Origin of the sequence: Reyranella soli (genome assembly GCF_007992495.1) — a bacterium.
Taxonomy (GTDB): Bacteria; Pseudomonadota; Alphaproteobacteria; order Reyranellales; family Reyranellaceae; genus Reyranella; species Reyranella soli.
The window spans coordinates 1-110,784 of record NZ_BKAJ01000031.1 but is presented as its reverse complement, the minus strand read 5'-3'; the positions used below and the strand labels follow the sequence as shown (position 1 = coordinate 110,784).

Here is a 110,784-nt window from a genome sequence, read left to right as displayed (position 1 = left end):
TGCCATCGTCGACCAGCACGACCCGCAACGGCCCGGCATAGTCCTGGGCGAGCAGGCTGCCGATGGATCGCGCGATCACGTCGGCCTCGTTGCGGGCGGGAACGACCGCCACGACGGCGGGCCAGCGTGGCGGCGAAGCATGCACGCCGTCATCGCGCTCGCGCGCCAGCCAGTAGCCGCCGCGCGCGACGAGCAGATAGAGCCACACCGCGAGCGAAAGCAGCCCGATGACGACCCACAAGGTCATGTCAGGTAACCGGCGGTGCGGAACCAGGCGAGCGCGTCGACGACACCTTCCCGGTAGGGGCGGCTGCGATAGCCGAGCTCGCGCTCGGCCTTGGCCGAGGTGAAGAACATGTGGTAGCGCGACATGCGCAGGCCATCGAGTGTGAGCAGCGGCTCCTTGCCGGTCAGGCGCGCGACGCGCTCGGCGGCGAAGGCGAGCGGCATCAAGGGCGCGCGCGGCAGCTTGATCTTCGGCGCCTTGCGGCCCGCCAGCTCGGCGATAGTCGCGAGCAGCTGCTGCAGGGTCAGGTTCTCGCCGCCCAGGATGTAGCGTTCGCCGATACGGCCCTTCTCGAAGGCCAGCAGATGGCCGGCCGCGACGTCGTCGACATGGACGAAGTTCAATCCCGTGTCGACGAAAGCCGGGATGCGGCCGCGCGCGGCGTCGAGCAGGATGCGGCCGGTGGGTGTCGGCCGGATGTCGCGCGGCCCGATGGGCGTCGTGGGACTCACGATGATTGCGGGCAGGCCTTCGCGCAGGATCATGTCCTCGACCGCGCGTTCGGCCATGGTCTTGCTGCGCTTATAGGCGCCGATCGCCTCCTCGGGCGTGAGCGCCGCCGTCTCGTCGACCGGCGCCGTGGCGCCCGCCACGCGCAGGGCCGCGACGCTGCTGGTATAGACGATGCGTTCGACGCCGGCGGCCATCGCCTCGCGGTTGAGGTTCAGGGTACCCTCGACGTTGGCGCGGATGATCTCGGAGGGATCGCGCGCCCACAGCCGATAGTCGGCCGCGACATGGAACAGGTAGCGCACATCCTTGAGCGCCGCCTTCAGCGACTCGCGGTCGGTGAGATCGCCGACCACCACCTCGCAATCGAGGCCGTCGAGATTGCCGCGCGGGCTGCTGCCGCGGACCAGCGCCCGAACGCGCGCACCGCGCTCGACCAGGGCGCGCACGACGGCCGATCCGAGAAATCCCGATCCGCCGGTGACGAGGGTCAGATCGCCCGGCCGCAAGGTTGCATTCATTGTCGATACCTTCGGCGCCGCGAAGTCGGCCGAAGTATGACGATATCCGGCCATTTCGCAATTCGCCGGCAACTACGGCCGCTTCTTGCGCGGCCAGAGTTTGCCGACGGCGAGCACAAACCGCGCCAGCGCCGGAACGCGAGTCGGCCGGCACAGCCGCGCATCGTATCCGGCCAGTCGCCGGTCATTCTCCTGCAGGCAGACCTGCATGAGATCGAGGAAGCCGATGTCGACTGCCGCTACCGCCTGGGCGCCGTTGACCGTGAAATTGTTTTCCTGCTGCGTTGCCGTGCGGTTGGTGCCGACGCTGCGCGCAAGCCCGATGCGCAGGCCGGCGATATAGACCCAGGCCGCCGCGACGCGCAGCTCGAAGCGGATGCGTCGCCACCAGGTGAGGTTGGCGCGGTACCAGGCGAGCCAGTTGGCGAACAGCAGGATGTGGCGGCATTCCTCCTGGATCACCGGCTCGAACGTCTCGACGAGCTCGGCCGGAAAGAAACCCGATCGCCTGGCCAGCTCGAAAAGACCAAAGGCGAAGAAGCTGTCGATCGATTCGGAATAACCGGTGACCAGGAAGGCAAACTCCCGGTCGCGGGGCGTGAGGTACGACGGCTCAACTTCTAGCTCGATGCCATAGGCGCGCACTAGATGGGAGAGGACCTCCTTGTGCCGGTTCTCTTCCCAGGCGTTCAGCATGATGGCCGAGCGCATCTCGGAGTCGCTGAGCGAATCGGCGTAGGCGGCGAAGCTGAGCCGCGCCCTGCCCTCCGTCTGTACGGCGATGTCCCAGATCGGCAGCGACTGCAGGCGCTGCAGCGCGTCGGGGGCGAGCGCCGGCCAGGCGATCACCGACGGTCGATAGGGATTGAACGTCTCCTGGAACATCGCGCAGATCGCGCGTTTGTGGGCCGCGGAGCCGGGAATGAGCGGACCGGCCTCGACGCTCGTCCAATGCCGTGCCGCCCGGTCGGCCGCCTCGACGTCCGACGGCGTGGCGGCATGGCGGGCGCCTTCAGGCGGGACAAAGCGCCATACCAGTTCTTCAAGGAGCTGTCCGTCGCCACCGTCGAGCGCATCGCCCGATCTTGGCCTCGTCACTGACATCGTAGGGCGTGCCTCGATTCGAAATCAGCGCAAGAATACTCTTTGGGCGCGTGCGCGACACTACACCTTTGGATGAGGTGATCTGACGTTCGTTCGTTCACAGTGCAGTTATGACGGCGGGCGACCGCTTGCGTTCGGCCGGTTCATTCCGAGAAGCAGCGCTATTCCGGCTTGAGCCCGATCTCCTTCAGCACGGCCAGCATCACCTCGGTGTCGCGCTTGAAGCGGGCGTTGGTCGCCTCGAAGCTGAGCGGGCCTACGATCAGGTAGTTCTCGAGCAGCTGCTTCACCTTGGGGTCGGTACCGGCCTCGATCAGCGTGTCCGAAAGCTTCTTCACGATCTCCTTCGGCGTCGCCGCCGGCACGGCGAAGGCGGCGAAGGCGCGCGTCTCGTAGGAGCCGCCGACCGCGCCCTGCTCCGTCATCGTCGGCACGTCGGGATAGGCCGGCAACCGGTCGCCCACGACGGCGATGATCCTGCCCTTGCCCGAGATGATCACCGGCGCCGCCGCGGCGGGGCTGCCCGACGCGCCGTCGAGCTGCTGGGCCGCGAGATCGGCGAACATCGCCGCCTCGCCGCGATACTGCACCACCTCGACCTTCAGCCCGTACTGCCTCGCCATGGTCTCGATCAGCACGTGCGGGGTCGAGCCGGGGCCGTAGGCGCCCCAGTTGAGCTTGTCGACCTTCTTTGAGTACTCGATGAACTGCTTGAGGTTGGTGGCGCCGGTCTTCTCGGCCGCCACGACCGGCCCGCCGATGCTGGTCGTCATCGTGAGGTAGGTGAAGTCCTTCTCCGGATCGTACGGCAGGTCCTTCACCGTGACGCGGTTCTGGATCAGCGAGGACGAGATCGTGCAGAGGATCGTATAGCCGTCGGGCGCCGCGCGCTTCACCTCGGCGACGCCGATGGTGCCGCCGGCGCCGCCCTTGTTCTCGACCACGACCGACTGGCCGAGCTTGCGGGAGAGGAAATCGCCGAAGGAGCGCGCGATGCCGTCGGTCTGGCCACCGGCCGGATAGGGCACGACGATGCGGATCGGCTTCGACGGGAAGTTGCCCTGCGCCAATGCGTTGGTGAGCAAGCCGGGTGCCGCCAAAAGACCTGCACTGCCCGCGATGAAGCGGCGCCGCGTCGGATTCACTATTTCTTCCTCCCTGTTGAGCGGGAGAAATCTAGTTCAGCCCTTGTGAGTCCAGCAACCGCGCGCCGCGAAACTGCCCGCGCTGCAGAAACAGCAAATACCTCGATCAGGCGGCAGCGCGCTTGCTCACGTCGTGGAGGCTGGGCCGCATCGCGTCGCCGTCGAGCTCCAGTGTCGCGAGCGCAATCGGCAGGGTGAAGCGGCGCGGCCCGGCACTTCCCGGATTGAGGTAGAGCACGCCGTCCACGGTCTCGATCTTCGGTTGATGCGAATGGCCCGAGACGACCACGTCGATGCCGGCCGCCACGGGGTCGAGGTCCAGCTCCTTGAGATTGTGCAGGACGTAGAAGAAGCGGTCGCCGAGCTTCACGAGCTCCGTCGCCGGATAGGCGCCCGCCCACTCGCCGCGGTCGACGTTGCCGCTGATCGCCGTTACCGGGGCGATCCGGCGCAGTCCCTCGATCACCTCGGGCCCGCCGATGTCGCCCGCATGGATGATGTGGTCGACGCCGGCCAGCCGTTCGACGGCCTCGGGCCGCAGAAGACCGTGGGTGTCGGAGATGATGCCAATCCTCATGGTCGCCGCGATCCTGCGCCGGCTCGACGGCGGTCGTCTACCGTCGGTCCGCATCGCTGCCATCTCGCGCGACATTGCGTCGGGGTCGTCCGCCCTTGCGGCCGTTGGCGCGAGCGGCCGCCGCCTTGGCCGGCGACGTCGATTGACCGGCACGGCGGGCGAGCTCGGACGCCATCCAGGCACGCGTGCCGAACACGCCCATCAGCAGCCCGGGAACGGTGAAGTCGGCATCGAGCCGCGGCAAATGCAGCGCATGGCCCTGGCCCAGGATCTCGACGTCGGCCAGTGCGGCCTCGCTCGCTCGCGCCATGCCCTGCAAGGCGCGCGGCGGAAAGAGGAAGCTGCAGCCGTTGCTGAGTTCCACGACCATGCGCCGCGTGCGGCGATCATAGCGCGCGCTCGCCGCCCGCGGCTCGCCTCGTGCGAGCCGCCGGCCACGCGCCAGGGCGCGGTCGATCTCCTTGTCCATTTCCGCTTTCGTGCGCCCGATTGTCATGCTCTTAGGCATAACCCATCCGATGGGTTCATCAAGAACGCCAACAGCACTTTAGCTCAGTTCGACGTGAGCGGCGGATGCGGCCTGTACATCCATGGTGCCGGCCAAAGTGGAAGCGGGCGGGGTCGAACCATGTCTCAGGACCGCGCAGCCATCACTGCGGCTTCAGGTGAGCCTCCTCGATCACCTTCTTCCACTTGGCTCTTTCGGCGTCGATGTGCCGTGCCAGCTCCTCGGTGTCGCCGGGACGCTCGGAGGCGCCGCACTTGCGGATCCTGCGGATGGCGGCCTCGGATTTGAGCCCCTGGGTGATCTTGTCCGAAAGCGCATGCACGAGCTCGAGGCGCGTCCCGGCGGGAGCGGCGATGTACCACCAGAGCGAGGAGTCGAAATCAGGGTAGCCGTGCTCGGCAATGCTGGGCACGTCAGGTGCTGCGAACCAGCGCGCGGTCGAACTCACCGCCAGAGCCCGCAAGGCGCCCGACTGGGCATGCCTCATGTAGGTCGGCAGGTTGTCCATTGCGATCATGATGTTGCCGGCCAGCAGATCCTTCATCATGCGGGATCGGCTGCCATAGGCCACATGCCTCAGCCTGATGCCGGCCTGGCTCTGCAGATACTCCATCGTCAGGTGACCGGCGGCGCCCCTGCCCGGCGAACCGTATTGGAGTTCCTCGCGGCCGTGCTGTTTGCAGTAGTCGACGAATTCCACGAACGTGCTGGCCGGGAATCTTGGATGCACGACGAGCAGGTTCGTCACCTCGGCGATCAGCGCCACGGGAGCGAAGCTCAGCTCGCCGTCGTAGGAGATGTTCTTGAAGAGGTACTGGTTGGTGACGGCGATGCCGACGGTGCCCAGTAGGAGCGTCCGCCCGTCAGGCCGGGCCTTGGCCACGATCTCGGCACTCAGGTTGCCGCCCGTCCCGCTCCAGTTCTCGATGACGAAGGCCGAGCCCGTCGATTCGCTCAGAATCTGCGCGACGAGGCGACCGAGGCAGTCGGCGGTGCCACCCGCCGCGAACGGCACCACGATGCGATTGGCCGGCTCGGGCGGATAGGTTCCCTTGGCCCAGACCCACATCGGGGCCGCGAGGGCGCCGGTGGCAATCGCCGTGGCGATGGCTGTGCGACGACGGAGCATCTTGGCCATGTCGTTCCTCCCTGCACGTAAAGGTATCGTTGCTGCCGACGACGGGGCTGAAGCGGAGCGGAGTGCGCGGGATTGCAAGCTGACAAGCTGAACGAAGTGGCTTCACCTCTCGTAGCCGGGTGGCGTGACCGCGATGTGCATTTTTAGCGGCAAGATATGCGCCCCGTATGTGACATTGAGCACATTCGGGAGGATCGGTGGGCTGCAGGCGTCCGCGATTTTCGGAGGGCATCAACCGGACCCTGCAGCAAATCTGAAAGCTATGTCGATTCAGACCGATGATGGCCGGCGTCTTTGCGGCTCAGGTGCGCTTGCCGCCGACCGAGATGAAGGCCCTCAGGCAGGGCTCCGGCAACGGGTTGCGCCAGCGGTGCCGGGTGCCGTTCTGGACGACGCAGTCGCCCTGGCGCAGATGGACCTTCTGGCCGTCGTCCAGCTCCAGTGTCATCTCGCCGCGAACGACGACGCAGTAATCGACGGTGTCGGTCGTGTGCATGCCGGGCGCGCTGCGGTCGAAATTGTCGCCCATGCGCGGGATCTTGTCCGACAGTTCCTGCAGCCCGCTCTCGAAGGTGACGCCGGGCGGCGGCTTGTAACCTTCGGGCCGGCGGGGCGGGTAGGAGATCAGACGGAACATCGTGCCGCCGGGACCGGGAAAGGCTTTGGTTCCCTGCAGCATCGGGTCGGGCTCCAGGCCGGTGAGCTGCGGCACGCCCTCGCTTATGTAGAGCTCGTAGAAGGTCAGACCGGGATTGGAATCGATCTCCACCACCTTGGGCGTGACGTCGAACGACTTGAACACCGACTTGCCGGCGGCATCGCGGCCGGTCAGGGCGCGCTTGGGCGGCGGCAGGTCGCTCGCGTCCTTCGCAGCGGCGGATTGCGACGTCGCCGCCAACGCGCCACCGGCAGCCGATGCAGAAAGGGCTTGCAGCAGACGACGCCGCGGCCAGCGCGCCCAAGAGAACCTGCTCATCTCTGGTCTCCGTTCCCTATGACTTCCTTTGGTTGTGGGCCATGCTGTCATCGAAAGGCGCGGCAAAACATGCGACCTTCGGAGGGTCCTTCAATCATGGTCACCTCGATGAAGTCAGACAGATGATGGCCGGCATCTTTGGCGCGCTGCTGCTCGCCTTTCTCCTGAATGTCGGCGGGCTCCGACGCCTCGCCGTCGCCTGCCTTCTCGTCTGCCTTGCCCTCAGCGTCGGCCTCTTCCTGTGGGAGATTTATAGTCCCGAGTTCGGCTTCCGCATGCCGTGGCTGGAAGTCTGACCATGCCGGTCGTCGTCCTGCTGGACCGCCTGGTCCTGCTGCTCATGCTGGCGGTGCTCGCGGCCATTCTCACCATGGCGATGGTGCTTCAGCTCGCCTTCGGCGAGATCCCCTGCCCGCTCTGCCTGCTGCAACGCGTCGCCATGCTCGGCTGCTGCTTCGGCCTCATCCAGCAATTGCAGGCTGAGAAATCGCAGCGCGGCGCCGGCATCGGCCTCGTCTTCGCGCTGCTGCTGCTGGTGATCTCGGCGCGCCAGACCCTGCTCGACATCGTGCCGCGTCCCGGTCACTCCTATGTCGGACAAGCGGTCTTCGGCATGCATATGCCCGTGTGGTCGGTCGTCATCGCCGTGGCCTTGCTGTTGGGCTTCGCCATCAGGTTCGCGCTGTTCGGCGGCCCGCGCGCCGAAGCAATGACCGAGGGCTTGGCGATGCGCCGACGCGCCCGCGCGCTCGAGCTCTATGTTGTCTTGCTCTGCGCCATCAACTTCCTGGCCGTCGTGCTGCAATGCGGGCTGGGCGAATGCCACACGTTCGGCTATCGGCTGCTCTGAGCCGTCAGAACGAGCCGAACAGGCTGCCCAACACGATCACCGCAACCAGCGCCAGCAGTGCGCTCACGATCGCGACCATGACGATGTCGAAATAGCTTTTGGCGTGAGTCGAGCCGCAGACCGCGAGCAGGGTCACAACCGCGCCGTTGTGCGGCAGGCTGTCGAGCGTGCCCGCGCCGATCACCGCCACGCGATGCATCAGCGCGGGATCGATGCCGTGCTCGGCCGCAAGCCTCATATATGTCGGACCCAGCGCATCGAGCGCGATGGTGAGACCGCCCGAGGCTGAGCCGGTCAGCGCCGACAGCACGTTGGTGGCGATGGCGAGCGACACCAGCGGTCCGCCGTCGATGCCCAGCACCCACTCGCGCACGACGGCAAAAGCGGGAAGTGCGGCGACGACGGCGCCGAAGCCGACCAGGCCCGCGACACTGAGCGCCGGCAGCACGGCGGCATTGGCGCCGGCATCCATGCTCTGTCGCACCGAAGGCAGGCGGTATCCACTCACCAGCAGCAGAACGACGATCGCCGCGGCGAGCGCCACCGCCACCGACCAGACGCCGCCCACCGCCGCCAGCGAGGTCGCGCCCCAGCGCGGCTCTGCGAGGAAGGCCGTGTCCAGGCGCGGCAGGACGACGAAGGACATCAGGAGGTTCACCGCGACGACGACGACCAATGGCAGAGCAGCCAGCAGGAAGTGCGGCGGCACAGGAGTCGGCTCTGCATGATGGATCTCCGCCGGATCGAAGGCCTGCGCCGTCGTCGCGCGCTCGCGCACCAGCGGATCGTCGGCCGCGGCATCGACGGGCACCGGCGTATCATCGCCAAAGCCCTCGCCGCGCCGCCGCGCCACGGCGCTCGCCCGTTGCAGCCACCACAGGCCGAAGCCCAGCATGATCGCGGCAGCGATCACGCCGAGCCCCGGTGCGGCGAACGGTGTGGTGCCGAAGAACGGCATGGGGATGGCGTTCTGGATGGCGGGCGTCCCGGGTAGCGCCGACATGGTGAAAGTGGAGGTGCCGAGCGCCAGCGCCGCCGGCATCAGCCGGCGCGGTATGGCGGCGACGCGGAACAGCGCCTCGGCCATCGGCGCCAGGACGAAGAAAGCGACGAACAGGCTGACGCCGCCATAGGTCACGACGGCGCCCGCCAGGACGACGGCGAGCAGGGCGCGTTCCGTGCCCAGGCATACCGTCAGCCACCGGGCGATCATGGTGACCGAGCCGGTGTCCTCCATCAGCTTGCCGAACAGCGCGCCCATCAGGAAGATCGGGAAGAACTGCGCCAGGAACTGCGCGGCGCTGCCCATGAAGGTCTGCGTCCAGTGCGCCAGCAATGGCTCGCCTGCGAAGGCGGCCGCCAAGAGCGCCGCCGCGGGCGCCAGCAGCAGCACGCTCCAGCCGCGATAGGCGAACCAGACCAGTAGCGCCAGGCCGAACAGGATTCCAATGAGGCCCATCACACGCCTTCCAGCAGGCGATCGATGTCGAGCGTCGAGCGATGGCCCAGGTCCTTGCCGTGCACCGTCAGGAAGGCGTCGGCGGCGCGGCGGCCTTCGTCGCGCAGCAGGCAGAGGAAGGCCCATTCGGCGTTGAGCTTCGAGGACGAGTCGAACTCCACCAGCATGTCGCTCCTGATCATGTGGATGCGCATGCGCGACCAATGCGCGATCTCGGCGTCGTCAGCCGATGCGACCTTGCGCAACAGCGCCATCATGCGCAGCTCCTTCAGCAGCACGGCGTTGAACGATACTTCGTTCAGGCGATTGAGGATTTCGCGCGCCGACTTCGGGACACCGAGCCGCTCCACCGGATTGATGGCAACCAGGATGGTGTCGTCCGAGACGCATTCCTGCACCAATGGCGTCATCGTCGGATTGCCGGAATAGCCGCCGTCCCAATAGGCCTCGCCGTCGATCTCGACGGCCTGGAACATGGTCGGCAGGCAGGCCGAGGCCAGCAGCACGTTGGATGACAGCTCGGCATTGCGGAACACCCGTGGCCGGCCGCTGCCCACGTTGGTGGCGGTGATGAAGAGCTTTATCGGTGCGCTCGCCAGTCTCGAGAAGTCGATCGACTCGGACAGCACCTTCGCCAGCGGATTGAGCGCTCCGAAGGCGACATCGTAGGGCGAGAAGACGCGCGCCATGAGGTCGAAAGCGAGGTACGCGGGCGAATGGTTGAGCGACCAGTTTCCGAGCAGCACGTCCATCGGACTGCGCTGCAACGGACTGAAAGCGGCCGCCTGGGAAACCCGGCGCCAGAACGCTTCCAGCGCCGTGCGTGCGCCGGCGGCGCCGCCATCGGTGTGGCCGGCAGCCATCACCGCGGCATTCATGGCTCCCGCCGACGTCCCGGAGATGGCCTCGATGTGCAACCATGGCTCCTCGAGGAGCCGGTCGAGCACACCCCAGGTGAACGCGCCGTGCGAGCCGCCGCCCTGGAGGGCGAGGTCGATCAACTGAGACATCGTCTGGCCCTTCGTATGCACTGCAGATCAGCATGAGACTACATGGTGACGGGCGCGTGTACGCCCAGACAGGAACGCAACTCGAATATGCGTCGACTCAAGATGCCGGAGCCGACTAGCGGAGGCTTGAGCCATTAGCGGCCAAGAGCGTAGAATTGGCCTCTTCGCTGCCTGTTTTCCAGGCATCCGACCGGCGTCTCTTCTATCGGTAATCATGGCACTTTCCGAACGGCGACTGTCTGCCATCCTGCATGCGGATCTTGCCGGCTTCGTACGCCTGGTGGAGGCCGAGGAAGACCTGACCTTCGAGCGCCTGCGGTCGGCGCGCGACAAGATCTGGAAGCCCGCCATCGCTGAGGCCGGCGGTTCGCTGGTCCACAGCAACGGCGATTCCCTGCTCGTCGAATTCGGCTCGCCGGCCGTCGCCGTCCAGGTGGCGATCGACATCCAGGAGCGCATGGCGCGGTTCAACGAGGATTTCGCCGAGGAGCAGCGCCTCATGTTCCGCATCGGCGTTCATCTCGGCGAGATCATCATCGACCAGACGGGTCACGATCTGTTCGGCGATGGCGTGAACCTGACCGAACGCATCCAGTCGCTGGCCGAGCCGGGCGGCATCGCCGTCTCGCGCGCGGTGCGCGACGTCGCCAAGCTCCGGGACGACTACGCCTATGTCGACGGCGGCGAGCACCGCGCCAAGCACGTCAGCCGCCCGTTGCACATCTACCGGGTCCGCGCCCGCATGAGCAGCGCCACCGTGCCGACCCGCCAGGTGCGGTTGCGGGGGATCTTCCATTTCCAGGGCGTCGACGACACCGGGCGCAAGTATGGCTTCGAGCTGGAAATGGACGACCTGGTGAAGCGCAAGCACAGCGTGCTGGTCGGCCGCGATTCGGGCCAATGCGATGTCGTGCTGCTGAACACATCGGTGTCCCGGCGTCATGCGCGGCTCAGCGTGGACGAGAACAATTTCTTGCAGGTCGAGGACGTCGGCTCGACCAACGGCACCTCGGTCAACGGCAACCCGATCGCGCCCGGATCGTCGCAGACTCTGGCGCCAGGATCGGCGCTGAAGCTGGGCGATATCGAGCTGGTCGTTCGTTACGACTGAAGGGCGGGGACGCCTTTCGGCAGGCGGCAGTCGACCGTCGACAACGCGCCGGCGCGGGATGAGTATTCCCGCGTGCGACAGGCACGGAGGAAATCATGTCCAACACCAAGGACTGGGCGTTCAGCCACGATCTAGCAACCGCCGCCAAATGGACCCCAGGCTTGCGGGAGATCTTCGAGTATCGCGACCTCGGCATCAAGGACGGCACCAAGGGCGACTACGTCGCTCACCTCATCCGTCACAACGGCAAGAAGACGAAGGACGAGGTGCAGCAGTGGCACGTCCACGACTGCACCTTCCAGCTGGTCTACGTCCTGAATGGATGGGCGACGTTCGAATATGCCGGCCAGGGCCAGAAGACGATCCGCAAGGGCGACTGCATCAACCAGATCCCGGGCATCGCGCATCGCGAGATCGCCTGCTCCGAGGACTTCGAAGTGTTCGAGATTGTGGCGCCAGCGAACTTCAAGACGAGGATCGTGGACGCGCCGCAGCAGCAACAGGCTGCGGAGTAATCATGCCTCCTCCCCCGATGACGGGGGAGGATCGAGGAGGGGGAAAGCCCCACTCGAGACGTAGCCAGTTTCAGATCATAGGGTTGGAGAGACCGTCTTTTGGGCTCTCCCCCTCCTGTATCCTCCTCCGATGACGGGGGAGGAAAAGATGAAGAGAAAGACAAAGACCCAGGGAGGGTATCCATGTCCGGAAAGACCGGCCCGTCGCGGCGGGCAATGCTCAAGGTCGGACTCGCGGCAAGCGCGACCGTCGCGTCGCCTGCCATCCTGCGGCTCACCGCCGAGGCGCAAAGCGGGCCGATCAAGTTCGGCATGCCGCTGGCGCTCACGGGCGCGCTGGGCTCCGTCGGCCAGCAGACGAAGCGCGGCGCCGAGCTGTGGGCCAAGCTGCAGAACGCCAAGGGCGGGCTGCTGGGACGGCCGGTCGAGCTCCTGATCGAGGACACCGCGGGCAACCCGGCCAACTGCGTGCGCAAGGCGCAGGAGATGGTGGAGCGCCACAATTGCCGACTGTTCACCGGCATCACGCTGTCGTCAGAGGCGCTGGCGGTGGTGCCGAAGCTCGCGGAATGGGATTCGATCTTCATCTCGGGCATCAACGGCGACGGCCGGCTGACCGCCGAGAGCTTCGTGCCGAACTTCTTCCGCGCCAACATCTCGGGCCCGATGGGCACGCGCGCGGTGTCGCTCTACCTGCGCGACGGCAAGATGCAGAAGTTCTATGCCCTCGGCATGGACTATGCCTGGGGCCACAACAGCGTGCAGGTGTTCGAGAACGAGGTGAAGAAGGCCAAGCGCGAGTTCATCGGCAAGGTCTTTTCGCCGACCGGCACCAAGGACTACTCGACCTACATCACCAAGATCCGCCAGTCCGGCGCCGACGCCGTCTTCCTGGTGATGCAGGGCGACGACAACAACGCCTTCCTGTCCCAGTCGCGCCAGTACCGGCTGCCCGAGAAGGTCAAGCTGCTAACCGAGATCGTCGACCTCGCCAGCATCCGAGCCGTGGGCGACGCCTCGCTCGGGCTGATCGGCTCCTCGCGCTACAGCTTCACCTACGATCATCCGCTGAACAATGCGTTCGTCGAGCTGTGGAAGAAGGAATACAACACGGTGCCCGACACGTTCGAAGGCGAACAGTGGCAGTGCATGAAGGTGTTCGAAGCCGGCATCACCAAGGCAGGCGGCATCGAGGCCGACAAGCTGCGTCCGGCGCTCGAGGACATCGAGATCGAGAGCGTCAAGGGCAAGGTGCTCATCCGCAAGTGCGATCACCAGGGCGTGCAGCAGGGCTTCATGGTCGAGGTGGTGAAGAAGCCCGGCTTCGATACGCCGATCCCGCAGGTGATCGCGACCTTCCCCGGCGAGGCAACGACGCCGAAGTGCAACACCATGACGTTCGAGGACTAAAACCGGTCATCGCTTGCCTTGGCGGCGCGCCGCCAAGGCAACGGAAACATACGCCCAGCCAGCGAACAGCAGCGACACGCCTCCGACTGTGGCCGGCGTGAAGGTGTGGCCGTACGGCAGCTTGACCAGCAGCAGTCCTGCTACGATCAGCGCAATGACGCCCGAGACCAAGAACGCCGTCCAGCCGCTGAGTTGCCGGACCATGGCCGCGAAGGCGATCTGCGTCACGCCGTGGACGGCAAAGACGATTGCCATCAGGGCGAGCAGCGTCACGACCCCGGGAAACGGGTCCAGGTAGACGAACACGCCCCCGACAGCCGCCACCAGCCCGAGCGTCAGGTGCCAGGCGAACAGGGCCTCGCCGTACATCTTTCCCGACTGGGCGATCTGCACGATGCCGACGAACGCCAGGACCAACCCCAGCAGCTCGTTGGGTTGAATCGAGGAAATCGCCGGAACGGCGATGGCCACGAGACCGGCGATCAACAGAAGAGCGCCCACCAGCACGAACAGCAGCCAATGGGATTGGAACGTGGCGGCGACGTGCCGCCGGTCGCTCATCGCTGGTCCATCGGTAGCCATGGTCGGCCCCATGGAAACACAGCGAAAGCAGGGGCGCCACTGTCCGTTGCGGGGCGCGCCTGCTCGGATATGCTCGGCCCCCATCCACGTTCATCGTCGAACGCCAACGCCCGGAGAGGACGCCATGATCGTCAAGCAGATCTGGACCGCCAACGCCTACCGCAACTTCAACTACCTCATCGCCTGCAGTGAGACCGGCGAGGCGCTTGCCATCGACCCCCTGGACCATGAAAAGTGCCTGAAGGCCGCCAAGGACGAGGGCTGGACCATCACCCAGATCCTGAACACGCACGAACATCGCGACCATACCGGCGGCAACGATGCCCTCGCCGCGAAGACCGGCGCGAAGATCCTGGCGCACAAGAATGCCCGCGACTCGATCCCCGACATGGCCCGCGGCCTCGGCGCCGGCGACATCGTCAAGGTGGGCAAGACGGTCGAGCTCGAGGTGATGGACACGCCCGGCCATACGATGTGCCACGTGTGCCTCCGGTCGCATACCGACCAGCCGGCGCTCTTTTGCGGCGACACGCTGTTCAATGCCGGCGCCGGCAATTGCCACAATGGCGGCCATCCGGCGGAGCTGTACAAGACCTTCGACGAGCAGCTCGCCAAGCTGCCGCAATCGACGCTGATCTACCCCGGCCACGACTACATCGAGAACAACCTGCGCTTCACCCTCGACCGCGAACCCGACAACAAGAGCGCCGCCAAGATGCTCGACAAGCTCGCCGGGCAGGACCCCAGCAAAGCATACGTATCGACGCTCGAGGTCGAGGGCGAGATCAACACGTTCTTCCGCCTGACCAGCCCGACCGTCATCGCGAGACTGCGCCAGGCCTTTCCCGACCTGCCCGAGAAGCCCGACCAGCGGACGGTGTTCCTGAAGCTTCGCGAGCTGCGCAATTCGTGGTGACCCCGTCCGTGAAGACTCGCGCCGCCTAGCGAAGCGCGGGGAGCGTTTTTTCGACGCCCGGCCGCAAATGACGGTAAGAAAGATCTCTCGGCTTCGTTCGGGATGACGGGATGAATACTCTTGCCTTCCTGCTGACTCAGATCGTCAACGCGCTGTCGCAGTCGGCGCTGCTGTTCTTCCTCGGGGTCGGGCTCACGCTGATCTTCGGGCTGATGCGCATCGTCAACTTCGCGCACGGCGCGCTCTACATGCTGGGCGCGTTCGTCGGCTATTCGCTCACCAAGTGGTCGGGCAATTACTGGGTCGCGCTCGCCGTGGCGCCGGTGGTGGTCGGGCTGTTCGGCGCGGCGTTCGAATTCGCGATCCTGCGCCGGCTCTATCGCCGCGACGCCCATGCCTTCCTGATGGTGACCTTCGGCCTGGCCCTGGTGGTCGGCGAGGCCGTTCGCCTGACCTGGGGGCCGGATGCGCTGCAGGTTCCTGCCCCGGACCTGCTGGCCGGCGTGATGTTCATTCTGGACGAACCGTTCCCGCTCTATCGCCTGTTCCTGGTCGCCACCGGCGTCATCGTCGCCGTGGCGATCTGGCAGTTCCTCGAGCGGGCGCGGCTCGGGCTCCTGATCCGCGCCACCTCGCAGAACGCCGACATGGCGAGCGCTCTCGGCGTCGATGTGAAGCGCGTGCGCTCGGCCGTGTTCGGCATCGGCTGCGGGCTGGCCGCCCTGGGCGGCGTGCTGGCGGCGCCGCTGGTCACCGCCTCCAACGGCATGGCGGCGACCGTCATCATCGATGCCTTCGTGATCGTCATCATCGGCGGCATGGGCAGCTTCCTGGGCTCGCTGATCGGCGCGCTGCTGGTCGGCTTCGTCCAGGTCTTCGGCAACTACTACCTGCCCGACCTGGCACTCGCCTTCATGTACCTGGTGATGCTGGCCATCCTCATGGTGCGTCCGGGCGGCCTCTTGGGCAAGGAGGCGTAGACCCGTGTCCGCTGGACTACGCGCGCTCCTGGTCGCGGTCGTCGTGGTGCTGGCGGCCGCCCCGTTCGGCCTGCCGCCCTTCGCCATGACCCTGCTCACCGAGGCGCTGATCCTTGGCCTGTTCGCCATGAGCCTCGACCTGATGTTCGGCTACACGCGGCTGGTCTCGTTCGGCCATGCCGCCGCCTACGGGCTCGGCGCCTATGCCTGCGGCTTCATGCTGCTGCATACCGACATGCCGCTCCTGTTCGTGGTGTTCGGAGCCGCCCTCCTGACCGGCATCGTGGCGATTGGCGTCGGCTGGATATGCACGCTGGCGACCGGCGTCTCCTTCTCAATGCTGACGCTTGCCTTCGCCCAGCTCCTTTATGCCATCTCGTTCAAATGGACCTCGGTGACCGGCGGTTCCGATGGCCTTGCCGGCATCCCGCGCACGGCCGGCCCGTTCGGCTTCGACGCGCTCACCAGCAAGACCGGTTTCTACTACCTGGTGCTGGCCTGCCTGGTCGGCGCGTTCCTGGTGTGCTTCGCCCTGGTGCGCTCGCCGTTCGGTGCGGTGCTGCGCGGCATTCGCGAGAACGAGGCCAAGACGATTGCGCTGGGCTACAACACACGTCTCTACAAGATCGCCGTGGTGGCGGTGGCCTACGCGCTGGGCGGCCTCGCCGGCGCGCTCTATGCGCCATTCGCGGGCTTCGCCAATACCGAGCTGCTGTTCTGGCTGCTGAGCGGCCAGGTACTGATCATGGTGATCGTGGGCGGCTCGGGCACCCTGGTCGGGCCGATCCTGGGGGCCGCGTTCTTCATGCTGATGGAGCATCAGCTCAGCTCCTGGACCGAGGCGTGGGCGCTGTACTTCGGCCTGATCTTCATCGCCTTCGTGCTGTTCGCGCCGCAGGGCATCTGGGGCGTGGCGACGGCGTGGCTGCAGCGCAGCCGCAATCCCACGCGGGCTTCGTAGACGTGGCGCTGCTCGAGCTCGACGGCGTTACCCGGCGCTACGGCGCCCTGGTGGCTCTCGACCAGGTCGCCATGGCGGTCGAGGAAGGCGAGGTCCGCGCCGTCATCGGCCCCAACGGCGCCGGCAAGACGACGCTGTTCAACGTGATCACCGGCACGGTCAAGCCGACGGCGGGATCGATCCGCTTCGCCGGCCAGCCGATCGCGGGCCTGCCGAGCCACCAGATTTGCCGCCTCGGCCTTTCACGCACCTTCCAGATCACCTCCCTCTTCCCCGAAATGTCGGCGCGCGAGAATGCGCGGCTGTCGGCCCAGGCGAGGCACGGCCGGCGCTGGCAGCCGTTCGGCGGCGCGCACATCTTCGAGGAGGCGAGCGCGCGCGCAGACGCCGCTCTGAAGCAGCTCGGCCTGTCGGGGATCGCCGACACGCCGGCCGGGCTGCTGAGCCACGGCGACCAGCGCCTGCTCGAGGTCGCAATGGCACTGGCGCAGCAGCCGCGCGTGCTGCTGCTCGACGAGCCGACCCAGGGGCTGTCGGTCGAGGAGACGCAGCAGGCGGTCGAGACGCTGGCCGGGTTCCTGAAGACGTCGGGCATGACCGTGCTGCTGGTCGAGCACGACATGGAGGTGGTGTTCCGGCTGGCCCACCGCATCACCGTGCTGCATCGCGGCGCAGTGATCGCCGACGGCGCGCCCGACGCGGTCCAGGCCGACAAGGCGGTGCAGGAAGCCTATCTCGGGGGCTTCGAGTGATGCTCACCATCGCCGGCCTCAACACGCATTACGGCGCGAGCCACATCCTGCAGGGCGTCGACCTCGAGATGCCACAGGGCCGCATCAGCGCCGTGCTGGGCCGCAACGGCGTCGGCAAGACCACCATGGTGAAGACCATCATGGGCCTGGTGGCGCCGAGCAGCGGCCGCGTGGCGGTGGGCGGCACCGACATCACCGGCTGGCCGCCGCACCGCGTGTCGCGCCAGGGCGTCGCCTACGTGCCGGAGGGCCGGCTGATCTTCCCCGATCTCACGGTGCTCGAGAACATCAAGGTCGGCGAGCGACCGGACACGGCGTGGCCAATCGACCGGCTGCTGAAGCTCTTTCCCTCGCTCAACGAGCGCCAGGCCAATCGCGGGTCGCAACTGTCGGGCGGCGAGCAGCAGATGCTAGCGATCGCCCGCGCGCTGGTATCCGATCCAAAGGTCATGCTGCTCGACGAGCCGAGCCAGGGGCTGGCGCCTCTGGTCGTGCGCGAGCTCGCCCGCATCATCAAGCTGCTGCGCGACGAAGGGGTCACGATCCTGCTGGTCGAGCAGAACATGAAGCTGGCCGAAGCGGTCGCCGACGAGCTGCACATCATGGTCAAGGGGCGCATGGTCTACCGTGCTAGCGCCGAGGTCTTCCGGGCCGAGGAAGCGACGATCCGGGCCCGCTACCTCACAATGTGAGGCCGCGACGGCCTTACCACTCCAGGCGCGCCTTCTTCATCGTGTCCGTTATATTCTCGTCCAGTTCTTTCGCCCTCTTGAAATCGGCATCAGCGCCGGCAAGGTCACCCTTGCGCTGCCTGGCCACGCCGCGCCCGAACCGCGAGTATGCGTTGTCGTGGCGCCTGATCGCCTCGTTGTAGTCGCCGATCGCGCTGTCGAGATCGCCAAGCATCAGATAGGAAAACCCGCGGCTGTCATATATCTCCCAAGCCTTCTGATCGTCCAAGGCCATGTCGCAATCGGCAATCGCCGACCGGTCCTTCAGCATCGCCTTCATGTAGCAGCGATTGTTGAGCGCCCAGCCATAACCAGGCCTGAGCCTGATGGCCTGGTCGTAGGCCTCGATGGCGGCCCGCGGATCGAACTTCTCCAGAAACTCGTAGGAAAAGCCGAGATCGAAGAATGTCTTGGCTCTCGGCTTGAATTTGCTGGCCCGCTCGAAGTCCGCGGTCGCGAGCGCGAACCACTCCTTTTTGGTCTGGTAGGCGATGGCACGATTGCGATAGGCCGAGCCGTTCTTCGGATTGGCCCTGATTGCCTCGCTGTACTTGGCTATCGCTTCGTCGACCCTATTCGCATTGAACAGCTCGATGCCCCAGGCGTTGTAGACATCACTGAATTGGGGATCGAGCGCGATGGCTTTGCGAAAGAACGCGACCTTGTCGACGAGCGTCGTTTCATAGAGGCCGCGCATGAACAGCCCCTGCGTGCGCTGTTCGACCTTCCGCGTCTTCATCAGGGAATCGGCGAGTTCTTTCAGCTCCCCCCTTTGACCTGTGTTCAAGTAGTAGGTCGCCAGGCCGATGGGGTCGTATTCCCGGACGATCACCCGCGCCGAGAGGCGAATCGCCTGATCGAGGTCGGCATGGGCCACGGGCTCGGCGGGAATACCGGCCTCTGCACCCAACTGGAGGGAGACTATGTACAGAGGCGGGTTGTCCGGACCGTTCGGCCGCTTGATGGTCAAGGCTCCGCTGATCTTGAGCTCGGGAATATCGAGAAAATCCCGCAACATGGTGACCGTCGAACGCAGGGACAGGCTCGACGAGGGAACCTGTATCGTCGCCAGGGTCGCAAACGCATCGTCGCTGCGGAAGCCGACGATCGCATCCCTGGTGAGCTCGTAATCCAGGCTGTCTCCGGACAGAAAGTCCGGCCTGTCTCCCGATTGCCGGATGGCCCGCACCTCCTCAACCAGGAAACGCGAGACAACCGCGCCGGAATATCCATCGTTCTCGAGCGTGCGCGGTACTGCCATCGGCTCGATCATGATCTGCTGGTCCGTCACGGCCTCTACGAAGAGGAAGAGCAGCACGACGGTCGTGGCCAATGCGACGGTCTTGAGCGCCGCCCGATAGGTGACGTCAACGGCGTCCGGGACGCTGCTGACCTTCCGCACCATCGAGCGGGACGATGCCAACAGGGTGTCCAGAAGTCCTGATGGAAGTCGCATGATCGACCGCCCTCATCTTCCTACAATCTGACATTGTACTCCCTTAATGACTTACAAGCTATAGCGGCGTGTCTGGCAACGGGCTTTGGCGTACGGTGGCGCCGAGGGAGTGACGGTTTGATCCCAGATTCACCTGGCGGCGGGCGGGCCGCCTTCGTCGTCGTCGACTGGGGCACCTCTAGCTTCCGTGGCTGGCTGATGTCGGCCGCCGGCGAGGTGCTGGCGGAAAGCCGCGGCAGCGAAGGCATGCTGCATTGTGCGGCCGGTCCGGGCTTTGCGCCGGTGCTGAGCGATCACCTGACACGGCTCGGCGCGCTACAGGGAGTGCCGGTCCTGATCTGCGGCATGGCGGGCGCGCGGCAGGGCTGGGTTGAAGCGCCCTATATAAAGACGCCGACGCGGCTCGATGCCCTGCACGAGGGCGCCATCCGGGTCGAGGCATCCGGCGACATCCGCATCCTGCCCGGCATCGCCCAGGCAGAGGCCGGTCGGCCCGATGTCATGCGCGGCGAGGAAACCCAACTTCTGGGTGTGACTGAATCCGACTTCACGGGCCTGGTCTGCATCCCCGGCACGCACAGCAAATGGATCAAGATCGAGGGCGGGCGCGTCGTCGAGTTCTCGACCTACATGACGGGCGAATTGTTCTCGGTGATCGCGCAGCACAGCATCCTCGCCCACGCCGTCGAGACGGGCGCCGCTCCGGGCGACAGCCCGGCCTTCCGCGATGGCCTTGGCGCGGCGACGGCGGCGCCCACGGGCCTGACTGCATCGTTGTTCCGACTGCGCGCGGCGCAGCTCCTGGGCTTCGAGCAGCGCGCGCACGGTTCCGCGCGATTGTCGGGCCTCCTGATTGGAACCGAGCTCGCCGATGCGGTGTGGCGCCACGGCTCGCCGCGATCGCTGCGGCTGATTGGCGCCGGCACGCTCGGGCGGCTCTATGAGGCGGCTCTGACGGCGCAGGGACTCGACGTAACGACGGTCGATGCCGAACAGGCATCGCGGCTCGGCCTTGCCAAGGCCGCTGCAAGGATCTGGGGAGCGACATGACGGAAACAGTTCCGTGGCCCACGGTGAAGCGCCACCTCGTCGCCATCCTGCGCGGCATCCGTCCCGACGAGGCAGAAGCCATTGTCGGCACCCTGATCGAAAGCGGCTTCGAACTGATCGAGGTGCCGCTGAATTCGCCAAGTCCCTTCGACTCGATCGAGCGGCTCAGCCGCCGCTTCGGCAAGGACTGCCTGATCGGCGCCGGCACGGTGCTGAGCGCCGCCGACTGCGCGCGGGTCGCCGATACTGGTGGGCGATTGATGGTCGCGCCCAACGTCGATATCGACGTGCTGGCGATGGCCAAGGCGCAGGGCATGGTGACCATGCCCGGCGTATTCACGCCCACCGAAGCCCTGCTCGCCGTGCGCTGCGGCGCTTCGGCGCTGAAATTCTTCCCTGCATCGGTGCTGGGGCCGTCGGGCATCGCCGCACAACTGGCCGTCCTACCCAAGGATGTCGTCGTGGGCGCCGTCGGCGGCGTGTCGGACAAGAACCTCGCACCTTATGTGGTGGCGGGCATCCGCGCGTTCGGCCTCGGTAGCAGCCTCTATCGTCCGGGCATGACTGCGGCCGAGGTGCGCGATCGCGCCGTCGCCTCGGTGCGCGCCTATGACGAGGCGCAACGCGGCTAGCGGCCGTCGCCAACCGAGATCAGCCGCAGCGGAGCCTCGTCCTGCCGTGCAGCGTCGACCTGCCGGACGAGCTTGCGGAAGCTGTCGAGATCGGCGCCTTCCAGCTTCGCCTTCCTGGTCGGCGAGAACTTTATTGGGTCGACCGCCTGGCCGTTGTTGATGACCTCGAAATGAAGATGCGGGCCGGTCGACCGGCCGGTGTTGCCGACCAGGCCGATCACCTGCCCGCGCTGGACCTTCACCCCGGCGGCGATGCCCGGTGCGAATGCCGAAAGGTGGCCGTAGACCGTCGCCACGTTGTGGCCGTGGTCGACGCGGATCCAGTTGCCGTAGCCCGCGTTGGGCGCCGCGCCAACGACCGTGCCGTCGGACGCCGCCAGCACCGGCGTGCCCGTCGGCGCGAGCAGGTCGACGCCGTTGTGCATCAGGAAGGCGCCGCCGCCACGCGGCGCAGTGCGGCCGGGCGCCGGCGCCAGGCCGAGCGCGATGCCACGCGCTGTCGCCGTGTTGATGGTGGCGCCGACGGTGCCGAGCCGGCTCGGCGCACCGAGACCATTGCGCGGCTGTTCGAACGGATCGGCGCGGACGCCGAAGCCCGACGTCACGCTGACCGTATCGAGCGGCAGGCGCATCGCCGGCGCGGCCAGCGATTCGCCGTTGCCGAGCCAGAGTTGTTCGACGCCGCGGGTCGGGCGAAAGCCGTAGAGGGCGATTCTTCCCTTGCCGCTCGTCGTGACCTCGGCCGATACGATCCGGCCGGCGCCGATCTCGCGACCGTCGGCTGCCACGGTCTGCAGGTAGCGCACCTGGAACCTGTCGCCGCTCTCGAGCGGGCGCCGATCGAGGGCTGACGACAACGCGTCCTTCAGCTGGAGGCTCAAGCTCGCGGGCAATCCGGCTCTCGCCAGCGAGTCTTCGAGCGACTCTTCGACGAAGCCCTGAACGACATTCTCACGGCCGACGACTGGATCATCGGGCGCCATGGCGATTTCCGTTGAGCCGCCGAGCAGTTCGTCCTCAGCGCCGGTGAGATCGGCATCAAATGCCAAGGCCGGCCCGCAAAGCAGCGCTGAGGCTGCGGCCACGGCCAGCAAAGCCCGAAACCCACCATTCGACGCAGACATGAAAAGCCTCTCACGGCGTTGATCCGTCCCCACCCGCGACCAGACGAGCAGGACGCCGCTTTCGAGACCAGTGCCATTGTTGTGACGAGGCCACCGCAATGCGCCGCCGGACAGAGAAAGGTCACAGGCGGCGTTTGGTGATATTGTGGCGGAAAGCATGACACGCATCGCTCTGGTCCACGCCACTCCCGCCGCCGTCGATCCCATCAAGCAGGCCTTTGCCAAGGCGTGGCCCGAGCCCGATCTCGTCAACCTGCTGGACGATTCGCTGAGCCGCGACCGCGCCCTCACGCCACAGCTGACCGACGGCATCTTCGGGCGCTTCGATGCGCTCGGCCGCTATGCGGTATCGCTGGGCGCCGATGCGATCCTGTTCACCTGCTCCGCTTTCGGCCCAGCCATCGAGCGCGTCGCGCGGTCGGTCACCATGCCGGTACTGAAGCCCAACGAAGCGATGTTCGCCGAGGCCATCGCCATCGGCGGCACGATCGGCATGCTGGCGACCTTCGAGCCATCGATCGCCAGCATGTCCGAGGAATTCGAGGATCAGGCGAAGCAGGCCGGCGCTTCCGCGAGCCTGAAGAGCGTGTTCGTCCCGGGAGCGATGGCGGCCCTGCTGGCCGGAGGTCGCGAGCAGCACGATATCCTCGTGGCCGAGGCCGCAGCCCAGCTTGGCGGCTGCGATGCCATCATGCTCGCGCAGTTCTCGATGGCGCCGGCAGCCGCCAGGCTGCGCAGCCGGAGCAGCGTTCCCGTCCTCACCAGTCCGGCTTCCGCCGTCGCCGTCCTGAAGAGCAGGTTGGCCGCCTGACAACGATGCTTTGAGCCGATAGCGGCAGCGGCTAACCTGAGGCCAATGAACGGGGGTTGGCCGGTGCTTCCATGACGACGAGTATCCTTTTCATCACGCACTTGAGCGCGGTGCTGCTGGCTGGCTTCGCGCTGTGGTCGATGCGCTTCGAGCTCGGCGGCAAGGCCGCGACCCGCCTCGAATGGACGATTCCCACCGTGCTTGTGGTGCTGGCGGCGGCGGTGCTGCTGATCGTGTCGCCGGGTAAGCGTCTCGAGCTGTGGGCCGCCGCCATCGCGGGCGGCCTCGTGGTCGGCGCATTCGCGGGCATGATCCTGAAGGTGAACCAGGACCACGGCAAAAGGCTGATCCGCGTGCCGCCGTCCTGGGACGGCGCCGGCGCGACGGCGCTGCTGCTGTTGCTGGCCACCGTCCGCTTCGTGAGCTCCAGCCTGATGGGGCGCCAGTCGAGCGGCTTCGGCGTCCTGGCAGGCGGCGCGACGTTCCTGGCGGCATTCATTGCCGCCCGCTTCATCGTCCTGCGCTTCTACAAAGCCGCGCGATCGATCCATATCGACATGGCGCACGGCCAGAACCCGCGCCGGACCCTCGTCCACTGAGCTCAAATGATCTGAGGGTGCGCGGCGCCGTCGATCAGGATGCTCTGGCCGCAGATGTAGCCTGAGTGCGCGCTGCAGAGATAGGCGCACAGCCGGCCGACCTCCATCGGATCGCCGAAGCGGCGCGCGGGCAGCTCGTTCTGCCGCGCGGCCAGCGCCTCCTGCGGTGAGATCCCCTTCTGCTTCGCCTGGAAGGTGAAGTTGCTCACCAGGCGATCGGTGGCGAAGGGGCCGGGCAGGATGTTGTTGATCGTGACGTTGCGCCCGACATAACCGCGCACCAGCGTGCTCACCAAGCCGTGCAGGCCCGAGCGCGACGCGGCGCTGAGGCCCTGCACGTCGATCGGATGGCGCACCACGCTCGAGGTGATGTTGACCACGCGGCCGAAGCCGCGCCCCGCCATGCCGTCGAGCACGGCGGCCATCAGCGCGGCCGGCGCCCTGAGGTTGCCGTCGATCGCTTTCGCCCAGTCCTCTTCCGTGTACTTGGCGAGCGAGCCGGGCGCAGGGCCGCCGGCATTGTTCACCAGGATGTCGGGGTCCGGGCAGGCGGCCAGCACGGCGTCGCGGCCGGAGGCGGTGGCGATATCGGCCGCCACCGCCGTCACCTTCACCTTATACGCGGCGTTGATTGCCGCCGCCGTGCTCGTGAGCGCCGCCTCGTCGCGCGCGTTCAGCACCAGGTCCACGCCCTCGCCGGCCAGCGCCTCGGCGCACGCCCGCCCCAGTCCGCGGCTCGAGGCGCAGACGATGGCGCGGCGGCCCTGCAATCCGAAATCCATCGCGATCTCCCTTTACAAGACCTTAGCGAGTCCCTAGCGTTGTTCAAATAAGAACTGTTGTTTCATTAGTGGAACAAGCAACTTGGCCAGCTCCGCTTCCGAAACCCTGCTGCTGACGGTCTTCCTGCGCCACGACCAGTCGAACAATCTCGACGCGGTGCAGACGAAGCTGAAGGACGCCGGCTGGTGGGACCGCTTCCCGCCGCCCGGCGTCGAGATCGTGTCGTGGACGGTGGCAATGGGCTTCGGCCAGATCGTGACGCTGCGCCTCCCCGCCTCGAAGCTCGCCGAGGTCAATGTCGAGCTCGAGCGCTCTGCGTGGGGCGTGTTCCGCACCGAGTGCTATCCCGCCTACGATTTCATCCCGGTGCGCGAGCGCATCAAGGAACGTGTGCGCAAAGGAGGCAAGTGATGGACAAGCCGCCGTACCTCAACCCGCACCAGGCGCGCGATCGCGAACCCGACGACTGGCAGAACCTTTTGGGCGACGCCATCGAGCGCGCCTATGCCGCCGGCATCCACGACCTGCCGGGCCTGGTGGCGAGCCTCAACGAGGCCAGCGTGCCGGCGCCCAACGGCCAGCCGTGGAGCGCCGAGCTGTTCCAGCGCGAAATGAAGCGACTCGGCGCCTAGAAGGGAGACGACGATGACGGCCGTGACCAACCAATCGATCGGCAACCTGCTCACAAAAGGCGTGCGCAACGTCTGGTATCCGATCTGCCCGTCGCACTTCCTGGGCGAGAAGCCGATCTCGCTGCGAAGGCTGGGGTTCAAGGTCGTGCTGTGGCGCGACGTGGCGGGCCGGCCCGTCATGCTCGAGGACCATTGCCCGCATCGCGGCGCGCCATTGTCGATGGGCATGCCATTGGGCGACCGCATCGCCTGCGGCTATCACGGCGTAGAGGTCCGCAAGGACGGCACGGTCGTGACGGTGCCGGGCAGCCCCGGCTGCAAGCTCGAAGGCAAGAACTGCGTAAAGTCGTTCCCGACTGAGGAGCGCCACGGCGTGATCTTCGCCTATGCCGGCGACGCGCTGCATCCCGAGCCCATCGAGCTGCAGTTCCCCGAGCAGCTTTCCTCGCCGGAGTACAGCTCCTTCCTCTGCTACTGCGAATGGGAAGGCGACTACCGCTACGTCTACGACAACGTCATGGACCCGATGCACGGCACGTTCCTGCACAAGCAGTCGCATTCCATGTCGTTCGGCGACACGACGGCGACTTTCCGCGTGCGCGAGACGCCGACCGGCTTCGTGTTCGAGAAGGAAGGTCAGCGCAACGTCAACTTCGACTGGACGGAATTCCTGGACACCGGCGTGCACTGGATGAGGCTGGAAATCCCCTACCCCGCGACCGGCGGGCCGGGCGGCAACTTCCACATCATTGGCGCCTACACGCCGATCACCGAGCGCCGTGCCGCGGTCTTCCATTGGCGCTGCCGCAAGGTCGACGGCTGGCAACGCGACACCTGGCGCTTCCTCTACAAGAACCGGCTGGAGGCGCGGCATTGGCGCGTGCTGGAGCAAGACCGGGTCATGCTCGAGCAGTTCGAGCCCGACGCCAACCTGCGCGAGAACCTCTACCAGCACGACATGGGCGTGGCGCGCCTGCGCCGCGTCTTCCGCACCAAGGCCGAGGCTCAGCTGAAGGCGCTCGAGGCCGCAGGGTTGCCGCTGCAATGACGTCGCCCCCCATCATGCCGGACATTGAAGGGATCGACGCCATCACCTTCGGCGTCGACGACCTCGGCGCCTGCAAGCGCTTCTTCCTCGACTGGGGCCTGGCGCTGGTGGGCGAGCGCGAGGATGGGCTCGACTTCGAATGCCTGAACGGCTGCGAGGTGCGGTTCCGCCGCAGCGACGATCCCTCCTTGCCGCCCGCCGTAGAGCCCGGCCCGACCCTGCGCGAGGTGATCTGGGGCGTAAAGAGCGAAGCCGATTTGGCGGCTCTTCGCGACGTCCCCAAGGTCGATCCCAACGGCATCGGCCTCGGCTTCCGCGTCAGCCGCAAGCGGGCCGTCGCCGTCGAGGGCACGCCGGCGAACGTGTGGGGCCATGCCGCGCGTATCGACAAGCCGAGCCCGGTCTACGACAAGGCCGAGCCGGTCGAGGTTGGCCATGTCGTCTTCTTCACCAGCACGCTCGACGAGACCACGCGCTTCTACGAGCAGCTGGGCTTCCGTCTTTCCGACCGCTATCCCGGACGCGGCCACTTCCTGCGTTGCGCGCCGCGCGGCGGTCACCACGATCTCTTCCTGCTGCAATTGCCCGACGGCAAGCGCGGCCTGAACCATGTGGCCTTCAGCGTGCGCGACATGCACGAGGTGATCGGCGGCGGGCTGCAGATGGCGCGCTGCGGCTGGGAGACCCAGTTGGGACCCGGCCGCCATCCGATCTCGTCGGCGCTGTTCTGGTACTTCAAGAGCCCGGCCGGCGGCCTGGTCGAGTATTTCACCGACGAGGACGTGCTGACCGAGAACTGGGCGCCGCGCGACTTCCAGCCGAGCCCGACGGCCTTCGCCGAATGGGCCATCGCCGGCGGCCTCGACGGCAACACTGGCCGCCAGAAGCAGGGGTGAGCGCATGACCGCTACGCCGCGGCTGGAATTCCGCAACGTCACCAAGCGCTTTACCAACCGCCGGCAAGGCACCACGGTCGTTGCGGTCGAGGGCGTGAGCCTTGCCATCGCCGACGGCGAGGTCGTGTCGCTGATCGGCCCCTCGGGCTGCGGCAAGAGCACGCTTTTGAACATGGGATCGGGCCTCGATCCCGCCTCCGAGGGCGAGGTCTTCGTCGACGGCGAGCTGGTGACGCGGCCCAACAAGCACGTGGCCTTCATGCTGCAGAAGGACCTGCTGCTGCCGTGGCGCACCATCGTCGAGAACGTCGAGCTCGGCCAGGAGATCCAGGGCCTGTCGCGCGGCGAGCGCCGGCAGCGCGCACTCGAGCTTCTGGCCAAGTGCCGCCTGACCGACTTCGTCGACCACTATCCGCACCAGCTGTCGGGCGGCATGCGCCAGCGCGCGGCGCTGGCGCGCACGCTCGCGGTCGAGCCGACCGTGCTGCTGATGGACGAGCCGTTCTCGGCGCTCGACGCGCAGACCAAGATGGTGCTGCAGCAGGATCTCGGCCGCACGCTCGCAGAGACGCGCAAAACGGCGCTGTTCATCACCCACGACCTGGTCGAGGCGATCGCGCTCTCCGACCGCATCCTGGTCATGAGCCAGCGGCCGGGCCGCATCATCGAGGAGATCGCCGTCGAGATCGACGGCCGCGACAACCCGATGACGCGCCGCCAGCATCCCAAGGTCGCGGCCTACATCACCCGGCTCATGAACCTGCTGCAGATCGATCAGGCGGCGGCCTGATGGCAAACCGCCAACAAAAGAAGGGGGCTTCGATGTCGATGATTTCCAAATTGCGTATCGCGCTCGCAGGCGTCGCCGTGAGCGCCGGCTTGACGATGGGCTCGTTGCCGGCGTCGGCCGAGACGATCACCTATCTGCTGCCCGCACCCTTGTCGCTGCCAGCCTTCGGCCCGTTCGTGCTGGCCAAGCAGCGCGGCTACTACAAGGCCGAGGGGCTCGACGTCGAGTTCCAGGTCGGCAAGGGCGGCGTCGACGTCGCCAAGCAGGTCGGCGCCGGCAATGCCGTGATCGGCGGCGGCATCGGCGACACGCCGATCATCGTTCGGCCCAACGGGATCCCGGTGAAGGCCGTGGCGGTGCTGGGCGGCGGCGCGCTGATGCAGCTCGTCCTCGACAAGGACAAGGGCCTCAAGACGGTCAAGGACCTCAAGGGCAAGACCATCACCGTGCTGTCCTACCAGGACACGACCTACTTCGCCCTGCTCGGCATGCTGGCGAGCCAGGGCATGACCAAGGACGACGTCAATGCGCAGGCGGCGGGGCCGGTGAACGTGTGGAAGCTGTTCCTCGCGGGCCAGGCCGACGCCTTCGCCTCGACGCCCGACTGGACGGCGCAGGTGATGATGGCAAAGAAGGCCATCGAGGTCATTCCCTCCGACCAGCTGTTCAAGAGCATGGCCCAGGCGATCGTCGCCTCCGACGAGACGATCCAGAAGAAGCCGCAGCTCGTCGAGAAGGTGGTGCGCGCCACGCTCAAGGGCATGAAGGACATCATGGCCGATCCCAACTCTGCCGCCGCCGATTTCGTCAAGGCGACGCCCGAGCTCGCCGGCAAGGAGGACTTCGTGGCGCTCTCCTTCAAGCTCTACAATCAGTACGTCTATGGCGGCCAGAAGGTGCTGGGCGAGATGGACGAGGGGCGGCTGTCGGCGCTGCAGGACTTCTACGTCAAGGAAGGTCTGGTCAAGGCCAAGACGCCGGTCAAGGACCTCTACACCAACCAGTTCGTCAAATGACTCTGCTGCAACCCGGCCTGCGACAGATGACGGTGGGCAGCATCCTGCTGTTCATCGTCTTCCTCGCGGCCTGGCAATGGGCCCCGGGCGCGCTCGGCATTCCGCCGTTCATCGTGCCCTCGGCCAGCGAGGTGTGGCAGGAGTTCCTGCGCATGCTGGCGCGTGATCGGCTGCTCTATCACACCGGCATCACGGCGATGCAGGTCGGCGTCGGCTTCGTGCTGGGCGTCATGCTGGGCATCGTCTGCGGCTTCGTGCTCGGCATGTCGCCGACGGCCGAGTTTGTGCTGTCACCTTATATTTTGGCGCTGCAGATCGCCCCCAAGGTGGCCTTCGCGCCCTTGTTCATCATCTGGTTCGGCTACACGGTCTACCCGAAGATCCTGGTCTGCATCCTGATCGTCTTCTTCCCGGTGATGATCAACGTGCTGGGGGCAGTGCGCGCCCTCGATCCGGACATCGTGCGACTGGCCAAATCCTTCACCGCCAACCGCTTCCAGGTGTTCTGGAAGATCGAGTTCCCGGCTGCCATGCCGCCGCTGTTCGCCGGCCTGCGCATCGCCTCGACCTTGGCCGTGATTGGCGTGCTGGTGGGCGAGCTGGTCGGCGGCAACACCGGGCTGGGCTACCTGCTGACCTTCGCCGAGGGTGCCGGCGAGACGGGCAAGGTGTTCGTCACCATCATCATGCTGACCCTGATCGGCATCGTGCTCTACGGCCTGGTCGTGGCGGTGGAAGCGCGCGTGCTGCACTACCTGCCGGCGCGCGCGAGACTCAACACATGAGCCTGCAAGGTCGCACCATCCTGATCACCGGCGCCGGCCGCGGCCTGGGCCGCGCCTTCGCCGAAGCCTGCGCCGCCGCCGAGGCCGAGCGCATCCTGGTCGCCGACATCCGCGCCGACTGGGGCGAGGCCACGGCCGCTGCCCTGCGCGCCGAGGGCGCCAAGGCCGAGTTCCTGGCCGTCGACCTCGGCGATCCGCACTCGATCGAGGCGTTCGGCGCCGAGGTCGGCCGGCGCTGCGGGACGATCGACGGACTGGTCAACAACGGCGCCATCGCCACCGGCATCGGCGGCAAGACGTTCGAGGAGATCGACGTCGAGACCTGGGACAAGGTCATGGCAGTCAATGTCCGCGGCACCTGGCTGATGACCAAGGCGATGGCGCCGCTGCTGCGGCAGTCGAAGCTCGGCGGCCGCATCGTCAACCTGGCATCGGACACAGCCCTGTGGGGCGCGCCGCGGCTGCTCCACTATGTCGGCAGCAAGGGCGCGGTGATATCGATGACGCGCTCGCTGGCGCGCGAGCTGGGACCGGATGGCGTCGCGGTGAACGCCATCGCGCCCGGCCTGGTCCTGGTCGAGGCGACCGAGTACGTGCCCGAGGAGCGCAAGCAGCTCTATGTCACGGGCCGCGCCATGCCGCGCGCGCAGGAGGCCCGCGACGTCACCGGCCTGGTGGTCTACCTGCTGGGGCCGGGCGCGGGCTTCGTCACGGGACAGCTCGTGCCGGTCAACGGCGGCTTCGTCTTCAATTGATGGGAACGACAGTGGCAAACGGCTCCGCTCCAACCGCGAACAAGTACATCGTGCCGGCCCTGGCCCAGGGGCTCGGCATCCTGTCGCTGTTCGGCGGCGAGGATCGCAGCCTCACCGCGCCCGAGATCGCGCGCCGGCTGTCGCTGCCGCGCACCAAGGTCTTCCGCCTGCTGCAGACCCTGCAGTCCATGGACTATCTGCGCTGTGGCGAAGACAAGCGCCAGTTCGTGCTGGGTCCGGCGCTGTTGCGCGGCGGCTTCGCCTACCTGGCGTCGCTCGACCTGGTCGAAGTGGCACAGCCCATCCTGCAGCGCCTGCGCGACAGCACCGGGCTGTCGTCGCACATGGCGATCCGCGACGGGCGCGAGATCGTCTACGTCTCGCGCTTCCCGGCGCGCAGCACCATCACGAGCAGCGTCAACATCGGCACGCGCTTTCCGGTGCATGCGACCGTCATGGGCCGCATGGCCATCCTCGACATGGATGACAAGGAGCTGGCGGCGCTGTTCCGCGGCTACACCATGCAGCGCTTCACCAAGCAGACCCCGACCAGCCTCAAGGCGCTGAAGGAGCACCTGCAGCGCGACCGCGCGCTGGGCTATGCGGTCAGCCAGGCCTTCTTCGAGGAGGGAGTAAGCGCCATCGCCGCCCCGGTGCGCGACGGCGACCGTATCGTGGCCGCCATCAACATCACCGCCGTCAATGCCGCTGCCCTCGAGGAGCAGGCGATTCACGGCGAGCTCAAGGATGCCGTTGTCGAGGCAGCCGGCGAGATCTCGCGCTGGCTGGCACGCAAGAACTGATCGACCATTTTTAGACGGAGGACGTCTCATGCCTGACACCAACCTGCCCAAGCAAAGCGCTCTCGCTGCCGAGATGAGGGCCCATGCCGGCCTGTTCACCGAAAAGACGTTCGACTGGGACGCCTTCCCGGCGAGCCGCGGCTTTCCCGACCTGTCGCGGGCTCAGCTGCGCTACATCGGCGCCGGTGGGTCGCCCAAGACCAACGATCCCAGCACGATGAAGGCCGAGCATTTCACCTTCAGCCTGGTTAACCAGCCCGTCGGCAAGTTTGCGGCCAGCCACGCGCACGAGGTCGTCGAGCATTTCCTCGTGCTGCAGGGCGTGCTGACCGTCGGCACGGTGTGGGGCGACGAGGTGGTCGAGGTGAAGCTCGGGCCCAAGGACATGCTGCTGAACAAGAGCGGCCGGCCGCACGGCTTCCGCAACGACGGCGTCGAGCCGGTGCTGATGCAGATCACGGTCGGCAGCGGCACGCCCGAGATGCCGGTCCATGTCTGCCATCCCAAGGACAAGGACCTGGAACTGTCGCGGCGGTTCGGCGCGCCCAGCGCCGACAAGATCCAGCTGCTCGCGCCGGACAGCGCCGACTGGCGCCACCAGGAGATCGCCAAACAGGTGGTGCGGCATCGCGACCGCCAGCCGCAGTGGGAGAAGGCTGGCTTCGCGCGGCTCACCTATATCGGCGAGGGCGGCGCCCCGGCCAGCACCTACAGCATGGACATGATCCATCTGCCGCGCGGCGTGGCGATCAAGCCCTATGTGCGTGAGGTCGAGGATGTCTATTTCGTCCTGGGCGGCACGCTCACCGTCGGCTGGGAGCAGAACGGCGAGGTGGTCGAGCGCCGGTTGGGTGAGCGCGACCTGATGTTCAATCCGGCCGGCCGGCCGCACTACTTCCGCAATGACGGCGTGGCCGACGCCCAGTTCACCATGGTGATCGGTTCGCCCAAGCCGCAGCCTGTCGCGTTCGTCGCCGCGTGAGTATCGCGTATCTCGAAAAGGGCCAGGGCACGCCCCTGGTCCTGCTGCATGGCATCGGCTCGGCGGCGCGTTCCTTCGCCGCCCAGCTCGACGCCTTCTCCTCACACTGGCGGGTGCTCGCCTGGGACGCGCCGGGCTACGGCGCATCCGAGGCGCTGCCGATGGCGCATCCGACCGCCGCCGATTATGCCGCCGCGCTGGAGCGGTTCCTGCGCGAGCGCGGCGTCAGTGAGTTCCACCTGCTCGGCCATTCGCTGGGCTGCCTGATGGCAGCGGCCTTCGCGGCGCGCCATCCCGGCCGCGTGCGGTCGCTCACCTTGTGCAGCATCGCAGGCGGCCATTCGCATCTGCCCGAAGCCGAGCGCCGCAAGCTCTTGGACCAACGGCTGCAGGATGTGGCCAGCCTTGGGCCGCAAGGCATGGCCGAGAAGCGCGCGCCTCGGCTCTTGGGACCGGCTGCGCCGCCGGAGGCTCTGGCCAAGCTGGTCGACACGATGGGATCGGTGCATCCCGATGGCTATGCCCAGGCGGCGCGCATGCTGTCGACGGGCGACATCGTGGCCGACATCACCCGCCTGCCCGCCGCCATGCCAGGGCAGGTGATTTTCGGCGACGCCGACGTCATCACGCCGCCGGCGCGCAACCGCGAGATTGCCGGCCATTGGCCAGGCGCCACCGTGCATGTGATCGCCGGCGCCGGCCACGCCCTCTATCTCGAGCAGCCGCAGGCCTTCAACGCGCTGCTCGCCGACTTCCTCGAGCGTTGAGTACACCGTCATGAATCGTCGACACCTTCTCGGAGTGCTGGCCGCAACGCCGTTCGCCATCACCCGGCCATCGGGCGCCCAGGCCGCCTACCCGACCAAGCCGATCAACATCGTCGTGTCGGTGTCGGCCGGCGGCTCGATCGACACCATCGCCCGCGCCTATGGCGAGCAGCTGTCGCAGCAGCTCGGCCAGCCGGTCGTGATCGCCAACAAGCCGGGCGCCAACGGCAACATTGCCGCCGCCGCGGTGGCCAACGCCGCACCGGATGGCTACACGCTCCTCGCCACCGGCGGCAGCACGCTCAATCTCAATCCGTTCCTCTACAAGTCCCTGCCCTTCGACCCGGTCAAGAGTTTTACGCCGGTCGTTCTGACGGCGCGCACCAACTTCATCCTGGTGGTGCATCCCAAGCTCGGCGTCGACTCGGTCGAGGCCTTCATCGCGCTGGCCAAGGCCAAGCCAAGGACCCTGAACTACGGCTCGGCCGGCAGCGGCAGCCTGATCCAGATCGCCTCGGAGCTCTTCAACACGACCGCCGGTATCGAAACCAACCATGTGCCCTACAAGGGCTTGGCACCGGCGGTGAACGATCTGCTGTCGGGCCAGATCGACTACATGTTCGATTCGGCCACGACAATGTCGCATATCCAGGCCGGACGCCTGAAGGCGTTGGCCGTCATCGGGCCCAACCGCCTGCCGGCGCTGCCCGAGATCAAGACGCTGGCCGAGCACGGCATCCAGGGCGTCGAGGCGGCGTCCGGATGGCACGGCCTCTTCGCCCCGGCGGGTACGCCGCCGGCGATCGTCGACAAGCTGAACACCGCGTTGATTGCCATCCTGGCAACGCCGGCGATGCGCGAGCGCGTGATTGCACTGGGCGCCGAACCCGCCTCCAGCACGCCGGACGAGTTGGCCAGGATGCTGGCCACTGACCTCGTGCGGCTGGAGCCCATCGTCAAGAAGACCGGCGCGACCCTCGATTGAGGTTGCCGCGACTCTCCTTAGTCGAGAGGCAGGTGCTTGCCCTGCCGGCATTGGTTCGGGGATTTATCGGCATTATCGGAATTTCCGCCGGTCCTTTCGTTGTGGTTTTCGGAAGCCGATCCACTATCCGTGGGGCTTGCCGGCGAACATCGATGGTTACGCAAGTCTAGATATTGGTTTTCGCTCGACAGGGCAGGCCGGCCCGGCTGCCGCCGAGCGCGATAGGTATCGGATGAACGATGCAAAGAGCAGAGCTCGCTGGGAAACGAGCGCCGAATAGAAATAACTCAAGTGATCTTTCGAGTCAACTACGGTTCTATTTTTGCGTCCCATAAGGGGCTAAACGGCGCAAAAACTGGTCGGGGTCGAGCATCGGCGCCAGCAGTGCTGGCATGACATCAGGGCTGAAAGAACGACGCCAGGAATGCTGCCGCCTCATCCGAAAGGCCGACGATCTTGTTCGTCGCCTGACGATAGAGCTTGAAGTTGAGCTCGGTCCCCGGCTTGCCGTCATTCCAGTCGCTGAGGCTCCTGAGCTCGCGCCGTCCGAGCGGGCGGCGCGCGAGTGCGGTGCGCTTGATGGAAAGGGTCACCCTCGGCGTCTGCCGGGCGATACCGCGCTTTTTCGCGACCGGCTCGGCCGACGTGACGACGCCGCGCGCGATCAGGCCCTGTCCGCCCTCGTTCTCGCTCGCGAACACGAAGATCGTGTCGCCTTCGGCGACATGCTTGCCGCCATACATCGTCTTCTGCGCGACGAAAGCGAACGTCTTCGCCCGCGCATCATGGACCTCGGCTTTGATCGCGAACGCCATGCCTGCGGTCTACTCCAGCTTGATCCCGGCCTCGCGGATCACCTTCGCCCAGCGCTCGGTGTCAGCCGCGACCCAGGCGCCGAGCTCCGCCGGCGTCCCCAGGACGAGGACGACGCCGCGCGGCTCGAGCTTGTCGCGCACGTCCGGGGCATTGAAAGCATCGCGACCCGCCTTGTTCAGGATGTCGATGACGGCAGGCGGCGTGCCGGCCGGCGCAAACAGCGCGAACCATGCGCCGCCCTCGATACCCGGATAGCCGGCCTCGCCCATGGTCGGGATGTCCGGCAGCACGGCGACGCGCTGTGGCGCGGCAATACCGAGGCCGCGCACGCTGCCGTCGCGGATGTGCTGGAGCGCGAACGGCACGATGTCGAACATCATCGCCACGCGGCCGGCGATGAGGTCCTGCAACGCCGGCGCCGCGCCCTTGTATGGCACGTGCACGACGTCGGTCTTGGTCAGGAGCCGGAACTGCTCGCCCGCGATGTGACCGCTCGAGCCGATCCCCTGCGAGGCATAGCTCAACGTGCCGGGCTTCGATCGGGCGAGCTCGACCAGTTCCTTGACCGACGTCGCCTCGACCTTGGAATTGACCACCAGCACGTTGGGCAGGTTGGCGAGGTGGATGATGGGCGCAAAATCCTTGGCTGCGTTGTAGGGCAGCTTGGGATCGAGCGTCGGCAGGATGGCGTTCGTCGCGTGAAAGCCGACATAGATCGTGTAGCCGTCGGCCGGTGACTTGGCGACGTAGTCCGCCGCGATCACGCCGCCCGCGCCGGTCTTGTTCTCGACGATGACCGGCTGCTTGATCTTCTCGCCGAACTTCTGGGCATAGTAGCGGGCGAGGATGTCGGCCATGCCGCCGGGCGCGGTCGGCACGATGATGCGGATGGGCCTGGCGGGATAATCCTCTGCTGCTGCAGGGACGACGAACGCGACCAGGGCCAATAACGCTGTCAGACAACGCGCGATCCACATGGGCGTCCTCCTGTCTTTTAATTGCTTCAAGCCGTCCGCAGGATCGGGATGGCCTTTCCTCCAAACAACTCGTGGGCTGCCGTCACTTCGTCGATCGGGGCGCCCCAATGCAGGACGGCGAGGAAATGCCCGGCCCCGACGGCGCGGCACTGCTCGATGATCTGGTCGGCGACCTCGGCCGGCGTCCCGGTGATGAACTCCTCGTCGCTGATCGTGAAGCCGCCGGCGGGCGGCGGCGCATCGGGAACACTCTGCTTCAGCCTGGAGTCCTGTGCCACGAAGCTCTTCAGGCGTTCCGATACGGCGGCGGCGTAGCCCTGTGCCTCGCCCGCGGTCGCCGCCACGGCCACGCGGCGGCGCAGGGCGAGGCAATCGGGACCGGCGGCGATTCCGGCGGCGTCGGCTTCCGCACGGTAGGCGTCGAAGATCGTCCTGATGGTCGCGGTGGAATTGAAGCCGGTCGAGATCTTTATGCCGCGCCGCGCTGCCCGGCGCGCCGACTCCGCGCTCACCACGGCAGTCCAGCGCGGCGGCGAAGGCTGCTGCAGCGTCCTCGGCAGGAGGCGCAGGTTCGCAAACGAGAAGTGCTTTCCCTGGTGCGAGACCACTCGTTTGGCGAGGGCGGCGTCGATCACCTCGACGATCTCGTCGCTGCGCTCTCGCGCCTCCTCCATCGTCATGCCGAGGCGCGCCAGCTCCTGCGGCACGCCGACGGCGGTGCCGACCTCGAGTCGCCCTCCTGTCAGATGGTCGAGCAGGCCGATCTCCTCGACGACGCGTGCCGGATGGTAATAGGGCAGCACCACGCCCATCACGCCGAGCCTCAGCCTTTGCGTGCGCATGGCGACGGCAGAAATCAGCAGGTTCGGCGAGGCCGAGAACGAGCCGCCGAAATGATGCTCGCTGAAGAAGATGCCCTCGAAGCCCAGCGCCTCGTCGCGCGTCCACAGGTCGAGATAGCGCGTGAAATAGCCCGCCATGTCGGCCGGCGCCGGATCCCGCGCCTCGTCGCCGAGCTCCGGGAAGAACTCGAACAGCCAGGGCTTGATCATCGATGGTCGTCCTTCCCGAGCCCGCCGATGATCCGCTTCAGGATCTGCATGAACTCGGCCCGGTTCGCGCGGCCGACCAGCCGGTCGATCTCGCGCTCGTGCGCGACGGCGCTCGCCATCAGCTCGGCCATGGCCGCTTGGCCGGCCGGCGTGAGGGTGAGCGTGTAGGCCCGCCGATCGCTCTCCAGGCGCTCACGGACCACGTAGCCCGATCGGCAGAGGTCATCGAGCACGGGCGTGAGGCTCGACGTGTTGCGGCGGATGGCGGCGGCGAGGTCGCCCTGCGTCAGGCCGGGATTGGCATCGATCAGGAACAGCACCGCAAAGCGCCACGGACTGGCATCGGCGCCGTCGGCCCGGCGAGCGAAGGCCTGAAAGGCCACCTCCTGCGCCAGCCGCAGATGGAGCCCGACGGTGCCGCCGAGCCAGCCGAAGTCGATGTCCCGCGGCAGCGCCGGCTCGGGCTGCGGCACGATCTTGAGCTTCTCGGCGGAACGACGCGCCATCCCGCGACGATAGGGCGAATTAGTCGGGAGTCAAACTATTTGAGGGCAAACTAATTTGACGGGCATGTGCTCCTCCTCTCCCGTCATACGGGGGAGGGTAGGGAGGGGGCAGGCCACCATGATCGGTGTGGACCAGTTTCAGATCATGATCTCTTCTGCGGAGAGATCGTCTTTGCGGCTTTCCCCCCTCCTGTATCCTCCCCCGTAAGACGGGGGCAGGACGAAGAGCTGGCTGAAGATCGACGGATCGACGCGTCACGACACCGGCAGCGTGATGCGCGCCCGCAGGCCACGCGGCGCATTGTCGAGCAGGGCCAGCGTGCCGCCTTCGGCCTGCACGATGCTGCTCACGATCGCCAGCCCCAACCCGAAGCCGCGCACTTCCTGGCGCGCCGGATCGCTCCGGTAGAAGGGCTTTACAACGCGCGGCTTCTCATCGTCGGGGATGCCCGGCCCATCGTCCTGGACTTCGATGCAGACCACCCCCTCCTCCTGCGACAGGACCAGCCGGACGTGCGGGGCGTACTTGGTCGCGTTGTCTACAAGGTTCGTCACCGCGCGATCGACGGCGCGTGGCCGGCAGGCGACGACAAGCCGCTGTGGGCCGACATAGTCGATCGGATGGCCCGAATCGGCGAACTGATCGCAGATCGTCGTCAGCATGGAGGCGAGCTCGACGCGTTCCGTGGCTTCCTCATTCGTGCCTTCGCGCAGATAGGTGACGGCGGCCGTGATGCTGCCTTCCATGGTCGCGATGTCGTCCAGCGTGCGGGCCTTGAGGGCTTCGTCTGTCGCGGCCAGCTCGGCGATGCGCAGCCTGAGCCGCGTCAGAGGCGTCCTGAGGTCGTGGCTGATCGCCAGCAAAAGGTTGGTGCGGTCCTCGATCAGCCGGCCGATGCGCTCGCGCATGCGGTTGAAGGCGTGCGAGGCGCGGCGAATCTCGGCCGGTCCGCGCTCGTCGAGCGGCGGCCCCCCGACATCGCCGCCGAACTGGTCGGCCGCGGCGGCGAAGCGGCTGAGCGGGGCGGCAACCTGATGGGCCGCCCAGATCGAGAGCAGCACGACCGAGATCACGAGCAGGATCAACGGCCCCAGCAGGGGCAACGGCAGCAGGGCGATCTTGCTGTAGCCTGTCTCGATGGTGACGAGCTGGCCATCTGCCAACTGCACCACGATGGCGGCGACACCCCGCCGTTCCTCGACGATCGACACCAGTCGACTGTTGGCCGGAAGGTTGCGCGCGACCAGCGTCTTGAGGATTTCGAGCTCCGGGGCCGGTTCACCGAGGCCAGGTGGCGGTCGACCGTCGAGGCTGAGCCGCACCCTGTCGTCGCGCAACGACGCGGCTACCTCGGCGCGCAAAGGCCGCGGCAGGTTCTCGAGCGTCGCCACCAGCGTGGCGACGCGCACTGGAACCATCGTCGCCGCCTCCGGGTAATCCGGCTCAGACAGCACCAGCAACAAGGTCACCGCCACCACGCTGGAGCCGGCGACGATCGCCACCACCAGCAGCGCGCGGATCTGGCCGGCGATGCGGTCGAGCGCGAGCAGGCGCCAGAGGCGGTTCATCCTGCCTCGACGGGCAGCGTGAAGACGGGCGGCGTGAAGATGTAGCCGCCGGTACGCACGGTCTTGATCAGGCGCGGGTCGCGCGGATTGGTCTCGATCTTGCGGCGGATGCGGCTCACCAGGATGTCGATGCCGCGATCGAGCGGACCGCCGCCGCGGCCCTGGCTGAGGTCGAGGAGCTGGTCGCGGCTCAGCGTCCGCTGCGGATGTCGGCAGAAGGCGAGCAGCAGGTCGAATTCCGCGCCGGTCAAGGTGACGCGCGCGCCGTCGGGCGCATGCAGCTCGCGCTGCACGGGCTCGATGCGCCAGCCGTCGAAGCTGAGCGCCGCCATCGGTTGCTCGAGACGACCCGGCAGCGCCGCCGCGCGGCGCAGCACCGCCTTGGTGCGCGCGGCGAGCTCCTGCGGATCGAAGGGTTTGGCGATGTAGTCGTCGGCGCCCATCTCGAGGCCGACAACGCGCGCGGTCGTATCTCCGGCCGCGGTCAGCATGATGATCGGCACCGAGGAGCTCGCGCGCAGGCGCCGGCAGATGCTGAGCCCGTCCTCGCCGCCCGGCAGCATGATGTCGAGCAGGACGAGGTCGATGCTGGCCCCAGCCAGTGCCTTGTCCATCGAGCGCGCGTCCTCGCTCTGCGTGACGCGGTAGCCCTGTTTCTGCAGGAAACGAGAAACCATGGTCCGGATCTCGCGGTCGTCCTCGACGACCAGGATGTGCGGCGTGCGCATCATGGCCCCTTACATCACGGCGGACCGGCCTTCGCCACGGGGTTTTGTAACGGCGTGTAACTGGGCTGACGGCAGATACCGGACGAAACAACTCTTAACCGCAGCCGGCGCGGCGCTGTCTTATAGCGATGCCACATGCAACGCATGCGGATCCCCCTCAAAGTCTTCCCCATCCTCGCCGCGGGCCTCGCCCTGCTGGCGGTGGCTCTGGTCGTATCGTCGCGGGCCAATGCGCCGGCCAGCGTGCCGTCCTCACCGCAGCGCTTCCTGGTGCGGCCCGCCGGCGACGCCGCCGACAACGTCGTCGTGGCGCTGGGCCGCGTCGAGCCGGTAAGCCGCGTGCTGCGCCTGGCCGGCCCGACCGGCAGTGAGGCCAGCGGCCGCATCGCCGAACTCGCCGTCGCCGAGGGACAGCAGGTGGCGCGCGGCCAAGTCCTCGCCGTGCTCGACACCGAGCCGCGGCTCGCCGCGGCGCTCAGCCAGGCCGAGGCCAATGCGTCGATGAAGCAGGCGCAGCTCGCCCAGAAGCTTTCGGAGCTCGACAACACCGAGAAGAGTCTCGCCTCGGCCGTCGAGCAGCAGGTGGCCGAACGCGACCGCGCGAAATGGGAGTTCGACCGCTACGGTCAATTCATCAAGGCCGGCGTCTACAGCGATCCAGCGTTGATCGACAAGCGCCTGGCGCTGGCGTCGGCCGACCGCAAGCTCGAGAGCTCCAGGTTGGCGCTCGAGCGGGTGCAGGTACGCGACGGCAATGGCTGGCGCCTGGAGGAAGCGGTGGCCCGCGCCGAACTCGCTGCCGCCCAGGCCGCGGCGGACAAGGCGCGCGCCGACCATGCGCAATCGCGGCTGACCGCGCCGATCGACGGCACGATCCTGCGGCTCTATGCCCGGCTCGGCCAGCAGCTCGGCTCGGACGGCTTCGCCGAGATGGGCGACATCTCGACCATGATGGTGCGCGCCGAGGTGTTCGAGGCCGATATCGCGGGCGTCACCGTGGGCCAGCCCACGGCGATCACGTCGCGGTCGCTCGACGGCGCGCTGCGCGGCGTCGTCGATCGCATCGGCCGCGCCGTCGGCACGCAGAGCATCATCCGCGAGGATCCCGCCGCGGTGCTTGATTCGCGTGTCGTCGAGATCTTCGTCCGACTCGATTCCGCCTCGTCGGCACGTGTCGCCAACCTCACCAACCTGCAGGTGCGCGTCGCCATCGAGCGGACAGGGCTGGCCACCGGCCGTGCCAACCAGCAGTCGTCCCGTGCCGATTAGACGCCGTACGCCCCTCGGCTGGAAGCAGCTCGTCCACAGCAAGGGACGGCTGGCGGTCGCCACGGCGGGCGTCGCCTTCGCCGTGCTGCTGATCTTCATGCAGCTCGGCTTCATGAACATGCTGTTCGACTCGACGGTCATGATCCATCGCCAGCTCAACGCCGACATCGTGCTGGTGTCGTCGAAGGCGCGCGACTTCGCCAATCCCGGCACCTTCCCGCGCGCCCGGCTGCTGCAGGCGCTGAGCACGCCGGGCGTGGCCGACGCCGAGGCGCTTTATGTGACGTCGCGCGACTGGATCAAGCAGTCCAGCAACGACCGCGGCGAGCGCGGCGCGATGCTGCTGCTGGGCGTGCGGCCCGACTTCAAGGCCTTCCGCGATCCCGAGATCACGGCCAAGCAGCATCTTCTGGTCGAGACCGGCGCCGCGCTGTTCGACCGCCAGACGCGCGGCGACTATACCGCCTTCCGCGCCGCCATCGAGCGCGGCGAGCGGCCCCAGACCGAGCTGGGCGGCCGCACCGTGACCCTGGTCGACACCATGCAGATGGGCTCGACCTTCGGCGCCGAGGGCGCGCTGATCGTGTCCGACCAGAGCTTTTTCGAGTTCGCCATCAACCGCAATCCGGGCGCGCCCAGCGTCGGGCTGGTCCGCGTCGAGGCCCGCCGCGACGCCGAGGCGGTGGCCGCGGCGATCCGCGCGCGGCTTGGTGGCTACGACGACACGATGGCGATGACCATGGAGAAGTTCATCGAGCACTCCAAGATCCGCATCCAGCAAGAATCGCCGATCGCCTTCATCTTCAGCTTCGGCGCGGTGATCGGCATGCTGGTCGGCCTGGTCATCGTGGTCGAGATCCTGTCGGCCGACGTGCACGACCATATGGCCGAATACGCCACCTTCAAGGCCATGGGCTTCACCAACCGGGCACTGCTCGGCGTGGTCTTCGAGCAGTCGCTGATCCTCTCGGTCGCGGGCTTCATCCCGGGACTTGGCATCTCCCTCGCGCTCTACGCCCTCGTGCGCTCCACCCTCACCATGCCGATCGCCATGACGCTGGAGCGCTTGCTGCTGGTGCTGTTCCTCGCGGTTGCCCTGTGCGTGATCTCCGGCGCCATCGCCATGCGCCGGGTCGCCAAGGCCGACCCGGCGGACGTGTTCTGATGCCGGCCTCGAGCCAACCGGTGGTCGTGATCGCGGGCCTGTCGCACAGTTACGGCAGCGGCGCGACGCGCCGCCAGGTGCTGTTCGACCTCGATCTCACGATCCTGCCCGGCGAGGTGGTGTTCCTGATGGGCCCGTCAGGCTGCGGCAAGACCACGGTGCTGACCCTGGTGGGCGGGCTGCGCTCGGTGCAGCAGGGCTCGGTGCGCATCGCCGGGCGCGAGCTTCTGGGCGCCGACGAAGCCGGCCTGATCGCCAACCGGCGCAACTGCGGCTTCATCTTCCAGTCGCACAACCTGCACCGCTCGCTGACGGCGCTGGAGAACGTGCGCATGGGCCTGGAGGCGCAGGGTCGCGGCCTGCCGGCCGACGCCGACGAGCGCTGCCGTCGCATCCTGGCCGTGGTCGGCCTCGAAGATCATGCGACCAAGCGCCAGGACCAGCTCTCCGGCGGCCAGCGCCAGCGCGTGGCGATCGCCCGGGCGCTGGTGAGCGAACCGACGCTGGTCCTGGCCGACGAGCCGACGGCGGCACTCGACCGCCAGACCGGGCACGACGTGGTGGCGCTGATGCGCCGCGTCGCCCGTGAGCGCGGCGCCACCGTGCTGATGGTCACCCACGACAATCGCGTCTTCGACCTTGCGGACAGAATCCTCGAAATGGAGGACGGGCGCATCGTCGGAAGCCGGCAGGGAGATTCTCCCGTCCCGCACGCCGGCGCGGGACATCGTCTGGAGTACACGACATGACGCCCCTGCAAGACACGATCGCCCTCATCGTGGCCGCCGTCGGCCTGCTGCTGGTCGCCTCGACGACGTGGACCGTCACGGCCCAGCAGCAACCGCAACGGCCATCCGCCAGCGTGCGCGAGCTCTGCGAGGAAGACATGGCCAAGCTCTGCACCGACGCCGCAGGCCCGCAGAAGATGAAGGCCTGCATCCAAGGCAACGCCAAGCAGCTCAAGCCCGCCTGCCGCTCGGCGCTCGAAACCGCGGGCATGCTCTCGAAGTAGGATCAGGAGATCGACCATGTTGAAGAAACACATGACCTTGTTTACGGCAGCCGCGGCGCTGGTCGTCGGCGCGGCGTCGTCATTGGGACAGACCCTGGCCCCGGGCATGCCGCCGGGTTTGCCGCCCGGCATGCCGCCGGGCATGCCGTTTGCCGCGCCGCTTCCGCCGCCGATGATGCCGCCACCGTTCCTGGCCGGCGGCGCGATGCCGTCGCCGCAGGAAGCCTGCCTCGAGATGAGCGCGCTGCGTGCGGGCTACTTCGCGTACCTGCGCCAGCGCCTCGATCTCACGCCGGCACAAGCGTCGCTGTGGCGCGACATCGAGGCTGCCGTCGGCGAAACAACGGCGGCGGCGCGCACCGACTGTGCAGCCCTGCCCGGCGAGCCGGACAAGCCCGGCCTGACGCAGGCGTTGTCGCTCGCCGACCGGCATCTCACGGCGCGGCGCCAGGGCCTGCAGCGCATCAGCGCGCCCTTGCTGAAGCTCTACGAAGGACTGTCGCCGGCGCAGCGCGAGATCATCGATCGCGCGGTGCCGCCACCGATGATCCTCTGACCTCCCACCGGCCGCGTTCTCTCCCCTTGGCCGGTGACTGGAGCCGCCGGTGCCGTCCCCCATGCGCGCCGGCGGACTGGGGACCGCGCTTCCGCACGATCGCCTGCCCCAAGCTTGGCGATGGTGACGGAGGCGCGGTCCTTCTGTTTCATAGGAGTGACTGATCTTGTTTCCGATGTGGCTCAGCCGGATCGCGATCGCCATCGCGGCCACAACCCTCGCTTCGTGCAACTCCATGGTGGCGTTGTTCGAGGAGGACTACCCTATCGACAAAGTCGATGGCGCCTACACCGCGCGCGATTCCTGCCTCAAGTGGACGGTCGTGATGATCGACGACGGCGCGACCGATTCGGCGGAAATGGGCGCACGAGTGGCGCGCTCGTGCGGCGCGGAGATCACGGCGCTGGTCCTGACCACCGATCCCAATGGCGATCCGGTGGTCGCCCGCAAGATCAACGCCGATTCGATGTTCCGCGCCACCGGCTATGTCATCAGGAGCCGGTACGCCGCGAGCGCCATCGGTCAGAAGCGATAGGCCAGCGTTGTGATCAGCATGACGCCGGTGTCGGAGAAGGTGTAGGGGCTGCCGGCGGCGTAGCCCAGAAGCTGAGTCACCTGCGCGTTGGCGGAAGCCGTCCAGTTCGCCCCGAGCTTATAGGTGGCGCCGATCGCCAGCCCGACGTTCTTCAGCCCCGAGCCGGCGCTGTAGATCGCATAGCCCGAGTTCACCGATTGCGTGGCGTTCACGCCAAAATAGGTCTGCGTATAAGAGGAGTCCGCCCAGGTCGTGAACAAGCGGCCCATGACCGTCAACCGGTCGTCGATGCGCCAGGGCACCCCGATGCTGGCGTCGATCAGCAGGCCGTCGTTGCCGTCGGCGACGAACTTGGTCAGCACCGTGCCGAGCATGACCGGCCCCAGCCGGTAGTTGACGAAGCCGCGGAAGCCCAGCGCCGCGGGAATGTCGCCGAGACCGTTGAGCCGCGAATCGCCTGGGGAGAACACGCCGGAGTTCTGCGTCCGGCCGAGATTGAAGGTAAGACCGCCGCCGACCTGCAGCCCGTCGAAACGCCAGTAGGCGTTGAGGCCGGACAGGTCGAGCGAGACCATGTCCCGCCACACGACGCTGACGACCGGGAGCGGCGTCACGAAATAGCGGTCGCTGCCTTCGTAGGTCGGCCGCAGCGCCGCGCCGGCACCCGCCGTCACCGCCCATTCCTCGCCCTTGCCCCTGGTGGCGAAGGGATCGTTCATCGGCTGGGCATGGGCGGGCGAGCCGCCGGCCGCGAACGCGGCCATCGATGCTGCGACCGCTTGCAAGAAACGCGTTTGAAGAGACATGTCGAGGGGTCCTGCGCTGTGCTTCGGTTCATTTCCTGTCGCACAGCGTAGCGACCGTGACGCGACGGGCCGCGGATGGGATTGTCACTGGATGTATCCGGTGGCAGGCGAGATACCGACGGAAACAAGTCTCGGATAAGATCACCGGCCATGAACGCTCCTGACACCCTCTTCTGCACGCCACGCCAACATCTCCCGCGTGGCGAAGAATTCCTCTTCCTGCCGCCCTGGATCCAGCCCTACGCCTACCGCATCGTCGACCAGCTCTTTGCCCATCGTGTGATCCGGCGCGGGCCTGCGCCGCGTCCCCTGTCGTACGGGCCGGAGATCGATCCGCGCTACACGGTGGATGGCCGGGAGTACGACGTCGGCGGCTTCATGGACCGCAACGCCATGACGGGCGTGCTCGTGATCCATCGTGGCCACGTCGTTGTGGAGCGCTACGGGCTTGGCCTGCAGGCGCACGACCGCTGGTCGACCATGTCGACGGTGAAATCGATGACGGCGATGCTGGTGGGCGCCGCCGTCCATGACGGCGCCATCAAGTCGATCGACGAGCCTTTGACGAAGTACCTGCCCGCGCTCGCGGGCTCGGCCTACGAGGGCGTGAGCCTGCGCCATGTGCTGACCATGTCGTCGGGCACGCACTGGGTCGAGGACTACACCGACCGGACCTCGCATGTTAACCGCTACAGCAAGTCGCTGGCCGATCGCGTGCCGGGCGGCGTGCTGAAGCTCATGGCGTCGCTGGAGCGTGCCCATCCGCCGGGCACGACGGTCCGCTACAATTCGGGTGACACGTATCTCTTAGGCGCGGCCCTCACCAAGGCCGTCGGCATGCCGCTCGCCGACTACATGTCCGAAAAGGTCTGGCAGCCGGCCGGCATGGAGTGCGACGGCTTCTATACGCTCGAGAGCGAGGGTGGACAGGAGATCGGCGGCAGCCGCGCCGGCATGGTGCTGCGCGACTTCGGCCGCTTCGGCCTGTTCGTCCTGAACGACGGCGTGATCGACGGCAAGCGCGTCCTGCCCGAGGGCTGGGTCGAGGCGGCGGCGACGCCGGCGTTCAAGGTGCCGGCGTCGCCGGTCGTCGACATCACCCACTACGGCTACAGCTGGTGGCTGGGCGACGGCGTGATGTCGGCGCTGGGCCATTCGGGCCAGCGCATCGACATCTATCGCAAGGAAGACCTTGTCGTGGTGACCCTGGGTGCCTTTCCCGAGCCGGCCTATGCGCCGCCGGGCGACCACAACAGGCGCAACGAGGTCGTGGCCTTCACCCGTGCCGTCCGAACCGCTCTCGCCTGAACGGCAGGAGAGTCAGGACGCGGGCTGCTGCAAGGTCCGACGCGCGATCAGGCGCACGGCGACGTAGCCCAGGATGACCAGGGCGGTCTGGATCAAGGCAAGCACCGACCCCGCTTCCTGCCGGCCGGTCACGGTCCACAGGAAGATGTCTACCGAGAGCATGCGCACGCCCGATCCCGCCAGCAGCACGACGACGTCGAGAACGCGAACGGCGATCACGAAGAGAAGAATCCACGCGCCGATGACGGCCGGGCGCAGCAAAGGCAGCCAGATCCGCAGGAACGTCCGCAACCACGATCCGCCGTGAACGCGCGCCGATTCCTCGAGCTCGGCGCTCAGCTGCACCATGGTGCTGGTGAAGAAACGCGAGGCGACCGGCAGGCCGCGCGCGACCAATGCCAGGACCACGACCCAGAGCGTGCCGTAGATCGGTAGCCAGACGAAGGCCCACAGGAAGCCGAGACTCATGACCAGGCCCGGGATCGCCCACGGCCCCCAGGCCATCATGTCCAGCACCTTGCGACCGCCCCAGGTAGTGCGCGTCACGACGTAGGAGATGAAGAGCGAGACGACCACGCCCAGGGTCGCCGCGGCGATGCCGACCATGAGCGTGTCGCGGATCGATTTCAGCACCTCCTCGCGCCCCAGGGCATTGGCCCAGTGCTGGGTGGTGAACATCTCCCAGGAGATGAAGCCGCTCAGCTCCATGAAGGAGTTCAGCAGCAGGACGACCATCGGCAGGGCGCCAAAGACGACGAAGAAGCCCAGGATGACGGCAAAGGCGACCCAGCGCCCGGCGCCCAGGTCGAGCGGCTGGGCCTTGAAACCGCGGCCCGACACGGTGGTGTAGGCGCGGCCGCGCAGCAGCCGCCACTGCACCACAATCAGGCTGCCGGTCAGCACCAGCAGGATCAGCGCCAGCACCATGGCGGCGCCGAAGTTGGCGACATGTCCGCCATAGGCGAGATCATAGATGCGGGTCGTGAACACGAAGATGTTGGCGGGTGTGCCCAGCAGCTGCGGGATCTCGAAGGATTCCATCGCCACCACGAACGACAGGATGCCCGACGCCAGCAGGGCCGGCAGCAGCAGCGGGAAGTTGATGCGCCACACGGTGCACCAGGCGCTGGCGCCGGCCATGCGCGCCGCCTCCTCGAGCGTGGCGTCCATGGCCAGCAGGGCCGGATGGATGAACAGGAACAGCACCGGCGCCGAGCGCGCCGCGCCCAGCACGATCAGGCCGCCATAGGAATAGACGTCGATCAGGCCCTCGCCGCCGGGGACCAGCGCGCCCAGCCACTGATTGAGCAGTCCAACATTGGGCGCGCCCAGCAGCATCCACGCCAGCACCCAGGGCAGCTCGGGCAGGAAGAACATGAAGACGAGAAGGCCCTCGAGCAGGCGCTTGGCCGGCGTGTTGGTGCGCGCGATGCACCAGGCGAAGACCGTGGCCAGCACCAGCGCCAGCAGGGTGCGCGGGATCGCAATGGCGAGACTGGTCAGCAGCACCTCGAAGGTGACCGGGTCCCCGAGCACGCTTCGCCAGTTTTCCAGGGTGAACGCACCGGGCTGGCCGGGCGCGGCACTCCAGAAGGTGCCGAACACGACCATGCCCATCGGGTAGAGGACGAGCAGCGCGACCAGCACGGTGAGGCCCGCCGGCAGCAGCGTCTCCAGCCGCGGGCCGCGGCGCGGCCGTCCACCCGCGACCTGCTCTGCCGGCTGGCCGATCGAGCTATCCGCCGTCGCCATCCGCTACTTCTTCAGCCCCGCCGCCCTCAGGTAGGGCTCGGCCTTGGCCGACCATTCGAAGAACAACTTCGAGCCGAACTCGTAGGTGTCGGGATTGTTGGGGAACGGCTTGGCCGTCGCGAAGTGCGCCAGCTCCGGGACCTTGGGCGTGACGTCGCGGCGGATGAACGGCCCGCCCGGATCGTCGGCATTGATCTGTTGCGCCGACTTGGTGAGCGCGTAGTTCATGAACACTCGGGCGGCGTTGGGGTGCGGGGCGTCCTTCAGCAGGCTCGTGCCGCCGAAGAGCAGCATCACGCCGTCATCGGGAACCACGAGCCGGAACGGGTGCGGCTTGGGCAGCTTCCAGATGTCCGCCGCGCCGACCTGTGTCGGATGGATGAAGATGCCGTACTCGCCGCGGGCGATCTGCTTCGGCGCCTCGATCTCGGCCCGCGTCAGCGCCTTCACGTTGTCGATCACCTTGCGCAGGTGATCGTCGCCATAGGCTTTCCAGGCGTAGGCCGCCCAGCGCGATCCCGGCGACGGTCCGATCGGCTCGGAGAGCACGATGAGGCCCTTGTACTTCGGATCCTCGAGGTCCTTGTAGCCGCGCGGGCCTCCCGCCGGCGGACAGATCTTGTTGTTGACCAGGATGTAGTAGCCGCCGGCGCTGGTCATCAGCGTATGGCCGTTACCGGCCTTCACGTCGACCAGCGGATCGAGGATCCAGGGAACGCCGGGCTCGACGGCGGCCGGCAGCGTGCCGAAGGGTTGATCGAGGCCGCGGGCAGCCAGGCGCCGGTTCTCCGGACTGCCGGAGGAGCGAATATCGATGCTGGCCTTGCCGGCCGCGCGCTCGGCGTTCCAGCGCGCCTCGAAGTCGCCGGTGCGGCCGGGCGCCAGCTCGACCTTGATGCCGTAGAGCTGCTCGAATTCCTTGGCCTGCCGCTCGGTCGCCGCACCCGGGGCCCCGAAGAACGACCAGACGAGCACGCCTTCCTTCTTAGCGGCCGCCACCACCTGGTCCCACGATTCCTTGTCCTGGGCGCGCGCGGACGTCGTCACCGCGGCCAACGACGTCAGTCCCAGGAGCGCGTCTCTTCGTTTCATGGCCGTTCCTTCCTGTTATTTCCCGACCGGTCTTGCCGCCGGCCATGCGCGGATCGCCTCCGCGGGAAAATCGAGCTGCACCAGCGCTCCTTCATCGAGCGGCTGGCTGGCCGGGCCGAAGGCGCGCACTCGCGCCGCGCCAACGCCCACGACATACTCCGTGCGTTCGCCCAGGTAGATCCGGGACAGCACACGCCCCTGCCATCCGCCCGATCCATTGGGCGCGCGCACTTGCACGGACGCCGAGCGCAACATCAGGACCACGGCGTCGTCGGGCCGCCAGGGTTGCGAAGCGTCGAGCGCAACCTCGACCTCGCCAGCACCGTCGAGCCGCGCCCGCGGCGAGCCGTCGGCGGCCATCGTGACGCGCGCGCCAAGCTGGTCGACCTGGCCCAGGAACTCCATGACGAAGCGTGTGCTCGGCTGCTGGTAGATCGTCCGGGGCGTGCCTGCCTGCACGATACGGCCGGCATTCATCACCACCACTCGGTCGGACAGGACCATCGCCTCGCTCTGGTCGTGGGTGATGAAGATCGTCGTGACGCCGACTCGCGCCTGGACCTCCTTGAGCTCGAAGCGCATCTCGTCGCGCCGCCGCGCGTCGAGATTGGAGAAGGGCTCGTCGAGCAGCAGCACGTCGGGATCGCCGATCAGTGCCCGGCCGAGCGCGACGCGCTGTTGCTGGCCGCCCGACAGAAGCGGCGCCGGCCGGTCGTGCAGGCCCTCCAGCCCCAGGCTCTGCAGCATGGTCATGACCTTGTCGCGAATCTCCGCCTCCGGCCGGCGTTTGCCGCGCAGCGGGAAGGCGATGTTCTCGAACACGTTCATGTGCGGCCAGATGGCGTAGGACTGGAACACCATGCCCATGCGGCGCTTGTCGGGCGGCAGGTGGATGCCCTGCTCCGCCGAGGTCACGACCCTGTCGCCGACGCGCACCTCGCCGGCATCGGGCCGCTCGAGGCCCGCGATCATGCGCAAGGTCGTGGTCTTGCCGCAGCCGCTCGGCCCAAGCAGGGTCAGGATCGACCCGCTCTCGACCTCAAAGCTCACATCATCGACAGCGGGCGCGCCGCCGAAGAGCTTCCGCAGGCCTGCGACGCGGATGGCTGTCATCAGCTTCCCTGTGCCCACCTTCCCCGTCCTGGGGCGAGCGACCATGCTGCCATCGCCGCGATCGGCAAACTTTGCTGCCAGCGCGGGGCCTTGCCTGTGGAAGCAACAATCCCGGCCCGACTTTCTGCGCAAGGCAGCAAGTCGCTGCACTGCGGGCAAAGCAGCGGGGCCGGCATTGTTGATCAATGCGGTGGGCAACCGAGCGCAGGTGATGTCGATGTCGCATGAAGCCCCCGCAGTCGCCTCTCCATCCTTCGCGGGGCCGTCGCGCGACGGCAGCCGCGTGCCGTTCGAGCTGTTTACGCGGGCCGACGTGTTCGCCCGCGAGCAGGAGGCGATCTTCCGCGGGCCCGTCTGGAACTATGTCGCGCTCGAGGCCGAGCTGCCGGAGCCCTGCGATTTCAAGACCTCGTTCGTGGGCGACACGCCGATCATCGTCAGTCGCGCCGAGGACGGCAGCCTGCACGCCTTCGTCAATCGCTGCGCCCATCGCGGCGCCACGGTGCAGCGCCAGGCCTGCGGCAACGCCCGCCAGCACCGCTGCGTCTATCACCAGTGGGCCTACAACGCGCGCGGCGAGCTGGTCGGCGTGCCCTACCGCCGCGGCGTGCCCGGCATGGGCGGCTATGCCGCCGATTTCGATCCCAAGGCGCATGGCCTGGCCAGGCTGCAGGTGGCGTCGCACAAGGGCGTGATCTTTGCGAGCTTCAGCGCCGACACCGCACCGCTCGAGGATTATCTCGACGAGCCGCTGATCGCGGCCATCGACCGGCTGTTCTCGCGGCCGGTCAAGGTGCTGGGCCACATGCGCCAGCGCGTGCGCGGCAACTGGAAGCTCTATTCGGAGAACACGCGCGATCCCTATCACGCGGCCCTGCTGCACGGCTTCCACGCCACCTTCGGCCTCTATCGCACCAACCAGAAGCGCAAGGGCGGCAGCGACCGGGCGCGGGCGCACAGCACCGGCGTGACCTTCGGCGACGATTGGCGGCAGGCCTCGCAATCGGGAAATATCGGGCAGGACAAGTTCGTCACCAATTATTCGCTGGCCGCCCCCTCGCTGCTGGAGGGCCGGCCCGACTTCAACGACGGCGTGACGGTGTCGATCACGAGCATCTTTCCCTGCCTGGTCATCCAGCAGATCATGAACACGCTGGCGACGCGCCACATCCGGCCAAAGGCGGCGGACGAGTTCGAGCTGTACTGGACCTACTTCGGCTACCAGGACGACGACGAGCAGATGACCGCCTGCCGGCTGAAGCAGGCCAACCTCGTCGGACCGGCCGGCCTGATTTCGATGGAGGACAGCGAGGCGATCGAGCTGATCCAGCGCGCCATCGTGCGCGATGGCCGCGAGGACTCCTTCCTGGAATTCGGCGGGCTGCACGCCGATCTCGACCAGGACCGCCAGGGCGAGGCGACGATCCGGGCGTTCTGGCGCTACTACGCCGGCCTGATGGGCCTCGCATGACCGGCACGGCGAGCCAGGCCTACGATGCCATCCGCGCGCTGGAGTACCGCTACGCGCGCCTGCTGGACGAGGACAGGCTCGAGGAGTGGCCCAACCTGTTCGTCGAACGCGGCGTCTACAAGGTCATTCCGCGCGAGAACCTGGATCGCCAGCCGGCGCTGCCCATCTTCTTCTGCGACAGCCAGGCGATGATGATGGACCGCGTGAAGAGCCTGCGCGAGGCCAACGTCTACAATCTCCACTACTCGCGGCACGTCGTGTCCAACATCGAGATCCTGTCGGCGCGCGACGGCATCTTCGAGGTGGCGGCCTGCTACACGGTCTACCAGACCGATCTCGAGGGGCAGACGCGGCTGTTCAGCGTCGGCCAATATCGCGACGTCATTGCCAATGGCGCGGGCGAGCTCAGGTTCCAGGAGAAGATCGCCGTCTGCGATACTTTCAACATCCCCAACCTGCTGGCGATTCCCCTGTGAAGCGCTCAAGCCTCGGCCAGCGTCTGCGACGGCGATTCGCGAAAGCGCATCTTGTAGTCGCGCGAGAACTGGCTGAGGTTGCTGTAACCTGCGGCGGTCGCGGCCTCGGTCACGCTGGTGCTGCCCTGCCGGCGCCCGAGAGCGAGGGCAGCGCGCGCCATGTCGAGGCGTACGGCCTTGAGATAGCCCATCGGCGTGGTCGAGCGGAAACGCCGGAAGCCATGGTAGATCGAGCGGGCGCTGACGCCGCCCACCGTTACCAGGTCGTCGGTGGTGATGGGCTCGCGCGCGTGCTCGCGGATGTAGCTTTCGACGCGCCGCACGTAATAAGGCGCGGCCGCCGAGGGCGATTCCTCGGCGAAGGCCCATTTGTAGTTGTTGGGCACGGCGTTCAGCAGCAGCAGCACCAGCGCACGCTCGGCCAGCCGGCCGAGATGGCCGTTGAAGCAGGGCTGCGGGTCGTTGAGATCGCGGCAGATCGTGACCAGGTAGTTCGACAGTGTCGCCACGCGCGCGAGGTCGAGCACCTGCATCCCGCCGAAATTCAGCGGATCGCCGATGCCGATCCCAGTCTCGCTGGCGACGATGCGTTCCATGCGGCTGCGGCTCAGCCGTACGAGAAGCTGCTGCGTCGTTCCATACCAGCGCTTGTGCGAACGCCCCATGCCCTCGAGCACCGCCATCTGTGCCGGCGCCACGTCGGCTTTCGCCGCGCCCTGCTGCAACTGGGCATTGCCGCGCATGAGGATGTGCAGGAGGACGAGATCGGGGTCGTCCATCATCTCGATGTCGTAACCGGAAACGCTGTCGACCTTGACCAAGCTGAACAGTGTCTCCCCGAGCAGCGCCGACCGCACGTCGTATTGTCGGAACTCGCGGACGCTGGGCAGCGAGAAATCGAAGAGGCCCCGCGTGGTGCGCTCGACGAACCTTCTGGCGACATGATAGTCGCCCGTCGAAAAGTGCCGGCCACCCGACAACAGGGGCTGGTCGAAGGCGAAGCTCGCATCCGTCGATGCTGTCATGGTTCCTCCCAAGCGCACCGTTTTCGTTTCCTGAGCGTCGACACTATCACACCGCGCCACCCGTCGAGGAGAATTGCATGAAGGTCTTTGTCTTCGACCTGCTCGCCTACGGCGAGAACCTCGAGCATGTGAAAGTCGGCCCGGAGCTGCCCTATCCGCTCAGCCGGGAGTTCTTCAAGGCCGACGTCGCCGTGCGCACCTATGCCGAGCATCTCGCGGCATGGGAGGAGATGGACAGGCTGGGCTATGACGGCGTCGGCTTCAACGAGCATCACTGCTCTCCCTACGGCCTGATGAACTCGCCCAACCTGATGGCCTCGGCCGCCGCGCAGCGTACCAAGCGGCTGAAACTTCTGATCTACGGCAACCTGCTGCCGCTGCACGAGCCGCTACGGCTCGCCGAAGAGCTCGCGATGATCGACTGCCTGTCTGACGGGCGGCTGATCTCGGGCTTTGCCCGCGGGATCCCGCGTGAATACCAGGTGCACAACGTGCCGCTGGCCGAGAGCCGCGCCCGTTTCGAGGAGGCCTACGACATCGTCACCCGCGCCTGGACCGAGGACGTGTTCTCCTACTCGGGCAAGTTCTGGTCGTACAAGGACGTGGCGATCTGGCCGCGGCCCGTGCAGCGGCCCCATCCGGAGATCTGGATCCCGATCGTCGGCAGCAAGGAGTCCATCGAGTTCGCCGGCCGCCACAACATTCCGATCACGCCGGGGCTGGGCGGCGGCGGCCTGCGCGACGATATCATCCGCTACTATGCCAAGTGCCTCGCGGCCGCGGGCCACCGGCTGACGCCCAACCACCTGTCGCTCGGTGTCCACGCCTACGTCGCCGATTCCAAGGCGCAGGCGGTGAAGGAGATGGGGCCGTATCACCTCTACTTCAACCGCACGCTGTTCAGCCATGGCAACTTCACCGAGACGGCGCTTCAACGCCAGGCCGGCTACTCGACGGCGCAGTCGACCGACTACGTGCGGCCGGAGAACCAGCGCGCCGCCGCCCTGCTGCGCGAGGACTTCCGCAACACCACCATGGCCGACGTCGAACGGCTGGCCGAGGCCTGGCCGTGGGGCACGGCCGACGAGGTGGCCCGGCGCATCATCGCGCAGGCCGATGCAGCCGGCGCCAACATGGTGCAGATCAGCCTCAATCGCGGCGCCATGCCTCACGAGATGTTCATCGAGCAGATCCGCCGCTTTGCCCGCGAAGTGCTGCCGATCCTGCAGGCCCATCGCGTCGAGCGCGTGCCGGCCGTAGAGGAGATGGCGGCCTGAGCCGGCGTCAGACTGGCACGCCGAGAGGATCGTAGTCGTACAGGCCGCGGTCGAGCGCGGTCCGGCGCGGACGCGACGGATCCTGCAGCGCCATTCCCTCCTCGCGCGACCAGAGTTGCACGTTGGTGCCGCGCGTCTTGCGCGCCGTCTCGTAGCGGCTCAAGGCCTCATCGACCGTCGAAGCGGCAGCGAAGGCGCGGCCCAGCAACAGCGCGTCCTCCAGCGCCATGCACGCGCCCTGCCCCAGGAACGGCGTCATGGGATGGGCGGCGTCGCCCAGCATGGTGACGCGGCCCAGCGTCCACGTCTTCAAGGGTTCGCGATCGCGCAGTCCCCACTTGAACAGTCCTCCCGGCGGGATGCTGCGGATCAACGCCAGCAGCTCAGGCGCGAAGTCCGAATAATGCTCCTCGAATTCTTCGTTGGTCGCCGGGATCGCCCAGCCCTCCTCCTGCCAGGAGGCCGTCTGCCCGCAGCCGATGAGGTTCATGATCCGCCCGCGCCGCAGGGGATAGTGCAGCAGGTAGCGCCGAGGGGCGGGATGCATCGCGAACTGGCGCTGCTGGAACACGGCCGGCACCAGCTCGTCGGGGATGAGGGCGCGGAACGCGACCTGGCCGTTGAAGCGCGGCGCCTCGCCGGGAAACAGCAGGGAGCGCACGGCCGACGTGTTGCCGTCCGCGCCGATCACGACGTCCGCCCGACAGCAGGCGCCGTTGGCGAAGGTGACGGACACGCCCGCCGCGTCCTGATCGAGGCCGACGAACTCGTGGCCGGGCCACAATGCCGCCGGATCGTTGGCGCGCACCGCCTCCATCAGCAGCGCATGCAGGTCCGCACGATGGACCTGCAGGACGCCCATGCCCTGCCGTTCGATGATCTGCTCGTTGCGGTTCGTCCGGACGATCTCGCCCGTCCTGTAGTCGCAGGTATGGATGACCGACACCGAGCAGGACACGGCCTCGAGGGCTGCGTCGACACCGAGATCGCGCAGGGCGCGGCGCGCGTTCGGCGCGATGACCACACCCGCCCCGATCTCACGAATCTCCGGCGCGCGTTCGTAGACGGCGACCCTGAAACCGCGGCGCTGAAGCGCCAGGGCCGCCGCCAGACCGCCGATTCCGGCGCCGATGACGATGATCTGTCTTGCGTTTGCGGCCATGCGTGCAGCGTCCGATCTGTTCGGCCAGCAGAACACGCGGCCGAACCGGCTGCTTTGCAGGGAGCGCAGCTATTCCTTCAGGAGTGCAGGATCGTGCCCTGGAGCGGGCCAGTGGTGGCCTTCACGCGCGCCGTGAGGGCCACCCTCGCCTCAACGGGCTAGCTCCCCGGGGGAAAGAACACGAGGCTGCGCACCTCGATGCTCTCACGCGGTGGCGCGCCTTGTGCCAGCGGGTTGTCGAAGGAGGTATGGAACGACAGCCGCGCACGGCCGTCGGCGGCGCTGTCGTGCACGCGGATCAGCAGGGCCTCGTCGGCCTGCTGTTCGGAGAAATAGTACCAGCGATGGCCGGGCTTGTAGGCGACCGACGAAGTCTCGCCGCGGACTTGCGGGTAGACGAGGTCGCTCGCGATCAGGTCGTCGTCGCTGAAGGTCCGCGCGTCGCACAATGCCAAGGGCGAATCGAGCACCGGGCCGCGGATCGGCCGCCAGAGGTTGATGATGCCGAAGCGCTGCTTGAGCAGTTCCTCGGCATCGGCGCCGAGATGGTCACGCACGCGCCGCGGCGCGGAGTTGATCGTATGGTCGTTGTGGACGCGCCGTGACGGCTCGCGCGCGTCCTTGCGGCCGGCGTTGCGCACGGTGTGGTCGAAGATGAAGACTCGGCTTGCGCCGAGCTTGTCGCGCAGGAGCTCCTCGACCTCGGGATAGTAGGTCCGCTTCACCTCCTCTTCGGAGTAGAAGTCGCGGACCTGCGAGGGTGCCTTGACGAGCTGAAAGCCGTTGCGGTCGAGCGTGAATTCCTGCTCCCGGCCGCGCGCATCCTCGATCCGGATCTGGCGTGGATCGTCGATGCCGTTCCATTGCGGAACGCCCGCCGGCGGATCGCTGACGTAGCGCACGGGCTTCTCGGCACCGCGCTTCAGGTAGTGCAAGGTCGTGGTGAGGGACTTCGCTTGCAAGGCAACATCAAGTGGCATCTGACACTCCATCCGTTGGTTGACGATTCATTTCCCGATACTTCACGGTGCACCTCGATTGATCAGGACGCTGTGCGCCGGCCTCCCGCCGATCGACAGCCAGCCCTTGGCCGAGGCGAAAGCCACGGCCGCGTCGACGGTGCGCAGCTCTTCCACGCCGAGGTGGTCGCGGAGGCGATCGATATGGACCCAGGCCTCGTGCTCCTTACGGGCGTCGCGGGCGGCCTGGCAGACCCGTGCCGCCAGGGCGTCGACAGTGAGCCGCGCGGTCATGCGTTTGCGGCCTGGGTCTTGGCGGCCTTGCGGCGCAGGATGCTGAGGCGTCCGTCGACACTGCGCGGCACGTCGCCATCGACGGTGGCGCGGTGGACCACCCGCTTCTGGTCGCCATAGTCGTTCACGGCACGATGCTGCGTGGCGCGGTTGTCCCAGATCACGACGTCGCCCGCCTGCCAGCTCCAGCGCACGGTGTTCTCCGGCGAGGTGATGTGTGACTGGAAGAGATCGAACAGCTTCTGGCTGTCGCCCTTGCTGAGGCCGACGAAGCGCTGCACGAAGTTGCCCAGCAGCAACGCATGCTCGCCGGTCTCGGGATGGACCTGCACGACCGGGTGCTCGGTCTCATAGATCGTGCCGGTAAAGACCTCTTCGAAGTGCTTGCGGTCGGCATCGGTCGCCTGTGTGCGCACGGCGTAGTCGTAGGCGTTGCTGTGGACAGCCCACAGGCTGTTGGCGAGCTGCCGCAGCGCCGGTGGCAGTTCCTCGTAGGCCGACACCGTATTGGCGAAGACGGTGTCGCCGCCGAACGCGGGAACCACCACGGCGCGCAGCAGGGAGAACTTGGGATGGGCGTCGACGAAGGTGACGTCGGTATGCCACTGGTCGGCACGCCCGCCGCCGCGGCTGGCATCGAGCTCGAGGATCGATGCCGTGCCGTTCAAGGCGCCGATCGTGGGATGGGGAACGAGGTCGCCGAGTCGGCGGGCGAAACGCTCCTGCTCGGCATCGTCGAGGTGATCCTGGCCGCGGAAGAAGATCACCTTGTGACTGAGCAGCAGCTTGTGGATCGCCTCAATGGCAGCTTGCGGCAGATCACCGGAGAGCCGGACGTTCCTGATCTCCGCACCCAGGCGGCCGGCGCGACGGACGATGTCGGCCTCGGGAATGAAGAAATCGGTCTTGCGGGGAAGAGTGGCTACACGGGTCATTGGCTGTTCCTGGTTCTCTCGCGACCGAAGGATGGAAGAAGGCAAAGCACCGCCGTTCGTCGGCCGCGCATTTGCCGACGGTGCACAAGGCCTGTTGTCGTGAGACGGCGAACGCTGGGCAGCGTTCGCCCCGATATCAGGGTCTACAGAGACCCGGTTGCCGATCGTCACTCATTCATCGATCTCCATCGGACAGGAGCGTGGTGATTTTTGCGAAGGAAGAAGAACAGCGCAGGGCGCGCGCCAAGCAGCGGATTCAGCCGCAACAGCAACGAAACGATGTGGTGAGGTTGCTCGCCATGTTTCCAACATCGGATGTCCGGGGATCGAGGTAAATGATGGGGAAAACCAAAGATGCATCAGACTGGGAAAGTGTCTTCTGCTCCGTCGTCCGATCAGGAAAAACGGCCATCACCTGGCGGCGAGCGCTTCCATGTCGCCGACCATGAATGTCGGCTGGGTCTCGACGCACGGCGCCGGGCTCCGCTCGATGCAACAAACATCGGTCAAACGGACCAATTGTCGGTGTTCGATCGAAGCACAGCATTTCATTCTCGCGTGCGCCGACAAATCGACCGACTCGTTTCATTGACCACGACGATGCGTACGGCCAATTGTTGGAGCGTCACAGGAGACGATCCATGACCGTCTGCGTCCTCGCTTGTTGTTCGTGTCCGGGCTTCGCCCGCGCCATCGCCTGACACCTTTGCGGCCCCGACGGCCGCCCCTGTGAATTCATTTCGGAACAAGCGCCTCGCCCAACAAGCGGCGGCGAACGGAGAAACTCATGATCAAGCGACGTCATCTCATTGCCGCCCTGCCGGGCGCCGTCCTTGCCGCGCCGGCGATAGCGCAATCGAAGGCGCGTGAGCTGCGGTTCGGCTACCAGCGCAGCGGCACGCTGCTGATCGCCAAGCAGCATGGTGTGCTCGAGAAGCGGCTGAAGCCGTTGGGCGTCGACGTGAAATGGGTCGAATTCTCGTTCGGGCCGCCTCTCCTCGAAGCGATGAACGTCGGCAGCGTCGACTACGGCGCCGTCGGCGATACGCCACCGATCTTCGCCCAGGCAGCCAGGGCCAAGCTGCTCTACGTCGCCGCGGTCGAGGCGGCAGGCTCCGGCACGGCGATCCTCGTCCCGCCCGGATCGACGCTGCAAACACTGGCCGACCTCAAGGGCAAGCGCGTCGGCTTCGCGCGCGCCTCGAGCTCGCACAACCTCACCATCGCCGCCCTCGAGAAGGCCGGGCTCGCCTGGAGCGACATTACGCCGGTGCAGCTGGCGCCGGCCGACGCGCGCACTGCCTTCGACAGCGGCGCGCTCGATGCCTGGACGATCTGGGACCCCTACTTCGCGGTGGCGGAGACCCGCCCCGGCGTACGGATCCTGGCGACGGCGCGCGGCATTGCCAAACAAAATGCCTACTTCCTCGGCAATCGCGATTTCACCCTGGCCAACCCCGAGATCATCACCGCGGTGAACGAGGAGCTGGCCAAGGTCGCGCAATGGGCCGAAGTGAACCGTGATGCCGTTGCCCAGGTCCTCGCCGAAGCGACTGGCATCGATATCGCGGCATGGCGGCGGGCCGTGCAGCGCACCGACTACAGGGTCGCGCCGCTGAACGAAGGCGTCATCGAGGAGCAGCAGCGCGTCGCCGACCGTTTCCACAAGCTCGGCCTGATCCCCAACCGCATCGCCGTGCGCGACATCGTCTGGAAGTGGGAGCAGCGGGCATGAGCGAGTCGCAGGTCACCCTCGAGCGGCCGGCCCTGCTGGCGGCGCCTTCCCTGTCGCGACAGCGCTTCATTGCCTCGCTACGACGGCTGCTCATATCCGATGCCGCGAGCTGGATCGTTCCCGCAACATTGCTGCTCATCTGGCAGGCCGCCTCGCAGCTCGGCCTCCTGCCGGCCAACGTCTTGCCGGCGCCAAGCGAGGTGCTGAATGCCGTGTGGCGGCTGAGCGCCAGCGGCGAGCTCTGGCAGAACATCGCCGTCAGCGCCAAGCGGGCGGCCATCGGCTTCCTGATCGGCGGCAGCCTTGCCTTCGCCTTCGGCCTGCTGAACGGCGTGTCGAAGATCGGCGAGAAGCTCACCGACACGACCTTCCAGATGATCCGCAACATCCCCAACCTGGCGATGGTGCCGCTGGTCATCCTGTGGTTCGGCATCGAGGACAGCGCGCGCATCTTCCTGGTGGCGCTGGGCGTGTTCTTTCCGATCTACATCAACACCTATCACGGCATTCGCACGGCCGACGCCCAGCTGGTCGAGATGGGTCGCTCCTACGGCATGTCGAGCGTCGAGCTGTTCCGGCGGGTGATCCTGCCGGGCGCCCTGCCGTCGATCTTCGTCGGCTTGCGCTATGCGCTCGGCATCATGTGGCTGACCCTGATCGTGGCCGAAACGATCGCGGCCAACGCGGGCATCGGCTACATGGCGATGAACGCCCGCGAGTTCATGCAGCTCGACGTCGTGGTGCTGTCGATCCTGCTCTACGCCCTGCTCGGCAAGCTCGCCGACAGCATCGCGCGCCTGCTCGAACGCACGACACTGAAGTGGCACCCCGCCTTCCAGGCCCGCAAGGAGCAGTGACATGGTCGACGACATCATCGTACGCGCGCTCCTTGACGAAGGCCTCTATCCGCCGCTCCCCCCGGAACCGGTGGAGGAGATCGAGATCGTCGACCAGCCGCCCGGCGGCGTGGCCGTGACCATCAGGAACCTGGCCAAGGCCTTTGGTACCCACACGGTGCTGCACGGCCTCGACCTGCATGTGCCGCCGGGCCAGTTCCTGACGGTCATCGGCAAGAGCGGCTGCGGCAAGAGCACGTTGCTGCGCATCCTGGCCGGCCTCGACCAGCCGACATCGGGCGACGTGCTGCTGGACGGCCGCCCCGCCGACGACGGCCAGCATGTCGCCCGCATGATGTTCCAGGAGCCGCGCCTGCTGCCGTGGTCGCGCGTGATCGGCAATGTCGAGGTCGGGCTGGGCGCGCGGCGCAATGCACCCGGCGCCGAACGCCGTGCGCTCGCTAAGCTCGCCGCCGTCGGCCTCGAATCGCGGGCCAACGATTGGCCCGCCGTTCTGTCGGGCGGCCAGCGCCAGCGCGTGGCGCTCGCCCGCGCACTCGCCAGCAGCCCGCAACTCCTCGCCCTCGACGAGCCGCTGGGCGCCCTCGACGCGCTGACCCGCATCGAGATGCAGGCCCTTGTCGAGGAGGTATGGCGCGAGCAGGGCTTCACCGCCGTGCTGGTCACCCACGACGTCACGGAAGCGATCGTGCTGGGCGACCGCGTGGTGCTGATCGAAGACGGCATCATCAAGCTCGAGCTCAATGTCGACCTGCCGCGGCCGCGACGTCGCGGCTCACCGGAAGTGGCGGCGCTCGAGGAAAGGATCCTGCGCTACCTGCTGAGCGACGGCGGCTATCTGGACCGGAGGGCCTGGGCGTGAAGGCAAGCCTGATCGGCACCTTGTTCCAGGCGGCTGTTATTAGCGGCTCCCTTGCCGCCTCGGTGTATGCTGCAATGGTGCCACTGCTCGCGAGATAGGCCGGGGCTCGCAGTCAGGAAGGATTTGGCGCCCGGCCTGCCACGCACGTCTGTCCGCCCGCCCACAGCCACGCGGCGCCGTGCCTGCGGAACACGCAAAACGACCGATAGGTCTCGGCCACGGTGCGGTCTTCGATCTCGAACCGATCGTGCAAGGTCATCGTCGCGATGGCCATGTCGCCGAAATCCGCGACATCGAGGCCCTCGATCTCCTGGCTTTGAAAGCGCAGCCCGTGCGGGCCGGTGCCGTTCTCGACGTAGGCGTCCCGACGCAGCCGGCGGCCGGACGCCGTCACATAGACGAAGTTCTCCTCGAGCAGCTCCTGGAGCTTCGGTGCAGAGCGCTGCTTGAGCGCAGCGGCCTTGCGCTCAAGGACAGCCCTTACTTCATCTGCGACAGACGGCACGCTACTCCGCCGCCTGTCTCCGCCGCGTCACCGCCTCGAACCGCCGTTCCCGCATAGCCGTGCGCGGATCGTCCATCTCGGGCTCCATCGGCTCGGCGACCCAGGCGTCGCGGCCCGGGACGTAATTGCGGTTGGTCTGGGCCGGGTTGCGATTGACCAAGGGCCGCGCATAGAGCGGATGGGTCATGCAGCGCACCTCGTGCTCGATCTGGAACAGCGGCTTGCCGCTCTCGAGGTCGGTGATGTCGACGAAGCGGTACTGATACTGATTGCTCTCTTCAGTGATCAGGTTCCGCTCGAGCAGGCGTTTGTGCGGCCGCGAGAAGTTGGCGACATAGACCTGGATGTGATGGCCGTCATAGGCCGCGAGCTTCGACTTGGTCTCGCGGAACACCAGCTCCTGCGAGGGGCCGACCGAGACGCGCGCCGCCGGCATGTCGCCGCTCTCGTCAACGCTGGCCGGCGTCTCGAAGACCTTGCGATAGAAGTCGGCGATGGCCTTGGCCGAGCCCACCGGCACGTCGAACTCGACATAAGGCATGCCAAGCTGCATGCGGCCGAAGCTGCCGGCCTCGTGGATCAGAAGCTTGTTGCCCCACGGGCATGTCGTCTCGACATGGTCTTCGTGCTCCTTGAAGGCGAAGCGTGTGCCTTCGAGCGGCTTCTTCATCTTCTCCAGGCGGGCCAGCAGCGCCTCGCGGTCGGGAATGACCAGGCCGGTGCGGCCGCGCAGATGCTGCGGCTTGGCGGTGATCAGGTGGAATTGGCTGTGGCCGACATTGACCCACATGTTGTCGATGCTGGTCATCAGGTAGGGATCGCGGGTCAGCCCCAGGCCGCTGATGTAGAACAGCGTGGTCAGGCCCTGGTCCTCGACCTGCAGGTTGACGTGCTCCAGACCGACGATGTTGCCGAGGTCCTCGGCGCTGCGGTCGTACTGCTTGCCGTCCTTTGCCATGGTTCGCCTCCATCGGGGGAAGGGGAGCTTTGCACGAATCTTTGTTGGCAGCCCGTGCAAAAAATGCGGAACTGCCTACAAATTAAGGCCCGGGAGGAACAGGCCATGATCACCAAATTCGACAGTTCGTATGTCGGCTCGGTCGACCTGGAAGATGCCGGCTATCTCGGCAAGCCGATCAACGACCGGTGGTATTCCAACGAGGAACTGGCCGACGTCATGCACAAGACGGTGGCCTATGCCAAGCAGATGGACCGGCTGGGCTACGACACCTTCTGGATGGCCGAGCACCATTTCCAGCCGGAGGGGACGGAGTGCATCCCCAACCTGCTGATGATGGCGACGCACCTCTGCGGCGTGACCAAGAACCTCAAGATCGGCTGCGGCTTCAATATCGTGCCGATGTGGCATCCGCTCCGGCTGGCGGAAGACTATGCCATGGCCGACATCCTGACCGGCGGACGCGTCATCTTCGGCATCGGCCGCGGCTATCACACCCGCGAGGTCGAGACCTTCGGCTCGCCGCTGATCGACCAGGACGCCAACCGCGAACTGTTCGAGGAAGGCGTCGACGTCATCTTCCGGTCCTTCAACGAGGAGCGCTTCAGCCACAAGGGCAAGTACTTCACCTTGCCGCCCGAGGTGCCCTATCGCGGCTACACGCTGAAGGAACTCACCCTGGTGCCGCGGCCCCTGCGCCTGCCGGTCGAATGTTGGCAGCCCATCCAGAGCGGCTCGCAGCGCGCCTTCGACTTCATGGCCAAGTACGGCATCTCGGGCGTGATCGGCGGCGGCTCGGCCGAAGGCGGCGCCGTCGACCGGCACATGGCCGAGTTCCGCGCCGCCTATCAACGCCGCGGCATCGAGCTCAAGCCGGGCGAGCGCCTGGCGCTCGGCTACCAGTTCTGCATTGCCGAAAGCCGCGAGGCGGCGATCGCCAAGGCAGGCAAGTTCTACGAAGAGAACATGAAGATGTTCGGCGAGCTCAGGCTGGTGCGCGCCATCACCGACCAGCAGATCGCGGCGATGCGCGATCCGAGCCTGGTGCCCAGCACGAAACTGCCGCGCATCGAGGATGCAGTGAAGGCGGGCGGCTTCCTGGCCGGCACGCCGGCCGACATCATCGAAGCGCTGAAGACGGTCGAGGAGCGCTATCCCGGGCTCGAGCGGGTCATCTGCACCATGCCGCTCGGCACGCATCTGGCCGACACGCTGGAACAGCTCGACCGCTTCGCCAAGGAAGTGATCCCGGCTTTCCGGCCCGCGCGGGCCGCCGCCGCCGATTGAAAAGGAGAGACTGATGATCTTTGAAATGCGGACCTATCTCATGAAGCCGGGCAGCATCCCCAAGGTGGCGGAGGCGTTCGGCGCGGGCATGCCGGCGCGCACCAAGCTGTCGCGCTTCGGCGGCTTCTGGCACACCGAGGTCGGCACGCTGAACCAGATCATCCATGTCTGGCCCTACAAGGACCTGAACGAGCGCGACCATACCCGCGCCGAGGCCGTGCGGACCGGCGTGTGGCCGCCCAAGATCCAAGACCATATCCTGGAGATGGAAAGCAAGATCCTCCATCCCGCGCCGTTCTCGCCGCACTTCGAGCCGGGCGAGCACGGCAGCATCTATGAGTTCCGCACCTACACCTACGGTCCGGGCAACATCCCCAAGGTGATCGAGGCCTGGACGCCGCTGATCAAGGCACGGTCCGCGATCTCGCCGCTGGTGTTTGCGGGTTTCACGGACATCGGCGCGCTGAACCAGTGGGTCCATGTCTGGGCCTACAAGAACATGGCCGACCGCGAGACGCGCCGCGCCCAGGCGATGAAGCCCGGTGTCTGGCCGCCGCCGCGGCACGAGAGCGTGACCCTGCTCAAGCAGGAGAACAAGTTCGCGGTGCCGGCGAGCTGGTCGCCGCTGCGTTAGAGATTCGTTGCAATGAGTTTATTGTCATCCTGAGCGGAGCGAAGGATCTCATGCCGGTTGCAAGCGGCGATGAGGTCCTTCGCTTCGCTCAGGACGACTGATTGGAGGAGTTCATGACCATCTCCATTCGCCAGGTCGGGCCGTGCTTCGCGGGTGAGGTCGAGGGCGTCGACATGCGGCGCCCGCTCACGAAGGACGAGGTCGCTGCCATTCATGCCGGCATGGACAAGTACGCCGTGCTGGTGTTCCGCGACCAGGACATCGACGATGGCCAGCAACTCGCCTTCACGCAGAGCCTGGGCGATATCGAGCATGCCATCGGCACCAGCCTGCGCGCCGCCAACGAGACCCGCCTGCCGACGACCTTCGCCGACGTCTCCAATCTCGACAAGAACAACACGCCGTACCCGCGCGACGACCGTCGCCGCCTGTTCGCCATCGGCAACCGGCTGTGGCATTCGGATTCCTCGTTCAAGGTGGTGCCGGCCAAGTACTCGCTGCTGCATGCCATCTCGATCCCGTCCAAGGGCGGCAACACCCAGTTCGCAGACATGCGCGCGGCCTACGATGCGCTCGACGACGAGACCAAGGCCGAGGTCGAGAACATGGTCTGCGAGCACTCGCAGATGTACTCGCGCCAGATCATCGGCTTCTACGACTTCACCGACGAGGAGCGCGAGCGCTTCAGGCCGGTGCGGCAATGCATGGTGCGCGTCCATCCGGTGACCGGACGCAAGTCGCTCTATCTTTCCTCGCACGCCGGCAGCATCGTCGGCTGGCCAATGCCAGAGGCGCGCGGCTACCTGCGCGACCTGATCGAGCACGCTACCCAGCGCGAGTTCGTCTACACCCACAAATGGCGGATCGGCGACCTGGTGATGTGGGACAACCGGCAGACCATGCACCGCGCCCGCCCCTTCCCGGCCCACGAGCCGCGCGACATGCGCCGCACGACACTGGCCGGCGACGGGCCGACAGCGGTTCAGGCGGCGGCGTAGTACACTGCTACGGCTTGCCGGGGCAGGTCGTGGTGACCTTCTTCGTACACTTGGGGGTGACGCCGCCTTTGGGCGCCAAGCACTCGTCGCCGCACGGGGTTTCGTTGGGGCGGCAGTGACGCGTGCAATAGTCTCCCGGATACCGCTGAGGACCGGTCTGTTGCTGCCCGCCCTGCGGCTGGGACTGGGGCGGGGCCTGCGCCAGTAACACGTTGCCTACGGACTCCGCATCGGCGTCCGACCACGGCATATCGGCGGCGGCAAGGACCGGCATGCTGAGCAAGGCAAACAACAAGACCAGCACGCGCATCATCCAATCCCATTCCTCTTCGTCACCAAGGTGCAGAAGATATATCAGCTGGCGGTCAGGCTTTCAGCAACGCAGCCATAATGCGATCACGAGTGAGCGGCATGTCGTGAATGCGCACACCGAGCGCATGATTGACGGCATTTCCGATGGCGGCGGCAGTCGGCCCGACCGTGCACTCGCCAACGCCCAGCGTGTGATTGCCGGCGCCGTCGACGAACTCGACCTGCATCTCGGGCACTTCGCTGAAGCGCAGGATGGGATAGCTCTCCCAGTCGCGCGAGGCGATGCCCTCGGCGTCGAGCTTCACCTGCTCCTTCAGGGTCCAGCTCACGGCCTGCACGATGCCGCCCTCGAGCTGGTTGCGCGCGCCGTCGGGATTGACCACCAGGCCGGCGTCGGCGACGCACCACACGCGATCGACTTTCACCGTCTCCTGCACAGTGACGGCGGCGACCACGGCGGCATAGGCGGCGCGGTTCTTGTAGCGCGCGACCGCCAGGCCGAGGCCCTTGCCGGTGCCGGAAGGCCCGCGCGAGGCCCAGCCGGCGCGCTCGGCCACCAGCTCGACCAGCCGCCGGGCGCGCGGCTCGGACAGGATGGACAGGCGATAGGCGACGGGATCCTCGCCGGCCCGTGCCGCCAGGTCGTCGATCAGCGATTCGATGGCGAAGACATTGGGCAGCGCGCCCAGCCCGCGCAGCGCCGAGGTGCGCACCGGCGGGCGCACCACGAGATGATGCAGGATGCGATGCGCCGGCACGTCGTAGATTGGCACGGCATTGCGCGTGCCGCCGCCGCCACGCTCTTCCGACGGATCGAACGGCGCGACCTCGGGCGGCGGAGCGGCGAGCGCCTCGGACGCCAGCAGATAGCCGCTGCCGGTACCGGGACGCTGGACGTGGGTCGGGCTCCAGATCTCCGTCGTCCAGTCGGCGGGGCGGCCGCGCTCGTCGAGATCGACATGCAGCGTCACCAGCATGGCGGGACCGACCGGCTCGAAGCCGAACTCCTCCTCGCGACGCCATTGCAAACGGATCCAGCGGTTCGGAATGCGCATGGCGACAAGTGCGGCGTCGAGGGCCGCATCGTCGGCGCCGTTGTGGCCGTAGCAGCCCGCGCCATGCAGGTGCTGCGCCGTGATCGCCTCGACCGGCAGGCCGAGCACGGCGGCGAGGTTCTTGCGCAACGGGTGCATGCCCTGGCCATGCGAGCGCACTGTCAGGTGTCCGTCGCGGAACTCGGCCAGCGCGCAGGACGGCGACATCGAGGCGTGTGCGATGTAGGGCCGCGACACCGTCATCTGGACCAGGTGCTGGGGCGGCGTCGCGGGCGCAGGCCAGGCGCCGATGCGTCGATCGTCGCTGGCCTGGCCTTTCAGCCAGGCCGCTTCCTGATGGGCGGCCTCGAGATGGCGGACATTGTCCCATTTGGCGTGCGCCGGCGCAGCGGCGGCGGCCGCCTGGGCGACGCTCTCGATCGGGCTGACGAACGCCACGAAGTTGGCTTCGCGGACGATCTGCAATTCACCCTTCGCGGCACGGCGAATCGCCGCCTCGTCGAGCGACGCCAGGGTGGCGCCGCGGTTGGGCTGGCGCAGCGTGCGGGCGTGCAGGACATCCTTGGGCAGGACGTCGTGGACGAAGGCCGCACCGCTGAGCTTCGCCGGCAGGTCGAAGCGCGGCACGCTCTGCCCGACGACCCGATAGGACGAGGCCGGCTTCACCGGCGCCGCGCCGGTCACCGCCTGGGTAAGATCGATCTCGCCCGCAACGGTCCAGTAATCCTGGCCGGTCGCGGCACCGTTCTGAAGGAACTGGCCGTCGACCACGCTCAGGTCGTCGCGGCTGCAGTTGAGGCGAAGTGCTGCACGCTCCAGCGCCTTGGCCCGCACCTCGGCGCAAACCAGGCGCACCGAGCCGCCGGATACTTCGACCGACAGCGACGACGTCGTGTAGAGCTCGTCCGGACCGTTGGTCGTATCGCCGGACAGCACGACGACGCGATCGATCGGCAGGTCGAGTTCCTCGGCGGCGATCTGGCCGATGGCGGTGACGACGCCCTGCCCCATCTCGACCTTGCCGGTGGCGATGCGGACGGTGCGGTCGGGCTGGAAATGGATCCAGCGGTCGAGGCGCGGATTGTCCAAAAGGCTTGCCGGCAGCGGACGCGCGTTCATGCCCGGCCTCCGTTGCGCAGGGTGGCCGCCGCGCGTTCGACGGCCCGCAGGATGCGCTGATGTGCGCCGCAGCGACAGAGATGCCGGTCGAGGGCGGCGACGATGTCGCCGCGGCTGGGCGCGGGATTGCGGTCGAGCAGCGCCTTGGCCGACATCACGATTCCGCTCAGGCAGTAGCCGCACTGGCCGGCCTGCTCGTCGAGGAAAGCCTGCTGCAGGGGATGCGGCCTGGCTGGCGTGCCCAGGCCCTCGACGGTCGTGACCTTGCGGTCGGCCACCGTGCCGACCTCGCGGGTGCAGGCGTAGGCGGGCTGGCCGTCGACCAGCACTATGCAGCTGCCGCACTGCTCCAGACCGCAGCCGTAGCGCGTGCCCATCAGGCCGAGATGATTGCGCAGGACGTCGAGCAGCGTCGCCGTCTCCGCCGCCTCGACGCTCTTTGGCTCGCCATTGACCGTGAATGCGATGGCCATGCGGTCCTCCCCTCTTGCCGGACCGCGGGCCTCCAGGCCCGCTCAAGTGAGGTCCGCGCTCCGGCAAGACTTATAGAAGGTCGGCGACGGCCTTGCGATAGCGCGTGATCGCGTCGAGGTGCTCGGCGTAGCTCCTGCCGGCGATACGCTTGTGATGGTTGCTGACGTAGGTGGTGTGGACGGTGGCGTGGGTAACGCCCGCCTTCTTCCAGAAGCCGATCTCGCGCCGCCAGTCCTCTTCCTTGCCGATGCCAGGCGACACCCAGACCTCAAGCCCGACCGAAGCGGGATCGCGGCCGGCGGCACGGATCAGGCCACGCAGCTTGTCGAAGGCTTTCAGCGCCTCGTCGCCTGCCGGATAGGCGAGCGGCATGAAGCCGTCGCCGTACTTGGCGGCGCGCCGGAAGGTCGCCTCGGCATGGCCGCCGAACCAGATCGGCACCCGGCCCGATTTGGGCCGCGGGTTGATGCCGCCGTCGTCGAGCTGATGGAACTCGCCCTTGAACTTGATATGCGGCTCGGCCCACAGCGCCTGCATGAAGCGCACCTGCTCCTCGGAGCGCTTGCCGCGGGTGTGGAAATCCATGCCCAGGCCCTGGAACTCGATCTCGTTCCAGCCGACGCCGATGCCGAGGCGAAACTCGCGGCCCTCGCACAGCGCGTCGAGGCAGGCCGCCTGCTTGGCGACGAGGGCGGCCTGGCGCTGCGCCAGGATCACAACGCCCGAGGCGAAGCCCACCTTCTTGGTCACGCCCGCCAGGAAGGCGAACAACACGAACGGGTCATGATAGGCGGTCGCCGTGGTGCCGACGCGCTTGCCGCCGTAGTCGACGTTGGGATTACCGCCCAGCACGTGGTCGGGACCGAGCAGGTAGCTGAAGCCCAGCCCTTCGGCGGCCTGCGCATAGTCACGCAGGACGGTCGGGCCGGCGCCGATGTCACCGACCGGTAGAGATGCACCGAGAATCATGGTTGGTCTCCCCACTGAGCCGTTCATTCTCCTCCCCCGCTTGCGGGGGAGGATACAGGAGGGGGAAGGCTACAGGGCCGGTGTCGCCCGTTACAGATCGGAATGATCTCTTCCCGGAGAGATCGGCTTTGAGGCTTTTCCCCCTCCTGTATCCTCCCCCGTATGACGGGTGAGGACCCGAGTTGCCCTACTCCGCCGCAGCCGCCTTGGCGGGCTTCAGGTCGGTCGAATACTTCAGGTGCACCGGCGCGTTGGAGTCGAACGGGCTGTTGAGGTCGAGGCTCTTGGCGATCTCGCGGATCGCCGGGAAGACCTCCTGGCCCATCAGCCGGATGCAGGTGAGCGAATCCTCCTGGCTGACGAACCCGTCATTGCCCCACAGCGCCAGGATGCCCGGACGGGTCTGCTCGAGGATGCGCTTCAGCTTCTTCACCACCTGGTCGGGCGTGCCGTAGATGATGCGCAGGTCCTCGACCTGCTGCTCGAAGCTGGTGTTGCCGCGCGGATTGATGGCGCGGCCGGCCGCGAACTCGACGAAGGCGCGGCGGTTGGTGGGCGAGCCGTAGCCCGACGGCGTGCTCCACACCGGATGGGCAAGCCCGGTGAACTCGCCCTGCATCCAGCGGAACTGCTTGGCGTTCTCGCGCGCCTTGTCCTCGTTGTCGGAGATGTGGACCTGGATCAGGTAGCCGCGATTCTCCGGCCCGCCGACATAGCCGGTCTGCAGCGCCACCTGGTCATAGAGCTCCCAGATCTTCTTGGTCTGCTCGATCGAGGTGTTGAGCGCGATGTAGGGATAGCGCTGCTGCGCCGCCCACACGATCGTCTCCTTGCTGATCACGCCCGGGATCCAGACGCGCGGATAGGGCTTCTGCAACGGCACCGCCCAAGGGTTCACGACGCGATGCTGGTAGTGCGTGCCCTCGAAGCGGAACGGCCCGGTCCTGGTCCAGGCCTGCGTGATCAGATCGTGCGCCTCCTCGAAGCGCTCGCGGTTGAAGGCCGGGTTGACACCGGTGGCGAGCTGCTCCTGGCCGCCGCCGCGCACGAAGCCCGAGACCAGCCGGCCCTTGGAGATCATGTCGATCATGGCGAGCTCTTCGGCCAGCCGGATCGGGTTCTCCGCCAGCGGCAGCGGATTGCCCAGCATCACGATCTTCACCTTCTTGGTCATGCCAGCGAGGATGGCGGCGAAGATGTTGGCCTTGGCCTGCATGCAGAACGGCGCGTTGTGGTGCTCGTTCAGCATGATGCCGTCGATGCCGACCTCCTCGGCCAGCATGTATTGCTCGATGTAGTTATTGTAGAGCCGCGATCCCGCGACGGGATCGAAATGCTTGTTGGAGAACATCAGCGCCGTGGCGCCGAAGTCGCGGCCGGCCTTCTCGTCGTAGGCCGACATGGGTTGCTCGGTGAAATACATCAGGTGCATGGCGTCACCTCCCGGCGATGAAAGCACTGACAAGCTTGGCGAGCATCTCGGGCTGCTCCATGTCGACGCAGTGCCCGCACGCCTTGACGATCTCGAACCTGGCATTGGGCAGCGCTTCAACATAGCGCTTGCCCGCGCTCACCGGCACGACCTTGTCGTCGTCGCCCCATACGACCAGGGCCGGAGCGCGCATGGTCTTCAGGATATGGGGCAGCGTCTGGCTGTACATGTAGGGCTTCCAGGCGATGCGGAAGCTCATCTCGCGGCAGATGTCCCACATCTCGAGCTGGTCGACCGAGGGCTCTGCGCCATAGACGCGGTCGAACGCCTTCTGGTCGTGGAAGCCGGCGCGGGCGTAATCCATATAGCCGGTGATGGCGAGATCGAGGATGTCGCCCTGCGGCGGCTTGATGCCCATGGCCCCGACCAGCACCAGGTGCGAGAGGTCGGCCGGTCCCATGGTCGCCATCTCGGCCGCAATCCAACCGCCGAAGCCCAGCCCGACCAGGGCCGGCTTGGCGACCTTCAGCTCGCTGAGCAGGCCGCGGTAGATCACGGCGATGTCGCGCACGCTGCGCATCCAGTCGGGGCGCACCGAACGGCTGTAGCCGGGATGATGCGGGACGATCACGTCGTGGTTTGCCGCCAGCGCATCGTAAAATGGCAGGTCGTCGAGCGTGCCGGTTTCGTGATGCAGGATCAGCACCGGCTGCCCCCGGCCGCCGCGCTTCACGTGGAGCGTGGTCCCGCCGGCTTCGATGGTGGAACTCGCCCAGTCGACCGCCATGCTCGATTTCCTCCGCCTATTGCGAGGATCGTTGCAACCGGAGCTAGACGAGTCAAACTTGCGGTCCCGCAGGGCGGACTCCGCGAAGAGGAGGCCTGCTTACGCCTCGTGGCCCAGGGCCTCGCGCAGGCGCGCCGCCGCGGCGCGCCCCAGGGTCAGCGCTTCTTCCATCCCCTGCAGCATGATGCGCGCGCTCTCGCGCGACTGCGTCTCGATGCGGCGCAGCCGGTCGCGATTGACGATCAGCGACCGTCCCAGCCGCAGGAACGGCGGCGACGGCAGCAGCGTCTCGAAATGGGCCAGGGTCCGCCAGATCATCAGCGCCGGCTGGTCGGCGACGAAGACATGGGTGAAGTCGCCGTCGGCGCGCACCGCCACGATTTCGTCGGTCTGGGCGAGCAAGGTGCGCTTGGGCGTGCGTAGCGCAATCACGCCGCGGCCGCCGGCGGCCTGCATCTCGCCGAGGGTGAGCTGGCGTTCGACCCGCGTCAGCGATTCGGCCAGCCGCTCGGGCGCCACGGGCTTCAGCAGATAGTCGACCGCGTTGACGGCGAAGGCTTCGACCGCATGCTCGGCATAGGCCGTGACGAACACCACGATGGGCGGCTTGTCCAACGTCGCCAGCAGGTCGAAGCCGTCGCCGCCGCCGAGCTCGATGTCGAGGAAGATCATCTGTGGCTGGGTACGCTCGATTTCCTGCACGGCGTGGGTCACGCCCCCGGCCTCGCCGACGATCTCGACATCGGGATGGGCGGACAGCAGCCGGCGCATCGCCTGGCGAGCCAGATGTTCGTCGTCGACGATCAGGACCCGGAGCACGGTTCGCCCTCCAGCGTGAGCGTGGCCACCACCTTGTTGCCGTCATCGCCCAGCGTGAAGGCGTGACGGCCGGGATAGTGCAGATCGAGGCGGCGCCGGACATTCTCCAGACCGATGCCCGACCGGCGGCGGCGCGAACCGGCCGTCTCTTCGAGCGTACCGGTGTTGTCGATCTGGATGTGCAGGGCATCGCCCTCAGCGCGGATGTCGATATGGACGTCGAGGCCGTCCTCGCGCCGGCCATACTTGACGGCGTTCTCGACCAGCGGCTGCAGCAGGAAGCTCGCGATGCGCCGACCGCCGGCAGCATGCTCGACATGGATCCGAGTCCGCAGCCGCTCGCCGAAGCGCGCCCGCTGCACGCCGAGATAGGCCGACAGGCCCTCGACCTCGGCGTCGACCGTCACGATGGTCTGGTTGATACCGTCGAGCGAGTTGCGCAGGTAGGTGGTGAGGTTGCGCAGCATGGCGAGGGCGGCGGCCGGATGCTCGGGGATTTCCTCGGCCACGCCGTTCAGCGCGTTGAACAGGAAATGCGGATCGAGCTGCAGGCGCAGCTCCTCGAGCTCCAGGCGCAAGGCCTCGGCCTCGGCACGCACCGCGTGCTGATGCTCGGCCTGCTCGGCCATCTCGGCATGGATCCAGAAATAGCAGAGGCTCCAGCCGGCCAGCGTCAGCGTGTAGTGGATCCACGGCACCACCACGGCCTCGAGAGCCCCCCAGTAGGGCATCTCCCAGTCCAAGGCCCGGCGAAAGGCGAAGACGACGGCGACGACGATGGCCGCCGCGCCGGCCGACAACACGCCGATCAGCGCGATGGAGTGCGGTGTCAGGCGATTGCTCAAGGCTTGCGACGTGTAGACCGTGCGCATGCCTGCCGAGACCACCACCAGGCAGGGCGTGATCAGGAGCGTGACGCTGAGCGCAACGCCGAAGCTGCGGTAGGTCAGCAGTCGATTGACGAGGTCGACGAGGAAGAACAGACCCCAGCCGACGATCTGCGCCCGCCAGAACACCGACAGGCGGCCCGTCCACCAGGCGCCGACCGTTCCGGCAGCCATGCTGAGCACGTTTTCGCGCAAAATCGCGGTTCCGGCTTGCCCCCAAATGACCGTCCAACGGACGGCAGATCGCATGAAAATCCATTTGGCGGCGGCGGGCAAGCCAGCGGTCACAATTAGGCCACCGATTTGCCGACTTGGTTCACCGATTAATCTGCCTGCTTCACCGAGAGTCGGGCCGCGCCCCAATGCCGTCCTGCGATCGACATGACATATCGCCGTGACACGGCGACGCAGCAGCAGGAGCGGGGATGGCGACCATCAACTACACGGTTGGCGACAACTGGGGTTCGGGCTTCGTCGGCAACATCAAGGTGCCAGGCGGCACTTCGGGGCTGCATGGCTGGACCCTGGAGTTCGACGCCGCCTTCGACATATCCAACATCTGGGGAGCGGAGATCGTCTCCCATGTCGGCAACCACTATGTGATCCGCAACGTCGCCTGGAATGCCGACGTGGCGGCAAACAGCCAGGCAAGCTTCGGCTTCGAGGCCAAGGCCGGCTCGGGCGGCACGACCGCCACGGGCTTCACCCTGAACGGCATGACCGACACCCCGACCCCGCCGCCGGTCGTGGTCCCGACCATCTCCATCGACGACGCTTCGATCACCGAAGGCGACAGCGGCACGAGCCAGCTCACCTTCACGGTCAAGCTCTCGCAGGCCGCCACGGGGCCGGTCACGGTCAGCTACTCGACGGCCAATGGCACGGCGACGGCGGGCTCCGACTACAGCGCGCTCACCGGCACCCTCACCTTTGCCGCTGGTGAGACCACCAAGACCATCACCGTGCCGATCACCGGCGACACCACGGTCGAGGCCGACGAAACCTTCACCATCAACCTGGCGAACCCGTCCGGCGGCACCATCGCCGACGGCGCGGCGACCGGCACGATCGTGAACAACGACGTGGCGCCGCCTCCGCCGGCGACCGGCGGCCTGTCGCTCGACTACGACATCGTCAGCAACTGGGGCTCGGGCTTCACCGCCTCGATGGCGGTCGGCGCCGGCAGCGCCGCGCTCAACGGCTGGACCGTCGCGTTCGACGCCTCGTTCAACATCACCAGCATCTGGAACGCCACGATCGTCAGTCACGTCGGCAACCACTATGTGGTGAAGAACGCCGACTGGAACGGCAGCGTCGCCGGCGGCAAGGAGACATCGTTCGGCTTCCAGGCAACGCCGGGCAGCGGCGGCACGGCGGCCGCGGGCTTCACCATCAACGGCACGGCCGTGGGCACCGATCCGGCGCCGTTGCCGACGTTGTCCGTGGCCGACGCCACGGTGGCGGAAGGCAACAGCGGCACGCACGACCTCGCCTTCACGGTGACCCTGTCGGCCGCGGCAACGGGACCGGTGACGGTGGCTTACGCCACCAGCAACGGCACGGCGACGGCGGGCAGCGATTATACGGCGGTCAGCGGCACGCTCACCTTCGCCGCCGGCGAGACCTCCAAGGTCGTGCATGTGCAAGTCGCGGGCGACACAGCCGTCGAAGCCAACGAGACGGTGACGCTGACCCTGTCGTCACCGGGCGGCGCCACCATCGTCGATGGCACGGCCGTTGGCACCATCACCAACGACGACACGGCGCCATTGCCCACCCTGACCGTCGCCGACGCGACAGTCAGCGAAGGCAACAGCGGCACGCGCAACCTCGCCTTCACCGTCTCGCTGTCGGCAGCGGCGACGGGCCCGGTCACCGTGGCCTACGCCACCAGCAATGGCACGGCGACGGCAGGCAGCGATTACACCGCCGCCAGCGGTACGGTCGCCTTCGCGGCCGGCGAGACCTCCAAGGTGGTCAACGTCCAGGTGGCAGGCGACACCGCCGTCGAGGCCAACGAGACCCTGACGCTGACCCTCTCCTCGCCGACCGGTGCCACCATCGTCGACGGCACGGCGGTCGGCACCATCACCAACGACGACACGGCCCCGCCGCCGAGCCTTGCCGTTGCCGACGCCACGGTGACAGAGGGCAACAGTGGCCAGCGCAACCTCGCCTTCACCGTCACGCTGTCGGCGGCGGCGACGGGCCCGGTCACGGTGGCTTATGCGACCAGCAACGGCACGGCGAGCGCGGGCAGCGATTACACCGCCGCCACCGGGACCGTCACCTTCGCCGCCGGCGAGACGTCCAAGGTGATCAACGTCCAGGTGGCAGGCGACACCGCCGTCGAGGCCAACGAAACCTTGACCCTCACCCTGTCGTCACCGAGCGGCGCCACCATCGCGGACGGCACCGCGATCGGCACCATCACCAACGACGACACCGCACCCCTGCCGACCCTTGCCGTCGCCGATGCCACGGTCAGCGAAGGCAACAGCGGCGCCAAGGATCTCGCTTTCACCGTCTCCCTGTCGGCGGCGGCGACAGGCCCCGTCACCGTGGCCTACGCCACCAGCAACGGCACGGCGACGGCGGGCAGCGACTACGCCGCCGCCACCGGAACAGTGACCTTCGCCGCCGGCGAAACCTCCAAGGTGGTGCACATCCAGGTCAGCGGCGACACCGCCGTCGAGGCCAACGAGACCCTGACGCTGACCCTGTCGTCGCCGACCGGCGCCACCATCGCCGACGGCACGGCCACCGGCACCATCACCAACGACGACACGGCGCCGCTGCCGACCGTCAGCATCTCCGACGCCTCGGTCGTCGAAGGCAATCCCGGCCAGAGCAGCGGCGGTGGCGGTGGTGCTGCAGCGGGCTGGTTCAGCACCTCGGGCAACCAGATCGTCGATTCGGCCGGCCATTCGGTGCAGATCGCCGGCGTGAACTGGTTCGGCTTCGAATCCTCGAACCTGGCGCCGCACGGTCTGTGGACGCGCGGCTACAAGGACATGATGGATCAGATGAAGGACCTCGGGTTCAATACGATCCGCCTGCCCTTCTCCAACGACACGATCCACAGCACGGCGACACCCAACGGCATCGACTTCTCCAAGAACCCCGATCTGCAGGGTCTCACGGCCATGCAGATCATGGACAAGATCGTGGACTATGCCGGCGAGATCGGGCTGAAGATCATCCTCGATCATCATCGCAACGATTCCGGCCCCGGCCCCTCGTCCAACGGCCTGTGGTACGACGCCCAGCATCCCGAATCGCAATGGATCTCCGACTGGCAGATGCTGGCGACGCGCTATGCCAACGATCCGACGGTGATCGGCGCGGACCTGCACAACGAGCCCTACAACGGCACCTGGGGCGGCGGCGGGGCGACCGACTGGGCGGCCGCGGCCGAGCGCGCCGGGAACGCCATCGGCTCGGTCAATCCCAACTGGCTGATCTTCGTCGGGGGCGTCGCCAACTATCAGGGCCAACCCTACTGGTGGGGCGGCAACCTGATGGGCGTGCGCGACCGGCCGATCGACCTCAACCTCGACAACAAGCTGGTCTATTCGGCGCACGACTATCCCAACTCGGTGTGGGCCCAGCCATGGTTCCAGGGCAGCGACTTCCCGGCCAACCTGCCGGCCAAGTTCGACCAGATGTGGGGCTACATCTACAAGGAAGGCATCGCCCCCGTTTACATCGGCGAGTTCGGCACCAACCTCACCGATCCCAAGGACGCGCCGTGGCTGGAGGCCATCACCTCCTACCTGGCGGGTGACCTCGACAACAACGGCACGACCGATATCCCGGCCGGGACCACGGGCGTCAGCTAGACCTTCTGGTCGTGGAACCCCAACTCGGGCGACACCGGCGGCATCCTGGCCAACGACTGGCGCACGGTGAACCAGAACAAGATGGCGTACCTGACGCCGATCGAGTTCGACCTCGACACCGACGCGTCGTCCGGCGGCTCGACGGGACCGCACGCGACGTTCGTGGTGACGCTGTCGGCGACGGCGACCGAGACGGTGACGGTCGACTACCACACCGTGACAGGCACGGCGGGCAGCGCCGATTTCACCGGCGCGAGCGGCACGGTGACCTTCGCGCCCGGCGAGACCAGCAAGACCATCACCATCGCCATCTCGCCGGATGTGCTGGTCGAGGGCAACGAGCAGTTCACCGTGGTGCTGGGCAACCCGCATAGCGCCACCATCGCCGACGGCACCGGCGTCGGCACCATCGTCGACGACGACACGGCGCCTCCGCCCGTCGTGCCGACGCTCACCATCAACGACGCCTCGATCACCGAAGGCGACAGCGGCACCAACCAGCTCAGCTTCACCGTGAAGCTGTCACAGGCCGCCAGCGGCCCGGTCACGGTCAACTACTCGACCGCGAACGGCTCGGCGACGGCGGGCAGCGATTACACGGCGGTGACCGGCACCCTCACCTTCGCCGCCGGCGAGACCACCAAGACGATCGTCGTGCCGATCACCGGCGACACCACGGTCGAGAGCAACGAGACCTTCACCGTCAGCCTGGCGGCCGCCTCCGGCGCCACCATCGCCGACGGCTCGGCAGTCGGCACCATCGTCAACAACGACGTGGCGCCACCGTCCACCGGGGACCTCGAGGCCCATCTCACGCTGGCCGATTCCTGGAATAGCGGCTTCAACGCCAATATCGTCGTGCACAACGACGGCAGCTCGATGTCGGGCTGGCAGATCGTGGTCGAGATGCCCAACCAGATCACCGACATCTGGAACGCCCAGATCATCAGCCACGAAGGCAACAGCTACGTCATCGGGCCAGCCTCGTGGAACGGCACGCTGGCGCACGACGGCGAGACCAGCTTCGGCTTCGTGGCGTCGGGCGCCTACAAGGCCTCGGCGGTCCACGTCCACGGCGTCGGCCAGGACGATGTGCCGGACGCGGTTCCCACCGTGCCGACCGCGCTGGTCCCCAGCGCGGTGTCCAGCACCTCGACCGTGCTGAGCTGGGAGGCTTCCAGTGTGCCGGGCGGCGGCTTCGTCACCGGCTACGCGATCTTCGCCGACGACCATCAGATCGGCAGGACGACCAGCACCAGCTACCGCGTCACCGGCCTCACCGCCAACACCGACTATCACTTCTCGGTGGCGGCGATCGATGGAGCGGGATCATCGGAACACGCCGCCGCGATCACGGTGCACACCACGGTGACGCCGCCGCCAGGCGACGACGGCCACATGTTCTCGCCCTATATCGACATGGCAATGGACAACGCCGCCGATCTCGCGGACATTTCTGCGGCGTCGGGCATCACGAATTTCACCCTGGCGTTCGTGCTCGCCTCCAACGAGGGCATCGGCTGGCAGGGCTGGGGCGGCATCGACGACGACACGCTCTACAACGGCACGACCATCCTGGAGCACGTGCAGGACATCCAGGCGGCCGGCGGCAACGTCACCATCTCCTTCGGCGGCGCCGCCGGCACGGAGGCGGCGCTGGCCGCGACCACCGCCTCGCAGCTGCAGGCCGAGTACCAGTCGGTGATCGACCGCTACCATATCGACTCGATCGACTTCGACATCGAGGGTGCGGCCGTGGCCAGCCAGACCTCGCTCGTGCTGCGCGACCACGCGATCGCGGGGCTGCAGGCTGCCAACCCCGACCTGAAGGTCTCGTTCACCCTGCCGGTGCTGCCGACCGGCCTCACCGCCGAGGGCCTGCACGTGCTGCAGCAGGCGATGGCCGACGGTGTGCACGTCGACATGGTCAACATCATGACCATGGATTACGGCACGTCGGTCGACAACAACGGCCAGATGGGGCTTTCGGCCATCCAGGCCTCCGAGGCGACGCAGCAGCAGCTCGCCTCGATCGGCATGAACGCCAAGATCGGCATCACGCCGATGATCGGCGTCAACGACATCGCCTCGGAGGTCTTCAAGCTCTCCGACGCGCAGATGCTGGTCGACTATGCCAAGAACGATCCGGATGTCGCCATGCTGTCGATGTGGTCGGTGGCGCGCGACAACGGCAACTCGGCCGGCGCCAACCACGCGTCGTCCGACAGCAGCGGCATCGCGCAGAACCCGTACCAGTTCGCGAGCATCTTCCACCAGTACGACGTTCTGTAAAGAACGTCATCCCGACCGGAGCGAAGCGGAGTGGAGAGACCTGTTTTGTCGCAGCGCCGACAAGATTAGGTCCCTCGACTACGCCGCCCGCTGGGCGGCTTCGCTCGGGATGACGATGTCTATTGCATCAGCCAGCCCTATCGCATCACCGGCGCGCGCTTCTCAAGTGCCCATGGTGAACAACAGCCAAGTCCCTGCTCCCAGCCAGGACAGCAGTCCGAGCCAGCACAGCGACCAGAAGGCCGCGACGACTCGCTTGCCGTTCCTGTTCCAGTAAGTGTTGGGATAGAAGATCACCATCAGCTCGGCGGCGATCCACAGCGGAAAGAACGCCAGGGTGATCGGGAATTCCCGCCGGATCGACCGACGGATGCCGTCTGAGCGCTCGTAGCCGGCGCGCGACACCGGCGACCAGTCGGTCGAATGGGTCGGGTACGGTTCGGCCTGCGGGGCCGGATCGATGAGGTCCGACCAGCTCAGGCCGTTGGCCCGCAGCATCTCATTCGATTTCCGGATCGCGATCAGGGCTTCCGCGTCCCGGTCGCTTTCGGTCATCCGCAGCAGCCGGATCAGCCGCTCCCTGTCGATCGTCACACTACGCTCCGCATTCTCCGCAACTGTATCATGGCGGTACGCCCACGCGGGACGAACCAACGCACGCAGATTTGTTGCGAAAGTATCAACGGGCGGGACGACCCCTCCTCCGGTGAGGTAATTGCCGAACCGGCCGACTTGCCGCACATTCGTCATCGCATGGAAACTTTCGATTATGTCATCGTCGGCGCGGGATCCGCCGGCAGCGTGCTCGCCGCCCGGCTGAGCGAGGACGAGAACGCCATGGTCTGCGTGCTCGAGGCGGGGCCCTGGGACTGGCACCCCTTCATCCATATCCCAGCCGGCTTCATGTACACCCTGGTCAATCCCAAGGTGAACTGGCTCTACAAGTCCGAGCCCAGCGAATGGACGGGCGGACGGGCCATCGCCGCCCCGCGCGGCAAGACCCTGGGCGGATCGAGCTCGATCAACGGCCATATCTACAATCGCGGCCAGCGGCTCGACTTCGACGGCTGGGCGCAGCGCGGCAACCGCGGCTGGGGCTATGCCGACGTCCTGCCCTACTTCCGGCGCAGCGAGCGGCGGGTCGGCGAGGCCGACGACACCTTCCGCGGCCGCGACGGCAACCTGCCGATCACCGACCTGGACTGGCGTGACCCGATCTGCGAGGCCTTCATCGAGGGCGCCGTGCAGATGGGCATTCCGCGCAACCGCGACTACAACGGAACGATGCAGGCCGGCGTGAGCTACGTGCAGCGCATCATCCAGAACGGCATGCGCAAGAGCGCCGCCCGCGGCTACCTGCATCCGGCGATGAAGCGCCGTAACCTTACGGTCCGCACCAACGCCCATGCGACGGAGATCGTGCTGGAGGGCAAGCGCGCCGTCGGCGTGCGCTACCGCAAGGGCGGCCGCGGCGGCGCCGAGGTTGAGGTGCGGGCGCGACGAGAGCTGATCCTGAGCGGCGGCACGGTGAACTCACCGCAGCTGCTGCAGGTCTCCGGCATCGGCCCGGCACCGCTCTTGAAGTCGCTGGGCATCACCGTGAAGCACGACCTGCCGGGCGTCGGCGAGAACCTGCGCGACCACTACGCGCCGCGCTTCGTCGCCCGGGTCAAGAACGCCGAGACCATCAACGAGAAATCGCACGGGCTCAAGCTGGTGAACGAGGTGCTGAAATACGCCTTCACCCGCAAGGGCATCCTCTCCCTCAATCCGACGCTGATCTACGTGTTCTGGAAGTCCGACGAGCGCGTCGACAATTACGACCTCCAGCTCACCTTCACGCCAGCCTCCTACAAAGAAGGCGTGCAGTCGAAACTCGACGACTTCCCGGGCATGACCATCGCCTCCTGGCAGCAGCGGCCCGACAGCATCGGCTACGTGCGCGCCCGCTCGGCCGATCCGTTCGAGCATCCGGTCATCCAGCCCAACTACCTGGCGGCCGAAAGCGACCGGCAGGTGCTGCTGGCCGGCATGAAGCTCGCCCGCCGCCTGCTCTCGTCTCAGGCGCTCAGCAAGTACTACGATCGCGAGGAATTCCCGGGTCCGCAGGCCCAGTCCGACGACGACCTGCTGACCGCCGCCAAGCAGCGGGGCACCACGACGTTCCATCTCATGGGGACCTGCCGCATGGCGCCGGACAACGATCCGACGGCGGTGGTCGACGACCAGCTGCGGGTGCGCGGCATCGAGGGCCTGCGCGTGGTCGACGCCTCGATCATGCCGACCATGCCGTCGGCCAATCTCAACGCCTCCGTCCTGATGATCGCCGAAAAGGCCGCCGACATGATCCGCGGCAAGCCGCCTCTCGAGGCGGCGCTGTTGAAGGACTGAACGGGTGAGCGACGCCGAGAACGAGCCGGCCCTCGATCTGGTCAGCCGGCTCGTGCCGGCGACGCTCAAGGGATTGCATGCCCTGGAATTCGCCGGCCGGCATGTCTCGCCGACGGCTCTGCCGCAGCTGATCGACGCGATGAGGGGCCGCGACGACGCGGTGAAGGCAGCGCTGGCCGATTCGCGCACACTCACCTGGCCCGACCACCTGCAGCCGGTACGGGCCTGCCTCGAGCCGGCGGCCGAGGCAGTCGCCGAGGGGATCGCCGCCCTGCGCTCGGCGGCCGACGAGCCGCAGCCGATCGTCGCGGCCTATCGTGGCCTGCGCAATTACGCGCGCGCTGCGCAGGCGATCTATCCCCTGGCGGCATTCTTCCGGCCGATCAGTCAGTTCTTCCTGGAACAGGCGGCGCGCGACGATCACGATTTGCTGGCGAAGCTCGCCTCCGTCGATCCGGGGCGCGACAAGGTGGGCGCGATGCACGCCGGCGGGCCGCCGGGCACGCGCGGCGCATTCTCGCTCTACGTTCCGGAGACCTATGACGAAGGCCGCGCCCATCCGTTGGTCGTGGCACTCCATGGCGGCAGCGGCAATGGCGGCGCCTTCCTGTGGAGCTGGGTGCGCGAAGCGCGCACGCGCGGCTTCATCGTGCTGGCGCCGACGGCGATCGGCTCGACCTGGTCATTGATGGATCCCGACACCGATGGGCCCAGCATCGATCGCATGGTCGATCAGGTCGCCGGCGAGTGGAACATCGACACCGGCCGGCAGCTCCTGACCGGCATGAGCGACGGCGGTACGTTCAGTTACGTGCTGGGCGTGCGAGGCGGCTGCCGGTTCACCCATATCGCGCCGGTCGCGGCCGCCTTCCATCCCATGATGCTGACCTTCGCCAGCGAGGACCGCCTGCGCGATCTGCCGATCTATATCGTGCATGGGGTCCAGGATTGGATGTTCCCGGCCGCGCTCGCGCGCCAGGCCGAGCAGACGCTGGGCGCCGCCGGCGCGAAGGTGACCTACCGCGAGATCGCCGACCTGTCGCACACCTATCCGCGCGACGAGAACGGCGCGATGCTGGACTGGTTCATGTCTTAAGGGAGCGCGGGCCTCCTCACGTCATCCTGAGCGTAGCGAAGGATCTCATGCCGATTGCGAGCGGCGATGAGAGATCCTTCGCTACGCTCAGGATGACAGGAGGCCAGAGGCCGGCGGTCCGGAAGACTATGAAGGCGAGCGCTCATCCGTCCGGTTGGTGAAGCGAGCGTTGCCCAGCCCGGTGCCGACGGTGAGCACGCCCCAGCGCCGGACGTCGGTCATGTTCGGGACCTCGCTCAGGCCCTGGACCACCGCGTCGTTGTGCATGACGACCACGGGCTCGTGCCCTTCCAGCCGCGGCAGGCGGTGAGTCAGCTCGTGGGCCAGGTTGAAGCCCTCGCCCTCCCAGTTGCCCGGCAGGTTCTGGCCGCCGCTCATGATCACGCCGCGCTCGTCGATCAGGCCGGGGCAGCCGACGCCGACGAACGGCGCCAGCTTCAGCTTCTCAGCCGTCGCGAGATCAATCAGTTCCTGGGCCATCTTGGCCATGCGCTCCAAGGCCTCCTCGCGCGTCGGCTCGTCGTCGCGGTGGCGCCAGTGAAGCAGCTTCCAGACGGCGGCCTTCGACACGTCGCCCTTCTTCTTCATCTTGAGGTCGACGACGCCGAGACGGAGGTTGGTGCCGCCGATGTCGGCCGCCAGGATGGCATCGTGACCGGCCAGCACCCAGCTCGGCGCAAGCTGCACCGCACCGATCAGGCCGGCCTTGTCGGGATGATTCGAGATCGTCTTGAGCTCGACGGAGATGTTTTCGCCGGCCAGCAGAACGGCGGCGCGGCCCATCGCCAGCTCGCCGATGTGGCTGGCGCTCAACCCGCCGCCGACGACGATGCGCTCGGTACCATGCCAGTCCTTTAGACGCAGGAAGCGACGCACCACGGTGGCAAGCTCGACGGCGAATTCCTCGACCGCGGTATGGACCAGCCCGGCGGCAAGCGGATCGCCGGCAGCCAGAACCTTGTCGAGCTTGGACTTGGAGATCTCACGCGTCGGCGTGTCGCCGAACGGGTCCTCGCCCTGAGCACGCAGCTTGTCGCGCCAGTCCTCGAGGATGTCGCGAAAGGCGCGGCCGCTGGCGCGATCGCCGACGAAACCGTCCTCGTCGCGAAGCTCCTCGTTGTAGGTGTCGACCGTCACCGCCGGCAGCACACGCCCGCCGTGGCTCAGCACCGACGAAGGCGGCACAGGTTCGGTACTGTCTTGCACGATGCCATTGTCAGGAATTGCCCGCCTCCTACCGCGCATCACTGAGCGCGGTCACAGCAGGGCAACGGAACAGCAGGGCCGGGGTTGCCTGCGGGCTAACGGCCGCTCATGACCTTGCGGGCCTGGCGGACCCGCTCGCGGTCGATCGGCGCCGTGCCGAGCTCGGTCCGGCGGGCGGCCATGCGCTCGCCGGTGCCCAAAAGATCGAGATGCGAATGGCGCAACCGCGGGAAGAGGACCTCCTCTTCCTGCTTCATCAGTTGGCCGGCCTGCTCGAACAGCACCGTCACCGTGGAATCGAACGACGGATCGTCGGCCGACATGGCTTCGATCTTCTCGATCAGATCCTGGATGCCGTCGTGCTTGACCGCAGCCTTGCCCAGCAGCTCCTTGTCCTTGCCGGCCAGCACGGCATGGGCGGCGGGATAGAAGACCTCGTGCTTGATTGCCGCATAGCCCTCGAGGGCATGGCAAAGCCGCAGTGCCGCCTTGCCCTTCTCGACCGAGTCGGCGGTCTTGCGCACGCGCTCATATTCGCGGGCAAGCTTGTCGATCTCGTTGTGCTCGGCTGTCAGGAGAACCAGGGCGTCGTGGGCATTTTCCGCCTTGCCGCGCTGGGCGTGCGCGGCCTTCTTGCGCGCAACCGTCATCATTCCCTCCGCTGGCTTCGGACGCCCGGAGTCAACGGAACGTTTGGGGAAAGGTTGCCTCGCCTAGGCCTTTTCCGGCGCCGCCGGCTCGCCCAGGGACAGCATCAGCCGGTTCGCCCAGTTGAAGAACGAGGCGGCATTGATGACGTCGACGATAGACGCCTCGTCCAGCCCGACCTTGCGCAGGGCATCGACATGCTCGGGCCCGAAGGTGATGGGCGTCGAGGTGAGCGCCACGGAAGCGGCGACAATGGCGTTCCAGCGGGCGTCGAGGTCGGTATCCACGCCCTTGTCGAGCAGGCGGTCGACATCCTCGACGCGCTTGGAATAGGTCGCGGCAAAGCGGGCATGCACCGAGGCGCAGTAAATGCAGCCGTTGAAGCGAGACGTGGCGGCGGCGGCGAGCTCGCGTTCGGCGCGCGGCAGGCCCGCCTCGGGATTGTAGAAGATGTCCTTGTCGGTCTTGGTGCGGTGCTCGAGCACTTCGGGATCGCGCACCAGCAGACGGAAATAGGCCGACTTGGCGCGCGCCGCGTCGACCAGCCCCGCCATGTGGCGCGCCGTCAGGTCCTGCTCGGCCATCGGCTCGAGCCAGGGCAGCCAGTCGAGCATGTCGCGCGTGAACACCACGGGCTCGACATGCGGCGGCGTCGATAGGACCTTGTCGGTCATGCGGGCCTCGCTTTCAGGACGCGCAAACCGGCGACGACCCTGATCTGGTAGGAGAGGAAGGCGACGAGCTGGGAGATCACCACGATGCCCGTGGTCGACCAGCCGGCATCGACCAGCGCCTGCAGATAGGCCGGCGCTGAATCGCGCGGATGGAACACCAGCATGTGCGTGTGCTCGAATGCGGCGGCCAGACGCGCGCCGAGCGCGCTCTTCTCGGCAGCGCCGATCTTGAACACGGGACCCGCCTGATCTTCAGCGCTGAGCGGCCCCTTGGGATAGTGGCCGTACGGCCCCTGCCCCTTCGCTGCCTTCACGGCAGCGGCGATCGCATCCTTCCAGGCAGCCGGCGCGCCGGCTTCAGCCAGCGCTGTGCCATAGAAGGTCTCCATCTCGGGCCGGCCATGCAGGCCCGCGACGAAGCAGGCGATGGCGATGCGCTCGACCTTGCTGGCGTCGGCTTCGCTGAGCGGCTTGAACAGCGAATCGTAGCTCGCCTGGGCGTGCGTGCGCGCCTGCAGGCGCCCATTGCGGATCGCGTCGAGCGGCGATCCCGGCGCAATGCCGGCCAGCGTGTCGATGACGTCTGACATTGTTTCCCTTCTAGGCCACGCGCCGTTCGGCGGCCGCCTTATCGCTGCGCACCCAGCCGAGGGCCGGCGCCACCTGCTCGGCCATCAATTCGATGGAGCGCAGGATGAACGGATGCGGCGGGTCGATGGAGTGGACCTGCATGGTGAGATCGGTGGCGCGCCTCAACGTGTCGTCGGCCTGCAGCGAGGCGACCACCTGCTCGGGCGTGCCGAGGTGCACGTCGAAGGCTGCCACAAGGTCGCCAACCAGGCTGCCCGACGACAGGTTGCCCGTCGCGGCGAGCCGGTGGCGCATCCGGGTCGCCCCGATCTCGGCCAGGCGCATCGCTTCCTTGGCATCGTCGGCAATGAACACCGTGCGCGAGGCGAGGATGCGCGGCTCGCGCCCCTTGGGCAGCGCCTCGAGATAGGCGTCGATCATGGGGTTCTGGATGTCCGACAGCAGCGCCTTGGGCGCGTCGGGCGAGCGCGGCTGGGTGCGCGACAGCATCAGGCCGTCGCCGGCGAGGCCGGCGCGGCGCGCGCCCTCGACGCTGAAGGTCGCCTGCCAGATGCGATCGACCAAGGTCGGGCTCGCGGGATAAAGCTTGTCTCCACCCGGCAGCGTGCCACCGCCCCAGGCGGTGCGCATCAGCTCGAGATTGCCGTTCATCAGCTTGTGGCGATCGTTGGCATCGAGCCCGAAGGCGGTGAAGGCCGTCAGGTTGCCGCCCGGCCCAACGCCCACTTCGAGGCGGCCGCCCGACAAGAGATCGGTGACGGCGGCATCCTCGGCGACACGCACCGGCAGCTCCAGCGGCAGGGTGACGATGCCGGTGCCCAGCCGAATGCGCGAGGTCTGCACCGCCGCCTGCGCCAGGAACACGAACGGCGCCGGCAGGCCACCCTCGCCCTCATGGAAATGATGCTGGGCGATCCAGGCCGAATCGAAGCCGCAGTGCTCGGCGTGCCTGATCTGTTCGGTTGCCAGCCGATAGCGCTCGGCGGCGCTGGCCTGGTCGAGCAGACGGGTGAAAAAGCCCAGCTTCTTGGGCGTCGTCGTGGTCATCAGGTCAACCTTGTAGGGAGATCGCGGGCGATGCAAGGACCGGCATGGTGCGGCCCGGAATGGCATCGATCAGCTCGCGGGTATAGTCGCTATCCGGTCGCACGAAGACCTTGTCGATCGGCCCGCCATCGACCTGGCGGCCCTTGTGCATCACCGAGACGGTGTCGGAGATCTGCTGCACCACGGCGAGATCGTGCGACACGAACAGGTAGGTCAGTCCCAGCGCCTTCTGCAATTCGTCCAGCAGCGCCAGGATCTGCGCCTGCACCGTGACATCGAGGGCCGAAACCGCCTCGTCCAGCACCAGCACGCGCGGGTCGAGCACCAGGGCGCGGGCGATCGCGACGCGCTGCCGCTGGCCGCCCGACAGGGCGCGCGGGTGGCGGTCCAGGAAGGACTCCGGCAGGCCGACGCGGCGCATCATGTCGCGCACCTTGCGCGCGCGGTCGGCGGCGGCGATCGGCTCGAAGTTCAACAGCGGTTCCTCGATGATCTTCTGCACCGTCTGCTTGGGGTCGAGCGAGCCGTAGGGGTTCTGGTAGACGAGCTGGATATGCTTGCGGAAACGCCGCAGCGCCTCGCCCTTCAACGTGGTGAGGTCGACGCCGTCGATCACGATGCGCCCGGCGGTCGGCTTCAGGAAGCCGACGACGCTGCGCACCGCCGTGGTCTTGCCTGATCCCGACTCGCCCACGATGGCGTGCGTGGTGCCACGCCGCACCTTGAACGATACGCCGTCGAGCGCGCGGAAGGGCGCGCCGCCGGCGACCGGGAAATCCTGCGTCAGTCCTTGGACTTCGATGGCGAAATCCACGGCCGAAGGCGTCGGCCGCTCGGGGCGCGCCTTGGCGAGCGACGGCGCATCCGACAGCAGGCGGCGCGTGTAGGCGCTGCGCGGCGAGGCCAGCACCTCCTTCACAGGCCCCTGCTCCTGGATACGGCCACCCTGCAGCACCACCAGCCGGTCGGCGCGGTCGGCGGCGACGCCGAGATCGTGCGTCACCAGCAGCACGGCGGTGCCGTTCTCGCGCCGGAGCTCGTCGATCAGGTCGAGGATTCGGCGCTGCACCGTGACGTCGAGGGCGCTGGTCGGCTCGTCAGCCACGATCAGCGCCGGATTGAGGGCGACGGCGATGGCGATCAGCACGCGCTGCTTCATGCCGCCGGACAGTTCGTGCGGATACTGCTTGGCGCGCATCTCGGCCGGCGTCAGGCCGACGCGGGTCAGGAGATCGAGCACGCGTGCCTCGATGGTCTTGCGATCGCCGCGCTTGTGGATCTGCATCACCTCGGCGAGCTGCGCGCCGATGGTGCGTACCGGATTGAGCGAGCTGCCGGGATCCTGCGGGATCAGGCTCACCACCGACCCGCGGATGGCGTCGAACCGCTTCTGCGACCACCGCGAGACGTCGGTGCCATTGAGGCGAATGGCACCGCGCTCGACCCGGCCGTTGGCCGCCAGCAGGCCCAGCACGGCCTGCGCCGTCGTGGTCTTGCCCGAGCCCGATTCGCCCACCAGGGCCACGACCTCGCCCGGCTCGACCTTGAAGGAGACGCCATGAACGACGCGTTGCTCGTGGTCGCCCGTCTTGTAGGCGATGGCGAGATCGTCGATGTCGAGTAACGAGGTCATGGCGAGGAGGTCATGGCGCGGTCTTCTGGATGGCCTTGCTGATGCGGTCGGCTGACAGCACCACCAGGACGACGACGAAGCCCGGCGCCGCGGTGAGCCACCAGGCGCGCGAGAGGTAGTTACGGCCCTCGGCGATCAGCAGGCCCCATTCCGGCGTCGGCGGCGGCGCGCCGTAGCCCAGGAAGCCCAAGGTCGAGATCGACAGGATGGCCGAGCCGAACTGCAGGGCGGCGAGCGCGATCACCGAGGTCAGCGAATTGGGCAGGATGTGCCGGAAAAGCACCGAGCGGAACGTGCCGCCGCTGCCGAACGCCGCCTCGACATACTCGCTACGGCGCACGCGCATCACTTCGGATCGCGCCAACCGCGCAAAACGCGCGACCGCGACGGCGCCGACGGCGATCGCCACGTTGATGGTGCCGAAGCCCAGCAGCACGATGATGCTGAGCGACAGCAGCAGCGAGGGCACGGCCAGCAGCGAATCGACCAGGCGCATGATGACGGCGTCGGCCCAGCCGTCGCGCGAGCCCGCGACCAGGCCGAGCAAGGTGCCGATCAGCAGGCCGACCGTGACGGCGACGAACGCGCCAGCCAGCGAATAGCGCGCGCCATAGACGATGCGGGCATAGACGTCGCGGCCGAGCCCGTCCGTGCCCAGCACATGCTCGGCGCTGGGCGCCTGCAGCTGCTCGCCGGGCACGCCCTCGGTGCCGCTGTAGCCGGTGAAGAGCTGCGGCAGCGCCGCCCACAGGAGAACGATCGCCACGACCGCCCAGGCCAGCGCGAGGCTCGGCGAAAGGCGCTTCAAGCGTCGCGGCCAGGAGAGGCGTGCTCCCGCTCCGGCGTCGACGCCGGCGAGGTCGGTATCGCTGCTCATGTCGCCGCCACCTTGCGGCCGAGCCTGGGATCGAGCACCGGATAGAGCAGGTCGACGATCAGGTTGATGGTGACGAACGCCACCGCCGAGATCACCACGATGGCCTGTAGCACCGCCGTGTCATGGTTGCCGACCGCCTGGTAGGTCAGGCCACCGAGACCGCTCAGCCCATAAACCGCCTCGGTGACGACGGCGCCGGCCAGCAGCTCGCCGAACAGGACGCCCGCGATGGTGAGTGTCGGCAGCACGGCGTTACGCGCGACGTGCTTCCACAGTACCCAGCTGCGCGAGGCGCCCTTGGAGCGGGCGACGGCGACGAACGGCTGGGTCAGCACCTCGTCGATGTTGCGCATCAGGATCTGCGCCAGCGGGGCTGAGATCGGGATGGCGAGCGTCGCCACCGGCAGGATCAGCTTCTCGACCGGGCCCGGGCTGATCACCGACACCAGGCCGAGCTGGAAGGAGAAGACCTGGATCAGCATGATGCCGAGCCAGAACACCGGCACCGAGATGAACAGCGAGGGTAGCGACTGCAGGCCGGCGCGCAGCCAGCCCATACCCGTGAGGTTCGACAGTGCCGCCAGCACGATGGTGAGGACGACGGCGGCGACGAAGGCGAGCGATGCCAGCAGCAGCGTCGGCGGCAGGTTGGTGGCAAGTTGCTGGCTCACCGGCACGCCGGCCTGGATGGAATAGCCGAAGTTGCCGGTGAGGAAGTTGCCGACCGTTGTCAGGTAGCGCTGCCACAGCGGCAGGTCGGCGCCATACGAGGCCCGGATCTCGGCGATCTGCGCTGGCGTGAGCGCCATCTCCGGGCTCATGAACTTGATCATGATGGCGTCGCCCGGCAGGACCTGCAGCAGCAGGAACGCCGCGGTGAACGTGATAGCCAGCACCACGAGGGCCTGGCCGACACGTCCGAGCAGATAGCGCGTCATCTCGTTATTTCTGCGCCAGCCACGCCGCGTAGAAGCTCGGCCGGCCGACCGCCTCGAAGGTGAAATCCTTCAGGCGCGGCGAGGCGGCGAAGGCCTGCGGCTCCTCGAAGATCGGGATCGTATAGGCCTGGTCGATCACGTAATTCTGCACCTCGCCGACCAGCGCCATGCGCTTGGCCTGGTCGGTCTCGGCGGCGATCGCCTCCAGAAGCCCGTTCAGCTTGTCGTCGACGAAGGTCTGCACCCGCGGCGCCAGCGGGCTCTTCTGCAGGAGCACGTTGCGCGTCGTCGGATAGTACTGGCTGCGGATCACGTCGGGATCAGCGCGTCCGACCATCGCCGGCGAGACCGGCGTCTTGGCCGGATCGAGGTTGTCGACGACACGGCTGCCGGCATCGCCCGCCAGCACGATCAGCTTCACGCCGAGCTTGCCCCATTGCTGGGCGACGAGCTGCAGCGTCTCCTTGTTCTGTGGCTGCGGCAGCGATTCGTAGGCCGTCAGCACCATCTCCTTGCCGTCCTTCTGGCGCAGGCCCTTGGGGCCCACCGTCCAGCCGGCCTCGTCGAGCAGCTTGGCCGCCTTCGCGGGATCGTAGGTGAGCTTGGGCGACAGATCGACATAGCCCTGCGCCGTCGAGGCGATGATCGACTTGGCCTGCGGATAGTTCGCCGAGAACAGCGTCGACACGATCTCCTTGGCGTTGGTGCCATGCAGCAGCGCCTGGCGGACCTTGAGGTCGGCGACCAGCGGATTGTCGGGACGGAACACCACGCTATTGTTCACGCCGCGGGTCGGCGCGGCATAGATCAGGTAGTTCTTCGACAGGACCTGTTTCTCGTCATAGGCCTGGACCTGGCGGATGACCTGGGCCTGGCCGGCCAGCAGCGCGCCGATGCGCACGCTGTCCTCGGGTGTGACGACGTACTTGATGGAGTCGAGATTGGCGCGGCCCTGGTGGGCGAGCTTCTTCGGGCCCCAGGCGTAGTCCTTGCGCGCCGTCATGGTGAGCTCGCGGCCGAGCGTCTCGCTGGTCACCACGAACGGGCCCGAGCCAACGATCTTGGTGGCATCGCCCAGCGCGTCGAAAGGCAGCGCCAAGGTCTTGAGCGACACCAGGCCCGAGCCGATCACCGACGTGCCCTGCAGGAAGCCGACCGACGGCTTGGTGAAGGTGAACTTCACCGTCAGCGGATCGATCACTTCGCTCGCCTTGTAGTTGGTGATCACCTCCGAGACGGGATGCTTCAGCTCCTTGTTGCCGAGACCGTAGATGTCGAAGTTCTTGGCCACCGCCGCAGCATCGAGCGGCGTGCCGTCGGAGAAGGTCACTCCCGGGCGGATCTTGAAGACGTACTCGGTGGCGTCGGCGTTGACCGTCCAGCTCTCGGCGATCCACGGCTCAATCTCGAGCGTCTTGGGATTCTGGTAGGTGAGCTTGTCGGTGATCTGGTTGAGCACGCCGCCGTTGGGATAGAAGCCGCCGGCCGGCGGATAGAGATTGGTATGCGCCTGCTGCTCCAGATAGATCAGCGTGCCGCCCCTCACGGGAGCCTGCGCCAACGCCACGCCGACGGGAAGCGACATCGCCAATAGGGCGAGCTTCACAACTCTGGTCAGAGACACGACCGTTCCTTTCGAAATCGATACCACCGCCATGCAGAATCCAGGCCGAACCCGTCCTGCAGGGGCGAGATAGATGGGATGTCGCAGGAAGGCGGTCAAAGGCAGCGATTTCCGGCGCTATTCGCCGGCGAGGGAGTTTCATCTCCTCCTGACCGTGAAATCAGGAATTCGTGGTCGATGCCCTGAGCAGCCAGCCGTCCGGCGTCTTGAGACGGTCGAAGCGGACGGAGAACACTTCGTCGATGCGCCGATCTTCGATCAGGCTTTTGGCCGGCCCGTCAGCCACGACCTTGCCGCGATCGATCACGACCACGCGCTCGAAGAAGGTGAAGGCAAGATCGAGATCGTGCACGACGACGACCGACAGCCGATCAGGACGGCGCGTCAGGGCGCGGATCACGTCGAGACGATGGCGGATGTCGAGGCTGGCTGCCGGCTCGTCGGCCAGCAGCACCGGCGGATCGACCACCAGCACGGCGGCCAGCAGCACGCGCGCCCGCTCGCCGCCCGACAAGGTCGACCAGCGACGCCGGCCGAGCGCGGTGAGCTCGAACTTTTCAGTCGCCGCTTCGATCGCGCCGGCAGCCAGCCGGTCGCTGCGGTCGGCGCCCAGCCGCACCAGCTCGGCGACGCTGAGGTCCCAGTGCGGCTCGAAGTACTGCGGCAGGTAGCCGATCGTGCTGGCGCGCTGGGCGTTGCTGAGGGAGGCGAGATCGCGATCGCCGACCCGGACCGTGCCCGCGCTGGGCTTGTCGATGCCGGTCAGCACCTTCAAGAGCGTCGACTTGCCCGCGCCATTGGGGCCGATGATGGCAACCGACCCGGTCGGTCCGAGCGACAGCGACAGGCCGTCGAGCAGCGTCGCGCCGTTCCGCCTGACTAAAAGGTTGTTGGCCGCGATGCCGGTCATGCGCGCAGCCTGCGGGCCAGCAGAAGAATGAAGAACGGCCCGCCGGCCACCGCCGTCACCAGGCCGAGCGGGATCTCGGCGGGCGGCAGGGCCGAGCGCGCGATGGCGTCCGCCACGGTGACGACGATGGCGCCGACCAGTGCCGACGCCGGCAGCAAGGGCCGATGCAACGGCCCGACCAGCCAGCGCGCGATGTGCGGCGAGGCAAGGCCCACGAAAGCGACCAACCCGCCGAAGGCCACGGCGGCAGCGACGACGACCGAGCCTGCCAGCACGGCGAACGCGATGAAGCGATTGACGTTGAGGCCAAAGGCAATGGCCATGGTCTCGCCCAGGCCCAGCACGTCGAGGCGCTTTGCCAGCATCAGGGTCAGCGCCAGGCAGGCGACCGAGATCGCCGCCAGCAGGCCGAGGATCGGCCAGGTCGGCGTCTGCACGCCACCCAGCACCCAGCTCAGCACGATCTGCAGGCTCACCGTCTCATCGGACAGCGCCAGCATCAGGAAGGAACGCAAGGCGCCCAGCACCGCGGCCACGGCGACGCCGGCTAAAAGCATGCCGGCGGCATCGACGGCGCCGGCGACGCGCGAGATGCCGATCACCAGCATGGTGGCGGCCCAGGCGCCGGCGAAGGCGAGCACCGGCAGCACGAGCGACTGCGGCGCGGCGAGCGGCACCAGCAGCGCCACCGTGGCGCCGAGCGCGGCGCCGCCGGCCGATCCCAGCAGGTACGGCTCGGCCAATGGATTGCGGAACACGCCCTGGAAGACCGTGCCGCCCAGGCCCAGCAAGGCGCCGACGAAGGCGGCTGCCAGCACGCGCGGCAGGCGCCAGTCGATCAGGAGCCGGCTGCGCAGGTCGGTGTCGCCGGCCAGCGCGCGCAAGAGATCGGCCGGGCTCATCCAGTCGTGACCGGCCGCAGCGCCGATGACGATGGACAAAAGCAGCGCCAGGACGAGAAGCAGCCACACCCTCATTGCGTGGCCGTCGGCGGATGGAAGATGTTCGCCAGCCGCTCGATTCCGTCGATGGTGCGCGGGCCGGGGATCAGGAGCTCGGCGCGGTTGACGGCATGGACACGGCCGCTCCGCACGGCGCGCATCTCGGACCAGCCGGGCCGGCCGATCAGTTCCTTCATGTCCTTCTCGTTGCCGGCGAACAGCAGCAGGTCGGGATCGGCCTTGAAGACGGCTTCTGGCGAGACCTGGGCGATGGCGCCGGCATCGAAGGCGAGGTCGCCGCCCGCACGCACGATGGCGTCGCCGGTGTAGGTGCCCGGCCGCGTCACCAGCAGCAGGCCGTTGCCCAGCCGGCCCGTGATCACGATCACGCTGGGCTTCTTCCGGCCGGCAACACGCTGCTCGACCTTGTCGAGGCGGGCCTGCAGGCTTTTCGCCAACTGCTCGCCGCGCTCGGGCACGCCGGTCAGGCGGCCCAGCAGGCGGATGTTCGACAGGATCTCCGCCACGTCCCGCTGCAGCAGCACGACGATGGGAATGCCCAGCCGCTGCATGGGATCGACGAGCTGATTGGCGGCCTGGCGCGAGGGCGTGACGACGACCAGGTCAGGCCGCTGCGCTACGACCTCGTCGACGGAGAAGCCCAGCCGACCGCCGACCAGCGGCTTCTTCAGCACCTCCGGCGGATAGCGTGTGTAGGCCTCGATGCCGACGATGCGATCGGGCAGGCCCAGCGCCGCCACCATCTCCGTGTTCGACGCGAAGATGGTGACGATGCGCTGCGGCGGCTCGGGCACGGTGACGCTGCGATCGAAGGCGTCGCGCACCGTGACGGGCTCGGCCCGCAACGGCGCGGCGAGCGCCAGCATGGCGAGGAAGGCGAGCGTCCTGATCAAAACCTGAACTGGAAGCCGGCAATGACTTCCCGCCCCGGCATGGAGTTGCCGCAGGCGCCGTTCTGGTTCGCTTGGAAGGCGGTGCACGGCATGGCGTCCTGGGCGATGAAGATCGGATGGTTGTTCACGTCGAAGATGTTGTTGACCGCCGCGAACAGCTTCAGGTCCTTGATCACTTCGAGCTCGAAGCGCGAGTTCCACACCCAGAACGCTCCCTTCTCGTAGACGCTCACCGTGCGGTTCTGCCCGGGGAAGAACACCGGCGAAAGGCTCTCCTCGGTGTTGTACCACATCGGCCCGCGCAGGATGCCGAGCAGCTGGAAACTCCAGGGGTACTGCGTGCCCACCTGGCCGAAGAGCGTACCGATCGACGCGCCGTACTTGTTGATGCGCAGCGCCAGGTCGGTGCCTGACAGCGGATTGGCGCCATAGTCGGTCATCTTCCAATTGTAGTAGCCGTTGCCGAACACGTTCCAGAACAGGCCCTCGACGGCCGGCCGCCAGCTGAACGACTGGAACAGGTCGGCCTGCAGCTGGAACTCGATGCCCTGGACCACGAGGTTGGCCGGGCTGTTGGTCTGGATCTGCACGACGCGGCCGCCAGTCGAGGAAACGGTGAACGGTGTGATGCGGTTGGAGATGGTGTTCTGGAACACGACCGTGTCGAAGCGGCCGCCCTTCCACGTTGCCGTGGCGCCGACCTCCCATTGCTGGCTGGTCTCCGGCCCCAGCCCGGGACTGCCGAAGATCGTCGTGCCGATCGGCGTGGTCGTGAAGTTGGCGCCGATCTCGGTGGCGGTCGGCGCGCGAAAGCCGCTCGAGGCGCCGGCGCGTCCCGCCAGCCAGTCGGTGAAGGCGTAGGTCAGGCCAGCCGAATAGGTCGTCGCCTGGTAGGGATTCGTGCCGGTGACCAGGGTCGGGGCAAAGGGCGTCCAGTCGAGCGCCGTGGTGCCCCAGGTCTGGCGCACGCCGCCGCGCACGATCAGCTTGTCGTCGAAGAAGCTCTGCGAATCCTCGAGGTAGACGGCAAAGACGTTGTCGGTCTGGTTGTTGTCCTGCGGCGAGAGGTTGGTCACGGCCGAGCCGCCGGCGCGATAGCGATCCGAGCGCAGCCAGCTGCGCTCCCAATCCAGGCCGAAGAGAAGCTCGTTGCCGGAGAAAAGCTTGTAGCGCGGCTGGAAGCGCGTGCCGAGGATGTCGAGCTGCCGGCGGTTGTGGTCCATCGTGGTACGCGCAGCGGGCGCATTGAGCGCGCTGAGCGGCGAGGGATTGTTCAGATCATCGACGTCGGTGACGAAGTAGGCCTGGAAGTAGAAATTGCCCTGTCCATCGCGCGTCTTGGCAAGGTAGCTCGTGTCGAACGAGTAATTGTAGCGCGTGTCGAAGGCGAACAGGTTGGCGCTCGAGCCGCGGAAGCCGGCATTGTAGATGCCGTCCGATCGCACCGTGCCCTCGACGCGGCTGCCCTCGTCGATCTGATAGCCGAAGGCGCCAGTGGCGCCGTATCGCGTCCACGCCGTGTTGAGCTCCGGCGCACCGCCCGAGATGGCGTAGTTGTCGCGCGTACTGGCGGCGCCGCCGATGTACCAGTCGAAGCCCTTGTAGAGACCGCCGCTCGCGGCCTTCGCCTCGAGCAGGTTCCATGAGCCCGCATCGGCCTGCACGACGTTGCCCGGCGCCGTGAGGCCGGTCTTCAGGATGATGTTGATGACGCCGCCCATGTTCTGGCTGCCGTAGATCACCGAGCTCGGGCCGCGCACGATCTCGATGCGCTCGATGTCGGCGGTCGACAGCTTGGAGACGTTGGCGGTGCCGGCGCGGTGGCCGTTGAGCAGCACCAACACCTGGCTCTTGAAGTCGCGACCCTGGCCCTCGGTCGAGGCGCCGCGGATGTTGATCGAGGTCTGGCCGGGCGTCCATTCGCTCATGAAGCCGACGGCGTTCTCGTTCAGCAGCTCGGTGACCGAACGGGCGGTCGACTTGGCGATACGGTCCTGGTGGATGACCTGCACCGTGCCGACCAGACGGCTGATCGGCTCGGGCCGGCCGGTCGCGGTGATGAAGCCTTCGGGCAGGAAATATTGCTGCTGGCCAGGCTGGTCCATCGGCTTCAGCTGTGGCGGCTGTTGCGGTTGCTGCTGGCCTTGCTGCTGGCCTTGGGCCAGCACGGTCGATGGCAGGATCACGCTGGCGAGCGCCAGCACGGCACGCTTGTTCATTATTGTCCCCACACAAGAACGGCAGATCTTCTCGGGATATCGAGGCGATGACCCGCCTCCTGGCGCTTCGCCTGCCGGGCGAGATGCGCCGTCAACTGCTCGCGACGTCCGTCCGACGGGCCCCACCCGAGACGATCGGCGAGATAAGCGGAAAGCTCATTTAGATCGGGCACGATGCCCGTGAAGGTCCAATCCGCGAATGGGATATGTGCCGGTCGCGACGCCAACGAGAGGCCGCGCATTACGATATCGATGCCCGGCGTCTCGTCTTCGCGATGCCATTCGCGCAGCAGGCAGCCTGCAAAACACAGTCCCTTCGGACCGGCATGTGCCGGCACGACCCAGACGACGGTGCGCGCCCAGGCACGGCAGCGCGCGAGAAAGGCTTCCGGCTGATCGAAGAAGGCCGGCATAGTCGCAGCCAGCACCGTATCGTGGCGAATGGCGACCTCTGCCTGCTCCCAAGCGGCAGCGATGACGTGCGGTGGATGAGCGAGCTTCACCAGGCGCGCCCGCATGGTCGGCGAGGGTTCGATGGCGGTCCATGATCGGGCCGCATCGTGGATCGCCATGCCGAGCTGGCCGCCGCCCGCGCCGACATCGAGCAGATGCCCGACCTCGGGCACCGCCTGCCGGATCAAGGGCGCCAACGCCGCGACGTAGTCCGACGTATCGATGGCCGAGGCATAGAGCTCGAGCGGATCGATATCGCGCTGGGCAGGATGATTGAGAAGAACCGACAAGACAGACCCGCGGCAGACGTCACCCGTCACCGCGAACCTGTAGCCGACCCACGCCATGCCGCTTGCCACGGCCGGCCCGGGTCAGTTTCTACACCAGGACACCCCGCCCAATGCGTTCGCGCGTGACCGCTGCTGGTGGCAGGTCTCCTGGCTTGCGGGTCGTCGCTTTCGACCGCCTTCCCAGGTGCCTTTCGGCGCCCAGTGGCATTTCGGTCGCAAGCTCGCCGCTCACAGTTGCGGGGGCAGCCGCGGGGTTATGTGCAGACACATGCACCGCGTTCCCTTTTGATCCCTTGCGGGAACCACCGCAGCCAAACTGGCAGCCGATGTGAAAAGCGTCAAGCCTCAGCGTGTGAACACGACGTCCTTGAGGTCGGTGCGCTGTTCCCAGTGATGCCTCTCCAGCTCGGGATCGAGATGCTCCTCGGCGGGAAGCCCGAGGCAGAGATAGGCGACCAGGCTCCAGTTCTTCGGGACATCGAGAGCCTTGGTAACCGCAGCAGGATCGAGGATCGACACCCAGCCCATGCCGATGCCGTCAGCACGCGCCGCCAGCCACAGGGTCTGGATCGCAGCAACGACGGAATAGTGCAGCGTCTCGGGCATGGTCTGCTGGCCAAGCCCACTGCCGGTGTGGGTACCGTCGTCAGAGAGCACCGCGAGGTGAACCGGCGCCTCCTTGAGACCTTCGAGCTTGAGACTGGCATAAGTCTCCTGCTTCTCGCCGGAGTAGCCCGCCAAGGCGCGCTCGTTGGCGCCCGTGAAGCTCTTGATGACGGCGGTGCGGCGCTCTGGCGATTCGATGTGCACGAAGCGCCAGGGCTGGCTCAAGCCCACCGACGGCGCGTGGGTGGCGATCTCGATCAGCGCGTCGATGCGCTCGCGCGGCACGGGGTCGCGGCGAAAGCGCCGGACATCGCGCCGCCACAGCACGAGCTCGCGGAACTGCGCGCGAAAGGCGGGATCGAACGACGGTTTCATGTCTTTAATCCATCAATGGCATGGAAGAACGTGCCACTTACCGAGCCGTTGCGAGCGCCGGCCTCCGGAACGACCGCGCCGGTCGCATCGCGGCAATCGACCAGCGGCTCGTCACCGACCTTCAGCACGCTGGCATAGTGGAATTCGTGGCCCATGACGGTCTCGCCGGCCGGTCCCAGCGGGCCGTCGGCCAAAAGCCGCGCGCGGCGATAACCGATGTGCAGCCTGCGCTTGGCGAACGAGGTCTCGACTTGCAGCAGCCCGGTCATGGAATGCCGATGCCCGTCGGCATCCTCGATCCCCTGCCCCAGCACCATGTAGCCACCGCACTCACCGTGGATCGGCACCGACCGCGCCGCGAGCACATGCAGCCCATCCTGGAAGCGCCGCGCCGCTGCCAGCATGCCGCCATGCAGCTCGGGATAGCCGCCGGGCAGCCAGACGACGTCGGCGCTCGTGTCCGGCGCTTCGTCGCCGAGCGGCGAGAAAGGCAGGATCTCCGCGCCGGCCGAGCGCCAACCCTCGAGCAGATGCGGATACATGAAGGAGAACGCGCGATCGCGCGCGACAGCGATGCGCTGGCCCGGCGGTCGTCGTGACGAACCGCCGGCCATCGGCTTCGCGGGCGCCGCCGCACGCCGAACGGCTGAAAGATCGACGGCACTCGCGATGGCGTCACCCAATGCATCGAGCCGTTGGTCGATATCGTCCGTCTCATTGGCCTGGACTAGACCGAGATGACGCTCGGGCAACTCGAACCGCGCATCATGGCCAAGCGCGCCGAACACTTTCAGCCCCACACGCTCGAAGCCCGGCGTGATCAGGGCGAGATGGCGTGGGCTTGCGACGCGATTGAGGATCACGCCGGCAACGGCGACATCGTCGCGATAATGCGCCAGACCCGCGGCGACGGCGGCCGCCGTCTCGGTCTGGCCTGCGACATCGAGCACCAGCAGCACCGGCCAGCCGAGCAAGGCGGCAAGATCGGCCGTGGCACCGCGCGCGATCTGGCCGGGCGCCGCGACGCCGTCGAACAGGCCCATCACCCCTTCGGCGATAGCGATGTCGGCGGTGTGGCGCGCCAAAAGATCGCCGAGCGTTGTCGGCGCCATCGCCCAGGTGTCGAGGTTGAAGCTCGGCCGGCCCGTCGCCACGGCGTGGAACGCGGGATCGATATAGTCGGGCCCGCACTTGTAGGCCTGCACGGCCAAGCCTTGCCGGCGCAGCGCGCACATCAGGCCGATCGTCACCGTGGTCTTGCCGGCGCCGGAATGCGGCGCTGCGACGATCAACCCTTGTGTCATCGCCAGCGGACCATCGAGCCCAGCAGATGACGACGCAGTCCCGCCGTGGCGCCAATGACGACGATCGACGGCGAGCCGATGCCGTGACGCGCCGCGTCGTCCACAAGATTGCCCAGCGTGCTGTCGACCACCCTCTCCTGGTCGGTAGCCGCCGACTGGATCAGCGCGGCCGGCGTATCGGATGACAAGCCGCCCAGCTGCAGCGACGCGGTGATCTCCGCGAGCTGCGACATCGGCATGTAGAGCACGATCGGCTGGCCGAGCTTGGCCAGCGCGGCCCAATCGGCCGCCGATCCGCCGTCTTCCGCGCGATGGCCGGCGGCAAGCACGACGGCATGGTTGGTGTCGCGCGAGGTCGCGGGGATGCCGGCCAACGCCGCGCCGGCCAGGCCGGCCGTCAGGCCGGGGATGATGCGAAAGCGGATGCCGGCCTCGGTCAGCGCCGAGGCCTCGTCCCAGCCGCGGCCGAACACGAAGGGATCGCCGCCCTTCAGTCGCAGCACGCGCCGACCAGCACGGGCGCGCTCGATCAGCACGTCGTTGATGTCGCCCTGCTGCGACGAGGGCCGGCCGCCGCGCTTGCCGGCGGAGATCAGCTCGGCGCCGTCGCGGCGAAGGTCGAGCACGCGGCGATCGACCAGCGCGTCATAGACGATATCGTCGGCCTGGCCGATGGCGTGCAACGCCAGCACCGTGAGCAGGCGCGGATCGCCAGGCCCCGCGCCCGCCAGCCAGACCTCGCCGGCCGGGAAGTCGGGCATCGGCGGAAAACTCTTAGGGATCACGTGCCGCGGCCCCGGAAGCGTCGTTGATAGGAAGCGTCGTAGAGGGCGCTGTCGCGGAAGTCATGGGCCTGCAGCACCTTGCCGACCAGGATCAGCGCCGTGCGCTCGATGGGAGTCTTGGCAACTTCGTCCGCGAGCGTGCCCAAGGTGGCGCGGATCACGCGCTCCTCGGGCCAGCTCGCGCGATAGACCACGGCGGCCGGGCAGTCGGCGCCATAGTGCGGCAGCAACGTCGCCACGACCTTGTCGATGGTGTGGATCGAGAGATGGATGGCAAGCGTGGCGCCCGTCGCGGCAAAGGTCTCGAGCTTCTCGGCCGGCGGCATGGCCGACGCACGGCCCGAGGTGCGGGTGAGCACCACCGACTGGGCGACTTCGGGCAGGGTCAGCTCCTGGCCAAGCGCGGCGGCAGCAGCGGCGAAGGACGGCACGCCCGGCGTCACGGTATAGGCGATGCCGGCTTCGCGCAGGCGGCGAAGCTGCTCGCCCATGGCGCTCCACACCGAGAGGTCGCCCGAGTGCAGGCGCGCCACGTCGTGACCGTCGGCGGTGGCGCGCTTGCATTCCTCGACGATCTCGTCGAGCGACAGCGGTGCGGTGTCGACGACGCGCGCGCCCGGCGGGCAATGTTCCAGCAATGCCTTGGGCACCAGCGAGCCGGCATAGAGGCAGACCGGGCAGCGCGCGATCAGGTCGCGGCCGCGCACCGTGATCAGGTCGGGCGCGCCCGGACCGGCGCCGATGAAATGCACGGTCATCGGCCTTCTCCGGTGGCGATGGCGCAGGTCGCGCGCTCGGTGGCGACGCGCGCGCCCAGCAGGCGGGCGTTGCGGCCGGCCACGACGATGGCCGAGGCCTCGGCGATCGACGGCAAACCCTTGGCCTCCAGCACGAACTTGGACGGCGTGAGGACCTGGCCGGCGACGCGATCGAGGTCCGTCACCGTGCAGGCAACGAGCGGCACCGACAGGCGCCGTGCCGCTTCGGGAAAGGAGGGCTCGGTCGCCTTCTCCGACTCCGTGGCAATCGCCTGCAGGCGCTCGGCCGGCAGCTCGTGCATGCCGAGAGCCAGGCGCACCACGCGCTCGATCTCGTCGGCCGACGTGCCGCGCCGACAGCCCACGCCTGCCACGATCATGGCTTCCTCGCCCGCCATTGCACGATCGGCGCGGCAGCGCGCCAGACGAAGACGCCGCCGGTGCCGGCCCTGCCCGCCTTCGACACGTCGAGCCGCACCAGCTCGCCGCCGTGACGCTGGAAACACTCGATCAAACGCGCCTCCGACTGGATCGACACGGCATTGGCGACCAGGCGCCCGCCCGGCTTCAGCGCTGCCCACGCCATCTCCAGCATGTCCGGATTGGAAAGGCCGCCGCCCAGGAAGATCGCATCGGGCGCCGGCAGTCCGGCGAATGCCTGGGGCGCACGCTGCTGCACGATCTGCAGGTCGGGCGTGCCCAACGCGGCCGCGTTGCGGGCCGCACGCGCCGCGCGCTCAGGCTCCGATTCGATGCCGATCGCCCTGAGCGAAGGATGGCGCAACAGCCACTCGATGGCGACCGAGCCCGCGCCCAGACCGACATCCCATAAAAGCTCACCCTGGCGCGGCGCCAAGGCCGACACGGTGATGGCGCGCACCTCGCGCTTGGTGAGCTGGCCGTCATGCTCGAACAGCGTGTCGTCGAGACCCGGTACGAGCGGCAGCACCGTTGCGTCCACGGCGGCGGTGACCTGCAACGCGATGGTGTTGAGCGGCGCGACATCAGCAAGGTCGAAGCCGGCGGCCGTCGCCCAGCGCACGCGCTCGCGCGGGCCGCCCATGGCTTCGAGGACAGTGAGCGTGGAATTGCCCATGCCACGCTCGACCAAAAACGTCGCAAGCTTGGCCGGCGTCTCGCCATCCCATGATAGCGCCAGGACGTGCGCGCCGGGCTGCAGATGGCGCACGATACCTTCCAGGGCGCGACCATGCAGGCTGACCAGCGCCACGTCCTGCAGCGACCAGCCGAGCCGCGCCGCAGCCAGGCTGAAGGCCGATGCATTGGGCAGGCAGAGCGTCTCGCTGGCAGGAATCGAGCGCAACAGCAGGTCGCCGACGCCGTAATGGAAGGGATCGCCGCTCGCCAGCACGACCACGGGCCGGCCGCGATGCTTCTCGATCTCCGGCACGGCGTCGCCGATCGGACTGGGCCAGGCGAGCGTGCGGCCGTGGATCAGCGCTTCGGCCAGGCCAAGGTGGCGTTTGCCACCGACCACGAGCTCGGCCGACGCTAAAAGCTTCTGCGCAACAGGAGATAGCCCAGCGATGCCGTCTTCGCCGATGCCGACGATGGACAGCCAGCGCGCGGCCGTGCAGCTTGCGGCGTCAGACATGCGCGTTCTCATTCTCGGCGGCACCACGGAGGCTTCGGCATTGGCCAAGCTTCTCGCGGGCGATTCGCGCTTCGAGGCGACGCTTTCCTTCGCCGGACGTACGGCCGCGCCCCAGTCGCAGCCCATCGCGACGCGCGTCGGCGGCTTCGGCGGCGCCGACGGCCTTGCGCAGTACATCAAGGAGCAGGCGATCGAGGCGGTGATCGACGCCACCCATCCCTATGCCCCGCGCATCTCCACCAACGCCGTCGTGGCGTGCAAGCGCGCCGGAGTCGCGCTGGCCACGCTCGTCCGCCCCGCGTGGAAACCCGAAGCGGGTGACAAGTGGCAGACGGCCCCCACGGCGGTCGCCGCGGCCCTGGCCATCGGCAAGGAACCGCGCCGGGTGTTCCTGGCGCTCGGCCGCCAGGAACTGCACTCCTTCGCCGCGATCGCCCAGCACCACTACGTTGCCCGTCTCATCGATCAGCCGGTGGGCGCGCGGCCGCACAAACTCGTCCTGCTGCAGCAGCGCGGACCGTTCGATTTCGACGCCGAGCTGCGCCTCCTGAAGCAGCACAAGATCGACGTGATCGTTTCGCGCAACTCGGGCGGCAGCGCTACCTACGCCAAGATCGAGGCAGCGCGCATGCTTCGCCTGCCCGTGATCATGATCACACGCCCCGTGAAACCCACCGGCTACATCGTGCGGACGGCCGAGGAGGCGATGGCGTGGCTGACTCATGACCGCCCCAACCCCTCGCTGCGCGGCGTGTAGACCCAGCGCCCGACCTGCCGAGTCGTGCTGGCGCCGACGATCACCAGCGTGCGCATGTCGGCGCGCGATGGATCGGCGCCGCCGAGCGTCGTCGTGATGACCTGGGCATCGGCCGTTCCCGCCGCACGCACGAACAGCACCGGCGTGTCGGCGGTCTTGAGCGCGCGCAAAAGATCGAACGCCTTGCCGAGCTGCGTCGGCCGCGCCTTGGAGGCAGGGTTATAGAGGGCTATCGCGAAATCGCCCTCGGCGGCCGCCTTGAGGCGGCGCTCGACCGTGCTCCAGGCCTTGAGATTGTCCGACAGAGAGATGGCGCAGAAGTCGCCGCCCAGCGGCGCGCCGACCTCGGCCGCCGCCGCCAGCATGGCAGTGACGCCGGGTTCGACCTTGATGTCGAGGTCGCGCCATTCAGGCTCACCGGCCTCGACCGCTTCGAACACAGCCGCCGCCATGGCGAACACGCCGGGATCGCCACCCGAGACGACGACGACCTGGCGACCCGAGGCCGCCAGCGACAAGGCCAGCCGCGCACGGTCGAGCTCGACGCGATTGTCGGAGGCATGACGGCATTGGCCGGAACGTTCTGGAACGCGCGCGAGGTACGGGCCGTAGCCCACGAGATCGGTGGCGCGGGCGAGTGCCGCCGCGGTCGCCGGCGTCATGAGTTCGGCCTTGCCTGGGCCGGTGCCGACCACCACGAGAGAGCCGGTCACAGCCGCCTCCCTTCACCCGGGATCAACACCATGGCGAAGTACGCGCCGGTCGTGCCGCATTCGGCCAGCGGCAGGATGCGCTCGTCGGCCATGGTGCCGCGCTCAACATAGACGGCGCGCGACAGCAGGCCTGCCGTCTCGACGGCGCGCCGCACCTTCGCAAGATTGCGGCCGACCTTCATGATCACCGCCGCATCGGCAAGCCGCAGGCGCTCGACCAGCTCGTTCTCGCCCAGGGTGCCCGGCAGCACGGCAAGCGCGTCATTGCCCCAGGTGATGGGCAGGTTGGCGCGCGTCCAGCAGCCCGACATGCCGGTCACGCCCGGCACGACTTCGACGGGGAAATCAGCGCTGAGCCGGCGCCACATATGCATGAACGAGCCATAGAAGAAGGGATCGCCCTCGGCCAGCAGGCCGACCGACTTACCTTGTCGCAGCAGGGCCGCGAGCGCGGTCGCCGTCTCGCGATAGAAGGCTCCGATCTTCTGCTGATAGTCCAGGCTGTCGGCCGGCACTTCGTCGGTCACCGGGTATTCCAGGCGCACCTCCGCCCGGCCCGCGACCAGAAGCGGCGCTACGACGCGGCGCGCATTGCCGGGCGAACCGATCTTGGCGAAGTAAGCGACGACGTCGACCGCCTGCACCAGGCCTGCAGCCCGCAGCGTGAGATAACGCGCGTCGCCCGGGCCCACGCCGATGCCGTAGAGCGTGCCTGCCGTCGCCGTTCCGGCCAGGGAGTCGAGCACGCTCATTCGCGCTCGCTCGCCAGCGCGTTGATGGCCGCCGCCGCCATGGCGCTGCCGCCCTTGCGGCCGCGCACGATCAGGAACGGCACACCACCGTGCTCCGCCAGCGCCTCCTTGGATTCCATCGCGCCTACGAAGCCGACCGGCAGGCCGATCACGACGGCGGGCGATGGCGCGCCCTCGTCGAGCATATCGAGCAGCCGGAACAGAGCGGTCGGCGCATTGCCGATGGCAACGACCGAGCCCGCCAGGCGCTCACGCCACAGCTCGAGCGCCGCTGCACTGCGAGTATTGTCCAAACGCTTGGCGATTTCCGGCACCGAGGGATCGTCCAGCGTGCACAGCACGTCGTTGCCGGCCGGCAGCCGCGCTCGCGTCACGCCGTTGGCCACCATCTTGGAATCGCAGAAGATCGGCGCGCCATCCTTCAACGCCTGACGCGCGCGTTCGGCGAAGCTTTTAGACATGACGATGTCGCGCGCGATCTCGGGCATGCCGCAGGCATGGATGATGCGCACCGCGACCGGCTCCTCGGCCGCGTTGAAACGCGCAAGATCGGACTCGGCGCGGATGATGGCGAAGGACCGACGATAGATCTCCGCCCCGTCGCGTACATAGGCACGCTCAGTCATTACGCCTCTCGCCGAACAAGGTCTCGAACTCCTCGACACTGATGATGCGTTCGACCGGGCCGCGCGTCGTGGCGTTGCGGATCAGGCGATAGGCGCCGGCCTTGCCGGCCAGCACCAGGTCCGAGGGCAGCGAGCGCGCACATCCCTTGGCGCAGCCCGAGACATGGATGCTGCCCTGCCAGCCGCGGACCGCGGCGATGGTCGCCAGCCGGCGCGCATCGCCACGGGCATCGACGCTGCTCGACTTGCAGTCGGGGGCGCCGGGACAGGCTTCGACCTGCAGCACGGGATCGTTCTCTTCCACGATCAGCCCGGCGTCGCGTGCTTCTTCCAGCAGGAACACGCCCGCTTCCTCGCGCACACTGAAATAGACGGCACGCCAGGGCGAGAGCCGCAGGTCGGCGGCACCGGCTTCGGCCGCGAGCTTCACGAGCTGGCGAAGCTGGCCCGCTTCCAGGCGGCCGAACGGTGCCGCGATACCGACCGCGCCATCTAGCAGGCCGAGCCGGCGTCCGCCGGCGGCCGGCAGTACGGCCATCGGCGATAGGCCCACAGCGGCCTGCACTTGCGCGAACGCCGCCTCGCTGAGACCGCGCATGCGGCCGCGCGTGGCGACGGCGAGAAAGGCATGTGCCGCCGCGATGGCAGCCTCGGCCGCCCGCGCCGGCGGCAACGTGCCCAGCCATTCAGTTCCCTTGGCCGTATCCAAACCGAACGCCAACGTTTCGCCGACCGCGGCAAGGCAGATGTCGGAACGCTCGGAAGCGATCGAGACCGCGCCGCCGCCATCGACCAGCATCCCAAACTTGCCCGGCAAGGCATGCAGCCGTTTGTCCGATGTCAATGCATCGTCGATCGCAAGCGCGATGGGACGGACATTGATACGCTGGCTGTGATCGAGGCCAGCCAGCGGCGCCACCATGACGTTGCGCACCGCCTCGGTCGCAGCGTCGGGATCGAGCAGGCCAAGCTTCGCCAATTCGATCTGCAGCTCGGTCAGGCGGTCATCGGTCAGGCCGCGGATCTGCAGATTGGCGCGACGCGTCAGGTCGATATGGCCATTGCCCAGGCGCTCGGCGAGATCGGCAAGCGCCGTCGCCGTCTCGAGACTGAAGGCGCCGCAGCGCGGACGGACACGCACGATCAAGCCGTCGCCGCTCGCCATCGGCCGCAGGATTCCCGGGCACCAGCCCTTCACGTCGGTCACGGCGTTCATCGGCCGGCCTCGGCCATCAGGCGCTGCAGGTCGTGGTCGACGGCATTGCGCCGCGTCACCCAGAGGCCGCGCCCAAGCGCATCGTGCAGCCGCGCGGCGATGGCGGCGGCGGCGGCAGGGTTCTTCTGCAACATGGCCGAGCGCACGGCATCGTCGGCGATCAGCGCGGCGTGCGTGGCATCGAACAGATGGCCGGGCACGCCCGCGGTCGCGGCGAAGGCATAGAGCGCATCGACCGCCTGGGCGATCTCGGCGACGCCGCGATGGCCATGGTTCAGCATGCCCGAAAGCCAGCGCGGGTTGGTCAATCGGCCGCGCACCACTCGGGCGATCTCCTCGGCGATGCGCCGCGCCTTGGGATTCTCGGTCTGGCTCGTGTCGAGATGGTAGAGCTCGGGCTCGTTGCCGAGCAGGGCGGCGGCGGCCGCAAAACCGCCGGCGAAGTCTGCAACGCCGTCGCCGTCCAAGATATCGCGCTCGCGGTCGTCCTGCGGGTGGACCAGCACGTTGGCCTCGGAGACGCGATCGCGGAACCCTTCGCTCGGCTGCACGGCCACGACGCCACCGTAGGCATGGGTGACAGCGGCGAGATAGACCTCACCGAGCGCGGCGCGGTCGCGCCATTGGCCGTCGAGGGCGGTGTCGGCAGCCTGCGCGCCATAGCTGCCGGGCGCGCCACCGAAGACGCGCGCGAGATCGGCGCCGTTGCGAAGGGCCTCGGCCAGCGGGTTGTCCTCGGCGGGCTCATCGAGGGCCGCGACGCGCCGTACCGCCATATCAAAGAGGGCGATCTGCGCCTCGAAGATGTCGCGGAACAGGCCGGAGATGCGCAGCGTCACGTCGATGCGCGGCCGGTCGAGAGTGGCCAGCGGCATGATCTCGATGCCGGTGACGCGGCTCGACGCCTTGTCCCAGGTCGGTTTCACGCCGAGGTACCACAGCGCCTGGGCGAGATCGTCGCCACCGGTGCGCAGCGAGGCCGAGGCCCAGAGATCGATCACCAAAGCGCGCGGCGGCTCGCCGTGATCCTGCAGGTAGCGCCGTACCACCTCGTCGGCGGCGCGCACGCCGATCGCGGCGGCGGTGCGCGTCGGGATGGCGCGCGGGTCGATCGAGGTGAGATTGCGGCCGGTCGGCAGCACGTCGGCGCGGCCACGGCTCGGTGCGCCGGCCGGTCCAGGCGCCACGCGCCGCGCGTCGAGGGCGGCAATCAGCGCCGCGCGCTCGCAGTCGGCCGAGGCGCGCACCGCGGCCTCGGCGCCGGTCGCCGCGGCCAGCAGGCGCATCGTCTCCTCGTCGGGCGAGCGGCCGAAGATGTGCAGGCCGTCGCGGATGCTGAGCTCCTTGATGTCGCAAAGCTGGGCGTCGAGCTTGGCGATGGCCTGGCGGTTGGGCTCGCCCTTCACCAGGCCGCAGTCGGCCGCCAGCCCGTTGGTCCAGGCGCGCTCGACGATCTCGTCCTCGAGGAACGCGAGTCGGCGGCGGTCGAGGCCGTCGGCTGCGGCGTACTCCTCGATGATGCCTTCCAGCTCGGCCAGCGGCCCGTGCAGGCCGGCGGTGCTGAGCGGCGGCGTCAGATGGCCGATGGTGATGGCGCCCAGCCGGCGCTTGGCCTGCACCGCCTCGCCCGGATTGTTGACGATGAAGGGATAGATCACGGGCAGCGGCCCCAGCACGACCTCGGGCCAGCACTCGGCCGACAGCGCCAGCGCCTTGCCGGGCAACCATTCGAGCGTGCCGTGCGTGCCGAGATGGACGAGCGCATCGATGCGCTCGCGCAACCAGGCATAGACCGCAACGTAGGCGGGGCTGGGTGGGCGGCTCGTGTCGTGATAGCCGGACTTGCGATCGCCAATTGCGCCGCGATCAGGCTGAAGCAGCACCAGCACCTTGCCGCAACGGAGCACAGGCAGGCCGAAGGTGTCGCCTGCCGCAGAAACGTCGACGTGCTCGACATCACCCATCAGCAGGCGCTCGATGTCAGCCGCCGACCAGTCGCGTCCACCGGTGTCGTAGCCTTCGGCCTTCAGCAAAGACAGGATCTCGGCGGCGCTGGCGGCGGTATCGAGACCGACGGCATAGCCGGTGCGGCCGCCGCGCGCCGGATAGTCCGACAGCACGAGCGCCAAGCGTCTGTCTTGCCGTGCCGTGTGGCGCAGTTTCGCCCAGGCCGTCGCCAGCCGCGCCACGTAGTCGATGCGATCGGCTACCGGCTCGTGGCTCACGCTGGCGAATTCCAGACGCGGATCGGCTGGCGTCTCGGCCTTGAACGAGATGGCGCGCGTCAGCAGCCGGCCGTCGAGCTCGGGCAGCACGACGTTCATGGCGAGATCTGCCGGCGACAGGCCGCGCTGGGAGTCCTCCCAGGCCGCGCGCGGGCTGCCCGACAGCACGACCTGCAGCACCGGTGCGTCGGCATCGTCGAGCACCGTCGTATCGTTCTCGGCTCTGGCCGAGAAGGCCGTGGTGTTGAGGATGACCGCGGGCCTGTGCGCCGCGATCAGTGTTTTCAATTCGGGCCGGGCCAGCGGGTCCTTCAGGCTGTTCACCGCCACGGCGAGCGGCGCAAGGCCCTGGCGCTCGAGCGCCTCCATCAGCGCGGTGATGGGCGCGATGTCCGCTGCCATCAGGTTGGCGCGATAGAAGACGATCAGCGCCACCGGGCGGCCTTGCTGGGCGCGGCCGAGGACGGAGACCGGGCCAACCGGCGCCGGCGGCGTCCAGTCGAGATCGCGGCCGAGCAGCGTGCCGACATAGCGCAGCGCCTGCCGCAGGTTGTCAGGCCCGCCTTCGCGGAAGAAGCGGTCGATCGTCGCCAAGGGTCCAGCAGCCAGGGTCGAGACCGAGGCGAGGCGCGGATCGGCGCGATCATCGCCCGGCAGGGCCGCGAACAGGATGCCGCGCTCGCGCGCCACATCGGCGATGTGCTCCAGGCCGTAGCGCCAGTAATCGAGCCCACCCAGGCAGCGCACGATCACCATGCGTGCGTGGGCCACCACGCTCTCGACATAGAGGTCGACCGACATCGGATGCTTCAGCCGCTTCAGGCTGGCGAGCCGCATCGTCGGCAGCCGATCGGCCTCCTGCTGCCAGGCGGCGGCGAGGGCGGAAAGGTCGCTGTCGGAGAAGGAAAGCACGACGATGTCGGCCGGCGACTGGCCGAGGTCGACGGCGACATCTGCCTCCTCCAGCGTCGCGAGCTCAGTGGCGAGGACGTGCATCAGTCAGCGTCCTCTCTTTCCTCCCCCGT

At 67.4% G+C, this 110,784-nt stretch carries 113 protein-coding genes and 1 riboswitch (1 of these 114 only partly in view); of the genes, 48 read left to right on the top strand and 65 right to left on the bottom strand.

The genetic code is table 11. From position 1 onward, the window contains the following. From RSO01_RS08810 to RSO01_RS08775, 8 genes are all read right to left on the bottom strand, one after another. Window positions 1-247, bottom strand: the beginning of a protein-coding gene (locus RSO01_RS08810) for a glycosyltransferase (protein WP_147148279.1). Its footprint begins 914 nt before the window's first position; 247 of the gene's 1,161 nt are visible here — the first part of the coding sequence; its start codon is at window positions 245-247; its stop codon lies beyond the left edge, outside the window. Next, entirely contained in the window at window positions 244-1,257 is a 1,014-nt protein-coding gene (gene hpnA, locus RSO01_RS08805) for a hopanoid-associated sugar epimerase (protein ID WP_147148277.1), read from the bottom strand. The genes RSO01_RS08810 and hpnA overlap by 4 nt, the downstream gene beginning before the upstream one ends. Window positions 1,258-1,329: 72 nt before the next feature. Further along, window positions 1,330-2,355 (bottom strand): hypothetical protein, encoded by a 1,026-nt coding sequence (locus RSO01_RS08800; protein WP_218037283.1) that lies wholly within the window; start codon window positions 2,353-2,355, stop codon window positions 1,330-1,332. Window positions 2,356-2,522: 167 nt separating this feature from the next. Beyond that, window positions 2,523-3,506, bottom strand: a complete 984-nt coding sequence (locus tag RSO01_RS08795; protein ID WP_170302941.1) for a Bug family tripartite tricarboxylate transporter substrate binding protein — start codon at window positions 3,504-3,506, stop codon at window positions 2,523-2,525. Between the two features lie 106 nt (window positions 3,507-3,612). Beyond that, window positions 3,613-4,083, bottom strand: a complete 471-nt coding sequence (locus RSO01_RS08790) for a metallophosphoesterase family protein (RefSeq protein WP_147148273.1) — start codon at window positions 4,081-4,083, stop codon at window positions 3,613-3,615. Window positions 4,084-4,120: 37 nt separating this feature from the next. After that, window positions 4,121-4,579, bottom strand: coding sequence for a DUF2442 domain-containing protein (locus tag RSO01_RS08785; RefSeq protein ID WP_147148271.1), 459 nt, complete (start codon window positions 4,577-4,579; stop codon window positions 4,121-4,123). A gap of 154 nt (window positions 4,580-4,733) precedes the next feature. Then, window positions 4,734-5,729, bottom strand: coding sequence for a Bug family tripartite tricarboxylate transporter substrate binding protein (locus RSO01_RS08780; protein ID WP_147148269.1), 996 nt, complete (start codon window positions 5,727-5,729; stop codon window positions 4,734-4,736). 301 nt (window positions 5,730-6,030) lie between these two features. Beyond that, entirely contained in the window at window positions 6,031-6,705 is a 675-nt protein-coding gene (locus RSO01_RS08775; protein WP_246158227.1) for a cupin domain-containing protein, read from the bottom strand. Between the two features lie 125 nt (window positions 6,706-6,830). Between RSO01_RS08775 and RSO01_RS47155 the strand changes: the two genes are divergently transcribed. Then, window positions 6,831-7,001, top strand: a complete 171-nt coding sequence (locus RSO01_RS47155) for a hypothetical protein (protein WP_170302940.1) — start codon at window positions 6,831-6,833, stop codon at window positions 6,999-7,001. A gap of 2 nt (window positions 7,002-7,003) precedes the next feature. After that, window positions 7,004-7,555 carry a disulfide bond formation protein B gene (locus RSO01_RS08770; RefSeq protein ID WP_147148267.1) on the top strand — a complete coding sequence of 184 codons (552 nt, stop codon included), beginning with the start codon at window positions 7,004-7,006 and terminating at the stop codon, window positions 7,553-7,555. 4 nt (window positions 7,556-7,559) lie between these two features. On the opposite strand, the gene RSO01_RS08765 is transcribed toward RSO01_RS08770, so the two are convergent. Then, window positions 7,560-9,014 carry a GntP family permease gene (locus RSO01_RS08765; RefSeq protein WP_147148265.1) on the bottom strand — a complete coding sequence of 485 codons (1,455 nt, stop codon included), beginning with the start codon at window positions 9,012-9,014 and terminating at the stop codon, window positions 7,560-7,562. Then, window positions 9,014-10,024 (bottom strand): patatin-like phospholipase family protein, encoded by a 1,011-nt coding sequence (locus RSO01_RS08760; RefSeq protein WP_147148263.1) that lies wholly within the window; start codon window positions 10,022-10,024, stop codon window positions 9,014-9,016. The genes RSO01_RS08765 and RSO01_RS08760 overlap by 1 nt, the downstream gene beginning before the upstream one ends. 214 nt (window positions 10,025-10,238) lie before the next feature. Here RSO01_RS08760 and RSO01_RS08755 point away from each other — a divergent pair, with 214 nt between their 5' ends. The 3 genes from RSO01_RS08755 (at window position 10,239) to RSO01_RS08745 (ending at window position 13,060) form a co-directional block, all read left to right on the top strand. Next, window positions 10,239-11,135 (top strand): adenylate/guanylate cyclase domain-containing protein, encoded by an 897-nt coding sequence (locus RSO01_RS08755; protein WP_147148261.1) that lies wholly within the window; start codon window positions 10,239-10,241, stop codon window positions 11,133-11,135. A 95-nt stretch (window positions 11,136-11,230) separates the two neighbouring features. Continuing rightward, entirely contained in the window at window positions 11,231-11,650 is a 420-nt protein-coding gene (locus RSO01_RS08750; RefSeq protein WP_147148259.1) for a cupin domain-containing protein, read from the top strand. A gap of 183 nt (window positions 11,651-11,833) precedes the next feature. Beyond that, window positions 11,834-13,060 (top strand): ABC transporter substrate-binding protein, encoded by a 1,227-nt coding sequence (locus RSO01_RS08745; protein WP_147148257.1) that lies wholly within the window; start codon window positions 11,834-11,836, stop codon window positions 13,058-13,060. Window positions 13,061-13,066: 6 nt separating this feature from the next. Here the strand turns inward: RSO01_RS08745 and RSO01_RS08740 are convergent, their stop codons facing one another. Then, on the bottom strand, window positions 13,067-13,621 hold the full coding sequence (locus RSO01_RS08740) for an HdeD family acid-resistance protein (RefSeq protein ID WP_170302939.1): 555 nt from the start codon (window positions 13,619-13,621) through the stop codon (window positions 13,067-13,069). A gap of 145 nt (window positions 13,622-13,766) precedes the next feature. Here RSO01_RS08740 and RSO01_RS08735 point away from each other — a divergent pair, with 145 nt between their 5' ends. The 5 genes from RSO01_RS08735 (at window position 13,767) to RSO01_RS08715 (ending at window position 17,943) form a co-directional block, all read left to right on the top strand. After that, complete coding sequence (locus RSO01_RS08735) at window positions 13,767-14,558, top strand: hydroxyacylglutathione hydrolase (RefSeq protein ID WP_147148252.1); 792 nt, start codon at window positions 13,767-13,769, stop codon at window positions 14,556-14,558. A gap of 110 nt (window positions 14,559-14,668) precedes the next feature. After that, the gene (locus RSO01_RS08730; protein WP_147148250.1) at window positions 14,669-15,538 is read left to right on the top strand and encodes a branched-chain amino acid ABC transporter permease; all 870 of its coding nucleotides are present in this window, start codon (window positions 14,669-14,671) and stop codon (window positions 15,536-15,538) included. 4 nt (window positions 15,539-15,542) lie between these two features. Beyond that, a complete protein-coding gene (locus RSO01_RS08725) occupies window positions 15,543-16,499 on the top strand; it encodes a branched-chain amino acid ABC transporter permease (protein WP_147148248.1) in 957 nt (318 codons plus the stop codon). Then, the gene (locus RSO01_RS08720) at window positions 16,460-17,251 is read left to right on the top strand and encodes an ABC transporter ATP-binding protein (protein WP_218037282.1); all 792 of its coding nucleotides are present in this window, start codon (window positions 16,460-16,462) and stop codon (window positions 17,249-17,251) included. Before RSO01_RS08725 ends, RSO01_RS08720 begins: the two co-directional genes overlap by 40 nt. Beyond that, window positions 17,251-17,943, top strand: a complete 693-nt coding sequence (locus tag RSO01_RS08715; RefSeq protein WP_147148510.1) for an ABC transporter ATP-binding protein — start codon at window positions 17,251-17,253, stop codon at window positions 17,941-17,943. The genes RSO01_RS08720 and RSO01_RS08715 overlap by 1 nt, the downstream gene beginning before the upstream one ends. Before the next feature lie 13 nt (window positions 17,944-17,956). On the opposite strand, the gene RSO01_RS08710 is transcribed toward RSO01_RS08715, so the two are convergent. Beyond that, window positions 17,957-19,387, bottom strand: coding sequence for a tetratricopeptide repeat protein (locus RSO01_RS08710; protein WP_170302938.1), 1,431 nt, complete (start codon window positions 19,385-19,387; stop codon window positions 17,957-17,959). A 168-nt stretch (window positions 19,388-19,555) separates the two neighbouring features. On the opposite strand from RSO01_RS08710, the gene RSO01_RS08705 reads away from it, so the two are divergent. Both RSO01_RS08705 and RSO01_RS08700 read left to right on the top strand, forming a co-directional pair. Then, complete coding sequence (locus RSO01_RS08705; RefSeq protein ID WP_281291426.1) at window positions 19,556-20,488, top strand: 2-dehydro-3-deoxygalactonokinase; 933 nt, start codon at window positions 19,556-19,558, stop codon at window positions 20,486-20,488. After that, on the top strand, window positions 20,485-21,120 hold the full coding sequence (locus RSO01_RS08700; RefSeq protein WP_147148244.1) for a 2-dehydro-3-deoxy-6-phosphogalactonate aldolase: 636 nt from the start codon (window positions 20,485-20,487) through the stop codon (window positions 21,118-21,120). The genes RSO01_RS08705 and RSO01_RS08700 overlap by 4 nt, the downstream gene beginning before the upstream one ends. Here RSO01_RS08700 and RSO01_RS08695 read toward each other — a convergent pair. After that, the gene (locus tag RSO01_RS08695; RefSeq protein ID WP_170302937.1) at window positions 21,117-22,244 is read right to left on the bottom strand and encodes a M23 family metallopeptidase; all 1,128 of its coding nucleotides are present in this window, start codon (window positions 22,242-22,244) and stop codon (window positions 21,117-21,119) included. The two genes, RSO01_RS08700 and RSO01_RS08695, sit on opposite strands and share 4 nt — an antisense overlap. 157 nt (window positions 22,245-22,401) lie before the next feature. On the opposite strand from RSO01_RS08695, the gene RSO01_RS08690 reads away from it, so the two are divergent. Both RSO01_RS08690 and RSO01_RS08685 read left to right on the top strand, forming a co-directional pair. After that, a complete protein-coding gene (locus tag RSO01_RS08690) occupies window positions 22,402-23,055 on the top strand; it encodes an aspartate/glutamate racemase family protein (RefSeq protein ID WP_147148238.1) in 654 nt (217 codons plus the stop codon). Window positions 23,056-23,126: 71 nt separating this feature from the next. After that, window positions 23,127-23,654: a hypothetical protein gene (locus RSO01_RS08685; protein ID WP_147148236.1), complete on the top strand. Its 528-nt coding sequence runs from the start codon at window positions 23,127-23,129 to the stop codon at window positions 23,652-23,654. Window positions 23,655-23,656: 2 nt separating this feature from the next. Here the strand turns inward: RSO01_RS08685 and RSO01_RS08680 are convergent, their stop codons facing one another. Beyond that, window positions 23,657-24,436: an SDR family oxidoreductase gene (locus RSO01_RS08680; RefSeq protein WP_147148234.1), complete on the bottom strand. Its 780-nt coding sequence runs from the start codon at window positions 24,434-24,436 to the stop codon at window positions 23,657-23,659. Window positions 24,437-24,518: 82 nt separating this feature from the next. On the opposite strand from RSO01_RS08680, the gene RSO01_RS08675 reads away from it, so the two are divergent. From RSO01_RS08675 to RSO01_RS08620, 12 genes are read left to right on the top strand one after another with little or no spacing between them, the layout of a single operon-like run. After that, entirely contained in the window at window positions 24,519-24,848 is a 330-nt protein-coding gene (locus RSO01_RS08675; protein WP_147148232.1) for a hypothetical protein, read from the top strand. After that, window positions 24,848-25,069 (top strand): recombinase-like helix-turn-helix domain-containing protein, encoded by a 222-nt coding sequence (locus RSO01_RS08670; protein ID WP_147148230.1) that lies wholly within the window; start codon window positions 24,848-24,850, stop codon window positions 25,067-25,069. Before RSO01_RS08675 ends, RSO01_RS08670 begins: the two co-directional genes overlap by 1 nt. Window positions 25,070-25,082: 13 nt before the next feature. Further along, entirely contained in the window at window positions 25,083-26,117 is a 1,035-nt protein-coding gene (locus RSO01_RS08665) for a Rieske 2Fe-2S domain-containing protein (protein WP_147148228.1), read from the top strand. Between the two features lie 14 nt (window positions 26,118-26,131). Then, window positions 26,132-27,013 (top strand): VOC family protein, encoded by an 882-nt coding sequence (locus RSO01_RS08660; RefSeq protein ID WP_147148507.1) that lies wholly within the window; start codon window positions 26,132-26,134, stop codon window positions 27,011-27,013. A 4-nt stretch (window positions 27,014-27,017) separates the two neighbouring features. Then, window positions 27,018-27,803: an ABC transporter ATP-binding protein gene (locus RSO01_RS08655; RefSeq protein ID WP_147148225.1), complete on the top strand. Its 786-nt coding sequence runs from the start codon at window positions 27,018-27,020 to the stop codon at window positions 27,801-27,803. 32 nt (window positions 27,804-27,835) lie between these two features. Next, complete coding sequence (locus RSO01_RS08650; RefSeq protein WP_147148223.1) at window positions 27,836-28,819, top strand: ABC transporter substrate-binding protein; 984 nt, start codon at window positions 27,836-27,838, stop codon at window positions 28,817-28,819. Further along, window positions 28,816-29,604, top strand: coding sequence for an ABC transporter permease (locus RSO01_RS08645; RefSeq protein ID WP_147148220.1), 789 nt, complete (start codon window positions 28,816-28,818; stop codon window positions 29,602-29,604). The genes RSO01_RS08650 and RSO01_RS08645 overlap by 4 nt, the downstream gene beginning before the upstream one ends. Beyond that, window positions 29,601-30,359, top strand: a complete 759-nt coding sequence (locus RSO01_RS08640) for an SDR family oxidoreductase (RefSeq protein WP_147148218.1) — start codon at window positions 29,601-29,603, stop codon at window positions 30,357-30,359. Before RSO01_RS08645 ends, RSO01_RS08640 begins: the two co-directional genes overlap by 4 nt. Window positions 30,360-30,370: 11 nt before the next feature. Next, window positions 30,371-31,162, top strand: a complete 792-nt coding sequence (locus RSO01_RS08635) for an IclR family transcriptional regulator (RefSeq protein ID WP_170302936.1) — start codon at window positions 30,371-30,373, stop codon at window positions 31,160-31,162. A 28-nt stretch (window positions 31,163-31,190) separates the two neighbouring features. Then, window positions 31,191-32,144, top strand: a complete 954-nt coding sequence (locus RSO01_RS08630) for a cupin domain-containing protein (RefSeq protein ID WP_147148214.1) — start codon at window positions 31,191-31,193, stop codon at window positions 32,142-32,144. After that, complete coding sequence (locus tag RSO01_RS08625) at window positions 32,141-32,911, top strand: alpha/beta fold hydrolase (protein ID WP_147148212.1); 771 nt, start codon at window positions 32,141-32,143, stop codon at window positions 32,909-32,911. Before RSO01_RS08630 ends, RSO01_RS08625 begins: the two co-directional genes overlap by 4 nt. 10 nt (window positions 32,912-32,921) lie before the next feature. Beyond that, window positions 32,922-33,896 (top strand): Bug family tripartite tricarboxylate transporter substrate binding protein, encoded by a 975-nt coding sequence (locus tag RSO01_RS08620; protein WP_147148210.1) that lies wholly within the window; start codon window positions 32,922-32,924, stop codon window positions 33,894-33,896. Window positions 33,897-34,294: 398 nt separating this feature from the next. On the opposite strand, the gene RSO01_RS08615 is transcribed toward RSO01_RS08620, so the two are convergent. The 6 genes from RSO01_RS08615 to RSO01_RS08590 form a co-directional block, all read right to left on the bottom strand. After that, window positions 34,295-34,711, bottom strand: coding sequence for a hypothetical protein (locus RSO01_RS08615; protein ID WP_147148208.1), 417 nt, complete (start codon window positions 34,709-34,711; stop codon window positions 34,295-34,297). Between the two features lie 9 nt (window positions 34,712-34,720). Continuing rightward, window positions 34,721-35,689, bottom strand: coding sequence for a Bug family tripartite tricarboxylate transporter substrate binding protein (locus tag RSO01_RS08610; protein WP_147148206.1), 969 nt, complete (start codon window positions 35,687-35,689; stop codon window positions 34,721-34,723). A gap of 26 nt (window positions 35,690-35,715) precedes the next feature. Further along, complete coding sequence (locus RSO01_RS08605; protein ID WP_147148204.1) at window positions 35,716-36,741, bottom strand: LLM class flavin-dependent oxidoreductase; 1,026 nt, start codon at window positions 36,739-36,741, stop codon at window positions 35,716-35,718. After that, window positions 36,738-37,247, bottom strand: coding sequence for a MarR family winged helix-turn-helix transcriptional regulator (locus tag RSO01_RS08600; RefSeq protein ID WP_147148202.1), 510 nt, complete (start codon window positions 37,245-37,247; stop codon window positions 36,738-36,740). Before RSO01_RS08600 ends, RSO01_RS08605 begins: the two co-directional genes overlap by 4 nt. 255 nt (window positions 37,248-37,502) lie before the next feature. Next, window positions 37,503-38,816: an ATP-binding protein gene (locus RSO01_RS08595; protein ID WP_147148200.1), complete on the bottom strand. Its 1,314-nt coding sequence runs from the start codon at window positions 38,814-38,816 to the stop codon at window positions 37,503-37,505. Next, window positions 38,813-39,547 (bottom strand): response regulator, encoded by a 735-nt coding sequence (locus RSO01_RS08590; RefSeq protein ID WP_147148198.1) that lies wholly within the window; start codon window positions 39,545-39,547, stop codon window positions 38,813-38,815. Before RSO01_RS08590 ends, RSO01_RS08595 begins: the two co-directional genes overlap by 4 nt. 132 nt (window positions 39,548-39,679) lie before the next feature. Here RSO01_RS08590 and RSO01_RS08585 point away from each other — a divergent pair, with 132 nt between their 5' ends. The 6 genes from RSO01_RS08585 to RSO01_RS08560 all read left to right on the top strand — a co-directional run bounded on the left by RSO01_RS08585 (window position 39,680) and on the right by RSO01_RS08560 (window position 44,081). After that, complete coding sequence (locus tag RSO01_RS08585) at window positions 39,680-40,813, top strand: efflux RND transporter periplasmic adaptor subunit (RefSeq protein ID WP_147148196.1); 1,134 nt, start codon at window positions 39,680-39,682, stop codon at window positions 40,811-40,813. Beyond that, window positions 40,803-41,978 carry an ABC transporter permease DevC gene (gene devC, locus RSO01_RS08580; RefSeq protein ID WP_170302935.1) on the top strand — a complete coding sequence of 392 codons (1,176 nt, stop codon included), beginning with the start codon at window positions 40,803-40,805 and terminating at the stop codon, window positions 41,976-41,978. The genes RSO01_RS08585 and devC overlap by 11 nt, the downstream gene beginning before the upstream one ends. Next, window positions 41,978-42,727, top strand: coding sequence for an ATP-binding cassette domain-containing protein (locus RSO01_RS08575; RefSeq protein ID WP_147148192.1), 750 nt, complete (start codon window positions 41,978-41,980; stop codon window positions 42,725-42,727). The genes devC and RSO01_RS08575 overlap by 1 nt, the downstream gene beginning before the upstream one ends. Further along, complete coding sequence (locus RSO01_RS08570; RefSeq protein WP_147148190.1) at window positions 42,724-42,990, top strand: hypothetical protein; 267 nt, start codon at window positions 42,724-42,726, stop codon at window positions 42,988-42,990. Before RSO01_RS08575 ends, RSO01_RS08570 begins: the two co-directional genes overlap by 4 nt. 16 nt (window positions 42,991-43,006) lie before the next feature. After that, window positions 43,007-43,546: a Spy/CpxP family protein refolding chaperone gene (locus RSO01_RS08565; RefSeq protein ID WP_147148188.1), complete on the top strand. Its 540-nt coding sequence runs from the start codon at window positions 43,007-43,009 to the stop codon at window positions 43,544-43,546. Window positions 43,547-43,721: 175 nt separating this feature from the next. Beyond that, complete coding sequence (locus RSO01_RS08560; RefSeq protein WP_170302934.1) at window positions 43,722-44,081, top strand: hypothetical protein; 360 nt, start codon at window positions 43,722-43,724, stop codon at window positions 44,079-44,081. On the opposite strand, the gene RSO01_RS08555 is transcribed toward RSO01_RS08560, so the two are convergent. After that, complete coding sequence (locus RSO01_RS08555; RefSeq protein WP_170302933.1) at window positions 44,069-44,845, bottom strand: MipA/OmpV family protein; 777 nt, start codon at window positions 44,843-44,845, stop codon at window positions 44,069-44,071. The two genes, RSO01_RS08560 and RSO01_RS08555, sit on opposite strands and share 13 nt — an antisense overlap. Before the next feature lie 192 nt (window positions 44,846-45,037). On the opposite strand from RSO01_RS08555, the gene RSO01_RS08550 reads away from it, so the two are divergent. Further along, window positions 45,038-46,195, top strand: a complete 1,158-nt coding sequence (locus RSO01_RS08550) for a serine hydrolase domain-containing protein (RefSeq protein WP_147148182.1) — start codon at window positions 45,038-45,040, stop codon at window positions 46,193-46,195. 12 nt (window positions 46,196-46,207) lie between these two features. Here the strand turns inward: RSO01_RS08550 and RSO01_RS08545 are convergent, their stop codons facing one another. From RSO01_RS08545 to RSO01_RS08535, 3 genes are read right to left on the bottom strand one after another with little or no spacing between them, the layout of a single operon-like run. Then, window positions 46,208-47,947 (bottom strand): ABC transporter permease, encoded by a 1,740-nt coding sequence (locus RSO01_RS08545; RefSeq protein ID WP_147148180.1) that lies wholly within the window; start codon window positions 47,945-47,947, stop codon window positions 46,208-46,210. A 3-nt stretch (window positions 47,948-47,950) separates the two neighbouring features. Further along, complete coding sequence (locus tag RSO01_RS08540; protein WP_147148178.1) at window positions 47,951-49,039, bottom strand: extracellular solute-binding protein; 1,089 nt, start codon at window positions 49,037-49,039, stop codon at window positions 47,951-47,953. 15 nt (window positions 49,040-49,054) lie between these two features. Then, window positions 49,055-50,152 (bottom strand): ABC transporter ATP-binding protein, encoded by a 1,098-nt coding sequence (locus RSO01_RS08535; RefSeq protein ID WP_170302932.1) that lies wholly within the window; start codon window positions 50,150-50,152, stop codon window positions 49,055-49,057. A gap of 217 nt (window positions 50,153-50,369) precedes the next feature. On the opposite strand from RSO01_RS08535, the gene RSO01_RS08530 reads away from it, so the two are divergent. Further along, complete coding sequence (locus RSO01_RS08530) at window positions 50,370-51,623, top strand: Rieske 2Fe-2S domain-containing protein (RefSeq protein ID WP_147148176.1); 1,254 nt, start codon at window positions 50,370-50,372, stop codon at window positions 51,621-51,623. Beyond that, window positions 51,620-52,099: an aromatic-ring-hydroxylating dioxygenase subunit beta gene (locus RSO01_RS08525; protein ID WP_147148174.1), complete on the top strand. Its 480-nt coding sequence runs from the start codon at window positions 51,620-51,622 to the stop codon at window positions 52,097-52,099. The genes RSO01_RS08530 and RSO01_RS08525 overlap by 4 nt, the downstream gene beginning before the upstream one ends. Window positions 52,100-52,104: 5 nt before the next feature. On the opposite strand, the gene RSO01_RS08520 is transcribed toward RSO01_RS08525, so the two are convergent. Continuing rightward, window positions 52,105-53,124 carry an AraC family transcriptional regulator gene (locus tag RSO01_RS08520; protein ID WP_147148172.1) on the bottom strand — a complete coding sequence of 340 codons (1,020 nt, stop codon included), beginning with the start codon at window positions 53,122-53,124 and terminating at the stop codon, window positions 52,105-52,107. A gap of 77 nt (window positions 53,125-53,201) precedes the next feature. On the opposite strand from RSO01_RS08520, the gene RSO01_RS08515 reads away from it, so the two are divergent. Beyond that, entirely contained in the window at window positions 53,202-54,401 is a 1,200-nt protein-coding gene (locus tag RSO01_RS08515) for an LLM class flavin-dependent oxidoreductase (protein WP_170302931.1), read from the top strand. Between the two features lie 7 nt (window positions 54,402-54,408). Here the strand turns inward: RSO01_RS08515 and RSO01_RS08510 are convergent, their stop codons facing one another. The 4 genes from RSO01_RS08510 to RSO01_RS08495 form a co-directional block, all read right to left on the bottom strand. Continuing rightward, entirely contained in the window at window positions 54,409-55,563 is a 1,155-nt protein-coding gene (locus RSO01_RS08510; protein WP_147148168.1) for an FAD-dependent oxidoreductase, read from the bottom strand. 158 nt (window positions 55,564-55,721) lie between these two features. Beyond that, complete coding sequence (locus tag RSO01_RS08505) at window positions 55,722-56,543, bottom strand: CmcJ/NvfI family oxidoreductase (protein WP_147148166.1); 822 nt, start codon at window positions 56,541-56,543, stop codon at window positions 55,722-55,724. A 42-nt stretch (window positions 56,544-56,585) separates the two neighbouring features. Continuing rightward, a complete protein-coding gene (locus RSO01_RS08500) occupies window positions 56,586-56,816 on the bottom strand; it encodes a hypothetical protein (RefSeq protein ID WP_147148164.1) in 231 nt (76 codons plus the stop codon). Continuing rightward, window positions 56,813-57,751, bottom strand: a complete 939-nt coding sequence (locus RSO01_RS08495; RefSeq protein WP_147148162.1) for a TauD/TfdA dioxygenase family protein — start codon at window positions 57,749-57,751, stop codon at window positions 56,813-56,815. The genes RSO01_RS08500 and RSO01_RS08495 overlap by 4 nt, the downstream gene beginning before the upstream one ends. Before the next feature lie 157 nt (window positions 57,752-57,908). Here RSO01_RS08495 and RSO01_RS08490 point away from each other — a divergent pair, with 157 nt between their 5' ends. The 4 genes from RSO01_RS08490 (at window position 57,909) to RSO01_RS08475 (ending at window position 61,205) form a co-directional block, all read left to right on the top strand. After that, a complete protein-coding gene (locus tag RSO01_RS08490) occupies window positions 57,909-58,343 on the top strand; it encodes a hypothetical protein (protein WP_147148159.1) in 435 nt (144 codons plus the stop codon). A 195-nt stretch (window positions 58,344-58,538) separates the two neighbouring features. Continuing rightward, a complete protein-coding gene (locus RSO01_RS08485; RefSeq protein WP_147148157.1) occupies window positions 58,539-59,486 on the top strand; it encodes a sulfonate ABC transporter substrate-binding protein in 948 nt (315 codons plus the stop codon). Then, on the top strand, window positions 59,483-60,343 hold the full coding sequence (gene ssuC / locus RSO01_RS08480; protein WP_147148155.1) for an aliphatic sulfonate ABC transporter permease SsuC: 861 nt from the start codon (window positions 59,483-59,485) through the stop codon (window positions 60,341-60,343). Before RSO01_RS08485 ends, ssuC begins: the two co-directional genes overlap by 4 nt. Before the next feature lies 1 nt (window position 60,344). After that, window positions 60,345-61,205: an ATP-binding cassette domain-containing protein gene (locus RSO01_RS08475; protein ID WP_147148153.1), complete on the top strand. Its 861-nt coding sequence runs from the start codon at window positions 60,345-60,347 to the stop codon at window positions 61,203-61,205. A gap of 112 nt (window positions 61,206-61,317) precedes the next feature. Here RSO01_RS08475 and RSO01_RS08470 read toward each other — a convergent pair whose 3' ends face one another. Together RSO01_RS08470 and RSO01_RS08465 are read right to left on the bottom strand one after the other, a co-directional pair. Continuing rightward, window positions 61,318-61,710: a nuclear transport factor 2 family protein gene (locus tag RSO01_RS08470; protein ID WP_147148150.1), complete on the bottom strand. Its 393-nt coding sequence runs from the start codon at window positions 61,708-61,710 to the stop codon at window positions 61,318-61,320. Window position 61,711: 1 nt separating this feature from the next. After that, window positions 61,712-62,668 (bottom strand): hypothetical protein, encoded by a 957-nt coding sequence (locus tag RSO01_RS08465; protein ID WP_246158224.1) that lies wholly within the window; start codon window positions 62,666-62,668, stop codon window positions 61,712-61,714. 105 nt (window positions 62,669-62,773) lie between these two features. Between RSO01_RS08465 and RSO01_RS08460 the strand changes: the two genes are divergently transcribed. From RSO01_RS08460 to RSO01_RS08450, 3 genes are all read left to right on the top strand, one after another. Continuing rightward, window positions 62,774-63,955 (top strand): LLM class flavin-dependent oxidoreductase, encoded by a 1,182-nt coding sequence (locus RSO01_RS08460; RefSeq protein ID WP_170302930.1) that lies wholly within the window; start codon window positions 62,774-62,776, stop codon window positions 63,953-63,955. Window positions 63,956-63,968: 13 nt separating this feature from the next. Beyond that, entirely contained in the window at window positions 63,969-64,589 is a 621-nt protein-coding gene (locus tag RSO01_RS08455) for an NIPSNAP family protein (RefSeq protein WP_147148146.1), read from the top strand. Between the two features lie 113 nt (window positions 64,590-64,702). Next, window positions 64,703-65,587 (top strand): TauD/TfdA dioxygenase family protein, encoded by an 885-nt coding sequence (locus tag RSO01_RS08450; protein WP_147148144.1) that lies wholly within the window; start codon window positions 64,703-64,705, stop codon window positions 65,585-65,587. A gap of 7 nt (window positions 65,588-65,594) precedes the next feature. On the opposite strand, the gene RSO01_RS08445 is transcribed toward RSO01_RS08450, so the two are convergent. From RSO01_RS08445 to RSO01_RS08410, 8 genes are all read right to left on the bottom strand, one after another. Then, on the bottom strand, window positions 65,595-65,900 hold the full coding sequence (locus RSO01_RS08445) for a hypothetical protein (protein WP_147148142.1): 306 nt from the start codon (window positions 65,898-65,900) through the stop codon (window positions 65,595-65,597). Between the two features lie 52 nt (window positions 65,901-65,952). Next, window positions 65,953-68,073, bottom strand: a complete 2,121-nt coding sequence (locus RSO01_RS08440; protein ID WP_147148140.1) for a xanthine dehydrogenase family protein molybdopterin-binding subunit — start codon at window positions 68,071-68,073, stop codon at window positions 65,953-65,955. Continuing rightward, window positions 68,070-68,546 carry a (2Fe-2S)-binding protein gene (locus RSO01_RS08435; RefSeq protein ID WP_147148138.1) on the bottom strand — a complete coding sequence of 159 codons (477 nt, stop codon included), beginning with the start codon at window positions 68,544-68,546 and terminating at the stop codon, window positions 68,070-68,072. The genes RSO01_RS08440 and RSO01_RS08435 overlap by 4 nt, the downstream gene beginning before the upstream one ends. Window positions 68,547-68,616: 70 nt before the next feature. Continuing rightward, entirely contained in the window at window positions 68,617-69,516 is a 900-nt protein-coding gene (locus tag RSO01_RS08430) for an LLM class F420-dependent oxidoreductase (protein WP_170302929.1), read from the bottom strand. 187 nt (window positions 69,517-69,703) lie between these two features. Then, window positions 69,704-70,948 (bottom strand): LLM class flavin-dependent oxidoreductase, encoded by a 1,245-nt coding sequence (locus RSO01_RS08425; protein ID WP_170302928.1) that lies wholly within the window; start codon window positions 70,946-70,948, stop codon window positions 69,704-69,706. Between the two features lie 4 nt (window positions 70,949-70,952). Beyond that, complete coding sequence (locus RSO01_RS08420; RefSeq protein ID WP_147148132.1) at window positions 70,953-71,735, bottom strand: alpha/beta fold hydrolase; 783 nt, start codon at window positions 71,733-71,735, stop codon at window positions 70,953-70,955. 99 nt (window positions 71,736-71,834) lie between these two features. Next, window positions 71,835-72,554, bottom strand: a complete 720-nt coding sequence (locus tag RSO01_RS08415; protein ID WP_147148130.1) for a LytR/AlgR family response regulator transcription factor — start codon at window positions 72,552-72,554, stop codon at window positions 71,835-71,837. Beyond that, a complete protein-coding gene (locus RSO01_RS08410; RefSeq protein ID WP_147148128.1) occupies window positions 72,539-73,615 on the bottom strand; it encodes a sensor histidine kinase in 1,077 nt (358 codons plus the stop codon). Before RSO01_RS08410 ends, RSO01_RS08415 begins: the two co-directional genes overlap by 16 nt. A gap of 251 nt (window positions 73,616-73,866) precedes the next feature. Here RSO01_RS08410 and RSO01_RS08405 point away from each other — a divergent pair, with 251 nt between their 5' ends. Then, on the top strand, window positions 73,867-77,283 hold the full coding sequence (locus RSO01_RS08405) for a Calx-beta domain-containing protein (protein ID WP_246158221.1): 3,417 nt from the start codon (window positions 73,867-73,869) through the stop codon (window positions 77,281-77,283). A gap of 66 nt (window positions 77,284-77,349) precedes the next feature. After that, window positions 77,350-79,575: a Calx-beta domain-containing protein gene (locus RSO01_RS48910; protein ID WP_246158219.1), complete on the top strand. Its 2,226-nt coding sequence runs from the start codon at window positions 77,350-77,352 to the stop codon at window positions 79,573-79,575. A 162-nt stretch (window positions 79,576-79,737) separates the two neighbouring features. On the opposite strand, the gene RSO01_RS08395 is transcribed toward RSO01_RS48910, so the two are convergent. Beyond that, on the bottom strand, window positions 79,738-80,169 hold the full coding sequence (locus RSO01_RS08395) for a hypothetical protein (RefSeq protein WP_147148126.1): 432 nt from the start codon (window positions 80,167-80,169) through the stop codon (window positions 79,738-79,740). Between the two features lie 159 nt (window positions 80,170-80,328). Between RSO01_RS08395 and RSO01_RS08390 the strand changes: the two genes are divergently transcribed. Both RSO01_RS08390 and RSO01_RS08385 read left to right on the top strand, forming a co-directional pair. After that, window positions 80,329-81,966, top strand: a complete 1,638-nt coding sequence (locus RSO01_RS08390; RefSeq protein WP_147148125.1) for a GMC family oxidoreductase — start codon at window positions 80,329-80,331, stop codon at window positions 81,964-81,966. A 4-nt stretch (window positions 81,967-81,970) separates the two neighbouring features. Further along, window positions 81,971-83,062 carry a carboxylesterase family protein gene (locus RSO01_RS08385; protein WP_147148123.1) on the top strand — a complete coding sequence of 364 codons (1,092 nt, stop codon included), beginning with the start codon at window positions 81,971-81,973 and terminating at the stop codon, window positions 83,060-83,062. Between the two features lie 126 nt (window positions 83,063-83,188). Here the strand turns inward: RSO01_RS08385 and RSO01_RS08380 are convergent, their stop codons facing one another. From RSO01_RS08380 to cbiE, 20 genes are all read right to left on the bottom strand, one after another. Beyond that, window positions 83,189-84,268 (bottom strand): ROK family protein, encoded by a 1,080-nt coding sequence (locus tag RSO01_RS08380; protein ID WP_246158214.1) that lies wholly within the window; start codon window positions 84,266-84,268, stop codon window positions 83,189-83,191. 95 nt (window positions 84,269-84,363) lie between these two features. Continuing rightward, window positions 84,364-84,918, bottom strand: coding sequence for a hemerythrin domain-containing protein (locus tag RSO01_RS08375; RefSeq protein WP_170302927.1), 555 nt, complete (start codon window positions 84,916-84,918; stop codon window positions 84,364-84,366). Between the two features lie 63 nt (window positions 84,919-84,981). Next, entirely contained in the window at window positions 84,982-85,590 is a 609-nt protein-coding gene (locus RSO01_RS08370) for an alkylhydroperoxidase domain protein (RefSeq protein WP_147148116.1), read from the bottom strand. After that, window positions 85,587-86,180, bottom strand: coding sequence for a CMD domain protein (locus tag RSO01_RS08365; RefSeq protein ID WP_147148114.1), 594 nt, complete (start codon window positions 86,178-86,180; stop codon window positions 85,587-85,589). Before RSO01_RS08365 ends, RSO01_RS08370 begins: the two co-directional genes overlap by 4 nt. A 10-nt stretch (window positions 86,181-86,190) precedes the next feature. After that, the gene (locus RSO01_RS08360) at window positions 86,191-87,228 is read right to left on the bottom strand and encodes a putative FMN-dependent luciferase-like monooxygenase (RefSeq protein ID WP_147148112.1); all 1,038 of its coding nucleotides are present in this window, start codon (window positions 87,226-87,228) and stop codon (window positions 86,191-86,193) included. A 4-nt stretch (window positions 87,229-87,232) separates the two neighbouring features. Beyond that, window positions 87,233-88,861: a dipeptide ABC transporter ATP-binding protein gene (locus tag RSO01_RS08355; protein WP_147148110.1), complete on the bottom strand. Its 1,629-nt coding sequence runs from the start codon at window positions 88,859-88,861 to the stop codon at window positions 87,233-87,235. Between the two features lie 10 nt (window positions 88,862-88,871). Continuing rightward, window positions 88,872-89,738: an ABC transporter permease gene (locus RSO01_RS08350; RefSeq protein WP_147148099.1), complete on the bottom strand. Its 867-nt coding sequence runs from the start codon at window positions 89,736-89,738 to the stop codon at window positions 88,872-88,874. Further along, a complete protein-coding gene (locus tag RSO01_RS08345) occupies window positions 89,735-90,676 on the bottom strand; it encodes an ABC transporter permease (protein WP_147148097.1) in 942 nt (313 codons plus the stop codon). Before RSO01_RS08345 ends, RSO01_RS08350 begins: the two co-directional genes overlap by 4 nt. Window positions 90,677-90,680: 4 nt before the next feature. Further along, window positions 90,681-92,261 (bottom strand): TIGR04028 family ABC transporter substrate-binding protein, encoded by a 1,581-nt coding sequence (locus RSO01_RS08340; RefSeq protein ID WP_218037286.1) that lies wholly within the window; start codon window positions 92,259-92,261, stop codon window positions 90,681-90,683. A 199-nt stretch (window positions 92,262-92,460) separates the two neighbouring features. After that, window positions 92,461-93,210, bottom strand: a complete 750-nt coding sequence (locus tag RSO01_RS08335; protein ID WP_147148093.1) for an ABC transporter ATP-binding protein — start codon at window positions 93,208-93,210, stop codon at window positions 92,461-92,463. Further along, entirely contained in the window at window positions 93,207-94,187 is a 981-nt protein-coding gene (locus tag RSO01_RS08330) for a FecCD family ABC transporter permease (protein WP_147148091.1), read from the bottom strand. Before RSO01_RS08330 ends, RSO01_RS08335 begins: the two co-directional genes overlap by 4 nt. After that, window positions 94,184-95,065 (bottom strand): ABC transporter substrate-binding protein, encoded by an 882-nt coding sequence (locus tag RSO01_RS08325; protein ID WP_246158213.1) that lies wholly within the window; start codon window positions 95,063-95,065, stop codon window positions 94,184-94,186. The genes RSO01_RS08330 and RSO01_RS08325 overlap by 4 nt, the downstream gene beginning before the upstream one ends. Next, window positions 95,062-97,284, bottom strand: coding sequence for a TonB-dependent receptor (locus RSO01_RS47150; protein WP_170302926.1), 2,223 nt, complete (start codon window positions 97,282-97,284; stop codon window positions 95,062-95,064). The genes RSO01_RS08325 and RSO01_RS47150 overlap by 4 nt, the downstream gene beginning before the upstream one ends. Beyond that, window positions 97,284-98,084 carry a class I SAM-dependent methyltransferase gene (locus tag RSO01_RS08315; protein WP_147148089.1) on the bottom strand — a complete coding sequence of 267 codons (801 nt, stop codon included), beginning with the start codon at window positions 98,082-98,084 and terminating at the stop codon, window positions 97,284-97,286. Before RSO01_RS08315 ends, RSO01_RS47150 begins: the two co-directional genes overlap by 1 nt. Window positions 98,085-98,147: 63 nt before the next feature. Then, window positions 98,148-98,349: riboswitch (cobalamin riboswitch) on the bottom strand. Window positions 98,350-98,372: 23 nt separating this feature from the next. Next, entirely contained in the window at window positions 98,373-99,008 is a 636-nt protein-coding gene (bluB, locus tag RSO01_RS08310; protein WP_147148087.1) for a 5,6-dimethylbenzimidazole synthase, read from the bottom strand. Further along, on the bottom strand, window positions 99,005-100,312 hold the full coding sequence (locus tag RSO01_RS08305; protein ID WP_147148085.1) for a cobyrinic acid a,c-diamide synthase CobB: 1,308 nt from the start codon (window positions 100,310-100,312) through the stop codon (window positions 99,005-99,007). The genes bluB and RSO01_RS08305 overlap by 4 nt, the downstream gene beginning before the upstream one ends. Beyond that, window positions 100,309-101,073: a uroporphyrinogen-III C-methyltransferase gene (gene cobA, locus RSO01_RS08300; RefSeq protein WP_147148083.1), complete on the bottom strand. Its 765-nt coding sequence runs from the start codon at window positions 101,071-101,073 to the stop codon at window positions 100,309-100,311. Before cobA ends, RSO01_RS08305 begins: the two co-directional genes overlap by 4 nt. 20 nt (window positions 101,074-101,093) lie before the next feature. Further along, entirely contained in the window at window positions 101,094-101,855 is a 762-nt protein-coding gene (gene cobM, locus RSO01_RS08295; RefSeq protein ID WP_147148081.1) for a precorrin-4 C(11)-methyltransferase, read from the bottom strand. After that, entirely contained in the window at window positions 101,852-102,253 is a 402-nt protein-coding gene (locus tag RSO01_RS08290) for a cobalamin biosynthesis protein (RefSeq protein WP_147148079.1), read from the bottom strand. The genes cobM and RSO01_RS08290 overlap by 4 nt, the downstream gene beginning before the upstream one ends. Then, entirely contained in the window at window positions 102,232-103,470 is a 1,239-nt protein-coding gene (gene cbiE, locus RSO01_RS08285; protein ID WP_147148077.1) for a precorrin-6y C5,15-methyltransferase (decarboxylating) subunit CbiE, read from the bottom strand. Before cbiE ends, RSO01_RS08290 begins: the two co-directional genes overlap by 22 nt. Between cbiE and RSO01_RS08280 the strand changes: the two genes are divergently transcribed. After that, window positions 103,469-104,227, top strand: coding sequence for a cobalt-precorrin-6A reductase (locus RSO01_RS08280; RefSeq protein WP_147148075.1), 759 nt, complete (start codon window positions 103,469-103,471; stop codon window positions 104,225-104,227). The two genes, cbiE and RSO01_RS08280, sit on opposite strands and share 2 nt — an antisense overlap. On the opposite strand, the gene cobJ is transcribed toward RSO01_RS08280, so the two are convergent. Genes cobJ through RSO01_RS08255 form a run of 5 tightly spaced genes read right to left on the bottom strand, consistent with a single transcriptional unit; the run spans window position 104,191 to window position 110,755 of the window. After that, complete coding sequence (cobJ, locus tag RSO01_RS08275; protein WP_147148073.1) at window positions 104,191-104,940, bottom strand: precorrin-3B C(17)-methyltransferase; 750 nt, start codon at window positions 104,938-104,940, stop codon at window positions 104,191-104,193. The genes RSO01_RS08280 and cobJ overlap by 37 nt on opposite strands. Continuing rightward, window positions 104,937-105,692 carry a precorrin-2 C(20)-methyltransferase gene (locus RSO01_RS08270; RefSeq protein ID WP_147148072.1) on the bottom strand — a complete coding sequence of 252 codons (756 nt, stop codon included), beginning with the start codon at window positions 105,690-105,692 and terminating at the stop codon, window positions 104,937-104,939. The genes cobJ and RSO01_RS08270 overlap by 4 nt, the downstream gene beginning before the upstream one ends. After that, window positions 105,689-106,318 carry a precorrin-8X methylmutase gene (locus tag RSO01_RS08265; RefSeq protein ID WP_147148070.1) on the bottom strand — a complete coding sequence of 210 codons (630 nt, stop codon included), beginning with the start codon at window positions 106,316-106,318 and terminating at the stop codon, window positions 105,689-105,691. Before RSO01_RS08265 ends, RSO01_RS08270 begins: the two co-directional genes overlap by 4 nt. Further along, complete coding sequence (gene cobG / locus RSO01_RS08260) at window positions 106,311-107,534, bottom strand: precorrin-3B synthase (protein ID WP_147148068.1); 1,224 nt, start codon at window positions 107,532-107,534, stop codon at window positions 106,311-106,313. Before cobG ends, RSO01_RS08265 begins: the two co-directional genes overlap by 8 nt. After that, complete coding sequence (locus RSO01_RS08255; protein ID WP_147148066.1) at window positions 107,531-110,755, bottom strand: cobaltochelatase subunit CobN; 3,225 nt, start codon at window positions 110,753-110,755, stop codon at window positions 107,531-107,533. The genes cobG and RSO01_RS08255 overlap by 4 nt, the downstream gene beginning before the upstream one ends. Between the last annotated feature and the right edge of the window lie 29 nt (window positions 110,756-110,784).

Bases quoted from the DNA above. Each gene is read 5' to 3' on its own strand.
- hpnA (WP_147148277.1), bottom strand. From the start codon at position 1,257: ATGAATGCAACCTTGCGGCCGGGCGATCTGACCCTCGTCACCGGCGGA.
- RSO01_RS08790 (WP_147148273.1), bottom strand. From the start codon at position 4,083: ATGAGGATTGGCATCATCTCCGACACCCACGGTCTTCTGCGGCCCGAG.
- RSO01_RS08785 (WP_147148271.1), bottom strand. From the start codon at position 4,579: ATGACAATCGGGCGCACGAAAGCGGAAATGGACAAGGAGATCGACCGC.
- RSO01_RS08780 (WP_147148269.1), bottom strand. From the start codon at position 5,729: ATGGCCAAGATGCTCCGTCGTCGCACAGCCATCGCCACGGCGATTGCC.
- RSO01_RS08775 (WP_246158227.1), bottom strand. From the start codon at position 6,705: ATGAGCAGGTTCTCTTGGGCGCGCTGGCCGCGGCGTCGTCTGCTGCAA.
- RSO01_RS47155 (WP_170302940.1), top strand. From the start codon at position 6,831: ATGGCCGGCATCTTTGGCGCGCTGCTGCTCGCCTTTCTCCTGAATGTC.
- RSO01_RS08770 (WP_147148267.1), top strand. From the start codon at position 7,004: ATGCCGGTCGTCGTCCTGCTGGACCGCCTGGTCCTGCTGCTCATGCTG.
- RSO01_RS08765 (WP_147148265.1), bottom strand. From the start codon at position 9,014: ATGGGCCTCATTGGAATCCTGTTCGGCCTGGCGCTACTGGTCTGGTTC.
- RSO01_RS08760 (WP_147148263.1), bottom strand. From the start codon at position 10,024: ATGTCTCAGTTGATCGACCTCGCCCTCCAGGGCGGCGGCTCGCACGGC.
- RSO01_RS08755 (WP_147148261.1), top strand. From the start codon at position 10,239: ATGGCACTTTCCGAACGGCGACTGTCTGCCATCCTGCATGCGGATCTT.
- RSO01_RS08750 (WP_147148259.1), top strand. From the start codon at position 11,231: ATGTCCAACACCAAGGACTGGGCGTTCAGCCACGATCTAGCAACCGCC.
- RSO01_RS08745 (WP_147148257.1), top strand. From the start codon at position 11,834: ATGTCCGGAAAGACCGGCCCGTCGCGGCGGGCAATGCTCAAGGTCGGA.
- RSO01_RS08740 (WP_170302939.1), bottom strand. From the start codon at position 13,621: ATGAGCGACCGGCGGCACGTCGCCGCCACGTTCCAATCCCATTGGCTG.
- RSO01_RS08735 (WP_147148252.1), top strand. From the start codon at position 13,767: ATGATCGTCAAGCAGATCTGGACCGCCAACGCCTACCGCAACTTCAAC.
- RSO01_RS08730 (WP_147148250.1), top strand. From the start codon at position 14,669: ATGAATACTCTTGCCTTCCTGCTGACTCAGATCGTCAACGCGCTGTCG.
- RSO01_RS08715 (WP_147148510.1), top strand. From the start codon at position 17,251: ATGCTCACCATCGCCGGCCTCAACACGCATTACGGCGCGAGCCACATC.
- RSO01_RS08710 (WP_170302938.1), bottom strand. From the start codon at position 19,387: ATGGTGCGGAAGGTCAGCAGCGTCCCGGACGCCGTTGACGTCACCTAT.
- RSO01_RS08700 (WP_147148244.1), top strand. From the start codon at position 20,485: ATGACGGAAACAGTTCCGTGGCCCACGGTGAAGCGCCACCTCGTCGCC.
- RSO01_RS08695 (WP_170302937.1), bottom strand. From the start codon at position 22,244: ATGTCTGCGTCGAATGGTGGGTTTCGGGCTTTGCTGGCCGTGGCCGCA.
- RSO01_RS08690 (WP_147148238.1), top strand. From the start codon at position 22,402: ATGACACGCATCGCTCTGGTCCACGCCACTCCCGCCGCCGTCGATCCC.
- RSO01_RS08685 (WP_147148236.1), top strand. From the start codon at position 23,127: ATGACGACGAGTATCCTTTTCATCACGCACTTGAGCGCGGTGCTGCTG.
- RSO01_RS08680 (WP_147148234.1), bottom strand. From the start codon at position 24,436: ATGGATTTCGGATTGCAGGGCCGCCGCGCCATCGTCTGCGCCTCGAGC.
- RSO01_RS08670 (WP_147148230.1), top strand. From the start codon at position 24,848: ATGGACAAGCCGCCGTACCTCAACCCGCACCAGGCGCGCGATCGCGAA.
- RSO01_RS08665 (WP_147148228.1), top strand. From the start codon at position 25,083: ATGACGGCCGTGACCAACCAATCGATCGGCAACCTGCTCACAAAAGGC.
- RSO01_RS08660 (WP_147148507.1), top strand. From the start codon at position 26,132: ATGCCGGACATTGAAGGGATCGACGCCATCACCTTCGGCGTCGACGAC.
- RSO01_RS08655 (WP_147148225.1), top strand. From the start codon at position 27,018: ATGACCGCTACGCCGCGGCTGGAATTCCGCAACGTCACCAAGCGCTTT.
- RSO01_RS08650 (WP_147148223.1), top strand. From the start codon at position 27,836: ATGTCGATGATTTCCAAATTGCGTATCGCGCTCGCAGGCGTCGCCGTG.
- RSO01_RS08645 (WP_147148220.1), top strand. From the start codon at position 28,816: ATGACTCTGCTGCAACCCGGCCTGCGACAGATGACGGTGGGCAGCATC.
- RSO01_RS08640 (WP_147148218.1), top strand. From the start codon at position 29,601: ATGAGCCTGCAAGGTCGCACCATCCTGATCACCGGCGCCGGCCGCGGC.
- RSO01_RS08630 (WP_147148214.1), top strand. From the start codon at position 31,191: ATGCCTGACACCAACCTGCCCAAGCAAAGCGCTCTCGCTGCCGAGATG.
- RSO01_RS08620 (WP_147148210.1), top strand. From the start codon at position 32,922: ATGAATCGTCGACACCTTCTCGGAGTGCTGGCCGCAACGCCGTTCGCC.
- RSO01_RS08615 (WP_147148208.1), bottom strand. From the start codon at position 34,711: ATGGCGTTCGCGATCAAAGCCGAGGTCCATGATGCGCGGGCGAAGACG.
- RSO01_RS08610 (WP_147148206.1), bottom strand. From the start codon at position 35,689: ATGTGGATCGCGCGTTGTCTGACAGCGTTATTGGCCCTGGTCGCGTTC.
- RSO01_RS08605 (WP_147148204.1), bottom strand. From the start codon at position 36,741: ATGATCAAGCCCTGGCTGTTCGAGTTCTTCCCGGAGCTCGGCGACGAG.
- RSO01_RS08600 (WP_147148202.1), bottom strand. From the start codon at position 37,247: ATGGCGCGTCGTTCCGCCGAGAAGCTCAAGATCGTGCCGCAGCCCGAG.
- RSO01_RS08595 (WP_147148200.1), bottom strand. From the start codon at position 38,816: ATGAACCGCCTCTGGCGCCTGCTCGCGCTCGACCGCATCGCCGGCCAG.
- RSO01_RS08590 (WP_147148198.1), bottom strand. From the start codon at position 39,547: ATGATGCGCACGCCGCACATCCTGGTCGTCGAGGACGACCGCGAGATC.
- RSO01_RS08585 (WP_147148196.1), top strand. From the start codon at position 39,680: ATGCAACGCATGCGGATCCCCCTCAAAGTCTTCCCCATCCTCGCCGCG.
- RSO01_RS08575 (WP_147148192.1), top strand. From the start codon at position 41,978: ATGCCGGCCTCGAGCCAACCGGTGGTCGTGATCGCGGGCCTGTCGCAC.
- RSO01_RS08570 (WP_147148190.1), top strand. From the start codon at position 42,724: ATGACGCCCCTGCAAGACACGATCGCCCTCATCGTGGCCGCCGTCGGC.
- RSO01_RS08565 (WP_147148188.1), top strand. From the start codon at position 43,007: ATGTTGAAGAAACACATGACCTTGTTTACGGCAGCCGCGGCGCTGGTC.
- RSO01_RS08560 (WP_170302934.1), top strand. From the start codon at position 43,722: ATGTGGCTCAGCCGGATCGCGATCGCCATCGCGGCCACAACCCTCGCT.
- RSO01_RS08555 (WP_170302933.1), bottom strand. From the start codon at position 44,845: ATGGCCGCGTTCGCGGCCGGCGGCTCGCCCGCCCATGCCCAGCCGATG.
- RSO01_RS08550 (WP_147148182.1), top strand. From the start codon at position 45,038: ATGAACGCTCCTGACACCCTCTTCTGCACGCCACGCCAACATCTCCCG.
- RSO01_RS08545 (WP_147148180.1), bottom strand. From the start codon at position 47,947: ATGGCGACGGCGGATAGCTCGATCGGCCAGCCGGCAGAGCAGGTCGCG.
- RSO01_RS08540 (WP_147148178.1), bottom strand. From the start codon at position 49,039: ATGAAACGAAGAGACGCGCTCCTGGGACTGACGTCGTTGGCCGCGGTG.
- RSO01_RS08535 (WP_170302932.1), bottom strand. From the start codon at position 50,152: ATGACAGCCATCCGCGTCGCAGGCCTGCGGAAGCTCTTCGGCGGCGCG.
- RSO01_RS08530 (WP_147148176.1), top strand. From the start codon at position 50,370: ATGTCGCATGAAGCCCCCGCAGTCGCCTCTCCATCCTTCGCGGGGCCG.
- RSO01_RS08525 (WP_147148174.1), top strand. From the start codon at position 51,620: ATGACCGGCACGGCGAGCCAGGCCTACGATGCCATCCGCGCGCTGGAG.
- RSO01_RS08520 (WP_147148172.1), bottom strand. From the start codon at position 53,124: ATGACAGCATCGACGGATGCGAGCTTCGCCTTCGACCAGCCCCTGTTG.
- RSO01_RS08515 (WP_170302931.1), top strand. From the start codon at position 53,202: ATGAAGGTCTTTGTCTTCGACCTGCTCGCCTACGGCGAGAACCTCGAG.
- RSO01_RS08510 (WP_147148168.1), bottom strand. From the start codon at position 55,563: ATGGCCGCAAACGCAAGACAGATCATCGTCATCGGCGCCGGAATCGGC.
- RSO01_RS08505 (WP_147148166.1), bottom strand. From the start codon at position 56,543: ATGCCACTTGATGTTGCCTTGCAAGCGAAGTCCCTCACCACGACCTTG.
- RSO01_RS08500 (WP_147148164.1), bottom strand. From the start codon at position 56,816: ATGACCGCGCGGCTCACTGTCGACGCCCTGGCGGCACGGGTCTGCCAG.
- RSO01_RS08495 (WP_147148162.1), bottom strand. From the start codon at position 57,751: ATGACCCGTGTAGCCACTCTTCCCCGCAAGACCGATTTCTTCATTCCC.
- RSO01_RS08485 (WP_147148157.1), top strand. From the start codon at position 58,539: ATGATCAAGCGACGTCATCTCATTGCCGCCCTGCCGGGCGCCGTCCTT.
- ssuC (WP_147148155.1), top strand. From the start codon at position 59,483: ATGAGCGAGTCGCAGGTCACCCTCGAGCGGCCGGCCCTGCTGGCGGCG.
- RSO01_RS08475 (WP_147148153.1), top strand. From the start codon at position 60,345: ATGGTCGACGACATCATCGTACGCGCGCTCCTTGACGAAGGCCTCTAT.
- RSO01_RS08465 (WP_246158224.1), bottom strand. From the start codon at position 62,668: ATGGCAAAGGACGGCAAGCAGTACGACCGCAGCGCCGAGGACCTCGGC.
- RSO01_RS08460 (WP_170302930.1), top strand. From the start codon at position 62,774: ATGATCACCAAATTCGACAGTTCGTATGTCGGCTCGGTCGACCTGGAA.
- RSO01_RS08455 (WP_147148146.1), top strand. From the start codon at position 63,969: ATGATCTTTGAAATGCGGACCTATCTCATGAAGCCGGGCAGCATCCCC.
- RSO01_RS08450 (WP_147148144.1), top strand. From the start codon at position 64,703: ATGACCATCTCCATTCGCCAGGTCGGGCCGTGCTTCGCGGGTGAGGTC.
- RSO01_RS08445 (WP_147148142.1), bottom strand. From the start codon at position 65,900: ATGATGCGCGTGCTGGTCTTGTTGTTTGCCTTGCTCAGCATGCCGGTC.
- RSO01_RS08440 (WP_147148140.1), bottom strand. From the start codon at position 68,073: ATGAACGCGCGTCCGCTGCCGGCAAGCCTTTTGGACAATCCGCGCCTC.
- RSO01_RS08435 (WP_147148138.1), bottom strand. From the start codon at position 68,546: ATGGCCATCGCATTCACGGTCAATGGCGAGCCAAAGAGCGTCGAGGCG.
- RSO01_RS08430 (WP_170302929.1), bottom strand. From the start codon at position 69,516: ATGATTCTCGGTGCATCTCTACCGGTCGGTGACATCGGCGCCGGCCCG.
- RSO01_RS08425 (WP_170302928.1), bottom strand. From the start codon at position 70,948: ATGCACCTGATGTATTTCACCGAGCAACCCATGTCGGCCTACGACGAG.
- RSO01_RS08420 (WP_147148132.1), bottom strand. From the start codon at position 71,735: ATGGCGGTCGACTGGGCGAGTTCCACCATCGAAGCCGGCGGGACCACG.
- RSO01_RS08410 (WP_147148128.1), bottom strand. From the start codon at position 73,615: ATGGCTGCCGGAACGGTCGGCGCCTGGTGGACGGGCCGCCTGTCGGTG.
- RSO01_RS08405 (WP_246158221.1), top strand. From the start codon at position 73,867: ATGGCGACCATCAACTACACGGTTGGCGACAACTGGGGTTCGGGCTTC.
- RSO01_RS08390 (WP_147148125.1), top strand. From the start codon at position 80,329: ATGGAAACTTTCGATTATGTCATCGTCGGCGCGGGATCCGCCGGCAGC.
- RSO01_RS08375 (WP_170302927.1), bottom strand. From the start codon at position 84,918: ATGACGGTTGCGCGCAAGAAGGCCGCGCACGCCCAGCGCGGCAAGGCG.
- RSO01_RS08370 (WP_147148116.1), bottom strand. From the start codon at position 85,590: ATGACCGACAAGGTCCTATCGACGCCGCCGCATGTCGAGCCCGTGGTG.
- RSO01_RS08365 (WP_147148114.1), bottom strand. From the start codon at position 86,180: ATGTCAGACGTCATCGACACGCTGGCCGGCATTGCGCCGGGATCGCCG.
- RSO01_RS08360 (WP_147148112.1), bottom strand. From the start codon at position 87,228: ATGACCACGACGACGCCCAAGAAGCTGGGCTTTTTCACCCGTCTGCTC.
- RSO01_RS08355 (WP_147148110.1), bottom strand. From the start codon at position 88,861: ATGACCTCGTTACTCGACATCGACGATCTCGCCATCGCCTACAAGACG.
- RSO01_RS08350 (WP_147148099.1), bottom strand. From the start codon at position 89,738: ATGAGCAGCGATACCGACCTCGCCGGCGTCGACGCCGGAGCGGGAGCA.
- RSO01_RS08345 (WP_147148097.1), bottom strand. From the start codon at position 90,676: ATGACGCGCTATCTGCTCGGACGTGTCGGCCAGGCCCTCGTGGTGCTG.
- RSO01_RS08340 (WP_218037286.1), bottom strand. From the start codon at position 92,261: ATGTCGCTTCCCGTCGGCGTGGCGTTGGCGCAGGCTCCCGTGAGGGGC.
- RSO01_RS08335 (WP_147148093.1), bottom strand. From the start codon at position 93,210: ATGACCGGCATCGCGGCCAACAACCTTTTAGTCAGGCGGAACGGCGCG.
- RSO01_RS08330 (WP_147148091.1), bottom strand. From the start codon at position 94,187: ATGAGGGTGTGGCTGCTTCTCGTCCTGGCGCTGCTTTTGTCCATCGTC.
- RSO01_RS47150 (WP_170302926.1), bottom strand. From the start codon at position 97,284: ATGAACAAGCGTGCCGTGCTGGCGCTCGCCAGCGTGATCCTGCCATCG.
- RSO01_RS08315 (WP_147148089.1), bottom strand. From the start codon at position 98,084: ATGGCGTGGGTCGGCTACAGGTTCGCGGTGACGGGTGACGTCTGCCGC.
- bluB (WP_147148087.1), bottom strand. From the start codon at position 99,008: ATGAAACCGTCGTTCGATCCCGCCTTTCGCGCGCAGTTCCGCGAGCTC.
- RSO01_RS08305 (WP_147148085.1), bottom strand. From the start codon at position 100,312: ATGACACAAGGGTTGATCGTCGCAGCGCCGCATTCCGGCGCCGGCAAG.
- cobA (WP_147148083.1), bottom strand. From the start codon at position 101,073: ATGCCCGACTTCCCGGCCGGCGAGGTCTGGCTGGCGGGCGCGGGGCCT.
- cobM (WP_147148081.1), bottom strand. From the start codon at position 101,855: ATGACCGTGCATTTCATCGGCGCCGGTCCGGGCGCGCCCGACCTGATC.
- RSO01_RS08290 (WP_147148079.1), bottom strand. From the start codon at position 102,253: ATGGCGGGCGAGGAAGCCATGATCGTGGCAGGCGTGGGCTGTCGGCGC.
- RSO01_RS08280 (WP_147148075.1), top strand. From the start codon at position 103,469: ATGCGCGTTCTCATTCTCGGCGGCACCACGGAGGCTTCGGCATTGGCC.
- cbiE (WP_147148077.1), bottom strand. From the start codon at position 103,470: ATGTCTGACGCCGCAAGCTGCACGGCCGCGCGCTGGCTGTCCATCGTC.
- RSO01_RS08270 (WP_147148072.1), bottom strand. From the start codon at position 105,692: ATGAGCGTGCTCGACTCCCTGGCCGGAACGGCGACGGCAGGCACGCTC.
- RSO01_RS08265 (WP_147148070.1), bottom strand. From the start codon at position 106,318: ATGACTGAGCGTGCCTATGTACGCGACGGGGCGGAGATCTATCGTCGG.
- cobG (WP_147148068.1), bottom strand. From the start codon at position 107,534: ATGAACGCCGTGACCGACGTGAAGGGCTGGTGCCCGGGAATCCTGCGG.
- RSO01_RS08255 (WP_147148066.1), bottom strand. From the start codon at position 110,755: ATGCACGTCCTCGCCACTGAGCTCGCGACGCTGGAGGAGGCAGATGTC.